This window comes from Staphylococcus sp. AS1337 (assembly GCF_051408735.1).
GTDB classification, from domain to species: Bacteria; Bacillota; Bacilli; order Staphylococcales; family Staphylococcaceae; genus Staphylococcus; species Staphylococcus xylosus_B.
In genome coordinates this window covers 57,672-173,014 of record NZ_JBOIHZ010000001.1, presented here as the reverse complement: position 1 = coordinate 173,014, position 115,343 = coordinate 57,672, and the positions used below count along the sequence as shown (strand labels likewise).

Below are 115,343 nucleotides of genomic sequence, written 5' to 3'. Positions count from 1 at the left end.
ATTGTTTTTCCAAAATAGTAGCATTAAAGGCACATTTCTTATCATTATTTTGAGTATTGTAGTGCATTATTATACGACACCATTCTTAATGGCTAAGTCTGCGTTAGATAAGCTGAATCCCTCGTGGGATACAACAAGTACATTAATGCGAGATACTTGGATGCAGACAATATTCAAAATTATTATTCCTAACATGAAAACAACTATCGTAGAAATGGTTAATTATTATTTTATCAATGCAATGGTAACTATTAGTGGTGTGATCTTTTTAGTGTCGACATCGACACAAATCGTATCTACACAAATTAATCAGCTACAACACTTTAATCGTTTTGTAGATATCTTTATCCTCTCAATTTTGATTTTTCTTACTAATGTTATTGCACGACTGTTAACGAGTTGGTGGCTAAAGTCACAAAGTAGAAAAGGGGAGAGCTAAATGAAATGGAAACTGTTTGTTGGTGTATTACTATGCCTAATACTGTTATATTTTTCGTATTTTGGTCTTGGCTCATCTACCGATAAAGTCGTCATTGCAACGAATTCTGATGAAGAAGCCATTACTGTTATGGAAAAAACTTTAGACCAACATGGCTTTAAAGGAGAATATATTATTCAACCACATTCTACTGCCGAATTAGGAGGTAAAATGATTGCAGAAGGTAAAAATATTGAAGCAGATATTGTTACACAATCTTCTTATTACTTAGAAAGTGCGCAAGATAAAAATAACATGTTTATGTCAATGGAAGGAGAAAAACATACAAAGTCTATTGATTCCTTTCCTAATTATATAACTCCATTATTAGGAAACATGGGCTCCTTATTTGTGAATACTAAAGCGTTAGAAAAGCAAGGCTTACCTATTCCTAAAACAGTAAAAGATTTGACCCAACCTGAATACAAAAATCAAATTGCAATGCCAAATATTATGGAATCCTCAACCGGGTGGTTAGTCATTCAAAGCATTTTAGGACAATACGGTAATGACGAAGGTAGCAAAATTTTAGAAAAACTAATTGATAATACAGGACCTCATTTAGAAAGTTCAGGTTCAGGGCCACTTAAAAAAGTAGAGTCTGGGGAAGTAGCTGTTGGTATTGGATTAAGAGCCCAAGCCGTTAAATCTGAACAGAATGGAAATCCGATACACTTTATTGACCCTAAAGAAGGTAATTATTCACTAGTGGAAGCTGCAGCTGTAGTGAATAAGGGCGGTAAGAAACAACAGAAAGCACAGCAAATGGTTCAAACAATTCAACAACATGGCCGTGAAGATTTACTGAAAACATATCCAGTGCCTTTATACCAAGGGGAAGAAGTAGAGAAAGCTCATAAACCGAAACATCCTAAAAAATGGAACGAACGCTTAACGGTGAAATTATTAGAAAAACATCAAGAAATTTTTAACGATGCTAAAAAACAAGTAGAAAATAATTAAGGAGGCGTTTATTATGTCACAATATAAACTTTTAACACCAGGACCATTGACAACAACGGAAACAGTAAAAGCGCAAATGCTAGAAGATCGATGTACTTGGGACGTTGACTATAAAAGTCTAACACAGTCAATACGTCAAAAATTGTTAACAATAGGAATGACAGATCCGAGTAAGTATACGACAGTGTTACAACAAGGGAGCGGCAGTTTTGTAGTAGAGAGTGTACTACAGACAGCATTATCCGATGATGATCATATACTTATTATTAGCAATGGTGCGTATGGTGAAAGAATGGTTAAGATGGCGCAAGTAATGAAAAAAAGCGTTACTCCAGTCTATTTAGGATATAATGAAATACCAAATATCAATGAACTGAAGGAAATAATAGATAGTGACACATCAATTACACATATCGCATTTGTTCATTGTGAAACAACGACAGGTATCTTAAATCCAATCGAAGAAATATGCGAAATGGCTACTCAAAACAACTTGAAAGTTATTTTAGATGCAATGAGTAGTTTTGGCGGTGTCCCAATCAATATACAAGCATTAGATATTGACTATTTAATTAGTAGTGCTAATAAATGTATTCAAGGTGTGCCAGGATTTGGATTTGTTATCGCCAAACGAACATCATTAGAACTATGTGAAGGGAACGCGTCGAGTGTCTCCCTAGACCTTTATGATCAATGGAAAAATATGAATATAGATGGAAAGTGGCGTTTTACTTCACCTACACATGTAGTTGCTTCTTTTAGACAAGCAATCAGAGAATTAGAAGAAGAAGGTGGCGTAGTACAGAGATATCAACGCTATCAAAGTAACAATACGTATATTATTAATGAAATGAAAAAAATGGGATTTGAACCTTATGTTAAAAGTACAGTACAATCACCAATTATTACTACATTTTTATATCCCAATGAGTCATTTGATTTTAAAGATTTCTATGAATATATGAAGCATCGAAATTTCGTACTATATCCGGGTAAGTTGATGAATAAACCTTCATTTAGAATTGGTAATATTGGGGATTTACATCGAAATGACTTTGAATTAATGATTAAACTAATAAAACAATATCGAATAATGAAAGGGGAATAAATATGACTAAAATCAAAGGAATTATATTCGATTGGGCTGGTACTACAGTTGACTTTGGTTGTTTTGCACCTGTAAATGTATTTATAGATATTTTTAAAGAAGCCGAAGTAACAGTGACAATAGACGAAGCTCGTGAACCAATGGGTATGTTAAAAAGAGATCATATTCAAACTATGTTAGAAATGCCAAGAATACAACAATTGTGGCAAAAACAATACGGAAAATCACATAACGAACAAGACATAGATAATTTATATAATCAATTTGAAAAGCTATTAATGAAGAATCTAAAATCATTTACTGATCCAATAATTAATGTGACTGAAGTCATAGACGACCTTCGAGACAAAGGATATGTTATTGGGTCTACAACAGGATATACAAGAGAAATGATGAAAATAGTGAGTTCAGCTGCGAAAGAAAAGGGATATGCACCTGACCATATTGTAACAGCTGATGATGTGGGAGGATACGGTAGACCGTATCCATATATGATTTTTGAAAATATGCGCCAACTCGAATTACAATCGGTTCATGAAGTAATAAAAGTAGGAGATACTGTATCCGATATCAAAGAAGCAGTTAATAGTGGTATTACAGCAGTGGGTATTATTAAAGGCAGCTCGGTTGTTGGATTAAGAGAAAATGAGTGGAATAATTTAAATAAAGAGGAAAAAAATAAAATTATAGAAGAAACAAAACAAAAATTCATAGCTAATGGGGCAGATTACGTATTACAAGATATAACAGAATTACCGCTATTATTAGCAGAATTAAATAAAAAAGAATAAAACATTAAAGATATTCCTTATTTACTAAAATGGTCTCAAATATAGGATGTAAAATAAAGACGCTTTCGTTGAATTCATCTTCAGGATGAATTTATTCGGAGGTGTTTTTTTATGAAAATTATCGAATTCACTAACATCTGGGAATAAATTACTTCCTCTTGAAGTATTCAACATTTTTAAACTAAGTATTATGGGTTTAATAACGATTTTTATTAAAAAATAAAATTATAAAGAATATAATAGAATTACTTTAATATGTGTATTTTTCTATTAATCATCGATTATGTTAATAAAAAGTGACTATTAAATGATTGAGGAATAGATGAAATTGTTTTTATATTTAACGCTTTAATTATACCCTGTAAGGGTATATAATGTTATGATAATTAAAAGTATGAAGTTAAGGAGGTTTTAATTTGTCAAACCATGAACATCATGATCATTATGACAACCCTGACCATCATAGTGATCACGAACATCACCATCATGGTGAGTTTAAAGTTAAATTCTTTGTCTCATTAATTTTTGCGATACCTATCATTGTTTTATCACCAATGATGGGAGTTAAATTACCATTTCAATTCACATTTTCAGGTTCTGAATGGGTGGTGTTAATACTTGCTACAATTTTATTCTTTTATGGCGGTAAACCATTCTTAATTGGCGGAAAAGATGAACTTAAAGTTAAAAAACCAGGAATGATGACACTAGTTGCTTTAGGAATTTCGGTAGCTTACATTTATAGCTTGTATGCTTTTTATATGAATAACATTAGTAGTACACCAGATCATACAATGGACTTTTTCTGGGAATTAGCTACATTAATTTTAATTATGTTATTAGGTCATTGGGTTGAAATGAATGCGGTAGGAAATGCTGGAGATACATTGAAGAAAATGGCAGAGCTTTTACCTAATAGTGCTTTTAAAGTAACGGATAATGGTCAACGTGTAGAAATTAAAATATCAGACATCGTCATTGGTGATATCGTTGAAGTGAGAGCTGGAGAAAGTTTTCCTTCAGATGGAATTATCGTTCAAGGTCAAACATTTGTAGATGAATCATTAGTCACAGGGGAATCTAAAAAAATACAAAAAAACCCTAATGACTATGTTATTGGTGGTTCTACTAATGGATCAAGAACTATACAGGTTGAAGTTACAGCTGTAGGTGAAGATGGTTACCTTTCCCAAGTGATGGAGCTTGTTAATCAAGCGCAAAATGATAAATCAAAAGCTGAGTTATTATCAGATAAAGTAGCTGGTTATTTGTTCTATTTTGCGGTAAGTATTGGTCTGATTGCATTTATCGCGTGGATGTTTATTCAAAATAATATTGATTTCGCATTAGAACGCCTAGTAACTGTATTAGTAATTGCTTGTCCCCATGCATTAGGCTTAGCAATACCTTTAGTAACTGCTCGTTCTACTTCGATAGCTGCCCATAATGGTTTAATCATTAAAAAAAGAGAGGCTGTAGAACTAGCACAATATATAGACTATGTAATGATGGATAAAACCGGTACACTTACAGAAGGAAATTTTTCAGTTAATCATTTTGAAAGTTTGCAAGTTGACTTGAGTGACGATGCAGTAATAAGTCTGTTTGCATCATTAGAAAGCCAATCTAATCACCCGTTAGCAATAGGTATTGTAGACTTTGCGACAGAGAAAAACATTTCTTACGTTGAACCTCAGGATGTGAATAATATTTCAGGTGTAGGGTTAGAAGGCATAGTTGATAATAAAAAGTACAAAATTACAAATGTTTCTTATCTTGATAAATATGAATTTGATTATGACAAAGACTTGTTTACAACATTAGCTCAACAAGGTAATTCCATTAGTTATTTAATTGATGAACAACAAGTTATTGGTATCATCGCGCAAGGAGATAAAATTAAAGTAAGTTCTAAACAGATGGTAGCTGATTTATTATCCAGAAATATCACACCAGTCATGCTAACAGGCGATAATAAAGAAGTAGCACATGTTGTTGCCAAAGAATTAGGTATCAATGATGTACACGCACAATTAATGCCAGAAGATAAAGAGAGTATCATTAAAGATTATCAAAGTAATGGTAAGAAAGTAATGATGATTGGTGATGGTATCAATGATGCTCCTAGTCTTATAAGAGCTGACATTGGTATAGCAATTGGTGCAGGTACAGATGTTGCCATTGAGTCAGGTGATATTATTCTTGTTAAAAGTAATCCATCTGATATTATCCATTTCTTGACGCTTTCAAAAAACACCATGAGAAAGATGATTCAAAATTTATGGTGGGGTGCAGGATATAATATTATAGCTGTACCCTTAGCCGCTGGTATTTTGGCTTTTATAGGTTTAATTCTCTCTCCAGCTGTAGGAGCAGTGTTAATGTCACTAAGTACAGTTATCGTTGCAATTAACGCCTTCACGCTAAAATTAAAATAGTAGATAGGAGTTTTTATCATGATTAAAAAAGCGACTTTTCTTATATTAGCATCAATTTTAGTATTATCTGCTTGCTCAAATAGCAAGGAACAAAACGAAGAATCTAAAGACCAAAAACATGAAAGCCACATGAATCATAATAGTGAAAGTAAAGCTCTAGAGGATATGACATCAACTAAGAAAGGGAAGTTTAAACCAGGAGATAAAGTGACTATAACAAAAGCTCATATGCCAGGCATGAAAAGCGCAGAAGCTACAGTTAAAGGTGCCTACAAAACGCATGCTTATGTTGTCAGTTATAAACCTACAAATGGGGATGAAAAAATAAATAATCATAAATGGGTCGTAAATGAAGAAATTAAAGATGCTCCTGAAAAAGGGTTCGAAAAAGGCGATACAGTTAAATTAGAAGGTGATCATATGGATGGTATGAAGGGTGCACAGGCTAAAATAGATGATGTAAAAAACACAACTGTCTACATGTTAGATTATAAATCGACAAAAAATAATAAGATGGTTAAAAATCATAAATGGATGATAGGTGATGAACTAAAACCTCGTTAAATATAATATTAACATCTATAATTAAATGTTTAAGAATATACTTTTGAAAATAGATGATTGAAAATAAAATAACCTATTTTTATACCTATAAATTAATTTAACCAACAATATAATATTTTTCATTTTTGACACAGAACCTCTTAATTATAAATTAAGAGGTTCTTTAGTTATTTATGCCTATAGTTGGTCGTATCCCTTACGTGACCATAAAGAATAAGAAATTAATTCTTTGTGTGACAAATAAAAAATTACAGTAGAAGAAATTGCTAAACAAACTAGAGTAATTAGACCAACTGTGTATAGGTTACTAAAATAATATATTTTCTATAATTAAAAAATTAAGCTCTTCCAACTATAAATAATGCAATTTTCTTAGCTAATGCTTCCTTCTCTATCGTGCTATTACTATCAGCTAACTGTAATGCGGCTTCATGAACCATTTGTGAAAAAATAGGCACAAATATTTCTTTTTCATTATCTTCATAAATACCTTTTAAACTTTTTGTTAAAACATTATTCAACTCGCTTAGTATTTTTTCTCTCATTTGCGGTAATGCTAATCCAGCATAGCTACTTCTGCATTCAATATTAGGTTCTTTATAAAAATCATGAACTGCTAAAATGAGTTGACTTATATTTTCTTGATTAAAAATCATAGTTTCCGAAACATAGTTCTCAATAGAAACCGTAGCAAAATCTTCCATAACATAGTCGATTAAGTCATATTTATCTTCAAAGTGGGCATAAAATGTTGCTCTATTTACTTTAGCCCCTTTTGTGATATCTGCTATTGTTATTTTCTCAAAATCTTTTTTATCTACTAAACTAAAAAAGGCATTAATCAATGATTGTTTCGTATGTGTCATTCTCAAATTTTTTACTTTTTCTGCCATTTGAATTATCTCCTCAACAATTAAAGTTATTGTTGCTATAGCAACATTCAAGTATGGTTTGTTGATTGTTATATCACGTTATTAACTGTATATTTTACTTAAAGCAACACTTTGTTGTTTTAATATATCATAGACAAGGAGCTACTTAAAATGAAAACATTAGTCATTGTAGGCGCAGGTACTGGTTTAGGACTATCTATAGCTAAAAAATTTGGCGCTGAAGGATTTAGAGTAGCAACTATTTCTCGAAATGCTGAGAAATTAAAAGTTATTCAAGAAGATCTGAGTAATTTAAACATTGAGACAAAAACTTATATAGCAGATATCACAGACTTGGAAGCCTTAAAACAATCTATCCAAACAATTAAAATTGAGTTTGGTTCAATTGATGTCATAGAGTTTAGCCCTTACGCCAAAGAAGATAAATTTACAAATATATTAGAAACTACACCAGATAGTGTATCAGAAATGTTAAAAACTTATCTATTCCCATCAATTCAGTTAGTTAACGAAGTTTTACCAGATATGATAAATAAAGGAGAGGGGGCAATTCTATTTACAACAGGTGTATCTACAATATTCCCTTTACCTTTTGCTGGAAACGCTGGAATTATAGGCGCTGGCTTACGTAATTATGCTGAAAACCTCTACTCTCAGCTGGAAGATAAAGGCATATTTATCAGACATCTTTCAATAGGAACAATGATAGATCCTGGAACAGTAGGAGACCCAAATTTGATTGCGGAGGCTTGGTATAATTTATATAGTCAAAAAGAAAAATTTGAAGAGACCTTTCCAAAAGGTCTTAAACAATCTGATATTTCCTAATTAGTGTACCGTAATTAAATGATCAAATTTTATTTTTATATTAATTAAACGTTTTTATGTTTTACTATGTTATGAAGTTATAGAACATTTATCAAGGAACTAATATAAACGCACTAACCCCTCACTATTGCTAGTAGTGAGGGGATTTTGTAGGTGTGGCTAAACGTCTTTTTCATTATACTTGTATAGTCAATACGTATATGTCGCAATAATATAATCGGCATAAGGGTTTTCAACATAGATAATATCTCATCTCAGGGGTAAATTGGCCCCTGAGAGAAAAGCAACTACATTATTTAACAATTTGTGAATGTATTAGTATCGTAATTTCCTTAAGTTAATATATGTTAAATAGAATGTACAACTTCACTGTTGCATATAGTCATTTCAATTAAATCATCATTCAATACTACGTTGGTGTCTAGTGGGTTTTTGTTTAATATTACAAAGTCAGCTACGTTACCTTTTTTAATAGCTCCTTCGTAATCATCCGTATTATTCAATTTAGCAGCATCTATAGTCATTTTTTTATATGCTTCACTACGTGTTAAACGTTGGTTTTCACCTAAAACTTTCCCGTTTTTTGTGATCCTATTAACTGCAATTTGAATTGATTCTAAAGGAGAAATAGGTGTAACAGGTGCATCTGTATGAATTGTGAATGTCATATTTGCATCTTCAGCCCATCTTAATGGATCTAAATTTTGTGCTTTCTCTTCACCTAAAAATACATCACGGTGTAAATCTCCAAAATAATATACATGATTGATAAAGAAAGAACCACCAATATTGTGTTCAGCCATTTCTTTAATATCATCCTGTGTGACTGTTTGTAGATGTTCAATACGATTTAATAAAGGTGTTTTTTTATAATCAGCTGTAGCTTTATAAGCGTTAATGACTGACTTAGCAGCAAAATCACCATTAGCATGCGTCACGATGTTAAATCCTAATTTTTGAAAATGTTTAAATATATCAATCAGTTTGTTGTTACTCATTAATGGTGCAGGCGCTTCACTGCCATCTAAGTATTTATTACGAATTGATGCAGTTTGTAATTGTATAGAGCCATCGCTAAAACATTTAACTCCTCCTAAATGTCCCATACCATTACTTATATTATTTAACTTTTCTTCAATTTCGTTAGCATGAATATTTTTTAAATTGTGATTTTGTTCTAATAACTCATGACTTAACATCCAACGTGTGCGAATTCTCTGAGGAGACTCCAAAAATTTAAGTACTCCCTCATAATCTATATATCCTCTACTACCAATTAATAAATCAGATGTACTAGTTATACCACTTTTAACATAGTCATCTACAGCTAAATTCATTGTATAGATAGTATCTTCTGGTTTAGCCTCAGGTAAAGCACGTTGTAATTTTGCAGTTGCTGGAATTTCAATTAATACACCATTAACTTTGCCATGTTGGTCACGCTCATAGTAGCCACCCTCAGGATCTGGGTCATCCAAACTAACACCCATATACTCTAAAGCTTTTGTATTAACAGTAGCCATATGCCCCGAATAGTGCATAACGCATATAGCAACATCTTCTGAAATTTTATCTAAATCAAAGCGATTAGGATGTCTTTGTTCTTCTAATGATTTTTCATTATAACCGAAGCCCATAACCCAACCTTTTTTGTACAAATTTTCTTTTTGTACTTTGAATTGCTGAATTAATTCATCTATATTCGAAATTTTATTTGCAGAACAATCTACCATTGTTTTTGTAGTACCATATGCTGTGGGATGACTATGAGTGTCAATAAAACCTGGTGTAATCCATTTTTCTTCTAAATCAAGTGCCTCACTATCTTTTATAATTGAATCTTGGGAGATAATTTGATCAATATACCCATCTTTTAAATACAATGTAGCAAGATAAGGCTTGTTATCTATCATATCTAAAATATTTGCATTAACTATCTTTGAAATTTCCATTTATAAAACCTCCTGTTTTTTTACTATTAGAAACTCATTGAATACCTTATTCTTAAAACAAAAATTTTTCAACATTTTGTAATTTACTATTTACACTAATACCGAAAAGCTATGCTGAAAAATTTATTATTTTAATATATTGAGTTTTATTTTTTTCATTTTAAAAACTTAATCTGTAATATTGTTGAGTGTTCTAATAAAAGTACTTTTAAAAAAGTATAATTATGAAAGGGAAAGGTATAATTGAAATTCAAAGAATTTATAAAAACAAAAGGTGCTAAAGGAGCAATATTTATGGGTGTCTTTTATGCCTTGTTTTTGCCAGGATATAAAGCTATGCCTGGAAATATTAATAAACTCCCTATTGCTATAATTAATGATGATAATGGAAATTATGGAGATCAAATCTCAAAACAATTAAATAAAAGCTTACCGTTTAATAATATTAATAAAAACATTACTTACGTAGAAGCAAATAATAAACTAATGCATAATAAGTTAAACCTTATAATTCATATCCCTAAAGACTTTTCAAAAAATTTAATCTCTAAAAAAGACACCCCTGGCTTAAATTTTAAAATAAACGATGCATCTCCCACAATGATCAGTCAATCAATGGATTCAATTGGCAAAGAAATCAATACTCAATTAAGTAATCAATTTTCTAACCAAACTACTAACTCAGGATTAAAACAGATGAAAATTCCAGAAAAACAAGTGCATGGATTAATTAACCAAATTAATAATTCATATTCTGGCGACATTTCTCATATTAATCAAATGTCCCCAAACATGAATTATAAAATGTTGCCTATGTTTTTAACATCAGCTGTTTATATCGGATCAATGATTGGTGCCATGCAATTAGTTAGTGCGTTTAAAGAAAATCGCCACAAAACTAGTAACATAAAAATATTTGTTTATGTTCAATTGACTGCGGTAATGATTGGATTGGCAGCGTCTTTAATCGCGTTAGGAATTACATATCTAGTTAACGACTTAGATATTAGTAACTTTTTTAGTATTTTTGCTCAAACAATGTCAAACTATTGGGTTTCCTTTAACTTTACTGCAATAATAATATTTTTAATTGGATCAACAGGTATGATTGTAAATATACCTATTTTATTAATACAAACAATCTCGAATGGCGCCACAATGAGCCGTGACATGATGCCTGCTTTATATAATTGGATGAGTTACATTTCCCCGATGTATTATTCTGTTCAAGGACATTTTGCAAATATTTTTGGCAACATTTCACAAATGACTTATATTTTCTCAATGATAGCTATCGGGTTAATTTCAACGTTAATTAATATCTTCATCGTAACTCTTGCTTCTAAAAAAGAAAACAAAGAGACCATTAAAAATTATAAAAGTTTAAATCCAGCAATGGAAAACGAATAAAAGTACTGTTGATTATATTAAACTAATCTAACTAACAAATTATAAAGGAAGATGCAAAATGTCTACTCAAATATTTATATTAAGTAAATTAATGGAAAAAAACACTTATCCTTATTTACTTAAAAAAGAATTGTCTGAACCAATACCTTATGACAAAATGAGCGATTTAACGGAAAATAAACTTTATTATCATTTTGAAAAATTATCGAAAAAAGAGTTTATTGAAGTAGTAGAAACAATCAAAGAAGAAAACCGTCCAGATAAACAAGTGTTTAAAATTACTGAACAAGGTAAGAAAAATTTACCAAACATGATGTACAAATTATTTGAAAATGCGAATGAAATTGAAGAAATATATGTTGGTATTGCATATCTTAAATACGTTGATCGTAAAAAAGTTGTTAATATATTGGAAAATAAAGTTCAAGATTTTAAATATACCTTAAAACAATCAAAAGGTTTTTTAAAAAAATATGAAACAGTACCTAAAAATGAAGAACTTTCAAATTTTATGTGGGATTACTTCAACACAAAAACAACTCATAAAATTAATTTTTTAGAAAAAATAATAGAAGCAATTAAAAACAATGATATCTAATTTTCAAAGTATGTATAGAATATTAGTTTAATCATATAATTTAATTACATGGAGTGAATTTTAATGGAGGATATTAAAATAAACAGGGGAGACTTAAAACACAATCTTTCGGAAAAATTTGTGTGGACGATTGCTTATGGCTCTTGTATAGGATGGGGGCTTTTATTCTTCCTGGAGATTGGTTAAGTAAGTCAGGTTCTATATCGTCTATGATAGGTATCACAATTGGAGCCCTACTGATGATATTAATAGCAGTTAGCTATGGAGCTTTAGTTGAGCATTTCCCTGTTTCAGGAGGAGCGTTTGCTTTTAGTTTTTTAGGTTTTGGACGATATATAAGTTTCTTCTCTTCCTGGTTTTTAACTTTTGGATATATTTGTGTAGTTGCATTAAATGCTACAGCTTTTAGTTTGTTAGTTAAATTTTTAATACCAGGCGTTTTAAAAATAGGTAAATTGTATACAATTGCGGGCTGGGATGTATATATTACTGAAATTTTAATCGCCTCTGTATCATTAATTGCTTTTATGTTCATTACCATTAAAGGAGCTAGTGTATCAGGATCATTACAATATTATTTTTGTATAGCTATTATTATAACTATTTTATTATTATTATTAATTCCTGGTTCTCCTGCTTCTTTATCCATGCCTTCATATATTGCATTAGGGATGTGGGCAATTATAGGATTAATATTCTTTGTAGTAAGGTACCCGAAATTAAAATACATTGATGGAGATTACTTAAGTAGAATGATTTTAAATCATAGTGAAGAAGAGATTAATACTATGATCAATGATAAAAAATAAATTAAAATATCGCTATTATTTACTATGTCTATTATTGACATAATATTTTTAGCAATATTAATGAGACCCTTAACTAAAAAATTAGTTAAGGGTCTCATTATAAGTTTATATATTTATTAAATTTATTCTGCAGTTTCTCCACCATCAACAGGTAGATTAATACCTGTAATAAAAGAAGACTGGTCAGAACATAACCAAACCGCAGCACTTGCTTGTTCATTTGGGATGCCCATACGTCCCATCGGAATACCAGATTCAAAAGCTTTCGCTTGATCTTCAGCATCTTGACTCCAACTTTCTACGGCTGCTGTTTTTGTCATACCAGGACAGATTGAATTAATGCGTATATTTCGTTTGCCAAATTCTAATGCTGCACTTTTAGTTAACCCATTAACACCGTGTTTAGCAGAAATATAAGGCGTTAAACCAGGCGTTCCAACTAAACCACCTGTAGATGCTGTATTAACAATTGCACCTCCACCAGATTCAAGCATAGCTGGTATCTCATATTTCAAACATAAAAATGTACCAGTTAAAGTAATATCTATTACACGCTGCCAACGATCTGTGTCAATTTCTGTTACTGGAGCCGTTGATGCACCTACTCCTGCATTATTATGCGCCCAATCTAATTGTCCAAATTTCTCAATAGTTTGATCTATTAGATTTTTCACTTCTTCTTCTTTACCAACGTTACACTTAATAAAATGTGCTTCTCCATCTTGTTCCTCAATGAGTTTCACAGTTTCACATCCTGCATCTTCAGAAATATCTGAAACGACAACTTTCGCTCCTGCTTTCGCAAAGGCAATAGCACTTGCTCTACCAATCCCATTACCTGCTGCGGTTACAATACCAACTTTATTTTCCATTAATTGTTCCATTAGTTATCACGCTTTCTTTATGTCATTAATATAATTTAATACTACCGCCATCTACCATCACTGTTTGTCCAGTAATATATTGAGCATCTTTACTTCCTAGAAATACAGCGACTGGTCCAATATCCTTTTCTACGTCTCCAAATTTTTGTAGAGGAATACCTTGGACAACTTGGTTATAATATTCTGGGTTATCTTTTCTCCATTGATCAACACCTTCAGAATAAGCAATAGGGGAAATAATATTAGCATTGATACCAAATTCTCCAAACTCATTTGCGATAACGCGAGTTATACCACGAATAGCCTCTTTAGCCACAATATAAGACCCTTGATTTTTGTCTCCTTTTACAGCAGCACCAGAGCCAAAATTTATAATGTTTCCGTGTGTTTCTTTTAAATAAGGAATTACCATTTGACATAAATAAAATGTCGCATAAAACCCCGTATTAAATGATAAATTCAAATCATCTTCAGTAATATTTAAAAAACTATTCATACGAGATGCATGAGCATTATTAATTAATATGTCAATTTGTCCATACGTTTGAATAGTCTGATCTACACATGCTTGTAATGATGCTTTATTACTTAAGTCTGTTTTTATAAATAAGGTATCATAACCTTGATTGTTTAATTCTTGGCTCAATGCCTGTCCTTTTTCTTCAGCAATGTCAACAATAACAACTTTTGCATTTTCTTTAACATAGGCTCTTACAATTCCAGACCCAATGCCTCCTGCGCCACCTGTTACGATAGCAATTTTATTATCTAGTCTAGCCATTTAAATCACCTTTCTTTTTAGAATTCCAATATCCTTCTTTAACAAGTTTTTCTTTATTTTTAAAAGCCAAAATAATCGCAATGATATTAACCACAAAGAGTAAAATAATGATAATAAGGCCCATGGTATAGCTTCCTGAAATATCATATATAAAACCATAAGCTGGTAAAGCGACAATAGATGCAAGGGCTAAGCCAATTGATGAAGTGGAATAAATTTGACTATAGTCTTTACTTCCAAATAATGACGAAGTCATTGCTGGTGCTATTGTTCCAATCGATGAAGTAAACACACCAAATAAGAATAAAGCAACAGCTACTATCACAATAAAATTAGGCATAGCAATCAATAAAATAGTGGCGATTAGTCCTAGTATCATAGCCAATAAAGCAACTTTTTTTGCGCCGATCTTGTCTGTTAGATAACCAAATACAAGTGAACCGACAAAAACACCCACCATTAATGCAGACATCATTGCGCCAGCAATACTAACTTTTTGTCCATGATTAACAAGGTAAGTCGGAACGTGCATTGTAAAGCTTGATATGGCAGTAATAATGAAAAAAAATAAGGCTAATAAGAAAAAAGCTGGTGTTTTTTTGGCCGTAGTATATGCGATACCTTCAATGTTTTGTGTTTGCTTATGGGAATCTATATCAGCGCTTGTATCTCCATAAGCTTTTGTATTTTTATCCTTAGGAAAATTACGAATTAATAATAAAATAATAGGCGCAACAATAATAAGCACACCTATACCTGTAATAAAATATGCATTTCTCCAACCAAACTGACTAATTAAATCGCCTATAATAGGTTGTGCAAACACACCAAGTAATCCTCCAATCGCTGATAAAATACCAAGCGCAATCCCCTTACCTTTATTAAACCATCTTTCAATTATAACAGGACCACCTATTACGGTAATGAAAACACCACCAATAGCGAGTGGTATGGCTAAGAGATACCATCCCCAAACTGAGTTCATTAAACCAAATAAAGCGAATGCGCCTGCTTGTAAAACAATAGCAAAAAACAATACTAACCTTGCACTATATTTAGATAATAGCTTTCCTCCAAATGGAAGAAACAGTAAAGTCACAATCGAAGAAACACTTAAATAAATCGTTAAACTACCTACACCTACATTTAAATCTTGGGATACAGGGGATAAAAACAAACCTGCTGAATTATTTAATGTTGCTTTACCTAACCCTACAGAAATACAGAGTCCTATTAATATTAACCACGCAAAATGTAACTTTCTTTTATTCATTTAATCCTCCTCTATAATTCAAAGTATTTATCTCCTTTCTGTATTTAAATGTTTTACACGTTCATATAATTTATTTTGTATACTTAATAGTTGTTCAACTTCTTCAATATTTAAAACAGAATAAACTTCATTTCTCATGTTTCGCCCTTGCTTTTGGGCTTCTTCTAAAACATCTAATCCTTGATCAGTGATTGTAATTAAAATAACACGTCGATCATTTTCTTGTTGCTCTCTAACTATATAGCCTTCCTTTACAAGTTTATTCGTTAATTTAGTAATAGCTCCAGAAGTATAGCCTAGAGAAAGTGCAAGAGACGAAGGTTTCTGTGGGCCCTTCTCTTTTAATTTAGATAAAGCCAAGATTTGTGAAATGTTAACGTTCATATCAAATTTTTTCATAAAAAGTGTCATTGTAGCATCGTTAAACAGTTCAATATTATGAATCAATTCAAAAAAGTTATTGTTTTCCATAATTGCTCCTTTTCCAAAAATTATTATGATATTAATATACCAGTAATTATCTTTCTGGTAAAATATTTAATAGTATAATAAATGCCAACTTTTTATAAAGTGAAAATAAGCTAAAAGATAATAATTTTAGGGAGAATACGAGGAGGAATTATGAGTATTTATATAGAAAGTGTTGATTCATTTAATATAAATGAAGTTAAAAATTTAAAAATAGCTAAGAAACAATTTCATTTTATAGAAACAATAACGGATTGTTTGAACGAAGCAATGAAATTTTCACAGTGGCATCCAGTAGCAATTTATAAAGGTGATATTGTCGTTGGTTTTGCGATGTATGGTTGCTTTGGAGAAAACAAAGAAACTTGGATTGATCGAATTCTTATTGATGAACAACATCAACGTAAAGGCTATGGTCGAGAAGCTATGAAATTGCTGATAAATTTAGTTTTAAATAAATATGATATAAACACAATCTATTTAAGTATTGTTAGAAATAATGATATTGCAAGAGCGTTATATGAAGAGTTAGGTTTTCGTTATACATCAATAGATGATTTAAATGGTGAATTAATATTTAAGTATAATAAATATTAATTGTCAATGTAGTGTTTAATAGCTAAGGTTCATAACATAAATTAAATCAAATAAGGAGTGCATAAAAAATGAAAAGATTAAAAGATAAAGTTGTAATTATTACTGGAGCAGCACAAGGTATGGGCAAAATGCATGCTGAAAAAGCATTAAATGAAGGCGCAAAAGTTGTAATTACTGACATAAACAAAGAACTAGGGTTACAAACTTCACAAATACTTGGAGAAAACGCTATATTTATTCAACATGATGTGGCGAATGAAGAACATTGGAGCAATGTAATAAGCACAGTTATTGAGAAATGGGGACGTATTGATGTATTAGTTAATAATGCAGGAATTACTTATAGTACACCTTTAGAAGAATTGAGTTTAGCAGGTTATATGAAGATTGTGAATATTAATCAAGTTTCTGTATTTTTAGGTACGAAGACTGTAGCAGAGACTATGAAAGCTCAAAACGCCGGTTCAATTATTAACATATCATCTATGAACGGCTTAGTAGGGGGGGCTATTGGATATACTGATACAAAATTTGCTGTTAGAGGTATGACTAAAGCAGCATCTAGAGAATTATCTCCTTACAATATTCGTGTTAATTCCGTACATCCAGGGGTTATCCAAACCGCTATGTTAGAGCAAGAAGATGTTAAAGAGCAAGTAGAACAATTCAAAAAAACGATTCCTATGAGACGTGTAGCACAAGTAGAAGAAGTATCAAACATGGTTATCTTTTTAGCTTCAGATGAAGCTAGTTATTCTACAGGGGCTGAATTTGTTATTGATGGCGGTCTGACAGCGTTATAATAAAGCAGTTTTAAGAATTTCATACTATGAGGAACTATTATTTTATAATTTTTTGATAATATTATTTGCTTTTCTACACCAAAACTCTAGTTAAAAATTTTTATTGCTCTATAGTTACTTACCTTTCTTATATTCAGTACAATAAGAAAAAATAAGTTCTTATTTAACAATGTTATTGAAAAGTAGAAATATACTCTATATAAAACAAGGAACATTTTTACGTACATTAATTCGACTAAAGCATTATATAATAAATAAAAAATTTATTATTAGCAAATCAACAATAAAGGGAAGTTTATTATAATCGATTCTTCAGGTTTAAGGTATATTTTGAATTTGTTGTATGATCGTTGCTAATTACCGTTAATGATTGTAGAGAATAGTTTAGGTGCAGTAGATAAAGTAGAAGAAGAGGGTAGTGTACGTGATGTGTATCGTATGAATATTTAAAAAATATCTTCAATTAGAAAAAAACAATCGAAATAGACGGCGCACCTGTAATGGTATATGCAATGTGGGTCATTTCGATATTATTTCTGCAAGCACCGGTGAAATGAAAAAACGATATGGTTTTATCTATGTAGACGTCGACGATGATGGTAATGGGACTTACAATAGATATAGAAAAGATTCATTTTATAGAAAAGACGATTTATTAAGAGAAACTGCTAAATATCTCGAAATTGATACACAAGTTCTCCATAACTTTGATCAATATGGTGAAGTAGTGGAAATAGACAAAGAAAAAATTATTGATGGTTATAAGGCAGTCATTTTAAATATAGTGCGCAAAGGGCCATGTATACTAATGGAAAGAGGGGGCAGATTATATATTAAGAGATGCAATTTCGTTCTTAAATGTATACGTTTACGCACCTAATATTACTAAGAAAATTGAACGAGCAGTTAAAATTGGAGGACAAAGTGAAGAAAATGCAAAAGCGTTTATTCAACAGCAAGAGCAATCCCGTGCAGCATTTTATCAACAATATACAGATATCACCAGGGCTGAATTAAGTGAATATGATTTGTGTAAAAATTCAGATACTTTCACTGGTAACGCACTAGATTTGTCAATTTGTGTTGATATTATAAAGAGCGCCTTACAATAGCTTTAAAATTCATTATTTATGTCACTTAATTATTCAAAAGATATAATATAAAACCTATGGGCGAATAGGACGGTAGTTCCTAAAGTGATATATAAAATAAGGTATCATCAGTAACCATTTCTCTCTAGATATGGTACTGATGATGCCTTGTTTTTAACATAGCTATCATTGTGAATTGATTAAATTTTTGAATATATGATTTTCTCAATTTCTATATTATTTTAATAGAAATTGACTTTTATTTATTAGCCAAAGATATTATACCCTGAACCTTGATTAGATTTACTTCAATGCTAATGGAAAGTCTTTATAACCTTCGCTAACGTTTACAATATTAGTAAAACCTCTATATTCTAGTATACCGATTGCGATTGAACTTCTAACTCCTGATTGACAATGAACGTATATTTTATCATTTTTATCAAAAGGTATACTCTCATTTAATAATTTTCCGTGATGGATATTCACCGCTTGTTCTAAATGTCCTTGGTTCCATTCTTCATCATTACGCACATCTAGCACATGAGTTTCTTTACCAGTCATATCCGCGCTATGAATAGAAGACGTCATGGTTGTTGTTTGTGGTAAACGGTAACCTGCTACATTTTCAAAACCAATTAACTGTAAAGTATGCACTGCTTCTTCAACCGTAGCTTTATTGCCGATTAAGTCTATATCTTTATTATAGTCTAAATACCAACCAATTTGATTAATAAAGTTGTGATTATAAGGAATATTGATAGTTCCTTGCGCATGACCGCCATGGAAAGCTTCTTTACTACGAAGATCAAATGCGATTCTTTCATTGTTTAAGCTAGGATAAACATTATATGGTTGATACATGTTCATACCAAATTGGTTAATTTGTTTCATTTGGGCAAAATGATGCGGTGGAGCTGGTTGATTTGATGTTAATGTTTCAACAAATGTTGCTTCATCAGTTACATTAAAGGCCCAGTTGTTTATTTTTTCGTAACCTAACGTAGACATAGGTACTGCCCCTAAAGCTTTACCACATGGACTACCTGCACCATGGCCTGGCCAAATTTGGATATAATCTGGTAAATCTTTAACACTATTTACAGATTGATACATTTGTTTGGCACCGATTTCTGTTGACCCTTTCATTTGTACTGCTTTTTCTAATAAATCAGGTCTACCTATATCGCCAACGAAGATAAAGTCACCACTAAATAGCCCCATCGGTATATTAGACCCTCCGCCTTCGTCAGTAAGTAAGAAACTGATACTCTCGGGGGTATGACCTGGTGTATGCAAGACTTCTAATTTAATATTTCCTACATAAATAGTGTCTTGATGTCTAACAAAATGGGTTTGTTGTGGCATGTTTTTATAACTCAAGTCATCGTCACCTTCACCAGATACGTATATATTTACGTCCAATTTGTCCGCAACATCTCTAATGCCTGAAGCAAAGTCAGCATGAATATGCGTTTCAGCAGCTTGTGTAATTGTAAAACCTTCATCATCTGCAACTTGCATATATTTTGTTAAGTCCCGTATTGGATCTATGATCATCGCTTCTCCTGTACGTTGACATCCAATTAAATAAGAGGCTTGAGATAAATTATTATTATAGAATTGTTTGAAAAACATAAGAATCTCCTTTTTAAAATAATTTAGTTTATTAAATAAATTATGACTGGCTTGTTCTGTTTCACCAATATAAGTTCCTACGCCACCATATTCGACTTCATCTCTAAGTTCTTCTTTTGTAATGCCCATAACGTCCATGCTCATCGTACATGCGATTAGCTTGATGTTTTGATCAATTGCTTGGTCTATAAGTGACGGTAAGGAATCAACATTTTTCTTTTTCATAACATAACGCATCATGATATTACCTAAACCGAACATATTCATTTTTGATAATGGCATGCGTACTGGTGTCTTAGGCAACATAAAATCAAACATTTTTGCAATACCTTTCTTCTTAACATGAGTTGCTTGTGCTTTTTTCAATGCATTAAGTCCCCAAAAAGTGAAAAAGATAGTTACATCTCTGCCAGCAGCTTTAGCACCGTTTGCAATAATCATTGCCGCTACTGCTTTATCTAACTCACCACTAAATAAAACGATAGTCGTACCTTTAACGGTATGATTTACTTCTAATTCTCGTGGTTTTTCTTTTTGAATAACGACGTTAATTTCATTGTTATTTTCGTTCAACTTTACAAGTGTGTGTCCTGTTTGTTTCACCCAGCTTTTAATATCGCTAAGAAAACCAGGGTCTGTGACGGTCACTTCGATTTGGTCACCAATTTCAATATTTTTAATTTCTTTACTAACATTAACTATTGGTCCCGGGCACTGAAGGCCATTAAAATTAAATTGTTTACGACTCTGTTTGAGTGATTTATTATCCTCTTCTACCAAATCATTATGATCAATATTTTGGTTTTCATAAGCTTTATAACCACCTTCCAAATTCACAACGTCGTAACCTTGTTTAGCTAAATATTCACTTGCTTTAGCGCTTCTGTTACCACTTTTGCAGTAGATATAATAAGTTTTATCCTTGTTCTTAGAGAATGTGTCAATATTTTCTACAGAATGTAATGTTGCACCATCAATGTGGCTTAATTTGTATTCTTCTGGTGTTCTAACATCAATCAATTGTCCTTTTTTCGCTAATTGCTCTAACTCCACTTTACTTAATTCGTTAATATGTTGCTTTTGATATTGTTTCATATTTTCCTCCTCTAGATACCTACAGGGGTATAATAACAGTTAAAAACAACTTAAGTCAAATACCCCTATAGGTATTTGACAATTTGCTACAAATTTATTACTATAAGTATATTCAATTTAAAATCGGAGGAAACCAATATGGATTATAATAAACAAATGGTAAATCGCATCAATAGAATACAAGGCCAATTAAACGGCGTTATTAAAATGATGGAAGAAGAAAAGGATTGTAAAGATGTCATTACGCAACTCAGTGCATCAAAGAGTTCAATCCAACGTTTGATGGGCGTTATTATAAGTGAAAATTTAATAGAATGTGTAAAAGCAGCCGATGATAAGGGAGAAAGTTCTCAAGAAATGATTAATGAAGCTGTGAATTTATTAGTGAAAAGTAAATAATGGACATGCTCAATATAATAACTATGTTGTTGATTGGCATATTTGGAGGTTTTATATCTGGCTTGGTAGGCATAGGAGGAGCCATTATTATTTATCCAGCTATTTTGTTGTTACCATCATTATTAGGGGCTTCTGCCTATAGCGCATACATTGCTTCGGGTCTCACTTCTAGTCAAGTGTTTTTTAGTACACTCAGCGGTTCATTTAAAGCAAGAAAGAAAGCTGAATTCTCACCTCAACTTGTAATGAATATGGGTGGGGGTATGGTTATTGGAAGCATATTCGGAGCAATGCTAGCTAATTTATTTAACGCTACTTTTATCAACACTATATATATAATCATCGCTATAGTTGCATTACTATTAATGTTTATTAAAGTTAAATCTGTGTCGCAAGAGGCCAGATTCAAACCTGTTTTACTTATCTTAGTAGGATTTGCGATTGGTGTAGTGTCAGGCATTGTAGGTGCAGGTGGCGCATTTATTATTATTCCCGTATTATTAGTTTTATTCAAGTTGCCAATGAATACAGTAGTGACTAACAGTATCGTCATTGCTTTCATCTCATCAATAGGGGCTTTTATTATTAAATTCATACAAGGCTATATCCCTATCGAAAGTGCAATATTTTTAATAATTGGAAGCATGCTCTTTGCGCCTATAGGGCTAAAAGTAGGTTCCAAGGTACCTGACATTGTTCAAAAAAGCATTGTCAGTGTCTTAATCGCAATTGCAATTATACAACTTGTATTTTAATAAATTTAAAAAGGGGGCTTTAAAGTGAATCAGTGGGATGAAAAATTTGATTCAGAAGAATATATTTATGGCAAAGAAGCGAATTCATTTGTCAAAGGTATTTTTAAAAATCCAACAGACAATAATGAAAAAATTTTATTACTTGCAGAGGGTGAAGGCCGTAACGCGATATATCTAGCAAAACTCGGGTATGATATAACGACTTATGATATGTCGCAAGTGGGGATTAATAAACAATACCAATTAGCGAGCGAAGCACATGTTGACATCGATGCAAATTATGGAGACATCACAAAACCTAACTTAGCGGCTGGGTCATCATTTGACTATAGTATTAATATCTTTGGCCATGTACCTAATGAAGGTAAACAAGAGATGTTCAATAATCTCGTTCAATCATTAGTCATAGGGGGTTATAGTTACTTTGAGTTTTATTCAAAAGAACAATTAGCATATGGCACTGGCGGTCCTAAAGACGAATCCATGTTATATACAATTGATGAAATCGAAGCTTATTTAAAACACTTACCTGTTAAGATTCACGAATTAGAACAGCATGAGGTTTATCGTAATGAAGGTATTAAACATACTGGCACAGGTTCTATAATTCAAGGCTATATAGAAAAAATATAATATTTGAGTATAAGATGATAACAGAGCACGTGAAATAAATAACTTTGACTAAAAATAAGAGTTAATTTATATTGAGTTAGTATAGAAATTGAGGTTTTTATAAAAAACAAAAAGGCGTCATCTAATAAAATCATTTCAAAAATGGTTTTACTAGATGGCGCTTTATTACGCTTGAAATCCACCGTTAAAAATAAATAGCTATATTATGCTCTTGGCAAAAAGCATTGATATCTTTTGGAGGAATTTTATCGGTAAACATTTTGTTAATATCTCTTAAATCACAATAGGTGAGTAAAGTGGATTTCCCCATTTTACTATGATCGGCTAAGATAAATGTTTCTGTAGCTTTACTCGTAATATACTGCTTTATTAAATTTTCTTCCATCTCAGAATTAGATAATCCATTTTGAATATTAACCCCTGTTGCTGACATAAAAGATTTATTAATATTGAATTTCTCTAGCAACATATTAGAGTCAATACCTATAAATGATCTAGTTATTGGTTTATATTTTTCCCCGATAATAAATAAAGTGACATTTTCAAATTGTGAGGCTTTATTCATAATATCAAGGCTATTCGTTATTATAGTAAAAGTCAGATGTTTATCTACATAATCTAACAAATGGATTGTGGTCGTACCTGTATCGATATAAATAATATCATTGGCTTCTATTTCATTAGCAGCTAGTTCGCCAATTAATTTTTTAGAATTACTGTTTTCAATATTTCTTTTATTATAGTCCACGGCTTTATGTGAGTCTTCAATTACTTCAATACCACCGTAAACTTTTTTAACGATATTCATATCTACAAGTTGATTAACGTCACGCCTAATAGTGTTAATTGAAACATTGAACCTTTGTCGCAATTCTTCTATCGAAGCGGTTTTATTTTCTTTTATGAAAGATTCAATTTCATAAATACGTTTAGCTTTCATATATAATTCCCCCATTTATTACAATATAACCAATTTCATGAAAATACACAACCTAATATGGAAAAAGTTACTCAAAAGTTGACACAATTTTGAGATTATTATAAAGTTATTCCAAGAAGTAACCAAAACATTACCAAAATATACAAAGTTGAAAAGAATTTTGTAAGCGGTTACCAAAAAATAATTGGAGGATTTTATAATGGCAGAAATCTTAAAGAATTATATTAATGGTGAATGGAAAGAATCAAAGAGTACAGAGACGCTGGATGTTTTGAATCCTGCAACTAAAGAAGTGATTGCAAAAGTACCTCTTTCGACACGTGAAGAATTAGACGAAGTAGCACAAATCGCTGCTGAGGCATTCCTAGAATGGAAAGAAGTTGCTGTGCCTAAGCGTGCACGTTTGTTATTCAAGTTACAGCAACTATTAATAGACAATAAACATGAATTAGCTGAAATCATAACTAAAGAGAATGGCAAGAATACAACAGAAGCGTTGGGTGAAGTACAAAGAGGTATTGAAAATGTTGAATTTGCGGCTGGGACACCATCGTTAATGATGGGAGATTCATTATCAAGTATTGCAACAAATATTGAAGGTACAAGCTATAAATATCCGGTAGGTGTTGTAGGAGGGATTACTCCATTTAACTTCCCTATGATGGTGCCATGTTGGATGTTCCCAATGGCAATTTCTTTAGGTAATACATTTGTGATTAAGCCATCTGAGAAAACACCATTGTTAGTAAATAAACTAGCTGAATTAGTAGAAAAAGCCGGCTTCCCTAAAGGTGTATTTAATGTTGTGCATGGTGCACACGATGTTGTTAATGGTATTTGTGAAAATGAACATATCAAAGCAGTTTCATTTGTAGGATCTAAACCAGTTGGCGAATATGTCTATAAAAAAGCGACAGAAAACTTAAAACGCGCCCAATGTTTAACAGGAGCTAAGAACCATACTATTGTATTGAATGATGCGAACATTGATACAGCTGTGAAAGATGTCATTGGAGCTGCATTTGGTTCTGCAGGTGAACGTTGTATGGCTGCGGCAGTTATAGCAGTAGAAGAAAATGTTTATGAGGAATTTAAAGAAAAATTAGTTCAAGCAGCTAAAGATATCGTCATTGGTAACGGTTTGGAAGATAACGTATTTTTAGGTCCAGTAATTAGAGAAGAGAATAAAGCTAGAACACTAAGTTATGTGGATGCAGGTGTCAAAGAAGGCGCAAAACTAGTGCTAGATGGTAGAGAAGACAATAAAGAAGATGGCTATTTCGTTAAACCAACTATCTTTGAAAATGTCACACCTGACATGAAATTATGGCAGGATGAAATTTTCGCACCAGTATTATCACTAGTTAAAGTTAAAAATCTAAAAGAAGGTATCGAATTAGCGAACAAATCAGAGTTTGCAAATGGAGCTTGCTTATTCACTGATAGCGCTTCTTCCATCAGATACTTTAGAGAAAATATTGATGCAGGCATGTTAGGTATTAACCTTGGTGTACCAGCGCCTATGGCCATCTTCCCATTTTCAGGTTGGAAATCTTCGTTCTATGGCTCATTACATGCTAACGGTAAAGATAGTATTGAATTCTATACACACAGAAAAGTTGTTACAGCACGTCATGACGAACCTAAATTTTAAGGAGTGAACATTGATAATGGCTCAATTATTAAATAAACCTGTACATCGTCGTCTAAGCGATGATGTACAAGTTATCCACGATTTAAAACCTAACGACATTAACTTAAATTATATTGGTTTAAAAGTACTAGATATCAAACAGAATGGTATTTACGAAGAATCAACTGAGGATTTTGAATTATGCATTGTGGCTTTAACTGGAAAGATTAATGTATCAGATGGTAATGAAACTTTTAAGGACCTAGGGACAAGAGAGTCAGTGTTTGAAAGAATTCCAACAGATAGTGTGTTTATTTCGAAACACCATAATATAAAAATTGAAGCAACGCGAGATGCTAGAGTGATTTTATGTTATTCGCCTACTGATGAAGTTAGACCAACACAATTGATACCAGCAAAAGAAAACGGTGTTGAAGATAGAGGTAAATATTCAAATCAACGTCATGTGCACAATATATTGCCAGATACACATGAAGCGAGTGAAAAATTATTAGTAGTAGAAGTTTATACGAACCAAGGTAATTGGTCTAGTTATCCGCCACACAAGCATGATCAGGACGATTTACCCAATGAGTCACTATTAGAAGAGACTTATTATCATGAAATGAATCCAAGTAAAGGTTTTGTGTTCCAAAGAGTATTTACCGATGATTTGTCATTAGATGAAACAATGGCAGTTGAAAATGGTGATGTTGTAGTAGTTCCAGAAGGATATCATCCTGTAGCCGTTCCTGATGGTTACGATGGTTATTATTTAAATATCATGGCTGGTCCTAAAAAAGTTTGGAAATTTTATAATCAACCAGATCATGAATGGATTATTGACCGTAAATAAAAGGGGTGTAAATAAATGACTAATAAGAAACATATCGTAGCAATTGGTCGTGCTGCAATTGACTTAAATGCTAAAGAAATCAACAGACCAATGGAAGAAACAGCCACATTTAGTAAATATGTTGGTGGATCTCCGACGAATATAATGATTGGCGCATCAAAATTAGGTTTAAACGTTGGTATCATTGCCAACGTATCCGACGACCAACATGGAAGGTTTATTACAAACTATTTTGAAGAAGTGGGTGTAGATACTTCACAAATTCATATTGATGAAGAAGGCCGTAAGATTGGTTTAACTTTTACCGAAATAAAAAGCGCTCAGGAATCAAGCATCTTAATGTATAGAGAAAATGTAGCTGATTTATACCTTGCACCAGAGCATGTAAATCCAGATTACATTAAGAATTCCGAATATTTGCTCATTTCAGGAACTGCACTATCGCAATCACCTTCAAGAGAAGCAGTGTTAAAAGCGTTATCGGTTGCTAAAAAACACGGTGTAAAAATCATTTTTGAATTGGATTATCGTCCATATAATTGGGTGAACAAGGAAGAAACATCGATTTATTATGAATTAATTGCTGAGCAATCAGACGTTGTTATCGGTACGAGAGATGAATTCGATATGGTTGAAAGCTATCAAAATATTTCAGACCAAGAAATTAGTCATTTGCTGTTTGAAGCAACGCCTAATTTGGTTGTAATCAAGCATGGCGTGCAAGGTTCATATGCATTTGATAAAGCTGGTCACGTTTATGAAGGAAAAGCATTCAAAGCGAATGTAGTAAAAACGTTCGGTGCAGGGGACTCATATGCAGCAGCATTTATATACGCCCTCGTCAAAGGTAAGCCTGTAGAAGAAGCATTGAAATATGGAGCAGCTTCAGCAGCCATTGTTGTAAGCAGTCATAGTTCGTCAGAAGCAATGCCTACGATAGATAAAATAGAAAACTTAATTAAAGAACAATCATAAGGCGGTGTTGAATTGTGGTCAAGACAGTGAGATTAACAACAGGTGAAGCAATCGTTAAATTTTTAACAAAACAATACATTTATGTTGATGGAGAAGAAATAAAATTTGTAGAAGGTGTAATGAATATTTTTGGTCATGGCAATGTGCTTGGTTTAGGTGAAGGCTTGTCTAAATACCAAAAAGAATTGAAAATGATTCAGGGCAAAAATGAGCAAGGTATGGCCCATACTGCAATTGGATTCAGTAAGCAAAGTTTAAGGGAAAAAATATTTGTCGTAACCAGTTCTGTTGGTCCTGGTTCAGCGAATCTGGTTACTGCAGCTGGCACTGCATCAGCAAATCACATTCCAGTGTTATTCCTCCCGGGAGATACGTTCGCTACACGTCAACCAGACCCAGTTTTACAACAAATTGAAAATCCTCAAAGTATTGGGATAACTACAAACGATGCATTGAAGCCTTTATCAAGATATTTTGATCGTATAACGAGACCAGAACAAATTATGTCAGCACTCATTAGAGCATTTGAAGTTATGACAAATCCTCAAACAGCTGGTCCAGTAACGATAGCATTAAGTCAGGATGTACAAGGAGAAGCATTTGATTTTCCAGAAACATTCTTTGATAAACGCATACATTATGTAGATCGATTAGAACCTTCTAACCGTTCTATTGAAGCTGCGATTGAAGTGCTTAAAACTGCTAAGAAGCCTTTGTTAATCGTCGGCGGTGGCGCTAAATATTCTGAGGCACAACATGAAATTGAGCAACTAATAGACAATCATCATATACCGATGGCTGAGACACAAGCAGGAAAATCAACAATTGCAGCGTCGCATCCATTAAATTTAGGCGGTTTAGGTGTAACTGGAAACTTAGCAGCGAATATTTATGCGAAAGATGCGGATGTCATTGTCGGTATAGGAACAAGATATTCTGATTTTACAACTAGTTCAAAGACAGCTATCAATTTTGATTCAGCAAAAATTATTAATATTAATGTAAATAGAGTGGATGCTTATAAATTAGATGCGATTCAAGTAGTTGGCGACGCGAAAGTATCTATTTCTAAATTAAGACAGCAATTAGACAACCATCAATATGATATAGAGGACACTGTTCGTAATGTTAAACAAGAATGGAACAACGAACGCAATCGCTTAGCGAACATCGATATAAATGATACACATTATGCACCTGAAATAGCAACGCATTTTGATAAAGAGAAACTAAATCGATATGTAACATCATTACAAACCGAGTTACCACAAACGAACGCTTTAATAGAGGTCAATAAATCCATTGATCATGACGCAATTATTGTCGCTGCAGCTGGTTCATTGCCAGGTGACTTAGAAAGATTATGGGAAACAGATACCTTTAATACTTATAACATGGAATACGGTTATTCAACTATGGGGTATGAAATTGGTGCTGCTGTTGGTGCTAAAATATCAGAACCAAATAAAGAAGTATATGCGCTAGTTGGCGATGGCAGCTTCCTAATGTTGCATTCTGAATTGATTACAGCACTGCAATATAACTATAAAATTAATATCATTTTATTCGATAATAGCGGTTTTGGTTGTATTAATAATTTACAAATGGATAACGGTAGTGACAGCTTTTGTACAGAATTCACTGATATGAATGGTGACATATTAAATGTTGATTATAAAAAAGTCGCTGAAGGATATGGTGCAGTTACTTACAAAGTAAATGACATCAATGCATTAACAAAAGCGATCACAGAAGCTAAGAAAGAAGCAAAATCTACATTAATAGAAGTTAAAACATTACCTAAAACGATGACAGCAGGATATGAGTCATTTTGGAATGTAGGCGTTTCGGAACATAGCGACAAGCAAGCCGTACAAGAAGCATTTTCAAACAAAGCTGAAATCATGAAAACAGCGAAACATTATTAAGACAGGTGAAAAAATAATGACAAAAATAAAAATAGGTCAGGTAGGTCTCGGCCGATTAGGCAAAGTGCACGCGTCGAATATTGTAAAACATGTGAATAATGCTGAATTATACGCAGTAGCAAGTGTAGTTGAACAAGAATTAGAATATGCCAATGAAGTGTTAGGCGTTCAACATTGTTATAAATCTTACAGTGACATGCTTGATAACGATGCGCTAGACGCGGTTGTGATTGCTTCACCAAGTGGATTTCATGCAGTACAAATCACTCAAGCCCTTGAAAAAGGATTACACGTATTTTCTGAAAAACCGATTGGCTTAGAATTGGAAAATATTAGACAAGTGGTAGATAAAATCAATGATAATCCACATAAGGTGTTTCAATTAGGCTTTATGCGTAGGTTTGATGAATCTTATTTGTATGCAAAAGATGCAGTAAATCGAGGTGAATTAGGAAAAATTACAGCCATGCGTTGTTACGGTATTGATCCTAGTTCAGGGTTAGATAGTTTTATACAATTTGCTAAAAATAGTGCTAGTGGTGGTTTATTTTTAGATATGTCAATTCATGACATTGACTTAGTGAGATGGTTTACTGGTTCGGAATTTAAAACAGTTTATTCCCTAGGAAATAATATTGCAGCACCTGAATTAACTGCTTGTGATGAATTAGAAACAGGCGCATGTTTATCAGAGTTAGAAGATGGTACAATTGCATATTTTTTAGCCGGAAGAAATGCGCAGCATGGCTATCACGTTGAAACAGAGATTATAGGGACGGAAGGCATGATTAGAATTGGTAATGCACCTGAAAAGAATTTAGTCACTTTATATGACAAAAATGGTGTGGTGAGGCCTACTTCAGATCATTTTCCAGAAAGGTTTAGGTTTGCTTTTATAAATGAAATGAATACATTTGTGAGCACCATTAAAAATAAAGACCAGTCATCTGTTACAGCTATGGATGGTTTGAAAAGTACAGAAGTCGCAATTGCTATGCAAAACTCCATCGAAACTAAGAAGGTTATTACGTTATGAGGTGAACAAAATGACTAAAAAGATTCGTTATGCATGCGCGCCAATCGCATGGACGAATGATGATATGCCAGAATTAGGCAGTGAAAATTCATTTGAACAATGTATTAGTGAAATGGCATTAGCTGGGTATGAAGGCACAGAAATAGGCAATAAATACCCGAGAAACCCTGAAGTATTAAAGTATTATCTTGAACCACGCGGTTTGTCGGTTGCTAGTGCATGGATTAGCTTGTACTTAACATCAGAACCGTATGAAGTAACGGCAGAGGCGTTTATAAAACATAGAGACTTCCTATATGAAATGGGAGCTAAAGTGATTGTCGTATCAGAACAAGGTAATAGTATTCAAGGGAAATTAGATAAAGCATTATTTAGAGAAAAGCCTATTTTCACCGAAGAAGAATGGCACTTACTAATCGAAGGTTTAGAAAAGTTAGGCGAACTAGCGCACGAAAAAGGTATGGAAGTTGTATATCACCACCACATGGGAACTGGTATACAAACTACAGAAGAAATTGACAAACTAATGGAAAGAACAAGCAAAGATAATGTTTCTCTCTTGTTTGATACTGGGCATCTGGTTGTCTCTGGGGAAGACCCTATAGAAGTATTTAATAAACATGTAAATCGCATTAAACACATTCATTTTAAAGATGTAAGGCCAGAAGTTAAAGAAGCAGTGGATAAAGAAAATCAATGCTTTTTAGATGGTGTACGAAAAGGTATGTTCACTGTCCCTGGTGATGGGGTTATTGATTTTGAACCTATTCTGAACCTTATATACCAATCAGATTATAGTGGATGGATTGTAGTTGAAGCTGAACAAGATCCATCTGTAGCAAATCCTTTTATATACGCTAAAAAAGCAAAAGAGTACATGGCTCAATACCAATGAACGCATAGTTCGATGTAAGACTGAGGGTATTCTTAAGCTTCCAAGGGGAGAGAGTGATCATGAGTATGTTTGCAGTAATTTCATTTTTAGTAGTCATTGTAGTAATAGCATTATATGCATTTTTAAGAAGTAAAAAAATTAATACGAAAAACGCTGATGGATACTTTATGGGTGGCAGAAGTTTAACTGGTTTTACCATTGCTTCTACAATTATCATGACCAACCTGTCTACCGAGCAAATCGTAGGTCAAAACGGCCAAAGCTTTAGAGCTGGTATGGAAGTTATGGCTTGGGAAGTAACTTCGGCGGTAGCAATTGTTATATTAGCACTTGTGTTTCTACCTAGATATTTTAAATATGGCGTAGATACGATATCTGACTTTATTGAAATGAGGTTTGATACCTTTACTAAGAGATTGGTATCGCTATTATTCATATTCACATATGTTGTATCGTTTCTGCCGGTTGTCCTGTATTCAGGCGCACTAGTATTTAATAAAATTTTTAATATTAGTGAAATCTTAGATATAAGTGATATGACGGCTGTTGTACTTATTTCAACATTTATAGGTATCTTCGGGATTATTTATTTGTTTATCGGAGGTCTTTCTTTAAGTGCACACAGTGATTCTATTTATGGAGTGGGGCTTATTATCGGAGGTCTTGCTATACCAGTTTTAGGACTAATAACGTTTGGTGATGGCAGTTTCTTAAAAGGTTTCGACAAAGTGATTCAAAATACACCTGAAAAATTAAATTCTATTGGTGCCATTGATTCGGACATCGTACCTTGGCCGACGTTATTCTTTGGTATGTTCTTTAACAATTTATTCTTTTGGTGTACGAATCAAATGATTGTTCAAAAGGCACTCGCTGGTAAAAATTTAAAAGAAGCTCAAAAAGGTGCAATGTATGTTGGTACATTTAAAATATTTGGAGCTTTGTTCCTAGTATTTCCAGGCGTACTAGCATTCAATATGTTAGGTAATAAGGTTACTAATCCTGATAATGCATATCCTATGCTTGTTAATGAAGTGTTGCCAGGTTGGGCTTATGGCTTATTTGGTGCAGTTATATTTGGAGCGATTCTCAGTTCATTTGTTGGATCACTCAATAGTACGGCAACCTTATTCTCGCTTGATTTTTATAAATCAGTAATTAATAAAGAAGCAACAAATAAACAGGTTTCTAGAGTTGGTAGATTAATAACCGTCCTTGTAGGGATTGTTGTAGTAATTATTGCACCAATGATTTCACTGTTTCCACAAGGTTTGTATGCTGTAGTACAAGAGTTTAACGGCATTTATAATATGCCATTATTAGTACTGATACTTGTTGGATTCTTTGTTAAACGCACATCACATCAAGGTGCTAAAGTGATGTTTATTTTACACATAATTTTGTATGCGTTTTCAAAATTATTGATATCAGACATACATTATCTATATGTCCTAAGCGTATTATTCTTTATAGATTTATTTATAGTATTAATATTTAACAAATGGAAACCATCAGATGAATTTGATTTCAATGTCAATTACGCAAAAGTAGATATCACGCCTTGGAAATACAGATATTACGTAGGGGCTGCTATTATCATTGTTGTAATCGCAACTTATATCTTATTCTCACCACTTGGTTTATCCTAATAGGAGGAATTTCATGACACTTACATTCGGAGTGATTGGCGTTGGTAGAATTGGTCAATTACATATTAACGGTTTAAGAAATAATAAAGACGTCAGAATTAAATGGGTTTCAGATTTATATTGCGATAAGTTGTCAGAATGGATCGCAAAAGCAGGTATAGAAAATAAAACAAAAGATCATAGAGACATTATTAACGATCCAGAAGTAGATGCGATTGTCATCTGTTCACCCACAGATACACATGTTGAAATTATTAAAGCAGCGGCAGCAAAAGGCAAACACATATTTTGTGAAAAGCCTATCAGCCTTTCTTTAGAAGAAGCTGAAGAAGCTGTTGAAGCGGTGAAACAAGCTAATGTAAAACTTCAAATGGGGTTTAATAGAAGATTTGATAAGAATTTCAAACAACTTCACAGTATTTTAAGTAAAAAAGAACTAGGCAAGATTCAGACATTACGTATTACTTCTAGAGACCCAGAGCCACCTCCAATTGAATATATTAAACATTCTGGTGGATTATTTATGGATATGACAATTCACGACTTTGATATGGCGAGGTATTTAATGCAATCTGAAATTGTTGAAGTGTACGCAACAGGTTCAGCATTAGTCAATCCCGAAATATCAGCATATGATGATATTGATACGGCGCTGATTACATTAAAATTTGAAAATGGTTCCATTGCAATTATTGAGAATTGTAGAAGAAGTGTTTATGGCTATGATCAACGTATAGAAATTTTAGGGGATCATGGTGCAATAGATGTGGGAAATGAACAATCTTCGACTTTAAATTATCATCACATAGATGGTATTAGAAGAGATAATCCGCCTCATTTCTTTTTAGAGCGTTATAGTGACGCGTATAAAGTTGAAATGGACGACTTTATTGCTGCACTGCAAAATGATACAGATGTCATTTGTTCAATTGAAGATGGATATAAAGCGCAACAAATTGCGTTAAAATGTAAAGAATCGCTAATATCAAATCAACCAAAGACAATATAAAGAAGGGTGGGGTGCTAATCAATGAATTCACTTATACAACAAGCCAAACAAGAACATTACGCCATACCTCAAATCAATGTAAATGGATTGTTATGGATAGAAAGTATTTTAGAAGCAGCAGAAGCAATGCGTTCACCCATTATAGTAGGTACAACTGATAAAGTGGTTGAATTTCTTGGAGGATATCATTTTATATGTACGACAATAAAAAATAAGATTAAAGCAATGAATATTACGATACCGGTTATTGTTCACTTAGATCATGGTTTGACCGTTGAAAATTGTAAAAAGGCAGTTGATGCTGGCTATGATTCAGTGATGTACGATGGCTCAAAGTTATCCATTGAAGAGAATATTAAACAAACCCAAGCGGTTGTTGATTATGCGCATAATAATAAGGTCATTGTCGAAGGAGAAGTAGGAGCTATTGGTGGTAACGAAGATGGTATTATTGGCAATGTAAAATATGCTGATTTAGATGATTGTATCAGGCTAGCCCAAGAGGCAAAGTTAGATACATTGGCACCTGCTCTCGGGTCTGTACATGGAAAATATCAAGGTGAACCGGATTTAGGATTTTCAGAAATGAAAGCCATACAAGAAGCCATTGATATTCCGCTAGTGCTACATGGTGCATCAGGCATTTCAGATGAAGATTTATTAACAGCAATACACTTAGGTCATGCTAAAATTAATTTTAATACAGAAATCAATATCGCTTGGAGTAACCAACTAAGACAAACACTTAATCAAGATAAGTCATTGTTTAATCCACAACAAATTCTAAAACCTAGTAAAGAAGCGATGGTAGATACGATTAAATCTATTATTTACAAATGTACGTCTCATGACCGGGTATAACAGCACATATGTAGAGAGGAGGATGAGCGAAAATGCCATTAATGAAAATTGATTTAATAAAAGGAAGAAAAAGAGAAGAAATAGAGCAAATATTAAATATCTCTTATGAAGTTATGCTAGAGACATTTAAAGCACCCAAAGGCGACAGGTATCAAATAGTTAATCAACATGAAGATTATGAAATGCAAATTTTGGATACTGGGTTAGGCGTAGAACGAACAAAGGATGTAATTGTGTTTACAATTATTACACGGCCAAGGACTCAACAACAAAAACAAAGATTCTATAGTGAGGTAACCAAAAAGCTTCATGAACACATGGGGATACGTAAAGAAGACATCATGTTTAGTTTGATTGAGAATACAGATGAAGATTGGAGCTTCTTTAATGGAGAAGCTCAATTTCTAAATGGAATGCTTTGAGAAATGTATAATTGAAAATTTATTATTTAATATAGTACTCTAGGGTATGTTCAAGAGATTTCTTATTATCCATGTTATTATTGAACAGATTTTATCGTGGGTACTTATTAACATTAAGATTATACTTATAAAAATGGACTATTGATAATAAATAGTCCATTTTTTACATTTAATTAAAGTGAAGTTTTCTTATATTTTATGTATGAGTGAGAAGAAACGAAAATTATAGCTTAAACTTTGCATTTTCAACCATAGCAATATTTAGATAGACAATTTTCAACTATTTAGTTATATAACAAAATAGTTTATGAAATATGTAGAGTCGCGTTCTTATACACAAAAATATATATACTTATATCTATATAGATGTTAGTCTATTTAATGTCTAGGAGGTATATTAATGTCTTATAAAGAACTATCATCAATACTAAAGGTTTTATCAGATCCAAGCAGGTTAGAAATACTAGATTTATTATCTTGTGGTGAATTATGTGCATGTGACTTACTGGAACATTTTCAATTCTCACAACCAACACTAAGTCATCATATGAAGTCATTAGTAGATAACAATATAGTTACTACAAGAAAAGACGGCAACAAACACATGTATCAACTTAATCATGCTATTTTACACGACACCAATCAAAATTTAAATATCATTAACACATCTAATCAGCGCTGTATATGTAAAAATATGAAATCAGGTGACTGTTGATGACGACGTTAGCAATTATAATCTTCTTGTTAACTTTAATCTTTGTGATATGGCAACCGAAAGGTTTAGATATTGGTATTACAGCTTTAATAGGAGCTGTCGTTGCTATCATTACAGGGGTTGTTAGTTTTTCTAATGTATTAGAAGTAACTGGTATTGTTTGGAATGCTACTTTAACCTTTGTAGCTGTTATTCTTATTTCATTAATATTAGATGAAATTGGTTTTTTTGAATGGTCTGCGGTACATATGGTCAAGGCTTCAAACGGTAACGGCTTAAAAATGTTTGTTTTTATCATGCTACTTGGGGCAATTGTAGCAGCATTTTTCGCAAATGATGGTGCAGCATTAATCTTAACGCCCATTGTATTAGCGATGGTAAGGAATCTAGGATTTAATAAAAAAGTGATTTTTCCTTTTATTATTGCCAGTGGTTTTATTGCTGATACTACATCACTACCTTTAATTGTAAGTAACTTAGTTAATATCGTCTCTGCAGATTACTTTGATATTGGATTTATTGAATATTTTAGTCGAATGATTATTCCTAATATATTCTCTCTGATTGCTAGTATCCTCGTTCTATGGGTATATTTCAAAAAATCTATACCTAAAACGTTCGATACAGAAAATCTTACAGATCCTAAAAATGTAATTAAAGATCCTAAGTTATTTAAAATTTCGTGGATTGTATTAGCTATACTGCTCATTGGTTATCTTGTTAGTGAGTTTATCCAAGTCCCAGTATCAATTATTGCTGGTATTATTGCTTTCATCTTTGTACTGTTAGCTCGTAAATCTAAAGCAGTTCATACAAAGCAAGTGATTAAAGGTGCGCCATGGAATATCGTTTTATTCTCTATTGGTATGTATCTTGTTGTTTTTGGACTGAAAAATGTAGGAATCACAACAATTTTAGCTGATGTATTATTTAATATTTCAAGTTATGGGTTGTTCAGCAGTATCATGGGTATGGGCTTTATAGCTGCCTTCTTGTCTTCTATTATGAATAACATGCCAACTGTTTTAATAGACGCTATTGCTATCGGACAATCAAATGTAGTAGGTACTATTAAAGAAGGTATGATTTATGGGAATGTGATAGGTTCTGATTTAGGCCCTAAAATTACGCCAATTGGTTCTTTGGCAACATTATTATGGCTACATGTTTTAACACAAAAGGGTGTAAAGATTTCTTGGGGAACATACTTTAAAACCGGAATCATTGTTACTATTCCAGTATTATTTGTAACACTTTTAGGTTTATACCTGACACTACTCATATTTTAGATAAGAGGGGGGAATTATGAATAAAAAAACAATTTACTTTATATGTACAGGAAACTCGTGTCGTAGCCAAATGGCTGAGGGTTGGGGAAAGAAAATATTAGGTGATAATTGGAATGTCTATTCTGCTGGTATTGAAACCCATGGCGTTAACCCTAAAGCAATAGAAGCTATGAAAGAAGTAGATATCGATATATCAAACCATACATCTGATTTGATTGATAATGATATCTTAAATCAATCGGATTTGGTCGTCACTTTATGTAGCGATGCAGACGATAATTGTCCTATCCTACCACCAAATGCTAAAAAAGCACACTGGGGTTTTGATGACCCAGCAGGTAAAGAATGGTCAGAATTTCAACGTGTAAGAAATGAAATAGGTGAGGCAATTAAAGCGTTTAAGAAAAAGACCGAGTAATCACTTGGTCTTTTTATATTAATGTATTTTTATCTATCTAAATGTCTATATCGCGTCGCTCTATTTATATTGTTTTGACTTTTATCTCATCTGATACATATTTCTATAGTCAAGACGAGATTAGCAAAATGGAAAATCTTTTACTAACTTAGTTCATGATACTTACAAAGTTTTCTGTTGTCTCATATCTACTTTAGATAATCAAAGTTATATATAATTTTGGAATAATCACATAAAAAGTAGTTTATTAGAGTTAATTTTTGAATATTTAATGTTTCTTTTCAAATATGCACAGTTATAAGTTCAGGTATTATTATATTAAAAACAACCTTTTAAAAGACTTTCTGAATTTTTCCCATGCATATTTATCAAGGTAATATTTATCTCCTGTTTTGATGATGACATCCCTTTTTAATAAATTGTTGAAGGTTCTTTTGTGCTTAATATTTAAATCTTCGTAAGTTCTAGTAGTTTTCGGTGAAGTAGCTCCTACTTTAATCATTAACTTAGCAACTCTATTTTGTTTCCATACAATTGCTTCAGAACCATTAGACATATTATTCACTCCTTTTTATAAAATTATATCATTATATAAAATAATTATCTTAAATTGGTAAATATATTTTTATGACGATTAAATTACGGTGGATATATGGCTATTCTTGTGATGAAATTCCTGACCTTTATATTTTGCTTTGGATGTTAGGGCTGTTTTAATTATTGTTAATAAATTCCAGCTCATTTCTTCTAGTTATTATATTTTTATGTAGCCTAGATTACCATTAACAGTTTCATAAAAATCGAATTGCATCCTTGATTTAATAACAAAACCATTTAAGTTTTTATAAGATTTATCGCATGTTGATTTAATTCATCATATACGTAGTCTAGTGAACTGAAATATTTATATATGCTTTTTTACATATGTTGAAAAGTAGGATGTTTTAATGAATAACCAAAATTGATTGACAGTAATTACAGTTGTAACTATAATGGTTACATGAGGTGGTTAATATTAAAATAAGTAGTCGTTTTACAGTTGCTGTGCATATATTGACTTTAATAAAAATAGAAAAAGATTATACTTTAACTTCTAGTCAGATAGCCGAAAGTGTCAACACGAATCCAGTAGTTATTCGCAGATTGATGGGGAAACTCAAAGATGCAGGTTTTATAGAGGTATCTAGAGGTAATTCAGGTGTGAGACTTATAAGGCCATTAGATGAGATTACATTGTTTGATGTTTATAAAGCTGTAGAAGTTGTTGAACAAGGAAATTTATTCCAAATACATGAAGATACTAATATTAATTGTACTGTTGGCGCAAACATTCAAATTGTATTAGAAGTTATTTTAGAAAATGCACAAGAGGCAATGGAGTCAGTATTGAAAAATGTGACGTTAGAAAATATCGTAAATAAGATTCTTGTAAATAACGGATAAACACATCCGTTCTCCCAACTTGTAACTGTAACTGTTACGATTACAAGATTGAATGGACGAAAATTTCACAAAGTTATTAATCACCTTAATAACTTTTATTAAAAGAGCAATATTGTTTAGCCATTACAAATCCGTACTATGAATGTATTTAAGTGAATTCGTAATTACAAAAATTAGGAGGAATTTATTATGAAAATCGGCATTATTGGAGCAACTGGAAAAGTTGGAAGCCTAGTATTAGAAGAAGCAATTGAGAGAGGACATGATGTAACAGCGATAGTTAGAAATGCATCAAAACTAGCAAATAATAATATAAATATATTAGAGAAAGAAGTAACTGAAATTACTTCAGAAGATCTAGAAAAGCTAGATGTTGTTGTCAATGCATTTGGTGCGCCACTTGGTGAAGAAGATGCACATGTAATAGCTGGTCGTTCATTAATTGAAGCGTTAAAAGGTACTGATACAAGAATTATCGTCGTAGGTGGCGCTGGTAGTTTATATGTTGATGAACAACAAACAATTAAGTTAATAGATACACCAGAATTCCCAGAAATATTCTTACCAACTGCTAAAGGACAAGGCAAAAATTTACAAGATTTAAAAGATTCCAAAGGTATAACTTGGACATTCCTTAGCCCGTCTGCTGATTTTAATGCGGAAGGTATAAGAACTGGAAGTTACCAATCAGGTAAAGATAATTTATTAGTTAACTCTAAAGGAAATAGCTATATTAGTTACGCAGACTTTGCAATAGCAATTTTAGACGAAATTGAAAACCCACAACATAAAAATGAACGCTTTACAGTTGTTGGAGAAGAAATATAAAAATAAGAAGATAAATTGAAAAAGATAGAAAATCAATATCTTAGAAAGTATATAGGATGGATAATTTCTTTAATTAAAGAGGTTATCCATTTTTTTATGTAATTAAGATACATTGGTATTTATCACAATTAACCCTGTTGTTAAAAAATGAATTAATTTTTTGTTCGTTATAATTTTGTGATTTGAATTGCCCGAAACATTATTGCTTCTAGTGGTACTTTAATCATTAACTTTCTTTACACCATATTGTTTTACTAAATTATTTAAAGTATGTATATGTTGGATATTTAAATGAAATAAAGCTTTAGCAGTTTATAAAGAGAGTGCATAGTTGTTCTTCATGATTTTTATACTAGCGTTTTATTTCAATTATTACGTAAAAAAGGTATTTCAATATATCAATTTTTATTTATCTGATTTTCTTAATAATTAAACATTTTAAAGATTATTCATATATATATAATATCTTTCATTATGATTTGCTTGATTCGATCTATTTAAATAAAACTTTAAAATTAAGATTGACAAAAAATCGATAAAATAAAAATTTTTTGAAAAATGGCATTTGCATAAAGTAGATAATATTAATATTGTGTAATTCTATAGAAATATAGTTTAAAAAATATAATTAAAAATATTCTAAATTCATACAGTTGTGCCATTATATGTCGTAGCTTGATAGTACAATGATATTACCAAAAAAGAAGGTGACTTAGTTGAATCGTTCACATCGGCTATTAAGCATTTACACACGATTTTTACAAAGAAAAAAATTAGATAAATTGGAGTTGTCTACTGAGTTTAAGGTCAGCGAAAGAACTATTATAAGAGATATTCAAGAAATTAGAAATTACTTTTATGATAATGATGAGTGGATTGAAAAAAAGTGAAAAGGAAGTAATTACAAATAAGTTAGAAAATACTATTTCTGATTTAACTGATAAAGAAATAAAAAATGTAGTTATGTAAGAGATTTTAGTGACAAAAAAACTAGCCAGCCTAAGGCAGCCTTTCGTACATTGGCTAGAAGTATGCCAACTGGATCAGAAAGAAATTCATTGTTAAAATCAGAGAATTTAACTAGGTCTGCAAAATGATAAATTAATTACTATAAAAGGAACAAATAATTTTAAAAGTTATGGTGATGTAACTCATAAAGAATACCCACAAGAGTTTCCTGATGAAGGGATTTTAATAGCAATTAATGCAGTTAGTAAACCTAATACAGGAACAAGTGGGGCACTAGAGTACAATAATAAAATTGATTTTAATAAAGATTTTAGAATAGTAGTACCAGTCGCAAACATGAATCAAGGAAATACAACTGGAGCAGATGGTTGGGGATTCATGTTTACAACAGGAACTGGACAAGACTACTTGAATCAAGGTGGTATATTAAGAGATAGAGGTTTAGCAAATGCCTCTGGATTTAAAATTGATACTTCTTATAATAATGTAGGTGGAATTACTGATTCAATTGATGCTGATAAAACAAATAATCTTAGGCAAATTTGTGGAGTGAAAATTGGTTATGGTACTTTTGTAGCAAATGGTACAGATGGGACAAGCAGACAAGTTGGTTCAAACGCATTAGGATCTAAAGATAGACCAATAAATAAAATTCAATATGCTGATAACACAACGAATATTTATGATGGTAAATTTCATGGTCAGAGATTCAATGATGTGGTATTAAATTATAATGCTAGGAATGAAAAAATAACAGCTTCATATGCTGGGAAAGCTTGGGAAGCTAGTCTCAGAGACTTAGGTATTAATAAAACAAATAAATATAATTTTTTAGTTACATCAAGTCACATGGCTAATAGATATTCCTACGGTATAATGAGAACAAATTTAGATGGAATAACTATAACTACTCCTCAGGATTTAATTGTTGATGGAGAACCGGAAGTATCGAAAATAGAAGTGCCATTTGAGAAGAAACGAGAATTCAATCCAAACTTAGCACCAGGCACGGAACGTGTGAAACAAGAAGGTGAACCAACAGAAGAAATCACGACACCAGCTGTAGATGAAATTATTGAATTTGGTCCAGGAGACGTAGACTCAGGAGTAGATTCAGATATAAATGAAGCCACAAATTCAAAAGTAGCTTCAAACAATGAATCAAATACTAAGTTAGATAGCTATGAAAATGTAAGCAACATATCAAATACAGAAATGGTTTCTAACAATAGTGAAGGTAAATAATTCATACCAAAATAAGCCGGACCTTAAAGGTTCGGCTTTTTCATATTAGGTACTAATCAGAACATGTGATCAATCCTAATATGAAAATAATAATTAAGTAGTTATAACACGTGCCAAAAATGATGTTATTAAGTTGATATGATAGTAATTTTTGGTTTTGTCCAGACTCTAAAAAAGTAGATAGTCATAGCCAGTCTGATGTTATACCTACAAGTTACAGATTTTTTAAATATTTTGCCAATAAATTTGGTTTAGGCTACAGTGTCATATAATTGGGTACGATAAAGAATAATTTGTCCTTTCACAATACAGAAAAATCAGTAAGAAATACTTTGTAAATTCTTTGTATAGTCTAATAATATGCAATTTCTGTTTGATATATCAGTCAATATTATATTGATATTTCCAGTACCCATGTGGCAAAATGTATTTACTACCATAAGGGGTGTTATATGAAAATAAATAAAATCATAAATAACAATGTGATTAGTGTTCTGCAAAATAAACAAGAGCGTGTCGTTATGGGGAAAGGGATTGGGTTTCAAAAACACGAAGGAGATATCGTAGAAGAATCGAAGATTGATAAGATTTTTGATTTAAGTAGTCAAGAGATATCAGAACGTTTCAAAACGTTATTAATTGAAGTGCCAATCGAGGTTGTTCAAGTAGTTGAGAAGATTATTGAGGTTGCTAAGGTTGAATATCATAAAGACTTGAGTGATACGATTTATGTCGCGCTCACAGATCATATAAACTTTGCAATTGAGCGTCAACAACAAGGTATGACGATAAAGAACGGCTTATTATGGGAAATTAAAAAATTCTACCCTACTGAGTACGAGATTGGGATACGTGCTTTGGAATGGATTGATGAAAGTGCAGCTGTTAAATTACCAGTTGATGAAGCAGCGTTCATCGCGATTCATTTGCTCAATGCAGAACATAATAATTTAGCGGATTACAACCAAGTGACTGAAATGGTACGAAATATCTTAAGTTTAATTAAATATCATTTTAGATTAGAGTTCGATGAAGAAAGCCTAACTTATTTTAGATTTGTAACCCATTTAAAATTTTTAGCACAACGTATTTATGCTAAGAACCCACTTAATACAAGTGAAATGGAACTCTATGAAATCGTGAAAGAAAAGTACAAAGATGCGTTTAGGTGTGTGAAGAAGATTGAATCATTTTTAATGAAAAAGTATCAATATGAAATGACACATGACGAAGCATTATACTTAACGATTCATATCCAAAGATTAATTTCTAGAAATGAAAGCGTTGACAATTAATGATTATGTGGTAGATTAATGTTAAGAAAACAAAATAAACAATTAATTGTTTAGGATTGTAACTGTTCGGCAGGCGAGACCTAAGCCATTAATAGACGATTTTATCTGGGGATAAGTATGTCTATTTGTGGTTTAGGTCTCTTTTTTTATTGTTCTAAATAAGATGGGAGTGACTTAAATGGGAAATGAGCAAAGAATGGCTGATGAAATTTTAAAAAATATCGGCGGTAGTGATAATGTAAAAAATTTAACGCATTGCATGACACGTTTAAGATTTGTATTAAAGGACGAAAATAAGGCCGATGATAAAGCCATAAAAGATCTTGATGGGATAATGGGTTTGCGAAAGCAAGGAGGACAATATCAAATTATTGTCGGCAATAATGTTTCACGAACGTATGCGGATTTAATGAAATTGGGAGTAAGTGGTGGCGCTAAAAGTAACGAACCCGCTGAAAAGAAAAAATTAACACCTAAACAAATAGGTATTAATATTTTAGATGCCATTATTGGTACGATGTCACCTTTAATACCTGCTATTATCGGTGGTTCAATGATTAAATTGTTAGTAATGATTTTAAATATGACTGGGGTATTATCATCTGAAAGTTCAACATTTAATATTCTAAATACGATTGGTGACGCGCCATTCTTCTTCTTACCTATGCTTGTTGCAGTATCAGCAGCTAGGAAATTTAACAGTAATGTATTCTTGGCATTAGCAGTAGCTGGGGTCATGGTTCATCCAGTATTTATGGAGATTATGGAGAAAGCCGCTGAAGGTAAAGCAGCAACATTTGCATACGTACCAGTAATGTCCGTGAAATATACGTATACGATTATTCCTGCTATCGTTATGACTTGGCTGTTGAAATATATTGAAGATATAATCGATCACATTACGCCTATCGTTATGAAAAACTTTTTAAAACCTATGTTGATTTTGTTAGTTGCAGCGCCAATTGCAATTATTATTGTTGGTCCTGCTGGAATTTTAATAGGTACAGGGTTATCGCAATTTGTATTCTTCGTACATGATCAATTAGGTTTCTTAGCAGTAGGCATTGTAGGTGCATTATGGCCTTTATTGGTTATGACAGGTATGCATCGTGTGTTCACACCAACAATTGTACAAACTATTGCAGAGACTGGTAAAGAAGGTATGGTTATGCCATCTGAAATTGGTGCAAATTTATCACTTGGTGGCGTTTCACTTGCAGTAGCATTTAAAACTAAAAATAGAGAGTTACGTCAAACATCATTGGCGGCAGCATCGTCAGCAATTATTGCAGGAATTACTGAACCAGCATTATATGGTGTAGCTATTCGATTAAAACGTCCTATGATTGCATCGATGATTACAGGATTTGTTGCAGGAGCGGTTGCAGGTCTAGCGGGACTTGCGAGTCGATCAATGGCTTCACCTGGTCTGTTCACAAGTGTGCAATTTATAGATCAAGACAACCCTATGAGTATTTTATGGATTATTGTTGTAATGGTTTTATCTATTGTATTGTCATTTATTTTAACTTTAGTGCTTGGATTTGAAGATATACCAGAAGCAGAAGATGATTTATTATATGCAGAGACGAAAGGTGACATGATTGTAGAAGCACCTGTTGAAGGTAAAGTGAAGCCGATTGAAAGTGTGGAAGATGATGTGTTTAGTCAAGAAGTGATTGGTAAGAGCGTTGCGATTGAACCAACAGGTAATACAATATATGCGCCAATAACAGGAACAGTGACCTCAGTCTTCCCTACCAATCATGCTGTTGGTATTACAGGTGACGAGGGTGTTGAAGTATTAATTCATGTAGGTATTGATACTGTTAAGCTAGATGGAAAACCATTTACATCTGCAGTTGAACAAGGTGACCATGTGAATAGTGGGGAGATTATTGGGTCCTTCGATTTAACTGAAATTATTGAAGCAGGTTATGATCCGACAACGATTGTAGTAATTACAAATACAGATGATTATCACTCTATTACGTCTTTCGATACTGTTGACGTTAGTGCTAATACATCAATATTAGGAGTGGTTAAAAAATGACGATAAAAACTTTTCCAGAAAATTTTCTTTGGGGCGGCGCTATTGCAGCAAATCAGACAGAGGGTGCATGGAATATTGGAGGGAGAGGTCTAAGTAATATAGATTTAATCCCACATGGACCAAACAGACAAGACATCAAATTAGGATATAAAGCATCGCAATTAAGTAATACAGAATACTATCCAAGCCATACAGGTATTGATTTTTATCATCATTATAAAGAAGATATTGCTATGCTTGCTGAAATGGGGTTGAAAGTCTTTAGAACCTCTATTTCATGGAGTAGAATTTATCCGAATGGTGATGAAACAACCCCTAACCAAGAGGGTATTGATTATTACACAGACTTATTTAAAACATGTAAAGAACATAATATCTCGTTACTCGTAACATTGGCACATTTTGATATTCCTATGGGGGTCGTTGAGCAATACGGTGGTTGGAAGAATAGAAAAACAATTGATTTATATATTAAATTTGCAGAAACATGTTTTGAAAATTTTGGTTCATATGTTGATTATTGGATTCCATTTAATGAAATTAATGTTGTGTTACACAGCCCATTTTCAGGTGGTGGATTATATTTTGATGAAAATGAGGATAGGGAAACATTGTTATATCAAGCAGCACATTATATGTTAGTTGCAAGTGCTAAAGCTGTGGAAAGTTGTCACTGTATCACGCCCGATGCTCAGATAGGTTGCATGATTGCAGGCGGTAGTTTTTATCCGTACAGCTGTAACCCAGAAGACGTCTGGCAGTCTATGATTGATGAAAGAACAAATACATTCTTTGTAGATGTCCAAGCTAAAGGGAAGTACCCTTACTATATGGAATCACTATTTAAGTCTAAAGGAATCCAAATTGATATTACTGACCATGATAAAGAGGTTTTGAAACAAACCGTAGATTTTGTAGCGTTTAGCTATTATGCATCTAGAACATCTATTGCTGATATTACAAGGGTCGAGAAAAATGAAGGTAATATAATAGTATCGGCTAAAAATCCATACTTGAAGATGAGTGATTGGGGATGGGTTGTCGATCCACTTGGTTTAAGGATTACGATGAATCAAATATATGAACGCTTTGAGAAACCACTATTTGTTGTTGAAAATGGATTGGGAGCAAAAGATGTCATAGAAGCAGACGGCAGTATCCAAGATGACTATCGTATTGATTATATGCAACAGCATATACAAGCGATGCATGATGGTATTCAAGATGGCGTACCTTTACTTGGTTACATTAGTTGGGGAATTATAGATTTAGTATCAGCATCCACAGGTGAAATGAGTAAACGTTATGGTATGATATTTGTTGATAAAGACGATGCTGGTAATGGCACCTTAGAACGTAAAAAGAAGAAATCATTTGATTGGTATAAAAAAGTCATACAGCAAAATGGTGTAGAAATATAAATAGCTAGAGAACCAAGTATTTATATTTGGTTCTCTTTTTGTTTGGTAAATGGACAACATAATCCAACAATCTTCTTGTTAAAAGATAAATGCAATATAGGTTCACAGTCTATAAATTCTATAAAATATAACTATAATCAAATGACAATTGTATATTTACAAATAATATATGTAATTAATATAGTCTTAAAATAGTAATGTTAAGGTAGTGGGGAAAGAGTAATATGAATCGTCAGAGGAGGAGTTATATGAATCAGAAGAAACATCAATCGATTGCTTTCCGCGCTGCAGCGAGTTTAGTCTTGTTATTTAGTCTTATTGCTACACCACAAGCAGTACACGCAAGTGGATCAGAGAAAGCTGCCGATAATGCCAATCCCATAACCCAACAAGAGAGTAATAACAAAATAAAACTTATAGATAAAAAGCCTAAAGTTGAAGATATCAAAAAGCAAAACAAACCGAACCGAATTATTACAAATATAAATGGTAATCCACAGTCAGAAATGGGTTTTAGCTGGTATACATCAGATAAATTTAATGATTCCAAAGTACGGGTCTCAGAGTCTAAGAACTTTAAAAATGCTAAAACATTTGATGCAGATGCTCAAAAAGTAGATTCAAAGTACCTTGAAAGAGATAAACATGGAAATATCATTTTTAAAGATATTGCTAAAAATGATGAAGGTGAACCAGTAAAAGGTAAAGACGGTAAAGAAAAAGTGAATGGTTATTATACAGATAAACATGCTGGCGGACCAGAATGGATGAGTGGCGACAAGCATGGTAAAACAAACTTGATAACTGAAGCAGAGTATACATACAAAGCTCAAGCAAAAGATTTAAAACCGAATACGAAGTACTACTATAAAGTAGGAAGTGATGATGGTAAAAAGAGCCAATTTGGACAGTTTAAAACAGCAGGCAAGAAAGGTGACCCATTTAATTTCGTACAATATACAGATACGCAAAATGCATTTTGGAATGAAAATGTAAGAAATGAAGCTACATTTGGTGCAGATACATTGAAAAATGCTATTCAAACGGCTGGAGATCCTAGCTTTGCTTTACACACAGGTGACTTTATTGAAACAGCAGAAGTTGAAGATGAATGGAAAGATTTATATAAACAATCGCGTCCGTCATTCATGACATTACCAGTTGTAGCTACAGCAGGAAATCATGATGAATACGCATTAAATGAAGAAGATGAAAAACTATTAACTAAATTTAATGAGCACGTGAACGTACCAAAAGAAAATGACGCTGTAAATGGTGGTTCTTACTATTCATTTGATTACAACGGCGCACACATGGTTGTTGCAAATACAAATGACAACAAAAAATCTAAAGACAATCCAGACGAAAAAGCAATTGGCAAAAAACAAATGGAATGGATTAAGAAAGACATCAAAAAAGCACGTGATAATGGTTCGAACTGGATAGTATTAAATCTACACAAACCAATGTACTCTAAGTCTTATCACGCTTTATCAGACAAAGATGTGAAGAAAATTAGAGAAGAGTTAACAAAAGAAATCGACGAGTTAGATGTAGATTTAGTCTTACAAGGTCATGATCATGTATTATCACGTACACATCCACTAGAACATACATCGACAAAAAACAGTTTCGTGAATGCTAAAAAAGAAGACACTAAACAATTTGTTGGCCAAGATAACGTAACATATTATGATAATCCAAAAGGTTCTGTGTATGTGCTACCAAATACAGGTGGAACAAAAGAATATGACAGTATTTATGACCGTTCTTTAGAACATATTAAAAAGGTGAGACCAGAATTAAGTTGGTTAACTGAAAAAGATTTAGAACACTATAACAGCCTATTTAAATTAGGTGAGCAACCTCAAGAAACGGATGCCTTTAAAGATAGTCACTCTAATAACCGTGACTCTTCTTCACAAAACTTCTCAGTCTATGAAGTTGAAGGTAATACATTGAAAGTTAAAATTTATCAATTAAATGGTGACATTAGTAAAGGTGAACAGCGTAATGTTGAATTAGTTGATGAATTTGGTATTCAAAAAGACAATAAATAATTAAATCAACGCCTAAGTTAAAGGATTATGGTCTAGCTTAGGCCTCTTGATTTCCCAGGAAATTGAGGATTGATAGATAATGAAACAAGCAATAAGATACTTAACAATAATAGTTTTATCTTGTATTGTGTTAGCTGCTTGTAATAGTGAAGAAGAAGCAACTCAACAGTCAGGTGAAAAAAATACAGATACAGCTACTAAAAGTGCTAACCAAGAAAAATCATCTAAAACGTCTATCTCAGACAAAGATAAAAAGAAAATAAAAAAAGAAGTCATGTCTTGGCTTGCGAAGCATGAAAAAAACAATGATAAGGCAGTGTCAAATCGCTATTTCGGTAGTGGTAGTATGTCTGACGGGGATTGGTATGCAGGTACTGAAGGTGGGGAAATTCAAGTAAGTAATAAGGATAAACCAGGGCCGAAAGCTTTTGATTTACATACTGTGACAGGCGCAGTAACTTACATATCAAATGAAGGGATAACTGGTATAGATAAAGCTTCAAAAAACTTATCAAATATTGAAGGGTATAGTACGGTCGCTGATATTAATAAACCCGTAACTAAATATTTATTTGCAGATAATGGCAAAGTGTATGAATATACATTTAAAGATTCAAAAGATGTTACACTGTCATCTGGTTTTGCACCTAAAGATCATAATGAAAAAGACCCAAACTTAAGTCCAAACCAGATGTTCAAAGTAAGTGATAACAAAGCACTTAACGATTTTTATAGTGAGTTATTGAAGAAATATTAGTGGACTAATATAATTTTATTGAATTGACTTATATCACTAGTGATAGTGAAAAGGAAGTTATTATTAAATTAAAGCTTATAGTGGAAATAATAATCAGAAAGATAATGACACATTTGTATAATTACTAAATATAATTAGAGACTAAGTGATGTATCAAGTTAGAAGATCGCAGAATAAATAAAATTGTATCCCTGAAGTTGGAACTTAAAAATCTGACTTCAGGGGTTTTTATATGAAAATAACTAAAAACAAACTTTTCAAAAATATTAAAACTGGTTCCCTTTTATTTATAAAACTGGTGCTTTACATAAAATCGCTTACATATATAATTTAACGAAATATAGAAATTTAAATAAAGGGGTAGATTTTTATGTTTCAACCAAAAGATTCTTCTATGTCACCAAGGTTTGTGGGACCTAGAACATTTATGAGATTGCCGTTTGTTCAACATTTACAAGATGTAGATTTTTTAGTAATGGGGGTTCCTTTTGATACTGCAGCCTCTAATAGGACGGGGCAACGTTATGGTCCACAAAGCATTAGAGATTTTTCAGTCTTATTAAGACCTTATAACCCAGATCAAGATATTAATATTTTTGATTATTGTTCTGGTATAGATTATGGAGACGTCGATGTTATTCCAGGGAATGTTTTGAAGACATATAATCAAATTACAGAAAAATTAGAGCCAATATTAGAAAAAGGAATTGTACCTGTCATGATGGGGGGAGACCATTCTATTTCTTTAGGCCATTTACGTGCGTTTCACAAAAAATATGGACGTCTATCATTGGTACACTTTGATTCACATAGTGATACTTGGGATAATTATTTTGGTGAAAAATATGTACATGGAACGCCTTTTAGACGTGCAGTAGAAGAAGGTCTGTTAGATGCTGATAAGTCAATACAAGTAGGGATTAGAGGACCTTTATATGGCCCTGAAGATATCCAAGATGCTCGAGATTTAGGATATCAGGTAATACCAATGCGTGACGTGCGTGAATTAGGTATTGAAAAAGTTATACATCGTATTCATGAAACTGTTGGTTCGAATCCTGTGTTTGTATCCTTTGATATTGATTTTTTAGATCCAGCATATGCTCCTGGAACTGGTACACCAGAAATAGGTGGGCCTACTAGTTTTGAAGCGCTAGAATATGTTCGTCAGTTAGATGGTTTGGATATAAAAGGTTTTGATTTGGTAGAAGTCTTACCAAATTATGATACGGGTGAAATTACTGCAGTAGCAGCATCTACAATTATCTATGAAATGATTACACTTATCGCACTTATGAAAAAAAGAAAACAAGATTAGACAATTAAAAGTAAAAATAAAAAGTGAGTTGATTTCATAATGGAAACGATTGATTTTATAATTTTTCTAGTTTACTTCATTGTTTTAATTTCCATAGGTCTTTTAGGCGTATTAAAAGCTAAGTCATCTGAAAAGTATATGGTCGCAGGTAGGAATTTAGGTCTATTTATGTTATTTGGTTGTTTAACAGCTGTTTTTCTTGGAGGTTCTTCAACAATAGGTTCATCACAATTGGGTTATGAAATTGGATTTTCAGGATTTTGGTTTGTTTTTGCATTAGGGATAGGCATTACGATTTTTGGGCTACTTTTTTTAGAACGTATTATGGATTTAAAAGTAATTACGATTAGTGAACTATTATATAAATTATTTGGTAATAAAGTAAGAATTATAGGTGCTTTCGTCACAGCTATGTATACTTTGATGATCTCAGTAACTCAAGTTATTGCAATAGGTGCAGTAATATCGCAAATTTTTAATTGGAATTTAATGATGTCTATACTAATTGGTGGTAGTATTGTCTTTATTTATACAATTTTAGGTGGAATGTGGACACTTTCTATTACTGATGTGATTCAATTTTCCATTATGACAATTGGTATGTTTCTAATTATGTTACCAATGAGTTTAAATTCAGTAGGAGGATTTAGTTCATTATTGGAACAAGTGCCAAATTCACATTTGAGTTTTACGAACATTGGATTCGGTGAAATTATGAAATATTTCATTACATACACATTAGGTGTAATGGTAGGCCAAGACATATGGCAACGGTTCTTTACAGGGAAAACGAAGCTTATTTCAAAGACATCAGGTGTCTTAGTAGGTATCTATAGTGGGTTGTATTCAATTGCTATGGTAATTATAGGTATGTGTGCTTATGTTCTCTTTCCTCATATTAAAAATACTCAAAATGTATTCTCTCATATAGCTTTTGAAACATTGCCACCAGGTTTATTAGGTATTGTCTTTGCGGCATTGATAGCAGCAATTATGTCAACTGCATCTGGTACCTTACTGGCTTCGGCTACAATTGTTTCAAATGATATTTTAAAGCCGTATTTCTTCAAATCTATTAATGATAAACAGTATTTAAGATTAACTCGTATTACTACTTTATTTTTAGCAGTAGTTGCTATTGTAATTTCAATTTGGGTAAAAGAAGTCCTCGTTGCCATTGATATTGCTTATGCAATATTAACTGGCGGGATGTTTATGCCTGTGATTTTAGGTTTGTATATGAAAAATATAACTTCGCGTGCAGCATTTTTAGCTATTATTGCAAGTGTTTTGGTTGTCTTAATAGGTATTGTTTTGGCTGGTCCGCAATCAACAATTACGATAGTCGTTGCACTCTTAACTAATGCTATAATATTGATTGGCGTGACCTACTTTGATAAAAAGCATAAAAAAACAATACTATAGTTCAATTGTAGAAAATGGGGGAGGTGTAATGAATGTATTTACTTAATAATAATATAGAAATGATTGAGGTGCCTGGGACACGACAATTTGCTAATAAAGTAAATCAATATGCTGACTGCATAGATTTAACATTAGGTCAGTCTGACTTTCAAGTTGCCAGTTATATCAAAAAGGCTATGATAGAAGCGATTGAAAATAATTATTTGAAGTATACACACAATAAGGGATTATATGAGTTACGTTCAGTTATTTCAACGTATAATGCCGAAAAGTTTGGTGTGATTTACAATCCAGAAACAGAGGTGCTAGTAACTAATGGCGCTTCTGAAGCAATTGATTCTATATTAAGGACGATTTTAAACCCTGGTGATGAAGTGATTTTACCTGGACCAACTTATTTAGGATATGAACCTATAGTGAAATTACAAGGTGGAGTTGTAAAATGGATTGATACTACCAATACAGGATTTCAACCTACAGTAGATAATATTGAAGCGGCAATTACAGAAAATACAAAAGCGATTATTTTTAATTATCCTACAAACCCTACAGGTGTTACTTTGTCTTATGACACGATTAAAGAGATCGTAGCACTACTTCAACGGAAAAATATATTTATTGTTACAGATGAAATTTATAGTGAAAATGTTTTTGATGGTAGGCATTATTCATTTATGGAATTTCCAGAAATACGTAATTTATTATTTATAGTAAATGGATTATCTAAATCACATGCAATGACTGGTGCACGCATAGGTTATATACTTTCGACAGAAGCATTAATACAAGAGGTTACTACAGTTCACTTATATAACTCAATTTGCGCATCTACACCAAGTCAATATGGTGCGATTGCAGCATTAAAGAATGGTAATGAATCGATTAAAGAAATGAACCGTGTTTATAAGAAAAGGCGAGATTATTTTTATCAACGACTTAAAAATATGGGTCTGCCAGTTAAATTACCAGAAGGAACATTTTATATCTTTCCTGACATTTCAGCTTATGATAATGATTCTTTTAGATTTTGTCATGAATTGTTAGAAAGGGAACAGTTAGCTATTGTTCCGGGAAAATCATTTTCAAATTTTAGTGAAGGTTATGTAAGACTATCATTTGCATGTAGTATGGATTTTATTGTTGAGGCATGTGATAGGTTAGAAAGATTTTTAAAAACTTATAATCACAAAAGGAAAATAAAATAATCTTATATAAGAGTGGTATTGAAAACAGTGAAAAAGTGATGATAGTTAAAAATAAATGATCAAATGATTATTGTCAATGTATCTTATTATTGTAAAATTCACCATTGAGGCTAAGGTATATTATGCAGTAGTCTCAATTTTTAATTATAAGTTTGTTCAATGTATAGAGTTGAAGAATTTAAGTAGTTACGAACTCAAGTTTTAAATTTTAAAGCTACTTATTTCTATATAAAACATAAAGCAATGCTATAAAACTTTATAATATATGAATAGAAATAGGTATTCACTTTTTTTGAAATTTATTATATGCTTTGAAATATATTAACTAAATGAGGTGAGCACTTGAATAAATTTTCAAAATCTGTCATATCTATTTCACTTGCAACTGTATTTACAATTGCGACACCACTAACTACATATACTACTGTAGCGCATGCGAATGAATCAACTGCGCCGGTAATGGAACAACAAGAGCAAACAAATCTTGGCTCTGAAAATATTATGGCAGTTTCATGGTATCAAAATTCAGCAGAAGCTAAGGCACTTTACTTACAAGGTTATAATAGTGCCAAAGTACAATTAGACAAAGAGCTTGAGAAAAATAAAGGTAAACATAAACTCGCAATCGCGCTTGATTTAGATGAAACAGTTCTAGATAATTCACCATATCAAGGTTACGCGTCTATAAATAATACATCATATCCGGAAGGTTGGCATGAATGGATACAGGCAGCTAAAGCAAAACCTGTATATGGCGCTAAATCATTTTTAAAATATGCTGATAAAAAAGGCGTAGATATTTACTATATTTCTGATAGAGACAAAGAAAAAGATTTTAAAGCAACTCAAAAAAACTTGAAAAAGCAAGGAATCCCACAAGCAATAGATAATCACATCTTGCTTAAAAGTAAAAATGATAAGAGTAAGGAACCTAGAAGACAAATAGTAGAAAAAGATCATAAACTAGTAATGTTATTTGGTGATAATCTATTAGACTTCGGGGACCCTAAAAAGCCTAATGCAGTAGAGCGTGAAAAGTTTGTGCAACAGCATAAAGAAGACTTTGGTAAGAAATACATCATTTTCCCTAATCCAATGTATGGTAGTTGGGAAGCGACACTATATAACAATAACTATGATATGAGTGATGCGCAAAAAGATGAATTAAGAAAACAATCAATTAAGCAGTTTAATCCTTCAACTGGAAAAGTTGAGTAATAATAAAACTGGTAGTGAAATAATATTTGTTTTTTATTACTAGTTTTTAAACTTTCAGGTATGTTTAATAAATCAAAGAAATCATTTTGTATGGTAATCAAATGGTGATTATACTCTTAGCACATGTTAAACCAGGTATGCATTTCCCAGGAAAAAGATTATTACGTAAAGAAATCGTACACTATTTCAATGAAGAAGGTATCTCAACACCGAAACCAACATTAGTTAAATTTGAAGAACCAGAAGCATAAACATATAAAAATTATGTTTTACAAATCTTTATATAAAATACTCATTAAATCCATCAACAAATTTTGTTGGTGGGTTTTTCTTTTGAAATAATTATTTTTTAAAATTGTAAATTGACTCTATAAATATATAATGATAATATAATTCATATTAATCTAATCGGAATAATAAAATATGGAGGGATAAAGATGAAAAGAATGAAATTAGGATACTTTTTAACGGGCTTTGGTCACCATGTTGCTAGTAGTAGACATCCAGATGCATTAGCACACGGGGGCATGAATTTAACGAAAACAATTGAACAAGCAAAACTTTTAGAACAGGCAAAATTTGATTTTCTATTTATGTCAGATAGTTTATATCTTGATGAGAAAACACATCCAGATATGTTTACGTTTTTCGAGCCAATTTCCTTAATGTCGATTATAGCTAGAGAAACCAAAAATCTTGGTTTAATCGTGACGGCTTCTACTTCTTTTTCAGAGCCATTTAACTTAGCTAGAATCTTTTCATCTTTAGACCATTATAGTAATGGCAGAGCCGGATGGAATATTGTAACATCAGGCATTAATAATACAGCTAAAAATTTTAGTGGAGTAGATAATGCGGATCATGACTTAAGATACGATCAAGCGGAAGAATTTGTCGATATATCCAAGCAATTGTGGGATTCATGGCAAGATGTTAGCCCAGAAAGACTTCACTCTGCTGGAGGGTTCTTTGATGAAAAACAACCTGAACCAATAAACTATAAAGGAGATTTTTATAGCGTCAGAGGACCTTTAAATATAGAGCAATCACCCCAAGGTTATCCATTACTTGTTCAAGCTGGTTCTTCTAAAAAAGGAACTGCATTTGCCTCTAAACACGCAGAAGTTGTGTTTACAGCACAAAATGATATCGATAATGCAGTTACTTTTGCTCATAATTTGAAAGAGCAAGTTGCTGAAAAACGAGGTCCAGAACAAGAAATTGTTATTATGCCAGGTATTTTCCCCTTTATTGGAGAAACACAGCAAGAAGCTGAAGCTAACTATAAAGAATTACAAAATTTGATAGTTCCAGAGATGGGATTAGAATTATTGTCTTCTTATTTAGGCGACACAGATTTAAGTGGTTATGAGTTAAGTACCCCATTTGAAAATGTTCATATAGATAAAGGTAATAATATTCAAAGTCGAGTAGACCTAATTAAGTACACAGCTAAGAAGAATAATTCAACGTTAGAGGATGTCATGAAACACGTTGCTGGTGCAAGAGGTCACCATATCATTGTAGGAACGGCTGAAGATGTGGCTAACAGAATGGAAGAATGGTTTGCTCGTGGTGCTGCCGATGGATTTAACATAATGCCTCCGTTAAACCCTACGCAATTTGAACTATTTGTAAATAAAGTTGTTCCAATATTAGAAGAAAGAGGTTTAGTCCAAAGGGAATATAATGCAGGTACATTAAGAGAAAAGCTAGGATTAAGCACTTCTCAAACACATAGTTAATATGTGATCCTTTCAATTAAGATGGAGCGTTACTCTAGAAGGTGGGGAGAAATATGTATATAACATTTACATTAATATCATGCGCATTTTTTATTGGTATCGTAGCTTGGTACTCTTATTATAAAACTAAAAATACTGTTAGTAGTTCGGGAGGATTCTTCCTAGGAGGCCGAGGGTTAACAGGCGGGTTCATTGCAGGTGCATTAATACTAACTAATTTATCTGCAGAACAGCTAATAGGTTTAAACGGCCAGGGTTATCAAAATAATTTATCAAGTATGGGCTGGGAAGTTACAGCAGGTTTCTCTGTTATTATCTTAGCTACAATTTTACTGCCTAAATATTTGGGCGGCGCGTTTACCACACTTCCAGAATTTATAAATAATCGCTTTGATAAACAGACGCGTTTATTAATTGTCTTGTTGTTTATGGTCGGCTATGGCTTCATAACTATACCATCTGTACTATATTCTGGCTCTTTAGCTGTATTACAAATATTTGATATACCAAATATGTTTCATATAACATACGAACAATCTATATGGGTTATTGTTTGGGTTATCGGTATTATCGGTATGCTATATGCTATTTTGGGTGGTTTAAGAGCTATTGCTATTTCAGATACTTTAAATGGTATAGGGCTTTTAATAGTAGGCGTCTTAGTACCGATACTTGGTTTTATTGCATTAGGTAATGGTAGTTTGTTAGAAGGTATGGAGACAGTTGCGACAGATCATCCTGAAAAATTAAATGCCATTGGTTCAAACAAAGATGATGTACCATTTGGTTCGATTTTTACAGGAATGATATTTGCTAATTTATTCTACTGGGGTACTAATCAATATGTGATTCAAAGAACGTTAGGTGCAAAGAGTTTAGCTGAAGGTCAAAAGGGCGCATTATTTACAGGATTTTTAAAAATACTAGTCCCTTTTCTTATGATGATTCCAGGCGTTATTGCATACCATTTGTATGGATCAGGGTTAAAAAATATGGATTTAGCATATCCTACGTTAGTAAAAGATGTATTTCCGACCTTTTTAGATGGTTTCTTCTTAGCCGTATTACTAGGTGCTGTATTTTCTAGTTTTAATGCATTATTAAATAGTGCATCAACGTTATTTGTTTATGATATTTATAAAGTGCTAATTAATAAAAAAGCTACAGATAGACAAATGATAAGGGTAAGCCAATGGTTTGGTGTGATTTTAGCATTAGCGACCTTCTTTATTTCACCAATGTTAATGAATGCCCCACAAGGGTTATGGACAATCATTCGCCAATTTACAGGTTTCTTCAATATACCAATTATAGCGATTGTATTGGTTGGTATATTTGCGAAAAAGGTTCCTGCCATTGCACCCAAAATAGTTATTATCTCACATGTAATTGTTTATTATTTATTGATATGGGGATTACCAATGTTCTTTAAATATGAAATGGCGATTAATTTTATATACATACAAGGGCTCTTATTTGTGATAGAAGTACTAGTAATGTTGATTATAGGAATGACAAATCCATTAGATATACCGTTTAAATTTAGCCCAAACCCTAAAGTAGATATGACGCCATGGAAATATACAATACCTGTTACAGTTCTCTTGTTAGGGTCTATTGTTTTTACATTTATATTGTTTTCACCTATTGGTTTAGCAGCGCAACATCATATTGTATCGTCATGGTTTTGGCCATCTATAGTACTATTAGCGATAATTGTTGTCACTTTTTATTTTATTAGCCTAAGACAATGGAGTAAGAAATATGAAGTAGCATTAAAGCAGCAGTATAATAAAGAACTATTCACAGATTTGAACCAAAGTGAGTTACCTGGAGAACAGTTAATTCGATAAATAATATGATTTATATAGCTATATTAATTTTAAGACTGTAAACATATTTACTTTCAGAGTGATGTTCATAGTCTTATTTATTATGTTGATTAGAAGGCATATAACTTATGTGAGCTAGATAAAATACAAACCATAATCGATGAAGTCTGGCACCACATCAATTATGGTTAACTATGCGTTATTAAGAAATGTCTTTTGAAATTTCTAAGCTAGATTCCATGCGAGTTAGTTTAAATTATTAAGCGTTGAAATCACTGAAACCATATCTTCGTTGATGACTAAATCTGCATTATGATCATAAGGTGTGGCATCTCTATTAATAATAATAAGATTTTTCCCTTTGAAGTTTGAAATTAGACCGGCCGCTGGTTGAACTACGAGTGAGGAACCTAAAACTATTAATGTATCAGCTGTTTCAATTTTATTAATAGCATTAAAAATAGTATTTTGATTTAACATTTCTCCATAAAGTACAATACCAGGTCTAATGATGCTGCCACATGACTCACAATGGCGCAAGTGATGCTCCATGACGTAAGTTTTGGCATATTCATTGAAACAATCAACACAATAGAATTGATTTAAAGTCCCATGGAGTTCATCTACATTTAAGCTGCCCGCATCTGAATGAAGGCCATCGATATTTTGGGTGATAACACCTAAAGATTGATGGTCTTTTTCTAGTTGCGCAATCCATTGATGAATGGTATTGGGTTGTTTATCAGCAAGGAGTAAACGTTTATGATAAAAATCGACAAATCCCTCCGGATCGTCTTGTAGATAATTAGTACTTAACAAGTACTCAGGTGAGTAACCATCTTTTGAAATTTCATCGAACAAGCCACCCATAGAACGGAAATCAGGTACACCGCTTGCCACAGAGACACCAGCACCTGTAAAAAATGTTATTCTACGAGAATTATTAATGATATCTTTCAATTGTTCAATATTACGATTCACACTTATCACTCCATTAAAAAAATATACTCTCTTGTTGCGAATATTTTTATTATACTTAAGATAATTTTAAATATTAGCCACTATTTTAGCAAATATGGAAAAGTATAATTGAGAGCAAATAAATTTATGACTATTGTAAGGCATCTAATTCACTAAGAATATTATAGATTGAATCTAAAAAACAAACTCGATAAAGCCTCGTCATTTACAGTACTTTTTATGTATTAGTGAATGATTGGGGCTTTATTTTTTATGAAAATTTTAAAAAGTCTATATATATTTTCTACAATAAAAGCACAATTCAAGTTTTTTTAATAACTATTAATTGAAAAATATTATCATTTGTATTGACAACTATACAAGACCAAGATATTATATAAATCAAATCGTAACTATTACGATTTGATAAGGTTGCGCAATGATCTAAAGTTTTTTAATCAATGTTAGCAGGCTTACATAAAATAATTTTAAGTAGAAGGAGAGTCGTATGAATCGAAAGGTTATAGAATTTTCTAAGTATAATCCATCGGGGAATATGACGATACTAGTGCATTCGCAACATGATTCAAGAGATTACGCAAACATAGCTAATCAATTAATGACAACGAGTCATGTTTGTTGTGAGCAAGTTGGATTTATAGAGTCTACCAATACGGATTTAAATAGAAATTGCCATTTAGTTATGAGCGGAAATGAATTTTGTGGTAATGCCACAATGTCATACATACATTACTTACAAGAAAGTAATATATTGCAAAAAAGGCAATGTGCAATAAAAGTTTCAGGATGTTCAGGGTTGGTTCAGTGTGAAGTACATAGTGATCAACATTATGAAGTCAGTATGCCCCAAGCACAGCACGTGTCCGCAATAAAGCTTAATATTGATCAGCAACAACGGCATGCAATAGAAATTGTATATGAGTCATATGTGCATTTTGTTGTTCCAGTCACTGAAGTGACTACAGAATTGCAACATCAAGTTGAACAATTTGTCCGTCAGCAAACATGGAGTAATAAGTATAAAACGATAGGTATCATGTTATTTGATGAACAACGTCAGTTTCTTAAGCCACTTATTTTTATGCCAGAAATTAAAAGTTTAGTTTGGGAAAATAGTTGTGGTTCTGGTACTGCATCGATAGGTATTTTTAAAAATTATAAAGCTGAAAGTACATGCGAGGACTTTATAGTTCATCAGCCAGGTGGCAACATTTTAGTAACATCTAGGAAATGTCCAAAGTCTGGGTTCCAAACTTCCATTAAAGGGCAAGTCTCAACTGTAGCAACAGGAAAAGCATTTATAGAATAGGAGACTGAAATGAATAATTTAGAGAAAGAGATTAGTGCTATATTACATAAATATTTATTGAACTTTGAAACACTATATGCAAATGTCTTAAAAAACAGTGATTACATTGATGCATTAGAAATATTAGTGGATGAGTATAGTCAGTTTATATTAAATCCAGTTTTTAGAAGATTGTATGAAGATTGGGAAGATGAAGCGGTAAAAGAACATCTTACATCGAGACTTCAATTCATATCAGCCCAATGTGTTAAACAAGTAGAAGTTATTCGAGCGCAACGTTTATTAGACGGTAAGGCTTCTACTTCAGGCTACTTTGACAACATAGAGCGCTGTATTAATGAGGAATTTGGACAATGTCATATAACTGAAAATGACAAATTATTGTTAGTTGGATCTGGTGCATATCCTATGACGCTTATTCAAGTGGCTAAGGAGACTGGTGCTTCTGTTATTGGCATTGATATTGATCCAATGGCAGTTGATTTAGGTCAAAAGATTATTAAAGTATTAGCACCAAATGAAGATATAGAGATTACAGAGCAGACAGTAGACCAATTAGTAGATATCAAAGAAGTGACGCATATTATATTTAGCTCAACAATTCCAATTAAATATGCCATATTAGAGCAACTTTATGATTTAACGAATGAAAATGTTGTTGTTGCAATGCGGTTTGGTGACGGAATCAAATCACTGTTTAATTATCCTTCTAAGGAAATTAGCTTAGGTAAATGGCGATGTGTAGATAAACGTATACAACCTAATCAAATTTTTGATATTGCTTTATACCGTAAGGCCGCAATAAAGGTTGGTGTAGCGGATGTCTAAAATATTAATTATAGGTACGGGGCCAGTTGCAATTCAATTGGCCAATCTGTGTCATCTAACAACAGACAAACAAATAGATATGGTAGGTCGTACCTCAACCTCGTTGAAATCAAAAAAATTATTTCAAGCATATCAAAACGATAAATACTTTGAAGTAACGACGCAAAATGATGCCCATAAACACATGGCAGGACGCTTCCAAATTAATCATTTGTATGAAGATATAGAAGTCGTTAATGATCACTATGACACGATTATTATGGCGTGTACTGCAGATGCATATCACAGTACATTGGTACAACTGTCGACAGCAATATTAGAAAAAGTAAAGCATATCTTGTTAGTATCACCTACATTTGGTTCACAAATGATTGTAGAGCAGCATATGGCTAACTTTAATAAAGACATTGAAGTTATATCATTTTCTACATATATGGGGGACACGCGTTTGTATGATACTGCGCAACCTAATCATGTTGTAACAACTGGGGTGAAGACGAAATTATACGTAGGTTCTAATCGTGAGCATTCAGCAACAATCAATTATTTAAAAAGTGTGTTCAAGCAATTCCACATAAATTTGATAGATATGCCAACACCTTTACATGCTGAAACACGCAATAGTTCTTTGTATGTGCACCCGCCATTATTTATGAATGATTTTTCATTAAAAGTTATTTTTGAAGGGACAGAAGTACCTGTTTATGTATATAAGCTATTTCCAGAAGGCCCAATTACGATGACGCTCATTCATGAAATGCGCTTGATGTGGACAGAGTTGATGAACATTTTGGCAAAATTTAGTGTGCGGTCAGTCAACCTTTTGGAGTTTATGGTGAAAGACAACTATCCTGTGCGTCCTGAGACATTAGCGGATGATGATATCTCCAGTTTTGAAAAGTTACCAGCAATTCATCAAGAATATTTACTATATGTGAGGTATACAGCAATATTAATTGATCCGTTTTCTAAACCTGATCAACACGGACGCTATTTTGATTTTTCGGCGGTGCCGTTTAAGCAACTTTATGAAAATGAACAAGGTGCCGTGCACATACCACGCATGCCAAGCGAGGATTATTACCGTACTTCAATTATTCAACATATTGGCAAGCTATTAGATGTTGAGACACCAATGATTGATACATTTATGGAACGTTATGAACAATATTGTCAGGACTATAAAAAGCATAACCATAACCAACAACTATCATCACAATTCATCATGAACGTATTTAAAGATGATAAATCTTTGGTAGAGGAGTTTTTAGATACCAAAGGTAAGATTTAGTAATAAGGATTTGTAATATAAAAATATTAAATATTTTTTGGTTTTACATAAGTATTCTCCACACAAGTATAAATGATATTACAATTTTTAAATGAAAAAGAGGAAAAATGATGAACAAAATTACTAAGATGAGTGCAGTGTTAATTACATCAGGCATTATTTTAGCGGGATGTGGAAACGGTAAAGGCATAGAGGAAAAGAAAGAGAATAAGCAGTTAACGTATACAACAGTGAAAGATATTGGTGATATGAATCCACATGTATATGGCGGATCTATGTCTGCAGAAAGCATGATTTATGAGCCGCTTGTACGTAATACTAAAGACGGTATCAAGCCATTGTTAGCTAAAAGTTGGGATATATCTGATGATGGTAAAACGTATACTTTCCATTTGCGTGATAATGTTAAATTCCACGATGGTACAGCGTTTGACGCTGAGGCAGTTAAGAAAAATATTGATGCAGTTCAACAAAATAAAAATTTGCATTCATGGTTAAAGATTTCAACATTAATTGATAATGTCAGTGTTAAAGACAAATATACCGTTGAACTCCAGTTAACAGAACCGTATCAACCGGCTTTAGCAGAGTTAGCAATGCCGCGACCATATGTATTTGTATCGCCAAAGGATTTTAAGGATGATGGAACTAAGAATGGTGTAAAATCATTTGATGGCACAGGTCCATTTAAACTTGGTGAACATAAAAAAGACGAGTCAGCAGATTTTAATAAAAACAATGATTATTGGGGCGAAAAATCTAAGTTAAACAAAATACAAGCAAAAGTAATGCCAGCAGGTGAGACTGCCTTTTTATCAATGAAAAAGGGTGAGACAAACTTTGCTTTCACAGACGATAGAGGTACAGATAGCTTAGACAAAGATGCTTTAAAACAGTTGAAAGATTCTGGTGATTATCAAGTAAAACGCAGCCAGCCCATGAATACAAAAATGTTAGTGGCAAATTCTGGTAAGAAAGATAGCCCAGTGAGTGATAAAACTGTAAGGCAAGCGATTGGTCATATGGTAAATAGAGATAAAATAACTAAAGAAATCTTAGATGGCGAAGAAAATCCGGCAACACAACTATTCGCGAAGAACGTTACAGACATTAATTTTGACATGCCTACACGTAAATATGATGTGAAAAAGGCGGAAGCACTGTTAGATGAAGCAGGTTGGAAACAAACAGAAGATAGTAATGTCCGCAAAAAAAATGGTAAAGAATTAACAATGACTATGTATTATGACACAGGCTCATCGAATCAAAAAGAACAAGCAGAATTTTTACAAGCAGAATTTAAGAAAATGGGAGTTCAATTACAAATTAATGGTGATACATCGGACAAAGTTGCTGAACGTCGTACATCTGGTGATTATGACTTGATGTTTAATCAAACTTGGGGATTATTGTATGATCCACAAAGTACAATTAGCGCATTTAAAGCAAGTAATGGTTATGAAAGTGCGACATCAGGTATCGCTAATAAGAATGAGCTGTACGACAATATTGAGGAATCATTTAAAATTCAGGATAGTAAACAACGTTCTGATGCATATAAACAAATTTTACAACAAATAGATGATGAAGGTATTTTCATTCCTATATCACACGGCAGAATGACAGTAGTTGCACCTAATGATTTAGAGAAATTATCATTTACACAGTCGCAATATGAATTGCCTTTTAATGAAATGCAGTTTAAATAAAGGAGTGCATTTATAATGTTCAAATTTATTTTAAAGCGCGTGATGATTATGATTCCACTGATGATTGTAGTAAGTTTTATGACATTTTTATTAACTTATATAACAGATGAAAACCCGGCGGTTACAATTTTACATGCGCAAGGCACGCCAGACGTATCATCACAATTAATTGAAGAAACAAATGAGAAGTACGGATTAAATGACCCGTTATTGATTCAATATATGAATTGGCTATTACAAGCATTGCAGTTAGATTTTGGTACGAGTTATATTACAGGGGACCCTGTTGCAGAACGTATTGGTCCAGCATTTTTAAACACCTTAAAACTAACTGTCATATCTAGCATTACGGTAATGATCACATCAGTTATTTTAGGTGTTGTCAGTGCCTTAACAAGAGGGAGATTTGCAGATCGTACGATACGTTCTGTGGCTTTCTTTCTAACAGGCTTACCATCTTATTGGATTGCTTCGATGTTAATCATTTACGTTTCTGTAAATTTAAATTTATTGCCAACCTCTGGGCTGACAGGTCCTGAAAGTTACATATTGCCAGTTGTTGTTATTACAATTGCATATGCTGGTATTTACTTTAGAAATATTAGGCGTTCAATTGTTGAGCAGTTAAATGAAGACTATGTACTGTATTTGAAAGCATGCGGTGTTAAATCGACAACTTTAATGTTGCACGTATTACGTAATGCATTACAAGTTGCCGTATCAATCTTCTGCATGTCTATACCAATGATTATGGGTGGATTAGTAGTAATCGAGTATATATTTGCTTGGCCAGGATTAGGGCAATTAAGCTTGAAAGCCATATTAGAGCATGATTTTCCTGTCATACAAGCGTATGTATTAATTGTGGCTATATTATTTGTTGTATTTAATACATTGGCAGATATAATCAATGCACTCTTGAATCCAAGATTAAGGGAGGCACCTTGATGATTATTTTAAAACGTTTATTACAAGATAGGGGTGTCGTTATTACTCTAGCTATTATTGTCTTATATGTTGTGTTAGGTTTTGCAGCCCCCTTAGTGACAACACACGACCCTAATCATATTGATACAGCTAACAAATATAGTGGAATAAGTTTACAACATTTCTTAGGAACTGATCATTTAGGAAGGGATATTTTAACGAGGTTGATTTATGCGATTAGACCCAGCTTATTATATGTTTTTGTAGCGCTTTTTATTTCTGTTTTAGTTGGTGCCATATTAGGTTTTGTTTCTGGTTATTTCCGGGGTTATATTGATGCACTTATCATGCGTATGTGTGATGTGATGTTAGCATTCCCTAGTTATGTTGTTACACTCGCACTGATTGCTTTATTTGGTATGGGTGCTGAAAATATTATTATGGCATTTATTTTAACGCGCTGGGCATGGTTTTGCCGTGTGATTCGCACAAGCGTTATGCAATATACTGCCTCAGACCATGTTAAATTTGCCAAGACAATTGGCATGAGTGATTTGAAAATTATTCGCAGACATATTATGCCGTTGACACTTGGTGATATTGCAATAATCTCAAGTAGTTCTATGTGTTCCATGATTTTACAAATATCTGGGTTTTCATTTTTAGGGTTAGGTGTTAAAGCACCGACTGCTGAATGGGGTATGATGCTCAATGAAGCTAGAAAAGTTATGTTCACTCATCCAGAAATGATGTTTGCTCCGGGTATTGCAATCGTTATTATAGTTATGGCATTTAACTTTTTATCAGACGCATTACAAATTGCGATTGATCCAAGGATATCTTCAAAGGAAAAACTACGTTCTGTGAAGAAAGGATTGGTGCAATCATGACGTTATTAACAGTACAACATCTGTTTATCAAAGATAGCTGGACAAATCAGACCATTGTTAACGATGTGAATTTTACAGTGGATGAAGGTGAAGTAATAGGCATTATTGGTGAAAGTGGTAGTGGTAAGTCAGTCACATGTAAAGCTTTAGTAGGTTTAAATCCTAATCGTTTAAGTGTTGAAGGGATAGTGACATTTAATAATGTACAAATGCTTACTTTGTCAGAGATGCAGTTAAAGAAGTATAGAGGTAAAGATATTGCGATGGTTATGCAACAAGGTAGCCGTGCATTCGATCCATCATCTACAGTGGGCAAGCAATTGATTGAAACTATGAAGGTTCATACGCAACGATCTATTCAAGAAATCGAAGCAACTTTGATAGAATATATGGATTATATGGGGTTAAACAATCCCAAACAGATATTAAAGTCATACCCTTATATGTTATCTGGGGGGATGTTACAGCGTATGATGATTGCTTTAGCTTTGGCATTAAAACCCAAACTAATTATTGCAGATGAACCGACGACAGCTTTAGACACTATTACACAATATGATGTGTTACAGGCGTTTAAAGATATTAAGCATCATTTCGATTGCGCCATGATCTTTATTTCACATGACTTAACAATAATTAATCATATCGCAGATCGAGTAGTTGTGATGAGGAATGGACAACTTATTGAAGAAGGCACTAGAGAAGCGGTACTATACCAACCACAACAAGAGTATACTCAGTATTTATTATCCACACGAAAAAAAGTTAATGATTATTTTAAATCTGTATTAAGGGGTGACTCAAATGCTTAAGATTATGAATGTTGAAAAATCGTATTCGCGTTCACACATATTTCGGCGTAGCATGACCCCTATTGTTAAAGATGTGTCCTTTGAATGTCCAGTTGGTAAAGCAATTGCAATTATCGGTGAGAGTGGTAGTGGAAAATCAACATTGAGTAGGATGGTATTAGGTATTGAGAAGCCTAATAAAGGTTCAGTAACGTTGAATGATCAGGCAATGTATAAGAAAAAGGTGAGAAATCATCAAATAAGTGCGGTTTTTCAAGATTACACATCTTCATTACATCCTTTCCAATCTGTGAAAGAAATATTATTAGAAGTGATGTGCCAGTGTGACAATCAATCTAAAGCAGTCATGGAGGCACGAGCTATTGAATTATTAGAAGAAGTTGGATTATCGAAAGTATACATGGATAAATATCCAAATATGTTATCCGGCGGTGAAGCGCAACGTGTGGCGATAGCGCGCGCTATATGTATGAATCCTAAATATATTTTGTTTGATGAAGCAATCAGTTCTTTAGATATGTCGATTCAAACCCAAATTTTAGATTTGTTAGTAAATTTACGCTCGAAAAGGCAGTTAAGTTATATTTTTATTAGTCATGATATTCAAGCTGCCACCTATTTATGTGAACAGTTAATTATTTTTAAAAACGGTAAAATTGAAGAACAAATTGCAACCAAAGATTTACATCTAAGTGATAATGTTTATACAAAAGCATTGATTGAAAAACAATTATCATTCTAAGGAGTGAGACAATGAAAGGTGCTATGGCATGGCCTTTTTTGAGACTATATATACTAACATTAATGTTTTTTAGTGCTAACGCTATTTTGAATGTCTTTATACCATTACGAGGACATGATATTGGAGCTTCAAATACGGTTATCGGTATTGTAATGGGTGCTTATATGCTAACTGCTATGGTATTTAGACCTTGGGCAGGACAAATTATTGCACGTGTTGGCCCGATTAAAGTATTACGCATCATTTTAATTATTAATGCAATTGCTTTAATTCTATACGGTTTTACTGGATTAGAAGGATATTTCTTGGCACGTGTGATGCAAGGTGTATGTACAGCATTCTTCTCGATGTCATTACAACTAGGAATTATTGATGCCTTACCAGAAGAGCATCGTTCAGAAGGGGTTTCGTTGTATTCACTATTTTCGACAATTCCTAATTTGATTGGTCCTATTATAGCTATTGGTATTTGGCACGCTGATAATATATCTATTTTTGCGATTGTTATTATTTTTATTGCGCTATCCACCACGTTCTTTGGTTATCGTGTCACAATTGCCGAACAAGAACCAGATACGTCCCATAAAATTGAAAAAATGTCATTTAATGCGGTTACGGTATTTGCTCAGTTTTTCAAAAACAAAGAGTTGTTCAATAGTGGTTTAATCATGATTGTAGCGTCGATTGTGTTTGGTGCGGTAAGTACTTTTGTTCCGTTGTACACTGTGAATTATGGTTTTGCTAGTGCTGGTATATTCCTAACTATTCAAGCTATAGCAGTGGTTGTAGCAAGATTTTATTTAAGAAAATATATCCCATCGGATGGATTATGGCATCCAAAATTTATGGTGATTGTATTATCGCTACTAATGATTGCATCTTTTGTTGTGGCGTTTGGACCGCAAGTAGGCGTCGTTATTTTCTATGCGAGCGCAATATTAATCGGTATGACACAAGCATTGGTATACCCAACATTAACATCTTATCTAAGCTTTGTCTTACCTAAAGTGGGGCGTAACATGTTATTGGGTTTGTTTATTGCATGTGCAGATTTAGGTATTTCTTTGGGAAGTGTCATAATGGGACCTCTATCTGATTTACTAGGATTTAAATGGATGTATATTATTTGTGGCCTGCTTGTGATTTGCATAATGATGTTAAGTGTGACGAAACGGCCTATACCCTATAAATCGAGCTAGTGTAGATTATCAAAAGTTTTAGTACATGATGCTTGAAAAGTGAAATAATTATAATCATGAAAATAGTATTGTCTGTATCGTTATACTTAGCGTGGATTCTAAAATGATTTATTGATTAAGTTTAAAATTATAGAGATATTACATATAAAAACATATAACAAACGGTATAAATTGCTTAAGAAAGGCATTTTATACCGTTTTAAATTTGGAAATTCAAATAAATAATAAGGAAATCTTTGTTAACATACTTTATACTTAAAACAAAATGACAGAATAGAGGTTATTGTAGTGAGGAAGTTATGGATTTGGGGCATATGTATCATAGTTATTGTTATTATAGCGGCATTTATTACTATAAAGATGTTTACTCAAAATCAATCTGCGATGGAAAAGTCTGGACACTCAAATTTTGTTAATAGCCAAATACCAACACTATTTCTACATGGTTATGGTGGAAGCGCCAATTCAGAAAAATATATGGTTAAGCAAGCTAAACAAAATGGCGTAACTAAAGATGTGATTACAGCAATTGTATCTAAAGATGGAGATGTAGAAATAAAAGGGAAACTTGAAACAGATACAACTAATCCTATTGTACAAATTGAGCTAGCAAATAATAAGCAAGGTGATCTTGATGAAAATGCGAAATGGTTTAAAAATGTATTAACGAAATTGCAAAGTAAATACGACATTAATAAGTTTAATTTTGTAGGTCATTCTATGGGGAATTTATCATTTGCTCAATATATGCTGACATATGGGAATGACCCATCGTTACCTCAATTGAATAAACAAGTGAATATTGCTGGAACATATAATGGCGTATTAAATATGAATGAAAAAGTGAACGAAATTAGTGTGGATGCTAATGGTAAACCAAGCCGTATGAATCCCCCTTATCAAGAGCTGCAACAACTTAAAGAGATATATAAAGGTAAAAATATCGACGTATTAAACATATTTGGCGATTTGAAAGATGGAACTCGCTCTGATGGACGTGTATCTAATAGTTCATCTAAGTCGTTAAAATATTTACTTGGTGATAGCCCGAAAAGCTATAAAGAATCCAAGTATGAGGGTAAATCAGCACAACATAGCCAGTTACATGAAAATAAAGAAGTTGCTAAAGACTTTATAGCATTTTTGTGGAGGAAACAAGATGATTAAATTAACAGATTTTATAAAGACGCCAGATATTGATAAAACAAAGATTAAATTTAATATGAACAGTGGCGACGTAAACGTAAAAGCATGGGATTTATTGTTAAGGGATAGTCCAGAATGGATTAAGATAAATGCATGGAAAAAGAAACAGACTAATAATAATTTTGGTAACGCTAAATATGTTATATCTTTAGCGCAATATTATCCATATGGACCAGAATATTTTGTATTTGGTGGGCTCTACCACATAAAGAAAAAGGAACCTGAAGTATTTGATAAAGAAGGTTACGAACTGACCTTGATGGATGATTATAAGGAATACAGGAAGCGGTTAATTATTAAAATTAAAAAGCCAATTGGTAGGGATGTTTATAATAGACTCTATTCTAAAGTACAAGCCCAATTAGAACCTGAAGTTTATGAAATATCACCAAACGTGAAATTAGGACATTTCCCAGGTTATCAAAATGTTAGTTTGACACATAAGGAATTACAACAAATTGTAAATAGGGACGAACCAAGTTGGAAAGATGCTTTGAGTAATGTTAAAGGTGTGTATGTAGTTACTGATTTAAATAATGGTCAATTATATATAGGATCTGCATCAGGAAATACTGAAGGGATTTGGCAACGTTGGTGCCACTATGCAAACTTAAGTAATCCTACAGGAGGGAATAAAGAATTTAATATAATTCATAAAGAAACTCCTGAATACATAGCTACAAACTTTCAATATTCCATTATGGAGATTTTTGACACCAAAACAAAAGCAGAAACTATTATTGGTCGAGAGAATTATTGGAAAAATGTGTTAGATACTAAAAAACATGGTATGAATCATAATTAAACTACAGACGTAGTTAAAGTAAGGCTATTAGCCCCATAAATAGATTCTATTTTCAAATTTATCAATTATTTTATTTTTAAATATGTATAAAAGTCTTTAAAACCTGATTGCTATGTACAACTTTATTTTAGTACACTGTAATTATCAATCTTATAGGGGAGTTTAAATGGATAGTTCACAGAATCAAGTTATCGAAAGTTACAAAGCATTTTGGACACGTTTTATTGATGTTAATGGAAGGTCAACACGTCCTGAATTTTGGCATCCTTTCTGGATTAATTTTTTAATATCTTCTGTTTTGGGTGTTGTATCGAGTGGTTTACTTAGTGGCTTATTTGCAATAGCTATTATTATTCCTACTTTCACTGTGATGGTAAGACGTTTACATGATACAAATCGTACTATGATTCTTGCCATCGTTTCATATATTAGTGGTTTTATTACGTTAATTGCTGCAACTTTATTTATTATAGGTGTTATTGTCGTTGTTGCTAATACAGAAAGCAACGGTTTGCTTGGTGCTACAGTAATAGCTGGCATTTTCGGTACAGTAATCGCAGGATTGGTCACGCTTTATACTTGGTTTGTACTAATTCTTGCAGGTAATAAAGAACCTAATAAGTACGGCCTAGGAGGCAGTTGCCAAACTGATATTGAAGTATATATACATCAATAAATATGATATTAAATATTGACGGCTGGAAGCATATTAAAAGTAATGATGCTCTAGCTTTTTGTTTTCTTAATATTGTCTATACTATAAAGTATTCGAATCTTTAGCGATTAATAAGCTTTTGAAAAGGGTACAATAAATTAACTATCTAAGCGTAAAGGCTATAATAGTATTAAAGTAATTGTAATGAGCAAGTGAGCTTGTTATGTAAAGGATGAGCTGAGGTAAAGTGTGATTTTGCCTGCTCATCCTTTTTTAATTGGAGGTTATAAGATATGAAAAGAATTCTTTTAACAGGTGCTTCAGGCTATATCGGTAGCCATTTAATGAATAAATTAAAAAAAGATTATGAAGTTATTGCTATTTCTAGACATATAGAGAATAAAAAGAATGAACAAAATGTAACATGGAAATCTGCTGATTTATTCGATTTAAATGAAATAACAAAAGTGATGAATGAAGTCGATATTGCTATATATCTAGTTCATTCGATGATGCCTTCAGCCAAATTAACTCAAGCAAGTTTTGAAGATATGGATGCATTATTAGCAGATAATTTCGTAAAGGCAGCGAGCGTTAATAATGTGCAGCATATTGTGTTTATGAGTGGCTTAATTCCTAATACTGATGAACTATCACCGCATTTAAGAAGTCGCTTAGAGTGCGAACGTATTTTGGGATCATATGGAGTACCGGTAAGTACATTGAGAGCAGGTTTAATAATAGGTTCTAAAGGGAGTTCTTATCCAATATTAAAAAAATTAGTAGAACGTTTACCTGGATTGTTACTACCACAATGGGCAAACAATACAACATTGCCTGTCGCAATTGAAGATGTAATAAATGGGCTTCATAAAATTGTAGAGCGTCGCCCATATGTTAATGAATCGATTGATATTGGTGGGCCAACACATATGACATATAAAGACTTATTTAAACAAACAGCAGATGTATTAGACAAACGCTTACCTATGTTAGATTTACCTATTATTCCCATTTGGCTTAGCAAGTTTTGGGTTAAATTGATTTCTGGTGTTCCAAAAGAAATGGTTTATCCACTAATGGACAGTTTAATACATGATATGGTTAGAGATGATAAAAATACTGTGGAAGGTATTTCTATTGGAGCTATTGATTATAAAGAAAGCGTACGTAACGCATTAGAAGAAGAAACTAAGTCGAAAAATAAAAGTAAAAATAAAATCAAAGGTAAGCGAGCGATTAAAGACGTTAGGGCGATTTCAAGGGTTACCTTACCCAAAGATGAAAGTATGAGCCAATTGGCAGAGCAGTATGCAAACTTTTTAAACCAGATTACATTAAATGCAGTTAGCAGTAACTTTAATGAAGATGATTTTACTATAACGGTGCCGTTTCTGAATAAAGAATTACTGCTATTAAGAAAAGATTTTGAGGCATCAAATGACGAAAGAATTTTATACCGTATTATTGGTGGAGATCTTGCTTTAGATTCAAATGGAGGTAACGCGAGATTAGAATTTAGAAGATTGCCTAATAGTAGTGAGTGTATCATAGCACTTCAAGAATATGAGCCCACACTTCCTTGGTGGGTTTATAAATATACACAAGCGAAGGTCCATAAAAGTGTGATGAATCTTTTTAAATTAAAATTGAGATCTAAAAAATGCTCCAGCAGTAGAGATAAGAAAACAATAATTTTACCAGTGATTTTGATAGGGGCAATAATCTTTAAGCAATATGCTTATAAAAAGCATTCATCCATAAATAAACATGCCACGAATGTAGAACGATAAAAGCGGGTGTCATTACATTTCGATTAAAAAAGGAGACTTTATAATGAGTATTATCTATAAAATTAAACCAGTCATAAAAGTTATAACGCCTATTTTAAGTGGTAAGTTTATCGGGAAATTTGCCGTAAAGAATGCACGAAAAGACTATAAAAAGAATGTGAAACCGCCATTTTCACCACCAGGCTATGTTTTTCCAATTGTATGGCCAATACTCTATACAACAATGGGTGTGGCATACATGTTAGTATCCAATAAATCTGATAATAAAAAGTTACAAGGTGTTTATTATACGCAATTAAGTCTGAATTATTTATGGTCTATATTGTATTTTAAATATAAATTACGATTTAGTGCATTGGTAGAAAGTTTTGTATTACTTGGAGCAGTAATAATGACAACTGTGAAATTTTTCAATGTTAAGAAGATTACTGGCTTACTATTGGTTCCATATTCACTTTGGAGTGCTTTTGCAACGTATTTAACCGCCGGGAATTGGTGGTTAAATAAAGACAACAAAGATTATAATGGCAATTCACGATTTTTATAAAATATGGCTAATATACATAGTGAAAAGTATAAATGAACATATATAAATAATTGAAGCATTTATATTTAAGCTATTGATAAAAATGTTTGTCAGCGAAAGTAGGAGGCAATAGAATGCATTTAGGAGTCGTACTCAATCGTGTTTTTAGAGTTAAAGACAATCCACTATTTGAATATGTAGCGGAGCATCAAGATGAGATAAATAAAGTGTATTTTATCGTACCTATAGAAGATTTAAATGACGCAGCAACAGTAAAGCGTGATTATTACCATAAAGTAATAAAAGGATTTGTAAGTACGCTAGAAAGGTATGATATATATCCTTATATTGTCACGTACGAAAAGCTAGGTGAATTAGCTCATACATTGGCGTTGTCTCATGTATTATTAGCAAAAGATATTATGAGTTACCACAAAGAAATGTATGACTATCATCATGTCAAACGAGCTTTTGAAAACCTTCAAATTACAGTGATTGGGCAGCGTGTGAATCATTATTTTCAACCTACAAAGACTTTTAATAAACAGCAACAGCCTTATAAAGTATTTACTAGTTTTTATAAAGCAAATCGTCAAGATTTAGTACATACCCCTAAGAAAAATTATCAATTTAAGCAGTTAACCAAAAATGCACAAAAAGGTTCAAATCAAAGCGACTTAAAATTCGGAAATAATAAAGATATAGAAAAGTTAGCGCGTAAAGCGTGGGATGATTTTTTAAATGATGACATCGCTCGTTATGATAAATTGACTGACGATGTATCACAAGATTTTGTAAGTGGATTAGGTAAATATTTAGCATATGGATTACTCGACATTCGTGAAATTATAAATGATTTGCTTGAAGGTTACGATAGCGATGAAACAAGTTATGAAGCTTTTATTAGAGAGGTTATATTCCGTGAATTTTATTATGTGTTAATGACACAATACCCAGAAACTGCAACTAAATCTTTTTCTGAAAAGTATCGCAACATGCAATGGTCTTATAATAAATCGCATTTTGAATTGTGGAAAAAAGGACAAACTGGCTATCCAATCGTTGATGCTGCAATGAAGAAGCTAAACCGCACAGGATATATGCACAATCGCTTGAGAATGGTTGTATCTCAATTTTTAACTAAAAATTTATTCATTGATTGGACATGGGGTGAGGACTATTTCAGAGGGTATTTGATTGATTATGATAATGCGTCTAATGTACATGGTTGGCAATGGTCAGCATCAACGGGGACTGATGCGGTGCCTTATTTCAGAATGTTTAATCCTATACGTCAAAGTGAACGTTTTGATGCACAGGGTTATTTTATTAAAACACAGTTAGAAATATTCGATAAGGTCTCAAGTAAAATTATCCACGACCCAACAAAACATAAGACTAAATTTAAAGAAAATTATCAAATTGAAATTGGTAAAGATTATCCAGAAGCTATCGTAGATCATAAAAGTAGTAGAGATTACGTTATGCATAAATTTAAACAGTATTAATGGATAAATAGATTGAGGAGGCGATGTTCCATATGTTAAAAAATTCAATACATCATATTTACTTAGAACAAAACAATGATGAAATAATAATAGAAAAATTTAATGAAAAACAGCAATATACCATTTTAGAACAAATTAATGATTTACCACAAAGTGGATTTACAGTTTTTAATCATTTATATGTAAATCCTAGTTTTGAAGAAGTATTTGAGCGTTTGTTTTTAAATAGAAATAGACATTTAAAAAGTATAGAAGGCTTTGAGAGTCTATTGTTTTTGAGGCCTCAAACTAATCATGCGCATTATGTTATTGTAACTGTTTGGACAGATGAAACTACTTATCAACATTGGCAAAATTCTAAAGAGTATAAAGCCTCACATCACAAAAGAGGTACTGACAGTGGTTCAGACAAAAATACCATAAATAGAAAGTTATCATTTAATATTAGTTTAGATTTAACTGATAGTTAAGTGTATTTCAAAATGTAGAATAATTTGAAATATAAGGAAAAAGACGATTTATATTAATCAATAATAGCTTATATGATACAGCTTATTTTCAGTTAGCTCGTGAGCAAGCTGCATGTAGTCTCTTTCTTATATTATATAATATGGAATCCATTTAGTGATAACTATAAAGTTTCTCGTGAAACATGTAAATAACATAACACTATCGGTTAACTACTCACTAGAGATAATTTAACGCAAGAAAATTGTTGACGATTTATTTGGTAATTCTATGTTATGAGTAAACTTAATATGGGTAAATGTAATAATATAAATAAATAACTTAATGGAGTGATTAATATATTATTAAATGAGTGGGAGCAAGAAAAAGAAACAATGCATTTATTATCACAAATACTAGGAAAATATAAATTAGCAGCAGCTTATCAACAGCCACAATGGGCGCATGTAGCTTTAGATATTACAGTTCAAGGCTTTACGACAGGTATGTTGCATGCAGATAATAAAGATTTTTATATTACCGTCAATTTACTTGATGATGAAATTGAGTTGAGAATTGACAACAATAAAGAAATTATAGCATTGAAAGATGGTCTTACAATTCAATATTACTACCAAGAGATTCAACGTATATTAGCAGAAAGCAAAGTGTTTATAGATATTAATACAATACCACAAGAATTCCCAGATACGACACCGTTTGAAGAAGACTTGCACCATCATCACTATGATTCTCAAATTAGCAATGATGTGTTGAAGTTGATGAAGTTTGCCTATCACGCAGAATCCCAATTCATCGCTCCACTGCGTACTAGGAAGTTTACGCCAAGGTTATTTTGGGGGACATTTGATGTTTCATGCGCAATTATTCAAGATATCCATCAACCATTTGAAAATGATGATATGGTCATTGAACGTGCAGCTTTTGATGAAGAAATGATCGAATTTGGATTTTGGTTTGGAGATGATAATTTTAAAGGCCCAACATTCTTTGTATTACCATATCCATTCGCTGATAGAAAATTTGAATGTCATGATGATTTTCCACAAGATAGCTATTACAGTGAAAATTTAGGAGAGTTTATTATAGAAGTAACGGAATACAGTGAAGAGAGCATGGACGAAATCGAAAAATTCTTCTATGAATCTTATAATATTTTAAAAGATTATTTAGAATGGCAAGGATGTAGTCATTTTCACTTACCGCTTAAAATGGCTAATAATCATTTGAGTTAGTCTACTTAATCAATTTTTAGTTCTTTAGCGTAAAAAATTAGTGTTATGTAATGCGAAAGAAATAAAATGAATTTTGTTTATCAAATGCTAGATTATATAAAATTAAAACCATTCCTTTTGTTTATTAAATACAAGAAGAATGGTTTTATTATTATGTTTACCAACCAGGTTAGTCTTAGGGTTGTGTGAGGTTACAGTGAGGGTTGTCTAGGTTAAGACGCAGCATAATAGCATTTTATTAATGTTGTTTGTGCGTATAGTGAAACAATGGGCTAACGGATATAAAAGAGCTAGAAGGAATCTTGAAGATTATAGTTTGCTACTTGATTTTAATTATTTAATTGATAGTTTCACTTCATGATTTCATTCCACGTCGCATTGTCATATAGCACACCTCACAATTTGTGAGCTAGATAGTTAATTTGAAAATAATGTTTTATCTTTAGGTTGATTCTCTAAATAAATTATTTTCCCTTCATCATCTAATCTTGCAATATCTATACCCTCTTGCGTATAAACACCTGTTTCAAATCTATTTCCACAAATAGCCCAATGTGTTTTGAAAGTGCCATCTTCTTGTTCTATCCAGCCATTATGCATGTGTTTTAAATCTTTATTTGTTTGGTACACACCTTTAACAAATTGTTTCCATGCGTCTTTGCCTTTAAAAGTTTTTTGATTCAACACAAATGCAATATCATCGTTAAATAAATCATTTAACTTATCAAAGCTTTCGTCACTATATCTAGCTTCATCGAACAAGATAAAGTATGAATCTAAAGTTTTCATTTTATAGACCTTCTTTATAAGTTGATTTGTACATAAGCATCCCAATTAACAAGTGTCTTATTAAAATCTTATTTTATATATAATTAAAGGTGTCGTATAGATATCTGCTTATCAACAGTAAATTTTATATTAACCTTTTAAAATAAACACTTAGCCATAAATATAGTTGGCAATGATAAAAGTGATAATTGATAATATCATAGATACAATGATGACACCGATTAAAGGCTTAAACGCTCGGTCTTGCAAATCTTTAAATGATACATTTAACCCTAGTGCCACCATTGCCATCAATAAGCAAATTGTTGTTAATGGCTCAATTATTTGCATTATAAATTGAGGTATAGGTACATAAGTATGAAATATTGCCATTAATACAAATCCAATTAAAAAGTATGGCATTTCGATACGTTGGTTTGTATTCCTAGCCTGTGATTTCAAGTTCATCACAAATATAAGTATTATACTTAAAGGTATGAGCAAGAATACTCGACCTAGTTTACCTAATAAGCCAATTCTTAAAGCTGTCTCACCTGAGAAATCTGCAGCAAGAATAACATGGGCAATTTCATGTAGACTCACACCAGACCATACGCCATAAATCTCTGGTGGTATTGTGAATAGTGTATAAATTACCGTATAGCCTAGTGAAAAAAGTGTACCAATTAATGCAACGATGCCTATACTAATGGCTGTGTCTTTTTCGCGTGTTTTTAAAATTGGAGATACAGCAGCTATCGCAGCAGCCCCACAGACCCCAGTACCAATACCTAGCAATAATGTGATAACTTTATCTCCTTTAATATAGTGATTTAGTAATAACATTAATCCAATACTTACAATTATGACACCGCCGTCAATAAGTAGTAATGTACTACCTTCATTTATAACATCAAAGATATTAAGTTTTAGACCATACAATATAATGGCGAATTTTAATAAACGTTTAGATGCGAAAGTAATACCTGGACGATAACTTTCAGGATAACCATTAAAATGTCTAAATAGTATTGCGATAACAATTGCAATTGTCAAAGCACCAACCTTATCTAAAAGTGGTAGCTTTGAACTAATTAAACTTATTGCAGCAATGATAAACGTGAATAATATGCCAAAGATAAATGGTTTATTGTTAAATTTAGTCATGTACCGTCTCCTCCTTTTATCAAAAGTGTAGCACCACAAATTTATAACGTTAAATAAATATTTAGTATATATGTCATAACAATTTTGATATGATAAGAATAAAATAATGAAAGGTGATAAGGCATGGACCCACTAAAAGTGTTAACTGAAGTTGTAAAGGCACAAAGTTTTACAAAAGCTGCAGAAAATTTGTATACATCACAACCATCAATAAGTAGAGACATAAAGAGACTTGAAAATGACTATGAGGTAAAAGTATTTGAACTTAAACATTCAAAAATGGCATTAACAAGTGATGGAGAGAAACTATACCAATATGCGTTGCAAAGAAATCATTTAGAACAAGAGCTGCGACAAGATCTAAAGATGCAAACAAATACAATCGCTGGAGATTTAAAACTGGGTAGCAGTTACACATTTGGTGAATATCGTTTGTCACGACAACTAACTAAATTAGCCCAAATGTATCCAGAATTACATATTCATGTACACTTAGATAATTCAGAAACGATTGTTGAACAAATTAAAAATAATATCGTTGACGTTGGTGTGGTCGAAAAAAAGATACAAAACAATGCAATTATAAGCACGCCAATTGCTCAAGATGAAATTGTATTAATTAAAAAGAAGAAATCTAGCCCGTCTAATTTAGAGACATGTTTTATTCGAGAACAAGGTTCCGGTACTCGTGTATACCAAGAAAATGGTTTGAATCAATTATCATTAAACCCTTATTTAGTAGTGATTAATAATACAAGTTTAATTAAAAGTATGGTCCATGCAGGAAATGGTTTTTCGATTGTATCTAAATCAACATTAACACCTGAAGATTTGGAGCAACTTGAAGTTGTTAATTTAGATATTGAGAGGTTTTTCTATTTAATTTTACATAAAAATAAATACTTTGATGAAAAAATGAAACGAGTTATATCCGTATTAAAGCAAGATATGAAATAACTTATAAAATGAGATGATTCATAATAGAATATTTTGGTTTAGGAGTAAAGAAGTGGAGTAGAAGTTATTGTCGCTAATTATAAATCAGTAATAAGCAATTAGCATAGGGTAGAAACCAAATGATAGTCATTGATTTCGTGTACCTATGCTATTGAGTGAGCAATCATTACTTGTTGCTAATTGAAAAATGGTACCGATATTCAGAAGCACTGATTTCAAAATGTTTTGTAAAATTTTTAGAAAATAGTAGTGGGTCTTTGTAACCAACACGTCTTGATATGTCACTTATACGTGTACTCGTATGTATTAATAATTGTGAAGCGTGATACATCCTTATATAAGTCAAATATTCTTTAGGGGAACAACTTAAATTCTTTTTGAACAATTTATATAAATGACTACGTGTAATATTAACGCTTTTAGCAACATCCTCAACAGTTATATGTTTTTGATAATTTGTATTTATAAAGTCAACGGCATGTTGAATATCTTCATTTACAATATCAACTTGGACAGAAAAATTTTTAGGGAACTTTTCTTGTAAGGTATAAACTAATTGATACAAATATTGCATAATCAGAATATCATTGGAGTTGTTTGACTCAATACTCTGAGAGAGTTTACAAATGAGTTGAATTATATTTTTAATATCTGTCGTATCTTGTCTTAATATGACATGACTATCAACAATACTACATCGAGATAAATAATTTAATATTTGTTTACCATTCATGCCTACCCAATAATAAGTCCAAGGATTTGAAAATGAAGGCTTATATTCTACTTCCATGCCACGTTCAAGCAAGAAAATATCTCCAGCAGTTAAATGATAAGTTTTACCTGCATAACTAAAAGTACCTTCTCCTTGAGTTACGATATGTAATACAGATTTTTGAAAAACAGTATAATTATAACCTACATTCGGTACGCCGATTTCAATACCACATTCGGCTAAATTAGCATCGACCAGCTTTTTTTGAAATTTCTTCCACAATACTTGCATGTTATCCCTCTTAATTAAAAAACATATTTGAACTTATATTTATATTAATTGAAAATGAAACATTTTGCCATATATCGTCACCATTATGCTATTCATAACCATAACTTACTACTGATAGAATAGAATAAACATATATGTAAGCGTTTTAATTAAGAACTCACATAGAGGTGAATGTAATGAATAGGCATTTAACAGGGAAACAAAAATTTGCATTTGGCTTCGGTGCCGTCGGTAAGGATGCCATATTTAATATCGTCAGTGTATTTCTAATGTTTTATATTACAGACATAGTAGGGCTATCTCCTGCGTTTGTTGGAGTTATGTTATTTGTTGCACGTATATGGGATGCAATTAATGATCCAATTATGGGAATGATTGTTGATAATACACGAAACAACTTTGGTAAATTTAAGACATGGCTTGTTATCGGCACATTGATTAATGCTGTAGTAACAGTATTATTATTTACTAATTTTGATTTACCACAAACAGCAATGTACATTTATATTTCTATTATATATATTTCCTGGGGAATGACATATACGATGATGGATATACCTTATTGGTCATGGCTTCCTAACTTGACGCATAACCCAAGAGAACGTGAAGAAGTATCAGTCATTCCAAGATTTTTCGCTAGCTTAGCCGCATTTACTGTCGGCACATTTGGTTTATTCTTTATACATAAACTTGGTGATATTTTTGGCGGAGGTAGTGATTCTACAGGTATTTTTGTATTTGCAATAATTTGTAGTTTGATTTTTATATTTACCATTGGTGTAACTGTCTTTAAAGTACCGGAAGACCAAGAAATGGAAAAGCAAATAGGCATTAAAGTTAAATTTAAAGATATCGGTCGAATTTTATTTAAAAACAAAGAATTATTAGCAATTATGGGCGTACTCTTAACTTTTAACTTGTGTTTACAAACATTAAATGGCTCTATTATTTATTATTTTAAATATGTAGTTAATGCAGAACATTTATTTTCAATTTTTAATTCTATGATTTTATGCGAAATGGTTGGTTTACTGTTATTACCACGCTTTATTAAATGGGTTGGCAGAACCGCTGCATTTAACACTTCTATAACATGCATTATCTCTGGATTGTTAATTATTTTGATATCCGGCTATATTGCACCACAAAGTATGACTTTAGTTATTATAGGTGCGGGGATATTACGAATTGGTTCAGGTTTTATGGTTGGTATCACAACTGTTTCATTAGCAGATGTGATTGATTACGGAGAAGTTAAATTCGGTCAGCGTAATGAAAGTATTATTACATCAACAAATACATTCTTAACTAAGACCTCTCAAGCGGTAGCGGCATTAATCGTCGGCGTAGGTTTATCTATTTTAGGTTATACGCCAAACGAAGCACAATCAGTTGTGACAATTAACGGTTTAAGAATCATGATCTTAGTTTCACCACTTGTTTTCGTTTGTTTAGCTGCATTTTTATATCATAAAGCCTTTAATTTAAAAGGTGACTTTTTAATGGATATTGAAAAGACATTACAGTATAAACGCCAAAGGGAATTTAGAGAAAGAATTAAATAAAGGGGTTGTTATCCATGTTAGACCAACAGTTTCACGAAAATATAGAGATTCAACATGTTAATTTATTACCAAGACGTGCATTTTATATACCATATCAACAAGGGGAAGTGGATTATAATTTTGGAACAAGATATAATACTCGAAATGCGACATTGTTAAATGGGGAATGGTACTTTCAATACTTTGAGTCAATAGAAGCTTATCTAAATCATTCAAATGAACAGGAAAGCAAAACACTAACAGTCCCATCAGTTTGGAATTTATATGGCTATGATCAAATACAATATTTAAATACTCAGTATCCAATACCTTTTGATCCACCATATGTACCTAAAGATAATCCATGTGGACACTACACGAGAAAGTTTACTATCGATGAATATGATCAACAATACGATTATCATTTGAACTTTGAAGGTGTAGATAGTGCATTTTATGTATGGATTAATAATGAATTTATAGGCTATAGTCAAATTGCACATGCTATTTCTGAATTTGATATTTCCGATTTTGTTCAACAAGGTGAGAATAATATCGACGTACTTGTACTTAAATATTCTGATGGTACTTATTTTGAAAATCAGGACATGTTTCGACACTCCGGCATTTTTAGAGATGTTTATATCTTGAAACGTGCAACTGAACGTGTTGATGATTTTAAAGTGGAAACAAATCTAAGTGACAGTTTAAATTCTGCCCAGATAGATGTAAAAATAGAACGGGCGCACAATCTAAAATCAGTAGAATTTCAATTATTTAACCCTGAAGATGAAGAGGTAGCAAGCATATCTGGAGTACATGAATATCAATTTGATGTCCAAAATCCACATTTGTGGTCTACAGAAAATCCAAATTTATACACATTATATATTTTGACAGATCAAGAAGTGATTACACAAAAAGTTGGAATTCGTGAAGTGGCTATCCAAAATAATCAATTTTATATTAATGGTCAATCCATCAAACTGCGTGGTACAAATTACCATGATAGTCACCCAGAAACTGGTTACGTAATGACAGAATCCCATTTTAAAAAAGACCTAGAATTGATGAAACAAGGGAACTTTAACGCCATTCGTACGGCACATTACCCAAAATCTCCGTTATTCTACGAAATGACGGACCATTACGGTTTTTACGTAATGAGTGAGGCTGATATTGAGACTCATGGTGTTGTTAGGTTATATGGTGAAGACAATAATGAAGATTTTAATATTATAGCTGACGATAGTAAATTTGAAACAGCTATTATAGAGCGTATTGAAGCTTCTATTATGCCACTGAAAAATTATAGCTCTATCGTATCATGGTCATTAGGGAATGAATCAGGATTTGGTAAGAATATGGTCAAAGGTGCAGAACATGCCAAATCACTAGATAATACAAGGCCAATTCATTACGAAGGTACATTATATCGAGATAAGCAACAACACTATGATCTATCTAATATAGATATGATTAGTAGAATGTATCCTTCTCCTAAAGAAATTGAGGAAACTTATTTGAAAAAGCCGGATTTAGATAAACCGTTTATCCTATGTGAATACGCACATGCAATGGGCAATTCTCCAGGAGATTTACACGCTTATCAAACACTAGTTGAGCAATATGATAACTTTATCGGAGGATTTGTTTGGGAATGGTGCGATCATGCCATTCAAATTGGAATGAAAGACGGTAATCCTATTTTTAGGTATGGTGGTGACTTTGGAGAAAAACTACATGACGGTAATTTTTGTGTCGATGGCATTGTTTTTCCAAATAGGGTGCCCCATGAAGGTTATTATGAATTCAAACAAGAGCATAGACCATTAAAACTTGTGTCACAAGATGATTTTAAAATTGGGCTACGTAACCAATTGGATTTTATGCCTGCAGAGAAATATTTGTTTGTAGAGGCTACAGTGACAAATTTGAATGGAGAAAAAACGATAAGTGAAATACCTCTTTCAAACTTCTTGCCACATACTACGCAAACAATTGATTTGAGCGATTATATTAATATAGAATATATCAGTGATGTCATATTACGATATAAATTAAAAGATGATGATATATTTCGTCATGAAAATTTTGAATTAGGACATGATCAAATCGTATATCAACGTCGAAAAATGAAAGAACAGGATGAGCAATCGGGTGAAATTGATATTCTAGTAAATGAAACTGATAAATTAATAAAAGTTTCAGTAGATAAAAGTGAAACGTATGTTTTTAATAAAGATAATGCAAGCCTTGAGTCAGTTCTTAAGCATAATCATATAGTGATTAATCAAAACACAATAAATAATATTTGGAGAGCACCCACTGATAATGATACGAATATAAAATGTGACTGGGCTTACTCTGGTTATAAAGGTATCAACACACGCGTGCACGATTATCAAATTGTAGAAAGCGAGACAGAGGTCAGTCTTATTTTTAATATAGCGATGGTTAATGACGCGGTGCCGCCGATACTATTTGGAACAGTGACTTGGCGTGTTCAGCATGATGGAATACTTAATGTAACTTATGATTTAGAAAGAGATATGAAAGCACCTTATTTACCACGATTTGGTTTAGGTTTGACCTTACCTAAAGTGTTTGAACAAGTGAAATATTATGGCAAAGGTCCTTTCAGTAGTTACGAAGATAAAGGTGTAGCCAATTATTTAGATGAGTTTGAGACGACTGTCACAGGCAATGGTGAAGTCCATATCAGACCCCAAGAAACAGGAAGTCATAATGAAACTACATTTGTTGAAATTAGTGATGGGTATAAAAGAGTTATCGTGACAAGTGACAATACATTTAGTTTTAATACAACGCATTATTCATTAAAACAGCTGACCGAAACAACTCATAAAGATACATTAGAACTTGAAGATCAAACCTATGTATATATAGATTATGCACAAAGTGGTATAGGTTCAAATAGTTGTGGACCAGAATTAAATGAAGCATATCGATTAAATGATCGATACATCGAGTTTAGCTTTAATTTGAAATTTGTCTAAGTAATTTTTTGAATAATATGTAAATAAAAACAGCCCTAATTGACTAACATTAGTTAATTAGGGCTGTTTTTATTTTACTGAAATTCAACTTAATTATTAGTGATTTCTATATTAATATTCACTCATTATAATTCTTGATTCTTAAATATTTTTAATGAAGTAACATAAGATAGAACAAAAGCTATTATGCCAACTAACGCATATACGCCTACAACAACTATACTGTTTGTTAGATTTGTAGCGTCTGAACCTGATACTGCAACTTCTGATAAATTCATGCTGAAGAAGACGATGAAAAATAAGAAAAGTACGATAAATGATATGGTAATTAAAATATCTTAGAAAAATAACAAAGGTGATGTACAATTGTCTATAATTTACAACTAAGGGGGGATTGGAATGCAAGAGGATGATTATAAAATATTGTCATTATTAAACGAAGATAAAAGTTTTACAAAAGCTGCAAATAGGTTGTTTATGTCACAACCAACACTATCTTATCGAATAAAAAAGATAGAAAAAGAATTTGGTATTAAACTTATTAATAAACAAGGGAATGAATTTAATTTTACACCTGAAGGTGAATATCTCGTTAAATTTTCAAATAAAGTATTGTTTGAAATTCAAAATTTGAAGTTAAATATTAATGAGATTAGAGAAGAATTGAAAGGAACCATTAAGTTAGGGGCAAATACTAATTTCGCAATTTATAATATGCCTGATTTAGTTAAAAGTTATGTAGAAAATTATTCAGACGTATATACGAACATGACAAGTGGATGGAGTATTGAAATTTTGGAACAATTAGAAAATAGCGATATTGATATAGGAATCATCACAGGTGATTATGAATGGCATGGTGAAAGGATTTTATTAAAAGAGGATCCCTTAACAATTATTAGCAATCAACCTATAAATTTAAAAAAGCTACAAACAGAACATAGAATTGTTTACAAAGCGCATCAGAATTATAATACTTATATCGAATTAGAAAATTCAATATCTAAAGCTATTAATGAGTGGTGGGATGAGCGGTATAATACTTATGCCAAAAATATTTTACAAGCGGATAAAATTGAAATTTGTAAAAAGTTTGTTCAAAAAGATATGGGATATTCTATTGTACCTAAGTCTTGTATTTTAGAAGAAGATCTATTTTATACAAAAGACCTAGTATTTAAAAATGGGCATAAAATTATGAGAAATACATGGTTATTCTATAAAGAAAATGCAATGAATAATGATATGAAAAATTTTATAACTTTTTGTGCAGAGTATTATAATTGCAAATAGGACAAACAGCAAGCTAATGTTGCTTGCTGTATTTTTATTAAAAAATTAATAAGTACATAAATAAATTTTATAACCTCTTAATATTTATAGTTATTTATATTGGAATATTGCAGTGATAATAAGAGATTAAGGAACAAAGTAAACTCTTTAATAATCTTATTTTTCTGAAAACTTATTTGCTGTGTAATTATTATGGTGCTAAACTTCAACTAATTTGAAGCTATCTTCAAATAAGGGGGGGTTGCCATGAAAGCTAAAAAACAAACAAATTTGTATATTTTAGGAATGGTATTGGCAATATTAACTTTTTGGCTTTTTGCTCAATCAATGATTAATATCATACCAACGATGCAAAAAGACCTTAAAGTTTCATCAGGTATTTTGAATATTTCAACGAGTTTGACGTCGCTATTTTGTGGACTATTCATAGTAGTTGGTGGAGGTATCGCAGATAGGATAGGAAGAAAAAGAATTACTTATGTTGGATTAATTATCAGTATTATTGGATCGTTGTTAATTATTGCAGCTAGAGAACCTGTCTTGTTGATATTTGCAAGAATACTTCAAGGATTATCTGCTGCTTTAATTATGCCAGCAACTTTAGCTTTAATTAAAACAACATTTGAAAAAAGTGAAAGACAACGTGCATTAAGTTATTGGTCATTTGGATCATGGGGAGGCGGAGGTGTAACAACATTTGTAGGAGGATTAATAGCGACATATTTTGATTGGCGACTAATTTTCGTACTTTCTATAATCGTATCTGCAATCGCTATGGTATTACTTAGGACAATTGAAGAAACTAAAATTTCTAAATTTAACAAAAAAAGGTTTGATGTAGTAGGGTTTAGTATTTTTGTTTTAGCACTATTAGTAATAAATGTAATTATTACGCAGGGTCAAGAATTAGGTTGGTTTAGTATAACTACCATAGGATTATTTATTACTTCTATCATATTAGCCTTAATTTTTATTTTTTACGAAAAGTCTAGAAAGAATCAATTTATAGATTTAAAGTTATTTAAATCTAAGCCTTTCACAGGCGCGGTGCTTACTAATTTTTTACAAAATGGTATAGCAGGTACTATTGTTGTAGCAAATACTTATATTCAAGTTGCTAGAGGATATTCAGCCTTTGAAACCGGTTTGTTAACGTTAGGTAATATTGTAGCATTGTTGTTAATGATTAGAGTTGGTGAGAAAATGCTTCAGAAGTTTGGTCCTAGCAAGCCAATGTTTCTATCAATTATTATTGCGAGTATAGGAATGAGTTCAGGTGCGTTAACATTTTTGCCTAATTTCACCTATCTTGTAGTTGTATTTATAGGATTCTTAATAGGTGGCATTGGAATAGGGTTATATGCTACCCCTTCTATTGACACTTTGCTAGAAAATGTAAGCGATGACAAGTCAGGTATTGGTTCAGGTATATATAAGATGGCGAGTTCTTTAGGTTATTCATTTGGAATCGCTATATCAACGGCAATTTATAGTACATTTTCAGTCTTGATTCATGACATTCATTTAGCAGGTGCAATTGGTATGTTAACACCTCTCACATTTGGAATTATATCTATTATTATTTTGATATCGACAATGTATGAAAAATCATTAAAAGCAAAATTAACTTAAAAATGGAGGAGTTAACTATGATGAAACCAGAAGAAAAACAAATACTCAATCTACCGTTTACTGGAATATGTACGTTTGGAAAGTATCCAGTTTGTGACGATATAAAAAAATTAAAAGAACTTAATGCGGATGTTGCTGTGATTGGCGTACCAAATGATATGGGGACACAATGGAAGTCGGGAGCAAGAATGGGTCCTAGAGCAGTTAGAGAAGGTTCTACACTATATAGTTTTGGTTTAGATGGCGCATATGATATAGAAAATGATATCACATACTTAGGCCCCAAATGGAAGGTATTTGATATAGGAGACGTAGATATTGTACATGGCGATCTTATGCAAAGTCATGAAAATACTGAAAGAACATTAAGAAAAATCATTGAAACAGAGGTTATGCCTGTGATTATTGGGGGAGACCACTCTATAACAGCTGCGACAGGAAAAGGACTTGAAGCATTAGGGCCATTCCATGTATTACAAATTGATGCTCATTTAGATTGGGCAGATCATAGATCAGGACAACGATATGGTCATGGTAGCTGCATTAGAAGATTATCAGAAATGGATCATGTAAAAAACATTTATCAATATGGTATTAGGGGGATTAGCAGTAGTTTAAAAGAAGATGTCGAGGCAGCACGAAAATATGGAGCAACAATTTTGTCACCCAAACAAATGAGAGAAAAAGGAGCAGAAAATTTAGCCTCCCTTATTCCAAAAGGTGAAAAAGTATATATTACTATTGATATTGATGGTATTGATCCGTCAATCGCCCCTGGTACCGGTACCCCTTCTCCTGGGGGACTACTATATGACGAGGTGAATGATTTACTAAAAGCAGTAGCCAAACATAATGAAGTAGTAGCATTTGATTTAGTAGAAGTCGCCCCTATGTATGACCAAACAGGTATGACAGGTCAAACTGCTGCACGTATTATGCTAGATTTATTGAGCTATGTTTTAAAAGAAAGAGAATTAAAAGGTGAAAGATAAATATAAAAATAAGTAGCTGTAAAATTCGATATTAAAATAAAAGCACTTCCTTGCGCTTCATACTCTATTTGATTCGTAAGGAAGTGTTTTTATGTTTAATTAATGGGGGGGTATATTCATTAAAATCATCCATATTTTGCTTAGAAATAAAATATATAAATATAAATTATAAAATATACATAATGTTTGTTATAATTATAACATGCTAAATAAATTTAATAATAAAAAACGTGTAATTATAGTATTTGTCTTCTGAAATAGAATAGATTACCATACATGAGCAATTTAAATAATTATCAAAATCTATTGAATTACATATCTAGAAACGGACAACATCTAATTGCAATTTAGGAGGAATAAAATTGACAACATCTAACAAACTTATATTCAATCGTACATACATGCTCATGTTAGCAGCAGGTATTTTTGCCATGATTGGATTTAGTACGATTTTAACAACGATTACATGGTATGCTGTTAAAGAATTACAATCGTCGATGGCATTAGGTTACATATTAGTATCGGCTACGGTGCCTAGACTACTGATGATGACATTTAGTGGTATGGTGGCTGATAAATTTAAGAAAACAACGATTATGTATTACTCAAATATTGCAGAAGCTGCTGTTATGGTAATCCTCTATTTTCTTATTATTAATAATCAACTTTCATTAATTCCTTTAATGATTTTAGCTGCTTTATTTGGTATGTTAGATGCATTTTTTGGCCCTGCATGTACATCATTGATTCCTAAAGTGGTTAAACAAGCACAACTTCAAAGAGCCAATTCTCTTTTCCAAGGTGGTACTCAAATATCATTTATACTTGGACCAATTGTTGCAGGTATGATTATGGAAAATTTTTCAATCGCAACAAGTTTCTACGTTGCTCTAATTTTTGTATTTTTATCAGCAATATTCGTTTTCCCGTCCTTTATCAAAGAAACGGAAGCACCAGAACGTTCCAATGAAACTCCAATTAAAGATATTATTGAAGGGTTCCGTTATGTAAAGTCATCTCGTTTTTTAATTACAGGAATTATTATTCTTGTTACTGCTAACTTTTTTGGTTTGGGAGCTTTAAGCGTAGGTATCCCCATATTAGTAGAAGCTTCGGGAGGCACGCCTATCAATTTAACTTACTTACAATCGAGTTTAGGTGTAGGTATGTTATCTGGAACAGTATTACTAAGTATCGTCACTTTAACTAAAGTTAGAGGGAAAATAACATTATTTACATTATTAGCTATGCTTTTAATATTCTTGGCATTTACACAAGTAACAGATTTAATTTGGCAAATAGTATTATTATTCTTAATAGGATTCTCGTATACAATTGTTTATATTCCATTTATTACCATGGCTCAAGAATTTTCAGATGAAAAGGTGACAGGCAGAGTGATGAGTTTAATCTTCCTTGCAATGACTGGTTTTGATCCAATTTCATATGTTGTGATTTCAGGATTAAATACAATGGATATTTCAATTTTTAATGTTTTAGCAATTTCAGCCATAGCTAGTATCGTTGTTTGGTTGTTTATTCTAATGAATTCTAAAGTATATAGAACAATTGATTAATAAAGAACGGATTATTATAAAATTTCATATATAATCGAGAGCCTCTCACTAATTGTAATAGTGGGAGGTTTATTTTATGGTGAAAATGTTTTGGAAATAATTTGTTTTTTGAAAAAATGATTATTAAAAGAAGGTTAATATGTGTTTGAAGAATATCATAGAAAATTTTAATTAGTATAGGTTTCATTTAACAAAAATTAATTTATTCGTTATAATACATTTTCGCTTTATTTATGTATAAATTTATACTATATTGAGTATTGTGTGTATTTTGAGGTGTATAAATACACAATGCAATGTAACGTAAAACTTAAAAATGACTGACGAGTAGATGTGTACTTTTAGATATAGAGGAGGAAAAACAATAAGAACGTTGACTTCTTAATTGATGTACTGCGAAAGTTAAAACAAATGATTTAATAATAGAAAAGTAACTATGGCATATAAGATTTAAATAGTGAAAATATATATAATAATGAACAAGAGACAAGGAGCTTGATTATGCTTAACTCTACGATTAAAAATGTAGAAAATGAAAAATATAAATTACAACTAATGAACACACATTACTTGAAAAGAATAAAAAAAATAAGTTTAGAAGAGGTTTATTTTTGTATTGAGAAAAGTGATGTTGTATCAATAGAAGCTTTAGAAACACATATACAACAGTCCAAAAAAGCAATCGCATTGATTGGTGAAGACAATATGAGAACGACACTTCAAGATTGTGGTAATGGTTTATATCAAGCTACAATAATTTACTTTGAAAAATCACTCGATTCGCTCATGGATGCAACAAAAGATTTAACGCTTTTAGAAACACAAGAAGCGAGTAAATATATGCTAGTAGATTAAAATAATAACACTTTCGCACGATTTCATTTTAAAGGGTGAAATAAGCGAAAGTGTTTTTTTATAGTGAATGAAAACTTTCAAATATGTAAAGTAATATATTATGATTGGTTTATATAAAGTGAAACATAAAAAGCCACTTTTTAATGTGACTTAAAGTATTTATTCTTCTATCAGATTTCTGTAAATTTCTTATTTTATTGGTGAAATTTGGCATTTCAACATAATATTGCGAATAGAAGAATAGGTTTGAATGTTATTGCAAATAGTTTTGGTATAAGATTAATTTTATTACCTTATACTTATTTTGAAAATATTTTAGATTTCCAAATTTCGTCAAACCACTTTAGGAGGTTTTCTATTGAAAAATGCAACGGAGTTAACGCAAATATTGAAATCGCTAGATGGACAGAAATATGGTGCTTATAAACGGCTTAAAGGGATATATCAGTTCAAACAGTTTCGACTTGCGATAGACCATATACAAGTAGACCCGTATGCCCCTCCATCCAAAATGAGGGTAGTGATGAGTAGAGATATAGCTAGTATCCCTAACAATTTATTGGACACTAAAGATAAAGTCATCGCTGTAGCAGACTTTTTAGCGCGAACTTTTAATGATAGTATAAGTTCATTTAAGCGAAACAGCCAAAATCCAAAAGCTGCATCAAACATTACTATAGATCAATGTGGCCAAGAAATTTTAGAGCGTACAGCGGTAGTAATCAATAAAAATGATATCGAAGTAAGACTTGAGATTAGTTTGCCAGCGGCAGGAAGAAAAATTTTAGGGAAAGCTGCGACAAGTACATTAATAGAAATACTGCCAAACATTGTACATGAATCATTGCTCTATAAAAATATAGATTATGTGAAATTAGATACACAGGTTACGTTAATGCTAGATCAAGCTTTTATTCGTGAGGAGCTTGAACGTCGTGATCTTGTTGCATTTATTGCGAATGGTTCGATTTTACCGCGCAAAAGTGGCGTATCAGATAAACATTTACCTGACGCAGTTGCGTTTACAAGTCCTAAAAATGTAGAAGTACAAATGACTATGCCAAGTGGAAAGACAGTTACTGGGATGGGGCTACCTAAAGGTATTACCTTAATTGTAGGCGGAGGCTTTCACGGTAAATCGACTGTGCTTGAAGCGCTTGAGCACGGTATCTATAATCATATTGATGGAGATGGTAGAGAATATGTTATTACATGTCATGATGCCATGAAGATTCGAGCTGAAGATGGTCGCCATATTGAGAAGGTGAATATTAGCCCATTTATAAATAATTTACCGGGAAATAAAGATACACATCAGTTTTCCACTGAAAATGCGAGTGGTAGTACATCTCAAGCAACGAATGTTATGGAAGCATTAGAAGCAGGTACATCATTATTACTGATTGATGAAGACACTTCAGCTACAAATTTTATGATTAGAGATAGCCGTATGCAACGCTTAATTGCACCTGAAAAAGAACCTATTACACCATTTGCGAGTAAAGTAAAACCACTGTATGAAGATTATAGTGTTTCCACTATTTTAATTGTAGGTGGCTCAGGTGATTATTTTGAGGTTGCTGACCAGGTGTTAATGATGGATGAATATGTCTTAAAAGATGTTACTGAAAATGCAAAAGCGATTGCCCAAACACCGGACAATACAACAAATGCTACAAATCATAGTGATTTTGGCAATCTACCTGCTAGAGTACCGTTAAAATCGAGTTTCACTAAAAAAGGAAAAGACAACCGTTTTAAAGTAAAAGGACGTTATTCCATTTTGTATGGCAAAGAACTTATCGATATTTCCGGTTTGGAACAATTGGTGGATACAAGTCAAACTCAGTGTTTAGCAGCAATGATCAATTATTATCAAAGTCATTTGTTAAATGAGCAGGATACATTATCTCAAGCGGCCGATAAATTATACACAGTTATTCAAGAGCAAGGATTAGATACAATATCGTCATTTGAAGGACATCCGGGCAACTTAGCGTTACCAAGAAAACAAGAGTTTTGTGCAACACTTAATCGTTACCGTGGACTAAAGGTGAAAAATAAATAAACTCAAAAACGCACCGGCAAATAGTTGTCGGTGCGTTTTTGGTTCATATACATATAATTATCGAATGATTTTTGGAAAATTGAAATTTCTAGTCTTTATTTAAATGAATAAGAATAATGTTATTTAATCATTTTACGCATCTTATAAACTTGCGCATGATTATTCCCGGACTGTCCGATAACTTTATAGCCCTGTTTAGCATATAAGTGTTGAGCCGTAGTGTTTTCAACTTCAACGGTTAACGAAATTTTTGTATAACCTTTATGTAACGCAAGTTGTTCAGCATATTCAAGTAAAGCACGTCCAACACCCATACCTCTGAATTGGGAAAGTGTTGCTAACATACTCACATGATACTCGTCTGTATTGCCTTCATCTAACCTTATAAGGGCGATTATATCTTTAAATGCATGTAAGAATTGAGGGATTAACTGCGACTTTTGAATTTTTGCAATTTGCCATACAGTCGTAAATGTTTGTTGCTGAAGTTCACTGTAAGGCAAGCACGATATAGCACCTGCGGGCTGCTCATTAACCATAGCAACCATTGTATTTTGATAACTAAAACGATTACTAGGTTGTTTCCATAATTTCTGCATATTACGAATTAATACTTGCTTGTCTGTTGTATAGAATAAAACTTTTGCCATATCATTTATAGCTAGTAAGTGGAAATGCGCGCCTTTTTGTAATTGTGGATAAGCCGGAATGATTTTTAAATTGTGCATTATCTATCCTCCTAAAAAAGTGTTCTACTTAACCTATACCCATATACATAAGTAAATAATTTAGCATTATTTAAAATAACGACTTACAAACTTAAAATAATTATATACTTTATTTAGATGAGGGTGAGTCATCGGGTTGTGTGACAGCACTGTTACGTTCCGTGTAAAACACCGACCAATAATAAAAAGGCTGGTAAGAATATAGCAATTGTTGCAATGATACCACCTGTAATACCAGACATAACGGTTCCAATATATGCAGCAAATGTAAATAACGGTCCTGGTACTGCTTGTGTTAATGCGTAACCTGATAAAAAGTCATCGGAACTAATCATATCAGTTGCTACAAATGATTGTTCTAATAAAGGTAAGACAACATGTCCACCGCCGAATACAAGAGTACCAGAACGATAAAAGTTGTCGACCATGTTAATCCACGAATTGTTAGTGACAAAATTCAATATAGATAAGATTAATAAAAGGCTAAAAAATAGTATATGATAGATGGCGCCTACTATTCGTGGAATATTAAATATTTTTATCGAATCTTTCTGTTCATCTGTTTCTTTAAAAAGCGCTAATCCAACTATAGCCACTACAGTCAAGGCACCTAATTGTGATAATGGATGAATGACTGTTATAGCTAACACTAAGGTGAACAATACTAAAATTTTTGTTTTTAAATCGGGCAATAATTTTTGTCCCATGCCTATAATTGCATTTAATACAATTGCAACGGCAACTAATTTTAGGCCATGTGCCCAACCTAAATCGTTGCTGTAAGCTAAAAGTAAAGTGGCGCCAAGCATTAGTATAATCACTGAGGGGATAGTAAATCCAATAAATGAAATTACGCCGCCAATCAAACCTGCTTTAGTTATACCAATACCGAATCCAACTTGACTACTAGCGGGTCCAGGTGAAAATTGACATAATGCGACTAAATTGGTGTATTGTTGTTCTATCAGCCATTGCCTCCGTTTCACATATTCATCATAGAAGTAACCAAGGTGTGCTGTTGGGCCGCCAAATGAAGTGCAGCCTAACCTCAGAGCTACGAGGAAGACTTCAAAATATTTCATAACAAATAACCTTCCAATTTTAAATTACTCCGACAATCTCTTTTAATTTCTGATGGCTTTTTTCTAGCATTTTCTCACCGAATGGAGTGATTGTGTAGTTCTTACGTTGTTTACCGGCAACGACAGTTTTTTCACTAACAAGTAATGACTCATCTTCCATTCGATGTAAAAGAGGATATAGCGTTCCAGCGCTCATTGAATACCCATGTGTTTTTAACTCATCTATCATCCAGCTACCATAAATAGGATGTTCATTAGCATGATGTAAAATATGGATATAAATAAATCCGAGAAACATACGTCTTTCTAATTTAGAATCGATATTATACAGCCCCTTTAATTATTAATAAAGTTAACCGATATCGGTTTTCGATTTCATGAATAACATAGCATGTATTACGGTGCTTTTGACTATATTTACAGAAAGTTTAAAAATTTATAATAAGTGTTACTTTATATATTTAAATACGCGTAATTAAGAATAATTAAGATTATTTACTAATGATAGATAAGTAAGGTACAATTATGTGTAAGCGCTTACTATAGTTATTTGACGTGTTAATTTAAGTCGTTTATTTAAAGGAGAATGCACATGAGAGATAAAGTAATTATTGTGACAGGCGGTAGTAGTGGTATGGGTAAAGCAATGGCAACAAGATTTGCCGAAGAAGGTGCAAACATTGTAATTACTGGTCGTTCATTAGAACGATTAGAAGCGGCCAAAGCTGAAATGGAGAAGTTTGAAGGTCAAGTGTTATGTATAGATATGGATGTGAGAGACTCTGAAAGGGTTCAATACACAGTAGATAAAACAATAGAAGCATATGGAAAAATTGATGGCTTGGTCAATAATGCGGCAGGGAATTTTCTATGTCCGGCAGAAGACTTATCACTCAATGGTTGGAACTCTGTTATAGATATTGTCCTTAATGGAACTTGGCATTGTACACAAGCTGTAGGTAAAGAATGGATAAAAAATGGTCAACAAGGACGCATTATTAATATGGTAGCAACCTATGCATGGAGAGCTGGTATCGGGGTGGTGCATTCAGCAAGTGCTAAAGCTGGTGTATTATCTATGACAAGAACACTAGCAGTAGAGTGGGGAAGTAAATATGGCATTACAGTCAATGCAATTGCGCCAGGACCGATTGATAATACAGGGGGCTCAGGAAAACTTAGTTTATCAGAAGAAGCTAAGCAACAAACGCTTGATAGTGTTCCGTTAGGTAGAATGGGGCAACCAGAAGAAATAGCTGGTTTAGCTAAGTTCTTATTATCAGAAGAAGCTAGCTATATAAATGGTGCATGTATGACTATGGATGGCGGCCAATGGTTGAATCAAAACCCATTTTAATTAAGGTGTGACAAGAATAACTAATTAACATATACCATAAAACTAATGGAGCATGTCGTTCGTACAGTTCTTTAATTAGTACACATAACTAAAATATAATTTAGTTAACGGATACAATTTTAATTTAACCTCATTCAATTGAAATTATCGTCCTTTTCTACTATGATATAGACTTGTGTTAAAAAAATTAATAAAAGCTTTAATTTACGAAACTTTTTGGTTCAATAACTAGAAAGTTTCTTTTTATGTCGTCTGATTTTTAAGGAAGAAAATGTTATTTTGAGGAATTTATGTGTGTGTATTTTAAATAATTAAGAAAAGAGGTGTTTGGGGGATGTTGTATAAAATCCATTTTAAAAATATATGTTTTTGTATTTTAGGTACGTTTCTTATTAGTATAGGTATCAATGCGTTTGTCATTGCTTCAAATTTAGGAGAAGGTGGCACAGTTGGTATTTCTTTAAACTTGAAATATACACTGGGTTTATCACCGGCGCTCACTTCCTTGATTATAAATATGATATTAATTGTGATAGGTTGGAAATATTTAAGTAAAACTACCGCAGTTTATACTTTAATCACAGTTATTTCGAGTTCAGCGTTTTTAGGACTGACTGAATCGTTTAATATGCATCTGGAATCTGATTTTATCAATACTGTGTTTTCTGGTGTGTTGATAGGAATAGGAAGTGGACTAGTGATTTCTGCACGAAGCACACTAGGTGGTACTTCTGTCATTGCTAAAATTATAAATAAGTATAGCGAGATGAAGACTTCGCAGGCATTATTTATTTTAGATTCAATTATTGTATTATCGTTCTTAATTGTACTTCCAGTCCAAAACGTATTATATACGATTGTAATGCTTTTTATTGTTGAAAAAAGTATGGCATTTATTATAGAAGGCTTTAATCCGAAAAAAGCGATTACGATTATTTCAGATCATAATAAAGATATCAGTTTAGATATTAATAATGAAACAGGTAGAGGTTCCACACTATTAAATGGTGTAGGAGGCTATGAACGTAAAGAAACAAATGTACTCTATGTCGTGGTACCGCAAAATCAATTAGCTAGAATTAAAAAAATTGTTAACGCGCATGATGAAAATGCATTTTTAGTTATCCATGACGTGCGCGACGTCTTAGGTAATGGATTTATGAAACTACAATAAATTCGGTAGTGTAGTTAGGAAATCAGCTTTTTATAAAATGATTGCGTGATTTCAACGAGTTATTTACTGCTTATATAATTGATGTTTTGAAGATCCGTGGCTTATGTTGAAGCCTCGGGTCTTTTTAAATTTAAAAATAGCTATAAATGAACCTATTGACATAGATCTCTTTATAGCTGAATTTAATATGTTAATTATGGATGGAAAATAACCTTATTAAAATGTTTCTTGTTATTTACGATTGCATCAAATGTGGCAGGACCTTGTGCCAAATCTAGATAATCTGAAATCATAGCATGTACTTTAATTTTCCCAGTAGACATATAATGTAGTGATGCATGCCATTCTTCACCTGGAAATGGTGCAGATAAGCCATTCCAAGAACCAATAACATTGAGCTCATTACGTAATATCTTTTCAAAATGTTCACGATTGATTTCAATATCTGAATAAGGAATACCAAGCAGTAAGACTTCCCCACCTTTAGACGGTAATGTTAATACTTGCCCTATAGTAAATGGTGAGCCAGCAGATTCAACGGCTACATCTATGTTATAAGGGAGTGTTTTAATAAGTTCATTTAGATTTTTCTCTTTAGAATTAATTGTATAATCAACACCAAGTGTTTTAGCAATTTCTAGTTTGTTGGAGTCTATATCTATAGCAATAGTCTTAGCAGCACCAAATATTTTAGCCCATTGTAAGGCTAGTAATCCAATACTTCCGCAACCGATGACAGCCACAGTCGCACCGGGTTTCATAGTTGTTCTATAAAACCCATGTGCTACCACTGCAGACGGTTCAACCATAGCGGCCGTATCAAAATCTACATTATTAGGTAACTTTAAGACGTTATGAGCTGGCAGTTTAACGTATTCTGCAAAACAACCCGGTTCATAAGAACCTATGACATATAAATTTTCACATCTAGAATATGCACCTTTTTCACATTGTTCACAGTTGTGACATGCAATCGCAGGGCATCCTGTCACGGCATCACCAACAGATAAATGTTTTACATCATTGCCTATACTATGGACGGTACCTGAAAACTCATGGCCAAATGGTGTACCTGCTCGGTAAGGCCCTAATTTTTTATAACGCGAATTGTCGGAACCGCAAATTCCTGTTGCTACTACTTTGATAATAACATCATTGCTATTGTCAATTTTAGGAGATTTCGTTTCTTCATATCTTAAATCTTGAATGCCATATAAGTTTAAAGCTTTCAAATGTTGTCACCTCTTAACTTTTAAATATGAAATGAATTAACCTTGCTCAGCATTTGTTTTTCTCTTTTTAAAAAATTTAGCGACAAAGTAACCGAAAATGACGATAGTATTTGCATATAGTAAGTTGTCCATATATAAATCTGTAATATTCCTCAAGGGTCCAAGCATGAAATCCAACATTAGTTCTACCATATTTTTACGCTCCTTTTATCGTTTGTATATTAACGATGAATATTTTGAAATTATTCGATAGGGCGAAGTAATACTTTGATACCTTCACCACTCTTGATATGGTCGTATCCTTCTGTCCATTGTTTAATATTAAGCTCGTTTGTAATAAGAGACTCTGCGTCGACTTCTCCACGGCTTAGCAGTTGTAAAGAAGGTTCCCAATCTGCTGGTTTTTGGCTTCTAGTACCTACAATACGTAATTCTTTTTGAACTATTTGTTCTAAATTGAATGGGATTTCGCTATCTTTAAAGATACCAACTTGGACATATTGTCCTTTTTTACGTAAAATATCTAATCCTTGTTTGGCGGCCGGTATTGCACCAGAACATTCTAATACGACATTTGCGCCATAACCATTAGTGACTTTATTTACATATGATTTCAAATCAGTATTTTGAATATTAACTACATGATCTAAGTTAAGTTCATATGCTTTATCTAGTCTTGCTTGATCATTATTCAATCCGGTTATTATAACTTTAGCGCCTTTACTTTTAACAACTTGAGCGACTAACAGCCCAATAGGACCAGGGCCAATAACAACAACAACATCTTCAGGTTGGATGTCAATTTTAGAAACGGCATGGTGCGCGCAGGCTAATGGTTCAGTCATCGCAGCAGCTTTGTAAGAAACATTGTCTGGTATGTGATGGGCGCTAGTTGCTGGAGTAACTAAGTATTGCGTGAAACCACCGTTTTGTTGAGTGCCCAAGCCTTTACGATGATTACATAAGTTATAATCACCATTTTGACAATAGTCACATTCCCCACAAATGTAATATGTTGTTTCGGAAGTAACACGATCCCCAATAGTAAAATTTGTAATATTTGTACCGACTTCTACAACCTCGCCTGAGAATTCATGGCCGAGTATAACTGGAAAATTCACTTTATAATGTCCTTCGTATGTGTGAATATCTGTACCACAAATACCTGCATAATGAACTTTTATTTTTATTTCATCTTTGTTTGGTGAAGGTGTTTCTGTATCTAATACTTCTAGGTTTCCAAAACCTTCTTTAGTTTTAACGAGTGCTTTCATGTGAAGTCATCTCCTATCAGTTAATTAAATAAGCCAAAGAATTTGAATATAATATAGTTTAAGATGTTACCACCTTGGTCTATACTTGAAATTTGTGATGAACCAGCTGGCATTTTCACATTTGTACCTTCCGCCATACTTGTGAATATCGGTGCAACATCAGTTGCGATATATAAGGAAATTGCAATCATGATTGTGCCAACAATAACTGAGTGTATAATGTTTCCTCGAGCAGCACCTACAATAAAAGCGACAATAAATGGAATTGTTGCTAAGTCACCAAAAGGTAGCACTTGGTTACCAGGCAAAATAACAGCTAACAATACGGTAATAGGCACTAAAATTAAAGCGGTTGCGATAACTGCTGGATGTCCTAATGCAACAGCCGCATCTAAGCCAATGTAGATTTCACGATCACCAAAACGTTTGTTTAGCCATGTACGTGCGGATTCTGAAACAGGCATTAAACCTTCCATCAGAATCTTAACCATGCGAGGCATCAACACCATAACTGCAGCCATGGACATACCAAGATTTATTACGTCACCAGCGTTGTAGCCAGCTAATAAGCCAATTGCTAAACCGAGTACTAAACCGACAAATATAGATTCACCAAATGCACCGAATCTTTTTTGAATCGTTTCAGGATCTGCATTTAAGTTTTTAATTACAGGTACTTTTTGCAATCCTTTTACTAAGAAAATACCTGGAGCATATGAAATTGTACTACCTGTTGCAATAGACACCCCAGGTAAGTCATAAAATTTACTCATCATTGGTGCAGTCCAATCGGCCACTTTTAGACAAACAATTTGGAATACTGCAGCGGCTATTAAAGATTGCCAAATACTGCCAGATATTGCATAAACCATGGCACCCATAAAGGTATAGTGCCAGAAATTCCAGATATCTACGTTCATAGTACGTGTTGTTTTTGTTAATAACATTGCGATGTTAACGACAATGCCTAAAGGAATAATAAATGCAGCAATTGTAGAGGCCCATGCAATAGAAGACGTTGCTGGCCAACCTACATCAATGACATTTAAACTAACCCCTAAGTTTTTAACCATGGCTTGAGCAGCAGGGCCAAGGTTGTTAACTAGTAAGTCAATAACTAAGAAAATCCCAACGAATGCAACACCAATTGTCAGACCTGACCTGAATGCTGCTCCTACTTTTTGCCTAAAGAATAATCCTAATAAGAATATAACGATAGGAAGTATAACTGTTGCCCCTAAATCTAAAAAAGCTTGAATAAAATCTACAAATCCACTCATCCCATACACCATCCTCTTTATATAAAGTACTATTGGTATAAATTAAGATGTCACTTTGTTATAACTATAAAAATTGTTACGGTATTTATCCCAACAGTTCGTACGATCATTTTAATAAATAGTTCATTAGCTTTGTAATGCATCTAGAATTTCTTTTTTAGTATCTTCAACCCCAATACCAGTTAAAAAGTTACGTGCATTAATAACAGGAAAGTCGTATTCTTTTTGCGTCATAGCAGTTGTAACTAATAAGTCTGCTGTATCAACATACGAGCCTACCTCAGAAATTTTTATTTGTTTTAAATCTACTTTGATGTTGTGTTCTTTCGCCATTTCTTCAATTGCACTGTTCACTACCGTTGATGTTGCAATACCTGCACCACATGCTACTAATACTTGTTTCATAATAAATTCCTCCTAATTTTTGATATATATTTAAGGTATACTGCTTAAAAGTTTCATTATTCCAAAAAGCTGTTTATGCTTCTCTAATTTCATGTTCAATAATATCTACGATGTGAGTATTGTTTGTTGAATTTGCAATGGCTTCAAGTATTTGATTGTTTTGAAAAATACCCATTAATTTTTGGAGTAATGATAATTGTTTATCTTCTTTATCCATTGCGAGCATGAAAATTAATTTTACATCTGTTGTTGCTTCAAGTTCTCCCATAATTACAAAAGGTACGGTTTCTTTAAGTACAGCCACGCCGATAGACTTTGAATTAACGTGTTGAATGTCTGTGTGTGGAATTGCTACCGAACAATACACTGTAGGTAATCCTGTAGCAAAGGATGCTTCTCTTTCAATAACTGCATTTTCATAAGATGCTTTGACGTAACCATTGTTGTACATCCGTTTGGCTAATTGACTTAACGCCTCTTCTTTTGTGGTTGCCTCTAAACCTATAATGATGTTAGATGTATCCAATTTTAAACTTTCCATATGGCTCAACCCCTTTGTTTTACTCTATTATTGAAAAGTGTTTAATGACTTCGAACACTTGTGATTTTGAATCAGTTTGTATAATGTTTTGTACCATATCGGCTTCTTGAGCCAAGTCTCGTAATTGTAGTAGAGGCCTTAAATGTTTAAATTTATCTGTAGCTGCAATAATCACAAATACATTTACATCAAGTCCTGTTTTTAGTGTTAATGGTTCATCTAATACCAACATACTCATAGAGGTACGGTTCACATTTTGTTCGTTTTCTGCATGTGGTATTGCGATATTTTGATTAATTACCATGTACGTTGCGTCAAAATATTGAATCATAGAATCGATGTAATTAGCATCTATATAGTTTTGGCTATAAAGTGGCTTAGCAGCTACTCGTATGGCTTCGTCTATATTTTTAACGTGAGAGATTAATTGAATATGATTTACAGGCAACAAATCTTGCAAGTTTAAATGATAATTCAATGATATTGAAGACGATTCGATTGATGTATAGGCATGAATCTCATCGAACTGTTGTTTAATTTCATTCAATAAGTTGTCCTCATTATGAATATCAGCGTGTTCACGTATCATCGCTAACATTTTTTGAGCGTGTATGTCAGTATCAAATGTGTTATTAAGTTGGCCGAATACATGTTGGCGTAGATGATGTTTTTCTTTAGCAGTTAATATCGTTTTAGTGATATACAATCTCTTATTTGTCATGATGTGCATTGGTGAGAAGACCACATCAAAATCAAGAGTGTAATGATTAAACTCGCGTAATGATAACGTATCTAAAAATATAAATTCAGGAAATACACTTCGTAGTTCTTGTAACATTAATTGAGAAATTGATGTCCCTTGTGTACAAACAACAACTGCTTTCACTTTTTTATCAATGTCTTCATCTTGTCTTCTTAAAATGCCACCGATAATAATGGTTAAGTATGCAATTTCATTATCGGGAAGATGTTGTCTTAATATTTTTTCCATTGGTTTAGAAGAAAGTTTTACAAGGTGAAACAATTCTTTATAATCATCTTTCAGAGTATTCTGTAAACTTTCGACGTCAGATAATTGATATCTAATTCTGTAAAAAGCTGGCTTCATATGAAACATTAATTGATTAAGTAACGTTTCACGATCTTTAAATGTGATGAAGGTGATTTTTTCAAATTGATCAAGCATAGACTGAAGTGCTACTTTTAATTCTGGTAAAAATGTTGAATCATCTAGTTCTGACCATTGCACGCTTGTTGATAAAAGTTGTAATGTTATAAACAGTTTTTCTTGTAGAGGTATATCAGAGTAATTTGAAGTGAGTATTTCTGTTGCTCGATATTCCTCAGTGTCCGAGAGATCATCATAGCCAATTGAAAAGGGTGAGACAATTTTATTATGTTGAATTCTTCTAATAATAAAATAGAGTTTATAACGTAGCGTTTGTGTACTTTGGTCTATAAAATTGCTTTCTAAATACTGTTCAATTTTATTAATTTGTGTATCTATTATTTGAAGCTTTTCTTTACGTAAGCCTAAAATATCAAAAACATCATGGTTTAGAATGTTTAGTGTATATGCTTTATCAATTAAGTTAGTTAAAAGTTTTCTGATTTCAAATTCATTACCTTTTAAATGATATCCCTTTTGTCGCGAGTATTTCAGCATAATATTATATGGTTCTAGTAGTGACTTTAATTGCTTTAAATCGTTTAATACAGTGTTCTTACTAATTTTTAAATCGATAGAAAAGTGATTTAACGATAACACTTCATCTTCTTTAAACAACATCAGTAAAATGAGATGCGCGCGCTGACAAGCAGTATATACTTGCTCATTTTCCTGTGGTAAAGGTTCAATATATACATTAAGAAAATGTTTTATTGCGTCATCAACGATGAAGAAGCCTTGGCTAGTACGCTCTATCGTAGGTAAATTTTGTTCAGTTAACCATGTATTGATTTTTTGGATTCTATAGCCAAGTTGTCTACGAGATATATTGAACATTAATTCGAGATCTTTGCCTTTAAGCTTAGGGTTTTTAATTAATTCTGTAATGACGCTAAAATTTTCTGTCTGTATATTGAATCCCTCCCTTGTTGTTGACTCTAATTTAGCACATAGCATCAAAGAGTTGTACATTCATCAGACACAAATCCAATTTCATTTTATGTACATCATTGTGATAAAAGTTGCAATATTCAATGAACATCATTGTTTTACGAGTATCATTAGATTATGAAATCGACAAGCATATAAAACTATTTTTTGTAGTTATGAAAAGAAGACGGGAAAATGTAATAATCGTGAGGGCGATATATTTATCTCTATAGTGTGAAATTACTATAAAATTTTGAATTATTGCGTTTTGAATTGACATATTTTTGACAAAATTTCATAATAGTAAATGAATATAAAAATCTAAATATTCACATAAATATGTTTGGAATGATGCATATCGATGAAGTAAGTATAAGATGTAAAGCAAGGACAATGTTGTCAGAGGCAGCAATAAATAAAATTTCTGAGGTATCAGGACAATTACAAATGATTGCCAATTTGAATCAGGCAAATGTCTTTATTGATTGTCCAATAGAAGAGCATGGTGAAGTTATTGTTGTTGCAGAAGCAGTTCCGGTGAATTGTAAAAGTTTGTATCAAGGATCTGTAGTAGAAGCTAATGTTTATGAAAAGTTTGAGCCTGCTGTATTTGAAGTGCTTTCAGGTAGTGAATTTGCACAACATCGCGCAATTTCACAAGAAGGTAAAGTTGTAGAGCAGAGCGCTACGCCAATTAAATTAGCTAATGAAATTATTGGTATTCTAATAATGGAAATAGACGTCAGTAATAAAATTATGGAAGAAAAAAGATTGAAAGCATTAACACAAGCAACTAGTACTCTAAGTGATTTGGTATCGAATTCGGAGAGTAATCCAATTTTTGTACCAGACATGATTGAAGAAAGCTTGTTTGATTTAGATAATGATTTGAACATACGTTACTTTAATTTAGCAGGAGAAGCAATGGTAAGTGAACTTTTACATTTGGACTGTGAAGCAGGATTAAATTTCATAGAATTGTTTCCATCTATCGAAAATATGCTTACAGATGGACGAATTATCACAATAGAAGAGCGTGCTCTACAAGGGCATTATTTTCAAATTAAATGTATACAGTTGCTTGAGGATGATGTGATGACCGGTCATTTAATTCTGTTAAAAGATATTACAGATTTAAAAGAAAAAGAAAGGGCATTAATATCTAAATCAGTTGCTATAGGTGAAATTCATCATCGTGTGAAAAATAATTTACAGACTGTTGCCAGTTTATTGCGTTTACAGATGAGACGAGGGTTGCCCAATGGGAGTGAAAAATACTTCCAAGAAAGCCTTAACAGAATTTTAAGTATCGCATCAGTCTACGAAGTTATACTAGATGAATCATCCACAGATTCTGTAAATATTGATAAATTAATTAAAAAAATTGGGAATATGATAGTTTATAACGAATCTCCTAATAGAACGATACATATTAATTATAAAACAGATGAAAATATCCACTTAGTTTCAAATATAGCAGTGTCTATCGCATTAATTGCAAATGAACTTATAACGAATTGCTTAACACATGCATTTAATGGACAAGCAAAAGGGGAAATAACAGTTTGTCTATCTTACAATGCTCAATCTGAATTAATTAATCTAAATGTACAAGACACGGGAAAGACTGCGTGTGAATTCAAACAATCATTTGGTTTGAAAATTGTAAACACAATTACGGAAAATGACTTAGACGGGGCTTTTAGAATTGAACGTAATAGTGTTGGAACGAATGCGAGAGTGGAGTTTCAATACAAAGGGGAGAATTAAAATGACATCTATTATAGTTGTTGAAGACGAGTCTATCGTTAGGATGGACATCGTAGAAATGTTGGAAGCTGCGAATTATAATGTGGTTGCTGAAGTCGGTAACGGAGAAAAAGCATTAGAAACTACTGATAAGTTTCGGCCAGATTTAATCATTATGGACATTAAAATGCCAAAAATGGATGGTTTAAAAGCGAGCAAAATCATTTCGAAAAAATACAATATTCCAATATTGCTACTGACGGCATATAGTCATTGTGAATATGTAGAAGAAGCGAAACAGGCTAATATAGTGGGCTATATTGTGAAACCTATATCCGAAGCACAATTATTACCAGCTGTTGAGATTGCAATGAGGCAAGCTCAAAATATTGCTGAATTAAGATTTGAAGTAGATCACACCAAAAAACAAATGAACGATAGGAAACTTGTTGAAAAAGCAAAAGGCATATTGATGAAGCAATTAAATTTAACAGAAGAAGCAGCTTATCAGAAACTCAGGCGAAAGAGTATGGACAAGCAAGTGGGTATTGAAATTGAAGCTTCTAAGATTATCGAAAAATTGAGATAATAAAACAAGTAAATATAAAAGCAAAGGTGCTTATTTGAATTAATCAAATAGGCACTTTTTTGTTTTTTTATAGTCTTTAACAATGGGGGAAACATTATGGAGCATATTGGAACGGTAATTATTTATATTATTATGGCGTGTGCAGTGTTAGGTGCATTTGGTGCGATTCGTAATGCAGATAAAGGTATAGGTAAAGAATTTATGGAAGGTATTTATACTATTGGGCCTATTTTTGCTAATTCAGCAGGCATCATGGCATCAATTCCTTTTATTTCAAAATTCATAGAACAAGTTTTTGGACCACTATTTGACAAGATTGGTGCTGATCCAGCAATCGCAGCTACTTCTATACTTGCAACAGATATGGGAGGATATCAACTTGCAGATGTTTTAAAGCAAAGTTATGAAGGATGGATAATGGCGATGATTGTTGGTTTTATGGCAGGGGCAACTATTGTGTTTACAATACCGCTAGGGTTACCAATGCTAGATAAACGAGATCATAAGTATATGGCGTTAGGAATATTGTCAGGGTTATTGGCTATACCATTTGGTGTTTTTATTTCCACGGTAATAATTCTATTAAGCCATACAAAAATTAGAACAGTCATTGATACAACAAGTGCAGCAACACATATATTTCAGATTAGCATGTCTACGGTATTTATTAACCTTTTACCATTAATTCTATTTGTATTAATCACAGCAATAGGGTTATATTTCTTTTCTGACATTATGATTAAAATATTTATTGTCTTTGGTAAGGTTCTAGATACATGTATTAAATTAGTATTTGTCTTTTCTGTAGTAGAAATATTCACAGGTTTGTTTACCACTATATTTGGGAGTTGGGGATTTGATCCTATTATGGCTGATAAGCACGACAATTTTAGAGCATTAGAAAATGCAGGTAATATTGCTATTATGTTATCAGGTGCTTTCCCGATGGTATATTTAATTCGTAAATACTTTTCTACAGGTTTGCATAAAGTTGGAAGTAAAGTAGGATTAAGTGAAGTAGGGAGTGCAGGTTTTATAGCAACAATTGCGAACATTTTAGCAATGCTTAAACTTGTAAGAGATATGCCACCAAAAGATAAAGTGCTCAATATTGCTTTTGGTGTATGTTCGGCATTCTTGTTAGGCGATCACCTATCTTATACAGCTAATTTCCAGCCAACACTGATACCTGCTGTAATGATAGGTAAGTTGAGTGCAGGTATTATTGCAATTATATTTGCATATATATTATGTATTCCAAAAGCGAAAAAATTAGAAGAAATTGATAGACGGGCAGGTATTATTGGTGAAAATGAATATTTAGAAAATAAGTAATAGCTCGAGTCTATAAATCCAGTACTTTCACTACTCAGAACGGTTGTTTCGAATATAATTCGTACAAAATTGATGAAAAATAAGAATGTAGCAGTTATTGTTTATAAAATTAAAAATCCCGAGACTTATAATGTCTCGGGATTAATTTATGTCTATTTTTAAATGTGTACTAAAAGGCTATGAAGTACATGCGCTTTTTATAGTCGCGCTCTAAAGTATTTATATATGTGTAATTATTTAGAAGTAGTTTGCAGTGATACCACCATCTACGTTAATATTTGCACCGTTTGTCCAGTCTGATTCATCTGATGCCAAGTATAACGCACAGTTTACAATATCTTCTGGTTTCCCGAAGCGGCCAGTTGGTTGTCTGTTTAATCTAGTGTTTTTAGCTTCTTCATCTGAGACTAACCACTCCATTAGTAATGGTGTTTCGATTGGTCCAGGACTTATTGCGTTAGTTCTAATGCCTTTAGGTCTAAATTGAATAGCTAAGGATTTAGTTAAAGAAACAACAGCGCCTTTGGATGCAGTATAGGCATCTTGTGGTACAGAACAACCCATTTCGGCGACAAATGATGCAATATTAATAATAGAACCAGAATTATGTTTCTCCATTTCAGGAATTACATATTTTGTCATAAAGAAAATTCCTTTAACATTGATATTCATGACTAAGTCCCAAACATCTTCACTTGTATTTACTACAGAATTATCTGCTTCAGGCATAACACCTGCATTATTGTATAGTACATCAATTTTTCCATAAGATTGAACAGTCTCTGCAACCGCCTTTTTAACATTCTCTTCGTTTGCAATATCTACTTTGAACAATGAGGCTTCGCCACCATTGTCCTTAATTATTTGAACAGTTTCAAGACCAGCTTGTTCATCTCTTTCAAAGACTGCAACTTTAGCACCTTCTTTGGCAAAGGTTTGTGCTGCAATTTTCCCCATACCGCCACCTGCGCCGGTAATAATACATACTTTATCTTTTAGTCTCATAAATTGTTCCTCCTTATAATAATAGTTCAGTATTGTATTAGCTCTGTTCAAAATAACGTGAACGTTCCCAAGTCGTGACGTAAGAATCGAAATCATTTTGCTCTGATTGTGCAGCTTCTAAATAGTGATTTGCGACATCTTCACCTAATACTTCTGTGACAACTTCACTATTTTTCCATTGCAAGATAGCTTCATGTAATGATGATGGAATTCGCGTAATACTATCTTGTTCGTAGGCATTACCAACCAATTCTTCACTTAAAGGAATCTTGTTATCGATACCATATAGCCCAGCCCCTATAAGTGCGGAATATGCTAAGTAAGGGTTCATATCTGCACCTGAAATACGAGATTCAAAGCGTAATGAATTGCCATCACCAACTACGCGGTAACCTGCTGAGCGATTATCTCTGCTCCATGCGATGCTAACAGGTGCCCAAGAGTTTGGTGCGAAACGTTTATATGAATTGACGTAAGGTGCAAACATTAAGGCAAAATCTTTAGTATATTTTAAAATGCCAGCTAAGAAATGTTGCATAGTTTCAGATTTAGGTTCTTCGGCGTCATCACCAGCATAGAAGGCGTTCGTTTTTGTTCCTTTTTCCATCATGCTGAGATGTATATGACCACTCGATCCAGTCCACTCTTCGTATGGTTTGGCCATAAAGGTTACGGATTTATCATTTTGTATACAAATTTCTTTCATTCCATGTTTGAACATGATGTGTTGATCGGCTGCATTTAAAGCATCAGAATATTTTAAATTGATTTCATGCTGTCCTTTGTAGGCTTCACCTTTTGAAGATTCGACAGTAATTCCCATAAGGTGCATTTGGTGTCTTATTTCTTGATAAATAGGCTCGTTTTTACTCCCTTGTAGTAAATTGTAATCTTCATTTAAATGTCCAGCAGCTTCCAAATTGTTGTAACCTTGTTTTGAAATTTCTTCGAAAGAATTATTGAATAAGTAGAATTCTAATTCACTAGCCATATGTGGCGATAAACCATGTGATTCAGCTTTTTTGATTTGATGCTTTAATATATTTCTCGGTGCAATACAAATAGGTTCACTGCCGTCTACAGAGTAGACATCACAAAAGACCATGGCAGTTTTTTCTAACCACGGTACAACTTTTAACGTATCTAAATCAGGTACTGCTAAATAGTCGCCGTAGCCCTTATTCCAATTCATAAATTCAAAATTTTCATTTGTATCCATTTCGAAATTTGTACCTAGTAAGTAGTTACAAAAATGTGTCCCATCTGAAATATCATTTTCTAAAATAAAGTCTCCTGTAATTCGCTTACCCATGAGTCTTCCTTGCATATCACAAAATCCCATGATTATAGTATCAATTTCATCTGATTTGACTAATTCAATTAATTTATCTTTTGTTATATTTCCAGTTACTCTATTTTTGTTTTGCATGTGTGACATCCCCTTAGCTATTTTATTTAAGTAAAGATAGTGAAATATATTTTAATTCTAGGAAGCCATCTAGACCGAAGTGGCTACCTTCACGTCCCATCCCGCTTTCTTTAATACCGCCAAATGGCGCTTGAGGTACACTTAATTGTGTTCCGTTAACGCCAATCATTCCAAACTCTAATTGTTCGCTAATTTGATATACTGTATTGATATTATTAGAGAAAAAGTAAGCTGCTAGCCCATAAGGTGAGGCATTTGCTATTTCTATTGCTTCTTCAGTAGATTCAAAAGTAATAATTGGTGCTACTGGTCCAAAAATTTCTTCTTGAGCAATCGACATAGTTGGCTTGACATCGGTTATAACAGTAGGTTGATAAAAAAGTTCTGAGCCTGCTATATCAGCTTTGTGCCCACCTGTTTGAATAGTTGCACCGTTTTCTTGAGATTCTGCTACTAATTTTTCAACTTTTTCAATGGCTTGTTGGTTAATTAATGGACCAACTTGTGCACCGGATTCATTACCAGGAGCTACTTTCAGCTTATTTACTTTACTAATGATTTTTTTGGTGATTTCCGATTTGATATCTTTGTGTACGAGTATGACGTTAATTCCATTACACATTTGGCCACTATTTTCAAATTTATTATCGACTATAGCATCAGCTGCGTTATCTAAATCGGCGTCAGGTAATACTATTGCAGGTGCGTTACCACCAAGTTCTAGAGATATACGTTTTATTTGTTTGGAAGCTTCACTCATTAAGGTTTTTCCAATTTTAGTAGAACCAGTGAAGGACATTTTTTTAACACGTTTATCGCTAAATAGTTTGTCAGATATTAATGAAGAGCTACCTGTAACAATGTTAGCAACGCCCTTATCGATGCCAGTAGCTATTAGTTCTTCAAAAATAGCAATGGCAATTCTAGGTGTTTCACTAGAGGGTTTCACAATAACTGTACATCCTGCAGCTAGTGCTGGCGCAACTTTACGTGCAACCATTGCACCTGGGAAGTTCCAAGGTGTAATTAGGCCACAAACACCTACGGGTTGTTTAATTACTGAAATACGTTGGTTTTCAGATGATGGTGGAATGATTTCTCCATATATACGTTTACCTTCTTCGGCAAACCAGCGGATGAATTTAGCACATACACCAATCTCACCAAATGCTTCATTATATGGTTTGCCTTGTTCTTCACTCATAATAGATGCAAGTTCTTCTTGTTTGTTAAGTAAGTTCACTGCCCATTTTTCTAAAAATTCTTGTCTAGTTTCAGTAGTATAATTAGACCAATTTTCAAAAGCATTAGCAGCGCTATCAATTGCTTTTTGAACGATTGGACCATCTACACTAGGAACTTCTCCAATAGTTTTACCATTTGCTGGATCGACAACTGATAAAGTTTTTTCAGTTTGAATTTGCTCACCATTTATCCAATTGTAATTTAAATTTCGTGTCATAAAATCGCCCCTTAACATGTAAAAAGGCGCTTACATACACAATCAACGAGATTGAGATATAAGCGCCTTTGCTTAATTTATATTTACTTGTGAAAATTCAAAATAATATTACTTGATTCTTTTATATATTGATATAAACAAAGATTACTAAAATTTTTAAATCTTGTCAATATTCAGATAATATATTATACTTTTTCACAATTAAAGACAGGGGGTATGGTCAATGCAAGATACATTAGATTTACTAGAACATTTGATTCAATTTGATAGCTCTAGTCAGCATACTGCAAACGAAACGATAGACTATTGTGCGGAATGGTTACAAAAAGAAGGTTTGGCGTCAGAAATAATAATAAATAATGGTTATAAGATGCTTGTTTGTAACTTAGGAGAAGGAAATAAAAAACTCGTTTTAAATGGTCATGTTGATGTTGTTAGTGGTAAGAAAAAACAATTTACACCACAAATTGAAGACGGCAAGATTTATGGGCGGGGGTCAGCAGATATGAAAGCAGGTGTCGCTTCATTTATGGTAGCGATGCGTGATTTGAAGAATATTGACTTAGGAGATGTTTGTGTTCAGCTTCAATTAGTAACGGATGAAGAAATTGGAGGATATAACTGCGCTTCATATTTAACGGATCAAGGTTATTTAGGTGATTTTGTAATTTGTGCTGAACCAACACAAATAGGGATTGGCTTTCAAGCTAAAGGTATTTTGCAATTTGATATTCAATTTAAAGGAAAATCAGCTCATGGTAGTAGGCCTTGGGAAGGGGAAAATGCAATTGCTAAAGCAATGGAAGTTTATCATAAGATACTTAATTTACCCTTTGCTAAAGAGTCTACAGATATATTTGAGGCGCCTTCAATTAACCTTGCCAAAATTAAAGGTGGCGAAGTATACAATAAAGTTCCAGATGAATGTTTGATTTCATTTGATATTCGTTATTTACCTAATCAAGATAAAGAAGATATTTTAGCGCAAATTAAAGAGATTACTGATGGTGAAATCTCTTTGAATTTGACTGGCCCAAGTGTTAAAAATGAAATCAGCAATCCTTATATCCAAAAATTGATTCAACATATAAAGATAGTTGAAAATAAAGAGCATGTTGAGGTGTTCGGTCAACATGGTTTCGCAGACACAAGATATTTTTCAAGATATGATGTCCCTGCTATTGAATTCGGTCCATCAGGAGGAGAATGGCATGGTGATGGCGAGTATGCAGTTATTGAATCTTTAGAGACATATAAAGATATTATTATTTCATTTAGTAAGAATTTTGCGCATTAGGAAAAGAATAACTCATTCATCATGAGGGTAAAGTCTTACTGTAACGAAAATTAATTATAACCTTGGAAATAATAAGCAATTCAATTCCAATAATAAATGAGGAGATCTAATGAATAGAATTAATTTAATCACGTTAGGTGTTAAAGATTTGAAAGCATCACTCCAGTTTTATAAAAATATTGGTTTTAAAACAACTGCCGAGGTAACAGATGATAATTTAGCAATCGTGTTTTTTAATAATGACGGTACAAAATTAGAAATTTTTCCTGTTGAAGAATTAGCAAAAGATATAAATGCAGATAGTCCTCCTACAATAACTACGGGTGGTTTTATAGGTATTACTTTAGCTTACAATGCCAAATCTAAAAAGGAAGTCGATTTAATTTTAGAACAAGTCGAGACATTTGGCGCAACAGTTGTTAAACCATCTCAAGATTTAGATTGGGGTGGTTATGGTGGCTATTTTACAGATATCAATGGTTATTATTGGGAAGTTGCATATGGTGATATGTGGGAATTTGATGAACAAAATATGCTGATTATTCCTGATTAAATTCATGAGATTCGGCAACACAATTATTGAGGGTAGACAATATATAACAGTCATAAGCGGAAGAAAAATAACTAATGATTAGGTGATTTAATATGGATGTAAGATTTCCAATCGGTAAATTAGACATACCCGAAAATGTAACATTAGATGATGTTCAAAAATGGCTAGTAGAAATCGACAATTATACACAGCGTTTAAGAGATATAGTTGAAAATATCACTGAAGAAGAGTTAAATAAAACATATCGTGATGGAAGTTGGAATGTACGTCAATTGGTTCACCATATTGCAGACTCCCAACTCAA

The 115,343-nt window shown here is 32.6% G+C and carries 104 protein-coding genes and 5 pseudogenes (2 of these 109 cut by a window edge); 81 read left to right on the top strand and 28 right to left on the bottom strand.

Going from position 1 to position 115,343, the window contains the following annotated elements; all coding sequences use genetic code 11:
- The 6 genes from ACSUE0_RS00805 to ACSUE0_RS00780 form a co-directional block, all read left to right on the top strand.
- Positions 1–439, top strand: the final stretch of a protein-coding gene (locus ACSUE0_RS00805; protein WP_436955606.1) for an ABC transporter permease subunit. The gene continues 1,187 nt to the left of window position 1, outside the view; the window shows 439 of its 1,626 coding nt (coding positions 1,188–1,626); its start codon lies off the left edge, out of view; the stop codon is at positions 437–439.
- Positions 440–1,441, top strand: a complete 1,002-nt coding sequence (locus ACSUE0_RS00800; RefSeq protein WP_436955605.1) for an extracellular solute-binding protein — start codon at positions 440–442, stop codon at positions 1,439–1,441.
- Positions 1,442–1,454: 13 nt separating this feature from the next.
- Positions 1,455–2,549, top strand: coding sequence for a 2-aminoethylphosphonate--pyruvate transaminase (phnW, locus tag ACSUE0_RS00795; protein ID WP_436955603.1), 1,095 nt, complete (start codon positions 1,455–1,457; stop codon positions 2,547–2,549).
- Between the two features lie 2 nt (positions 2,550–2,551).
- Complete coding sequence (gene phnX / locus ACSUE0_RS00790; protein WP_436955601.1) at positions 2,552–3,340, top strand: phosphonoacetaldehyde hydrolase; 789 nt, start codon at positions 2,552–2,554, stop codon at positions 3,338–3,340.
- Positions 3,341–3,756: 416 nt separating this feature from the next.
- On the top strand, positions 3,757–5,778 hold the full coding sequence (locus ACSUE0_RS00785) for a heavy metal translocating P-type ATPase (RefSeq protein ID WP_436955600.1): 2,022 nt from the start codon (positions 3,757–3,759) through the stop codon (positions 5,776–5,778).
- An 18-nt stretch (positions 5,779–5,796) separates the two neighbouring features.
- Positions 5,797–6,342, top strand: coding sequence for a YdhK family protein (locus ACSUE0_RS00780; protein WP_436955599.1), 546 nt, complete (start codon positions 5,797–5,799; stop codon positions 6,340–6,342).
- A 338-nt stretch (positions 6,343–6,680) separates the two neighbouring features.
- On the opposite strand, the gene ACSUE0_RS00775 is transcribed toward ACSUE0_RS00780, so the two are convergent.
- Positions 6,681–7,235 carry a TetR/AcrR family transcriptional regulator gene (locus tag ACSUE0_RS00775; RefSeq protein WP_436955597.1) on the bottom strand — a complete coding sequence of 185 codons (555 nt, stop codon included), beginning with the start codon at positions 7,233–7,235 and terminating at the stop codon, positions 6,681–6,683.
- Positions 7,236–7,385: 150 nt separating this feature from the next.
- Here ACSUE0_RS00775 and ACSUE0_RS00770 point away from each other — a divergent pair, with 150 nt between their 5' ends.
- Positions 7,386–8,063, top strand: coding sequence for an SDR family NAD(P)-dependent oxidoreductase (locus tag ACSUE0_RS00770; protein WP_436955595.1), 678 nt, complete (start codon positions 7,386–7,388; stop codon positions 8,061–8,063).
- A 347-nt stretch (positions 8,064–8,410) separates the two neighbouring features.
- On the opposite strand, the gene ACSUE0_RS00765 is transcribed toward ACSUE0_RS00770, so the two are convergent.
- Positions 8,411–10,015, bottom strand: coding sequence for an amidohydrolase (locus tag ACSUE0_RS00765; RefSeq protein ID WP_436955593.1), 1,605 nt, complete (start codon positions 10,013–10,015; stop codon positions 8,411–8,413).
- 243 nt (positions 10,016–10,258) lie between these two features.
- Here ACSUE0_RS00765 and ACSUE0_RS00760 point away from each other — a divergent pair, with 243 nt between their 5' ends.
- From ACSUE0_RS00760 to ACSUE0_RS00750, 3 genes and pseudogenes are all read left to right on the top strand, one after another.
- On the top strand, positions 10,259–11,425 hold the full coding sequence (locus ACSUE0_RS00760; RefSeq protein ID WP_436955591.1) for a YhgE/Pip domain-containing protein: 1,167 nt from the start codon (positions 10,259–10,261) through the stop codon (positions 11,423–11,425).
- Positions 11,426–11,483: 58 nt separating this feature from the next.
- Positions 11,484–12,023, top strand: a complete 540-nt coding sequence (locus ACSUE0_RS00755; RefSeq protein WP_436955589.1) for a PadR family transcriptional regulator — start codon at positions 11,484–11,486, stop codon at positions 12,021–12,023.
- 57 nt (positions 12,024–12,080) lie between these two features.
- A pseudogene (locus ACSUE0_RS00750) lies at positions 12,081–12,637 on the top strand (amino acid permease); the annotation flags it as partial.
- A gap of 317 nt (positions 12,638–12,954) precedes the next feature.
- Here the strand turns inward: ACSUE0_RS00750 and ACSUE0_RS00745 are convergent.
- The 4 genes from ACSUE0_RS00745 to ACSUE0_RS00730 are packed head-to-tail and all read right to left on the bottom strand — an operon-like array spanning position 12,955 to position 16,241.
- Positions 12,955–13,716 (bottom strand): glucose 1-dehydrogenase, encoded by a 762-nt coding sequence (locus tag ACSUE0_RS00745; RefSeq protein ID WP_436955587.1) that lies wholly within the window; start codon positions 13,714–13,716, stop codon positions 12,955–12,957.
- A 25-nt stretch (positions 13,717–13,741) separates the two neighbouring features.
- Positions 13,742–14,497: an SDR family NAD(P)-dependent oxidoreductase gene (locus ACSUE0_RS00740; RefSeq protein ID WP_436955585.1), complete on the bottom strand. Its 756-nt coding sequence runs from the start codon at positions 14,495–14,497 to the stop codon at positions 13,742–13,744.
- Positions 14,490–15,770 (bottom strand): MFS transporter, encoded by a 1,281-nt coding sequence (locus tag ACSUE0_RS00735; protein ID WP_436955583.1) that lies wholly within the window; start codon positions 15,768–15,770, stop codon positions 14,490–14,492. Before ACSUE0_RS00735 ends, ACSUE0_RS00740 begins: the two co-directional genes overlap by 8 nt.
- 27 nt (positions 15,771–15,797) lie before the next feature.
- Positions 15,798–16,241, bottom strand: a complete 444-nt coding sequence (locus ACSUE0_RS00730; RefSeq protein ID WP_436955581.1) for a MarR family winged helix-turn-helix transcriptional regulator — start codon at positions 16,239–16,241, stop codon at positions 15,798–15,800.
- 150 nt (positions 16,242–16,391) lie between these two features.
- Between ACSUE0_RS00730 and ACSUE0_RS00725 the strand changes: the two genes are divergently transcribed.
- From ACSUE0_RS00725 to ACSUE0_RS00705, 5 genes and pseudogenes are all read left to right on the top strand, one after another.
- Positions 16,392–16,835 carry a GNAT family N-acetyltransferase gene (locus ACSUE0_RS00725; RefSeq protein ID WP_436955579.1) on the top strand — a complete coding sequence of 148 codons (444 nt, stop codon included), beginning with the start codon at positions 16,392–16,394 and terminating at the stop codon, positions 16,833–16,835.
- A gap of 68 nt (positions 16,836–16,903) precedes the next feature.
- Positions 16,904–17,638, top strand: a complete 735-nt coding sequence (locus tag ACSUE0_RS00720; protein ID WP_436955577.1) for an SDR family NAD(P)-dependent oxidoreductase — start codon at positions 16,904–16,906, stop codon at positions 17,636–17,638.
- Positions 17,639–17,941: 303 nt separating this feature from the next.
- Positions 17,942–18,082 (top strand): annotated as a pseudogene (locus ACSUE0_RS00715) (6-phospho-beta-glucosidase); the annotation flags it as partial.
- 82 nt (positions 18,083–18,164) lie between these two features.
- A pseudogene (locus tag ACSUE0_RS00710) lies at positions 18,165–18,275 on the top strand (hypothetical protein); the annotation flags it as partial.
- Positions 18,276–18,468: 193 nt separating this feature from the next.
- The gene (locus ACSUE0_RS00705) at positions 18,469–18,750 is read left to right on the top strand and encodes an AAA family ATPase (protein ID WP_436955985.1); all 282 of its coding nucleotides are present in this window, start codon (positions 18,469–18,471) and stop codon (positions 18,748–18,750) included.
- A 282-nt stretch (positions 18,751–19,032) separates the two neighbouring features.
- Here the strand turns inward: ACSUE0_RS00705 and cstB are convergent, their stop codons facing one another.
- Both cstB and ACSUE0_RS00695 read right to left on the bottom strand, forming a co-directional pair.
- A complete protein-coding gene (cstB, locus tag ACSUE0_RS00700) occupies positions 19,033–20,367 on the bottom strand; it encodes a persulfide dioxygenase-sulfurtransferase CstB (RefSeq protein ID WP_436955983.1) in 1,335 nt (444 codons plus the stop codon).
- A gap of 33 nt (positions 20,368–20,400) precedes the next feature.
- Positions 20,401–21,462, bottom strand: a pseudogene (locus ACSUE0_RS00695) (DsrE/DsrF/DrsH-like family protein); the annotation flags it as partial.
- A gap of 138 nt (positions 21,463–21,600) precedes the next feature.
- On the opposite strand from ACSUE0_RS00695, the gene cstR reads away from it, so the two are divergent.
- Genes cstR through ACSUE0_RS00680 form a run of 3 tightly spaced genes read left to right on the top strand, consistent with a single transcriptional unit; the run spans position 21,601 to position 23,249 of the window.
- A complete protein-coding gene (gene cstR, locus ACSUE0_RS00690; RefSeq protein WP_017722250.1) occupies positions 21,601–21,861 on the top strand; it encodes a persulfide-sensing transcriptional repressor CstR in 261 nt (86 codons plus the stop codon).
- Complete coding sequence (locus ACSUE0_RS00685; protein ID WP_119614244.1) at positions 21,861–22,616, top strand: sulfite exporter TauE/SafE family protein; 756 nt, start codon at positions 21,861–21,863, stop codon at positions 22,614–22,616. The genes cstR and ACSUE0_RS00685 overlap by 1 nt, the downstream gene beginning before the upstream one ends.
- A gap of 24 nt (positions 22,617–22,640) precedes the next feature.
- Positions 22,641–23,249 (top strand): class I SAM-dependent methyltransferase, encoded by a 609-nt coding sequence (locus tag ACSUE0_RS00680; RefSeq protein ID WP_436955575.1) that lies wholly within the window; start codon positions 22,641–22,643, stop codon positions 23,247–23,249.
- Between the two features lie 184 nt (positions 23,250–23,433).
- Here the strand turns inward: ACSUE0_RS00680 and ACSUE0_RS00675 are convergent, their stop codons facing one another.
- Positions 23,434–24,189: a DeoR/GlpR family DNA-binding transcription regulator gene (locus ACSUE0_RS00675; protein ID WP_182475162.1), complete on the bottom strand. Its 756-nt coding sequence runs from the start codon at positions 24,187–24,189 to the stop codon at positions 23,434–23,436.
- A gap of 199 nt (positions 24,190–24,388) precedes the next feature.
- Between ACSUE0_RS00675 and ACSUE0_RS00670 the strand changes: the two genes are divergently transcribed.
- The 13 genes from ACSUE0_RS00670 to arsC all read left to right on the top strand — a co-directional run bounded on the left by ACSUE0_RS00670 (position 24,389) and on the right by arsC (position 37,875).
- Positions 24,389–25,843, top strand: coding sequence for a CoA-acylating methylmalonate-semialdehyde dehydrogenase (locus ACSUE0_RS00670; RefSeq protein WP_119614241.1), 1,455 nt, complete (start codon positions 24,389–24,391; stop codon positions 25,841–25,843).
- 16 nt (positions 25,844–25,859) lie between these two features.
- The gene (gene iolB / locus ACSUE0_RS00665; protein WP_119614240.1) at positions 25,860–26,678 is read left to right on the top strand and encodes a 5-deoxy-glucuronate isomerase; all 819 of its coding nucleotides are present in this window, start codon (positions 25,860–25,862) and stop codon (positions 26,676–26,678) included.
- A 15-nt stretch (positions 26,679–26,693) separates the two neighbouring features.
- A complete protein-coding gene (gene iolC, locus ACSUE0_RS00660; RefSeq protein WP_119614239.1) occupies positions 26,694–27,653 on the top strand; it encodes a 5-dehydro-2-deoxygluconokinase in 960 nt (319 codons plus the stop codon).
- A gap of 14 nt (positions 27,654–27,667) precedes the next feature.
- Positions 27,668–29,581 carry a 3D-(3,5/4)-trihydroxycyclohexane-1,2-dione acylhydrolase (decyclizing) gene (gene iolD, locus ACSUE0_RS00655; protein WP_436955572.1) on the top strand — a complete coding sequence of 638 codons (1,914 nt, stop codon included), beginning with the start codon at positions 27,668–27,670 and terminating at the stop codon, positions 29,579–29,581.
- Positions 29,582–29,597: 16 nt separating this feature from the next.
- Positions 29,598–30,617, top strand: a complete 1,020-nt coding sequence (locus ACSUE0_RS00650) for a Gfo/Idh/MocA family oxidoreductase (RefSeq protein ID WP_436955570.1) — start codon at positions 29,598–29,600, stop codon at positions 30,615–30,617.
- Positions 30,618–30,627: 10 nt separating this feature from the next.
- Positions 30,628–31,512 (top strand): myo-inosose-2 dehydratase, encoded by an 885-nt coding sequence (gene iolE / locus ACSUE0_RS00645; protein WP_119614236.1) that lies wholly within the window; start codon positions 30,628–30,630, stop codon positions 31,510–31,512.
- 59 nt (positions 31,513–31,571) lie between these two features.
- Positions 31,572–33,161, top strand: coding sequence for a solute:sodium symporter family transporter (locus ACSUE0_RS00640; RefSeq protein WP_119614235.1), 1,590 nt, complete (start codon positions 31,572–31,574; stop codon positions 33,159–33,161).
- A 13-nt stretch (positions 33,162–33,174) separates the two neighbouring features.
- Positions 33,175–34,170 carry an inositol 2-dehydrogenase gene (gene iolG, locus ACSUE0_RS00635; RefSeq protein ID WP_436955568.1) on the top strand — a complete coding sequence of 332 codons (996 nt, stop codon included), beginning with the start codon at positions 33,175–33,177 and terminating at the stop codon, positions 34,168–34,170.
- A gap of 21 nt (positions 34,171–34,191) precedes the next feature.
- Positions 34,192–35,031 carry a class II fructose-bisphosphate aldolase gene (locus tag ACSUE0_RS00630; RefSeq protein ID WP_119614233.1) on the top strand — a complete coding sequence of 280 codons (840 nt, stop codon included), beginning with the start codon at positions 34,192–34,194 and terminating at the stop codon, positions 35,029–35,031.
- Positions 35,032–35,063: 32 nt separating this feature from the next.
- On the top strand, positions 35,064–35,453 hold the full coding sequence (locus tag ACSUE0_RS00625; RefSeq protein WP_119614232.1) for a tautomerase family protein: 390 nt from the start codon (positions 35,064–35,066) through the stop codon (positions 35,451–35,453).
- A 400-nt stretch (positions 35,454–35,853) separates the two neighbouring features.
- Entirely contained in the window at positions 35,854–36,168 is a 315-nt protein-coding gene (locus ACSUE0_RS00620) for an ArsR/SmtB family transcription factor (protein ID WP_119614231.1), read from the top strand.
- A complete protein-coding gene (gene arsB, locus ACSUE0_RS00615; protein ID WP_436955565.1) occupies positions 36,165–37,457 on the top strand; it encodes an arsenite efflux transporter membrane subunit ArsB in 1,293 nt (430 codons plus the stop codon). The genes ACSUE0_RS00620 and arsB overlap by 4 nt, the downstream gene beginning before the upstream one ends.
- A 16-nt stretch (positions 37,458–37,473) precedes the next feature.
- Entirely contained in the window at positions 37,474–37,875 is a 402-nt protein-coding gene (gene arsC / locus ACSUE0_RS00610) for an arsenate reductase (thioredoxin) (RefSeq protein WP_119614229.1), read from the top strand.
- Positions 37,876–38,188: 313 nt separating this feature from the next.
- Here arsC and ACSUE0_RS00605 read toward each other — a convergent pair whose 3' ends face one another.
- Positions 38,189–38,431 carry a hypothetical protein gene (locus ACSUE0_RS00605; protein WP_119615255.1) on the bottom strand — a complete coding sequence of 81 codons (243 nt, stop codon included), beginning with the start codon at positions 38,429–38,431 and terminating at the stop codon, positions 38,189–38,191.
- A 458-nt stretch (positions 38,432–38,889) separates the two neighbouring features.
- Here ACSUE0_RS00605 and ACSUE0_RS00600 point away from each other — a divergent pair, with 458 nt between their 5' ends.
- The 16 genes and pseudogenes from ACSUE0_RS00600 (at position 38,890) to ACSUE0_RS00525 (ending at position 58,710) form a co-directional block, all read left to right on the top strand.
- Positions 38,890–39,318 carry an Rrf2 family transcriptional regulator gene (locus tag ACSUE0_RS00600; RefSeq protein WP_119615259.1) on the top strand — a complete coding sequence of 143 codons (429 nt, stop codon included), beginning with the start codon at positions 38,890–38,892 and terminating at the stop codon, positions 39,316–39,318.
- A gap of 189 nt (positions 39,319–39,507) precedes the next feature.
- Entirely contained in the window at positions 39,508–40,146 is a 639-nt protein-coding gene (locus ACSUE0_RS00595; RefSeq protein WP_119615257.1) for an NAD(P)-dependent oxidoreductase, read from the top strand.
- 716 nt (positions 40,147–40,862) lie between these two features.
- Positions 40,863–41,036 (top strand): HTH domain-containing protein, encoded by a 174-nt coding sequence (locus tag ACSUE0_RS00590; protein ID WP_119613548.1) that lies wholly within the window; start codon positions 40,863–40,865, stop codon positions 41,034–41,036.
- A 415-nt stretch (positions 41,037–41,451) separates the two neighbouring features.
- Positions 41,452–42,360, top strand: a complete 909-nt coding sequence (locus ACSUE0_RS00585; RefSeq protein WP_436955563.1) for a G5 domain-containing protein — start codon at positions 41,452–41,454, stop codon at positions 42,358–42,360.
- 452 nt (positions 42,361–42,812) lie between these two features.
- A complete protein-coding gene (gene licT / locus ACSUE0_RS00580; RefSeq protein WP_436955561.1) occupies positions 42,813–43,655 on the top strand; it encodes a BglG family transcription antiterminator LicT in 843 nt (280 codons plus the stop codon).
- A gap of 178 nt (positions 43,656–43,833) precedes the next feature.
- Positions 43,834–45,708: a PTS cellobiose/arbutin/salicin transporter subunit IIBC gene (gene ascF / locus ACSUE0_RS00575; RefSeq protein WP_436955559.1), complete on the top strand. Its 1,875-nt coding sequence runs from the start codon at positions 43,834–43,836 to the stop codon at positions 45,706–45,708.
- Complete coding sequence (ascB, locus tag ACSUE0_RS00570) at positions 45,705–47,129, top strand: 6-phospho-beta-glucosidase (protein WP_436955557.1); 1,425 nt, start codon at positions 45,705–45,707, stop codon at positions 47,127–47,129. The genes ascF and ascB overlap by 4 nt, the downstream gene beginning before the upstream one ends.
- Before the next feature lie 248 nt (positions 47,130–47,377).
- Complete coding sequence (locus ACSUE0_RS00565) at positions 47,378–49,189, top strand: metallophosphoesterase (protein ID WP_436955556.1); 1,812 nt, start codon at positions 47,378–47,380, stop codon at positions 49,187–49,189.
- Between the two features lie 79 nt (positions 49,190–49,268).
- Positions 49,269–49,946 (top strand): hypothetical protein, encoded by a 678-nt coding sequence (locus ACSUE0_RS00560; RefSeq protein ID WP_436955554.1) that lies wholly within the window; start codon positions 49,269–49,271, stop codon positions 49,944–49,946.
- 370 nt (positions 49,947–50,316) lie between these two features.
- Positions 50,317–51,264, top strand: a complete 948-nt coding sequence (gene speB / locus ACSUE0_RS00555; protein ID WP_436955552.1) for an agmatinase — start codon at positions 50,317–50,319, stop codon at positions 51,262–51,264.
- A 39-nt stretch (positions 51,265–51,303) separates the two neighbouring features.
- Complete coding sequence (locus ACSUE0_RS00550; RefSeq protein WP_436955550.1) at positions 51,304–52,689, top strand: sodium:solute symporter; 1,386 nt, start codon at positions 51,304–51,306, stop codon at positions 52,687–52,689.
- A gap of 32 nt (positions 52,690–52,721) precedes the next feature.
- Complete coding sequence (locus tag ACSUE0_RS00545; protein WP_436955548.1) at positions 52,722–53,894, top strand: aminotransferase class I/II-fold pyridoxal phosphate-dependent enzyme; 1,173 nt, start codon at positions 52,722–52,724, stop codon at positions 53,892–53,894.
- Positions 53,895–54,236: 342 nt separating this feature from the next.
- A complete protein-coding gene (locus ACSUE0_RS00540; RefSeq protein ID WP_436955546.1) occupies positions 54,237–55,112 on the top strand; it encodes a 5'-nucleotidase, lipoprotein e(P4) family in 876 nt (291 codons plus the stop codon).
- 92 nt (positions 55,113–55,204) lie between these two features.
- Positions 55,205–55,363 (top strand): annotated as a pseudogene (locus ACSUE0_RS00535) (mechanosensitive ion channel family protein); the annotation flags it as partial.
- 186 nt (positions 55,364–55,549) lie between these two features.
- The gene (locus ACSUE0_RS00530) at positions 55,550–56,857 is read left to right on the top strand and encodes an LLM class flavin-dependent oxidoreductase (RefSeq protein ID WP_436955544.1); all 1,308 of its coding nucleotides are present in this window, start codon (positions 55,550–55,552) and stop codon (positions 56,855–56,857) included.
- A gap of 53 nt (positions 56,858–56,910) precedes the next feature.
- Positions 56,911–58,710: a solute:sodium symporter family transporter gene (locus ACSUE0_RS00525; RefSeq protein ID WP_436955542.1), complete on the top strand. Its 1,800-nt coding sequence runs from the start codon at positions 56,911–56,913 to the stop codon at positions 58,708–58,710.
- Between the two features lie 225 nt (positions 58,711–58,935).
- Here ACSUE0_RS00525 and ACSUE0_RS00520 read toward each other — a convergent pair whose 3' ends face one another.
- Positions 58,936–59,670 (bottom strand): NAD-dependent protein deacylase, encoded by a 735-nt coding sequence (locus ACSUE0_RS00520; protein ID WP_119613559.1) that lies wholly within the window; start codon positions 59,668–59,670, stop codon positions 58,936–58,938.
- 487 nt (positions 59,671–60,157) lie between these two features.
- Between ACSUE0_RS00520 and cntK the strand changes: the two genes are divergently transcribed.
- The 17 genes from cntK to ACSUE0_RS00435 all read left to right on the top strand — a co-directional run bounded on the left by cntK (position 60,158) and on the right by ACSUE0_RS00435 (position 77,573).
- Positions 60,158–60,979 carry a histidine racemase CntK gene (cntK, locus tag ACSUE0_RS00515; protein ID WP_436955540.1) on the top strand — a complete coding sequence of 274 codons (822 nt, stop codon included), beginning with the start codon at positions 60,158–60,160 and terminating at the stop codon, positions 60,977–60,979.
- Between the two features lie 9 nt (positions 60,980–60,988).
- Positions 60,989–61,807, top strand: coding sequence for a staphylopine biosynthesis enzyme CntL (gene cntL / locus ACSUE0_RS00510; RefSeq protein ID WP_436955538.1), 819 nt, complete (start codon positions 60,989–60,991; stop codon positions 61,805–61,807).
- Positions 61,800–63,098, top strand: a complete 1,299-nt coding sequence (gene cntM / locus ACSUE0_RS00505; RefSeq protein ID WP_436955536.1) for a staphylopine biosynthesis dehydrogenase — start codon at positions 61,800–61,802, stop codon at positions 63,096–63,098. Before cntL ends, cntM begins: the two co-directional genes overlap by 8 nt.
- Before the next feature lie 110 nt (positions 63,099–63,208).
- Complete coding sequence (gene cntA / locus ACSUE0_RS00500) at positions 63,209–64,807, top strand: staphylopine-dependent metal ABC transporter substrate-binding lipoprotein CntA (protein ID WP_119613563.1); 1,599 nt, start codon at positions 63,209–63,211, stop codon at positions 64,805–64,807.
- A 15-nt stretch (positions 64,808–64,822) separates the two neighbouring features.
- Positions 64,823–65,755, top strand: a complete 933-nt coding sequence (gene opp1B / locus ACSUE0_RS00495; protein ID WP_436955534.1) for a nickel/cobalt ABC transporter permease — start codon at positions 64,823–64,825, stop codon at positions 65,753–65,755.
- Positions 65,755–66,624: a staphylopine uptake ABC transporter permease subunit CntC gene (cntC, locus tag ACSUE0_RS00490; RefSeq protein WP_436955532.1), complete on the top strand. Its 870-nt coding sequence runs from the start codon at positions 65,755–65,757 to the stop codon at positions 66,622–66,624. Before opp1B ends, cntC begins: the two co-directional genes overlap by 1 nt.
- Positions 66,621–67,436, top strand: coding sequence for a staphylopine uptake ABC transporter ATP-binding protein CntD (gene cntD, locus ACSUE0_RS00485; RefSeq protein ID WP_436955530.1), 816 nt, complete (start codon positions 66,621–66,623; stop codon positions 67,434–67,436). Before cntC ends, cntD begins: the two co-directional genes overlap by 4 nt.
- The gene (locus tag ACSUE0_RS00480; protein WP_436955528.1) at positions 67,429–68,178 is read left to right on the top strand and encodes an ABC transporter ATP-binding protein; all 750 of its coding nucleotides are present in this window, start codon (positions 67,429–67,431) and stop codon (positions 68,176–68,178) included. Before cntD ends, ACSUE0_RS00480 begins: the two co-directional genes overlap by 8 nt.
- Before the next feature lie 11 nt (positions 68,179–68,189).
- Entirely contained in the window at positions 68,190–69,377 is a 1,188-nt protein-coding gene (gene cntE / locus ACSUE0_RS00475; protein ID WP_436955527.1) for a staphylopine family metallophore export MFS transporter CntE, read from the top strand.
- 360 nt (positions 69,378–69,737) lie between these two features.
- The gene (locus tag ACSUE0_RS00470; protein WP_436955981.1) at positions 69,738–70,544 is read left to right on the top strand and encodes an alpha/beta hydrolase; all 807 of its coding nucleotides are present in this window, start codon (positions 69,738–69,740) and stop codon (positions 70,542–70,544) included.
- The gene (locus ACSUE0_RS00465; protein WP_436955526.1) at positions 70,537–71,388 is read left to right on the top strand and encodes a GIY-YIG nuclease family protein; all 852 of its coding nucleotides are present in this window, start codon (positions 70,537–70,539) and stop codon (positions 71,386–71,388) included. The genes ACSUE0_RS00470 and ACSUE0_RS00465 overlap by 8 nt, the downstream gene beginning before the upstream one ends.
- A gap of 166 nt (positions 71,389–71,554) precedes the next feature.
- Entirely contained in the window at positions 71,555–72,064 is a 510-nt protein-coding gene (locus tag ACSUE0_RS00460) for a DUF805 domain-containing protein (RefSeq protein ID WP_119613570.1), read from the top strand.
- Positions 72,065–72,336: 272 nt separating this feature from the next.
- Positions 72,337–73,836: an NAD(P)H-binding protein gene (locus tag ACSUE0_RS00455; RefSeq protein ID WP_436955524.1), complete on the top strand. Its 1,500-nt coding sequence runs from the start codon at positions 72,337–72,339 to the stop codon at positions 73,834–73,836.
- Between the two features lie 43 nt (positions 73,837–73,879).
- Positions 73,880–74,383, top strand: a complete 504-nt coding sequence (locus ACSUE0_RS00450; protein ID WP_436955523.1) for a TspO/MBR family protein — start codon at positions 73,880–73,882, stop codon at positions 74,381–74,383.
- Positions 74,384–74,496: 113 nt separating this feature from the next.
- Positions 74,497–75,870, top strand: coding sequence for a cryptochrome/photolyase family protein (locus ACSUE0_RS00445; RefSeq protein WP_436955522.1), 1,374 nt, complete (start codon positions 74,497–74,499; stop codon positions 75,868–75,870).
- Between the two features lie 32 nt (positions 75,871–75,902).
- Entirely contained in the window at positions 75,903–76,340 is a 438-nt protein-coding gene (locus ACSUE0_RS00440; protein ID WP_436955521.1) for an antibiotic biosynthesis monooxygenase family protein, read from the top strand.
- Positions 76,341–76,667: 327 nt separating this feature from the next.
- A complete protein-coding gene (locus tag ACSUE0_RS00435; RefSeq protein ID WP_119613575.1) occupies positions 76,668–77,573 on the top strand; it encodes a DUF5996 family protein in 906 nt (301 codons plus the stop codon).
- A gap of 417 nt (positions 77,574–77,990) precedes the next feature.
- Here ACSUE0_RS00435 and ACSUE0_RS00430 read toward each other — a convergent pair whose 3' ends face one another.
- Together ACSUE0_RS00430 and ACSUE0_RS00425 are read right to left on the bottom strand one after the other, a co-directional pair.
- Positions 77,991–78,362: a nuclear transport factor 2 family protein gene (locus tag ACSUE0_RS00430; RefSeq protein ID WP_436955519.1), complete on the bottom strand. Its 372-nt coding sequence runs from the start codon at positions 78,360–78,362 to the stop codon at positions 77,991–77,993.
- Between the two features lie 150 nt (positions 78,363–78,512).
- The gene (locus tag ACSUE0_RS00425) at positions 78,513–79,508 is read right to left on the bottom strand and encodes a YeiH family protein (RefSeq protein WP_436955517.1); all 996 of its coding nucleotides are present in this window, start codon (positions 79,506–79,508) and stop codon (positions 78,513–78,515) included.
- A 123-nt stretch (positions 79,509–79,631) separates the two neighbouring features.
- Between ACSUE0_RS00425 and ACSUE0_RS00420 the strand changes: the two genes are divergently transcribed.
- Positions 79,632–80,465: a LysR family transcriptional regulator gene (locus ACSUE0_RS00420; protein WP_119613578.1), complete on the top strand. Its 834-nt coding sequence runs from the start codon at positions 79,632–79,634 to the stop codon at positions 80,463–80,465.
- A 166-nt stretch (positions 80,466–80,631) separates the two neighbouring features.
- On the opposite strand, the gene ACSUE0_RS00415 is transcribed toward ACSUE0_RS00420, so the two are convergent.
- Complete coding sequence (locus ACSUE0_RS00415; RefSeq protein WP_119613579.1) at positions 80,632–81,468, bottom strand: AraC family transcriptional regulator; 837 nt, start codon at positions 81,466–81,468, stop codon at positions 80,632–80,634.
- Positions 81,469–81,644: 176 nt separating this feature from the next.
- On the opposite strand from ACSUE0_RS00415, the gene melB reads away from it, so the two are divergent.
- Positions 81,645–83,033, top strand: coding sequence for a melibiose:sodium transporter MelB (gene melB / locus ACSUE0_RS00410; RefSeq protein WP_436955514.1), 1,389 nt, complete (start codon positions 81,645–81,647; stop codon positions 83,031–83,033).
- 14 nt (positions 83,034–83,047) lie between these two features.
- Complete coding sequence (locus ACSUE0_RS00405) at positions 83,048–86,032, top strand: glycoside hydrolase family 2 TIM barrel-domain containing protein (RefSeq protein ID WP_436955512.1); 2,985 nt, start codon at positions 83,048–83,050, stop codon at positions 86,030–86,032.
- 125 nt (positions 86,033–86,157) lie between these two features.
- Here the strand turns inward: ACSUE0_RS00405 and ACSUE0_RS00400 are convergent, their stop codons facing one another.
- Entirely contained in the window at positions 86,158–86,310 is a 153-nt protein-coding gene (locus ACSUE0_RS00400) for a hypothetical protein (protein WP_182475134.1), read from the bottom strand.
- 121 nt (positions 86,311–86,431) lie between these two features.
- Between ACSUE0_RS00400 and ACSUE0_RS00395 the strand changes: the two genes are divergently transcribed.
- The 6 genes from ACSUE0_RS00395 (at position 86,432) to ACSUE0_RS00370 (ending at position 94,449) form a co-directional block, all read left to right on the top strand.
- The gene (locus ACSUE0_RS00395; protein WP_436955510.1) at positions 86,432–87,325 is read left to right on the top strand and encodes a LysR family transcriptional regulator; all 894 of its coding nucleotides are present in this window, start codon (positions 86,432–86,434) and stop codon (positions 87,323–87,325) included.
- A gap of 246 nt (positions 87,326–87,571) precedes the next feature.
- The gene (locus ACSUE0_RS00390) at positions 87,572–88,957 is read left to right on the top strand and encodes an MFS transporter (protein WP_436955508.1); all 1,386 of its coding nucleotides are present in this window, start codon (positions 87,572–87,574) and stop codon (positions 88,955–88,957) included.
- 17 nt (positions 88,958–88,974) lie between these two features.
- The gene (gene speB, locus ACSUE0_RS00385) at positions 88,975–89,949 is read left to right on the top strand and encodes an agmatinase (protein ID WP_119613927.1); all 975 of its coding nucleotides are present in this window, start codon (positions 88,975–88,977) and stop codon (positions 89,947–89,949) included.
- A 362-nt stretch (positions 89,950–90,311) separates the two neighbouring features.
- Positions 90,312–91,526, top strand: a complete 1,215-nt coding sequence (locus ACSUE0_RS00380) for an MFS transporter (protein WP_436955506.1) — start codon at positions 90,312–90,314, stop codon at positions 91,524–91,526.
- Between the two features lie 501 nt (positions 91,527–92,027).
- Complete coding sequence (locus ACSUE0_RS00375; protein ID WP_119613929.1) at positions 92,028–92,381, top strand: hypothetical protein; 354 nt, start codon at positions 92,028–92,030, stop codon at positions 92,379–92,381.
- Between the two features lie 358 nt (positions 92,382–92,739).
- Positions 92,740–94,449, top strand: coding sequence for an ABC-ATPase domain-containing protein (locus ACSUE0_RS00370; RefSeq protein ID WP_436955504.1), 1,710 nt, complete (start codon positions 92,740–92,742; stop codon positions 94,447–94,449).
- Positions 94,450–94,568: 119 nt separating this feature from the next.
- Here ACSUE0_RS00370 and ACSUE0_RS00365 read toward each other — a convergent pair whose 3' ends face one another.
- The 3 genes from ACSUE0_RS00365 to ACSUE0_RS00355 all read right to left on the bottom strand — a co-directional run bounded on the left by ACSUE0_RS00365 (position 94,569) and on the right by ACSUE0_RS00355 (position 96,581).
- A complete protein-coding gene (locus ACSUE0_RS00365) occupies positions 94,569–95,177 on the bottom strand; it encodes a GNAT family N-acetyltransferase (RefSeq protein ID WP_119613931.1) in 609 nt (202 codons plus the stop codon).
- Between the two features lie 152 nt (positions 95,178–95,329).
- Positions 95,330–96,259 (bottom strand): chromate efflux transporter, encoded by a 930-nt coding sequence (chrA, locus tag ACSUE0_RS00360; protein WP_436955501.1) that lies wholly within the window; start codon positions 96,257–96,259, stop codon positions 95,330–95,332.
- 19 nt (positions 96,260–96,278) lie between these two features.
- Complete coding sequence (locus tag ACSUE0_RS00355; protein WP_436955979.1) at positions 96,279–96,581, bottom strand: PadR family transcriptional regulator; 303 nt, start codon at positions 96,579–96,581, stop codon at positions 96,279–96,281.
- A gap of 264 nt (positions 96,582–96,845) precedes the next feature.
- Between ACSUE0_RS00355 and fadH the strand changes: the two genes are divergently transcribed.
- Both fadH and ACSUE0_RS00345 read left to right on the top strand, forming a co-directional pair.
- Positions 96,846–97,616, top strand: coding sequence for a 2,4-dienoyl-CoA reductase (gene fadH, locus ACSUE0_RS00350; RefSeq protein ID WP_182475151.1), 771 nt, complete (start codon positions 96,846–96,848; stop codon positions 97,614–97,616).
- Positions 97,617–97,950: 334 nt separating this feature from the next.
- Positions 97,951–98,790 carry a YitT family protein gene (locus tag ACSUE0_RS00345; protein ID WP_119613934.1) on the top strand — a complete coding sequence of 280 codons (840 nt, stop codon included), beginning with the start codon at positions 97,951–97,953 and terminating at the stop codon, positions 98,788–98,790.
- Between the two features lie 194 nt (positions 98,791–98,984).
- Here the strand turns inward: ACSUE0_RS00345 and ACSUE0_RS00340 are convergent, their stop codons facing one another.
- The 7 genes from ACSUE0_RS00340 to ACSUE0_RS00310 all read right to left on the bottom strand — a co-directional run bounded on the left by ACSUE0_RS00340 (position 98,985) and on the right by ACSUE0_RS00310 (position 105,527).
- Positions 98,985–100,022: a galactitol-1-phosphate 5-dehydrogenase gene (locus tag ACSUE0_RS00340; protein WP_119613935.1), complete on the bottom strand. Its 1,038-nt coding sequence runs from the start codon at positions 100,020–100,022 to the stop codon at positions 98,985–98,987.
- A gap of 36 nt (positions 100,023–100,058) precedes the next feature.
- Entirely contained in the window at positions 100,059–100,214 is a 156-nt protein-coding gene (locus tag ACSUE0_RS00335) for a hypothetical protein (protein WP_182475152.1), read from the bottom strand.
- Positions 100,215–100,264: 50 nt separating this feature from the next.
- Positions 100,265–101,296: a zinc-binding dehydrogenase gene (locus ACSUE0_RS00330; protein WP_119613936.1), complete on the bottom strand. Its 1,032-nt coding sequence runs from the start codon at positions 101,294–101,296 to the stop codon at positions 100,265–100,267.
- Between the two features lie 20 nt (positions 101,297–101,316).
- A complete protein-coding gene (locus ACSUE0_RS00325; protein WP_017724018.1) occupies positions 101,317–102,576 on the bottom strand; it encodes a PTS galactitol transporter subunit IIC in 1,260 nt (419 codons plus the stop codon).
- A gap of 126 nt (positions 102,577–102,702) precedes the next feature.
- A complete protein-coding gene (locus ACSUE0_RS00320) occupies positions 102,703–102,981 on the bottom strand; it encodes a PTS sugar transporter subunit IIB (RefSeq protein ID WP_017724017.1) in 279 nt (92 codons plus the stop codon).
- Between the two features lie 73 nt (positions 102,982–103,054).
- Complete coding sequence (locus ACSUE0_RS00315; protein WP_119613937.1) at positions 103,055–103,522, bottom strand: PTS sugar transporter subunit IIA; 468 nt, start codon at positions 103,520–103,522, stop codon at positions 103,055–103,057.
- Between the two features lie 19 nt (positions 103,523–103,541).
- Entirely contained in the window at positions 103,542–105,527 is a 1,986-nt protein-coding gene (locus tag ACSUE0_RS00310) for a BglG family transcription antiterminator (protein WP_436955497.1), read from the bottom strand.
- Between the two features lie 432 nt (positions 105,528–105,959).
- On the opposite strand from ACSUE0_RS00310, the gene ACSUE0_RS00305 reads away from it, so the two are divergent.
- The 3 genes from ACSUE0_RS00305 (at position 105,960) to eutH (ending at position 109,293) form a co-directional block, all read left to right on the top strand.
- Entirely contained in the window at positions 105,960–107,390 is a 1,431-nt protein-coding gene (locus ACSUE0_RS00305; RefSeq protein ID WP_436955495.1) for a sensor histidine kinase, read from the top strand.
- A 1-nt stretch (position 107,391) separates the two neighbouring features.
- Complete coding sequence (locus ACSUE0_RS00300; protein WP_119613940.1) at positions 107,392–107,958, top strand: ANTAR domain-containing response regulator; 567 nt, start codon at positions 107,392–107,394, stop codon at positions 107,956–107,958.
- Between the two features lie 96 nt (positions 107,959–108,054).
- Positions 108,055–109,293, top strand: coding sequence for an ethanolamine utilization protein EutH (gene eutH, locus ACSUE0_RS00295; RefSeq protein ID WP_436955493.1), 1,239 nt, complete (start codon positions 108,055–108,057; stop codon positions 109,291–109,293).
- A 237-nt stretch (positions 109,294–109,530) separates the two neighbouring features.
- On the opposite strand, the gene ACSUE0_RS00290 is transcribed toward eutH, so the two are convergent.
- From ACSUE0_RS00290 to ACSUE0_RS00280, 3 genes are read right to left on the bottom strand one after another with little or no spacing between them, the layout of a single operon-like run.
- Positions 109,531–110,298 carry an SDR family NAD(P)-dependent oxidoreductase gene (locus tag ACSUE0_RS00290; protein WP_119613942.1) on the bottom strand — a complete coding sequence of 256 codons (768 nt, stop codon included), beginning with the start codon at positions 110,296–110,298 and terminating at the stop codon, positions 109,531–109,533.
- A gap of 37 nt (positions 110,299–110,335) precedes the next feature.
- A complete protein-coding gene (locus ACSUE0_RS00285) occupies positions 110,336–111,727 on the bottom strand; it encodes a glutamine synthetase family protein (RefSeq protein ID WP_017724010.1) in 1,392 nt (463 codons plus the stop codon).
- Positions 111,728–111,749: 22 nt separating this feature from the next.
- Complete coding sequence (locus tag ACSUE0_RS00280) at positions 111,750–113,189, bottom strand: NAD-dependent succinate-semialdehyde dehydrogenase (protein WP_119613943.1); 1,440 nt, start codon at positions 113,187–113,189, stop codon at positions 111,750–111,752.
- 223 nt (positions 113,190–113,412) lie between these two features.
- Between ACSUE0_RS00280 and ACSUE0_RS00275 the strand changes: the two genes are divergently transcribed.
- From ACSUE0_RS00275 to ACSUE0_RS00265, 3 genes are all read left to right on the top strand, one after another.
- Positions 113,413–114,486, top strand: a complete 1,074-nt coding sequence (locus tag ACSUE0_RS00275) for a M20 family metallopeptidase (protein ID WP_119613944.1) — start codon at positions 113,413–113,415, stop codon at positions 114,484–114,486.
- Between the two features lie 109 nt (positions 114,487–114,595).
- Complete coding sequence (locus ACSUE0_RS00270; protein ID WP_436955489.1) at positions 114,596–115,039, top strand: VOC family protein; 444 nt, start codon at positions 114,596–114,598, stop codon at positions 115,037–115,039.
- A 92-nt stretch (positions 115,040–115,131) separates the two neighbouring features.
- Positions 115,132–115,343, top strand: partial view of a YfiT family bacillithiol transferase gene (locus tag ACSUE0_RS00265; RefSeq protein WP_119613946.1) — the 5' portion only. 298 nt of this gene lie beyond the right edge of the window; the window shows 212 of its 510 coding nt (coding positions 1–212); it begins with the start codon at positions 115,132–115,134; its stop codon lies beyond the right edge, outside the window.

Bases quoted from the DNA above. Each gene is read 5' to 3' on its own strand.
- iolE (WP_119614236.1), top strand. From the start codon at position 30,628: ATGACTAAAAAGATTCGTTATGCATGCGCGCCAATCGCATGGACGAAT.
- ACSUE0_RS00320 (WP_017724017.1), bottom strand. From the start codon at position 102,981: ATGAAACAAGTATTAGTAGCATGTGGTGCAGGTATTGCAACATCAACG.
- ACSUE0_RS00335 (WP_182475152.1), bottom strand. From the start codon at position 100,214: ATGGTAGAACTAATGTTGGATTTCATGCTTGGACCCTTGAGGAATATT.
- ACSUE0_RS00650 (WP_436955570.1), top strand. From the start codon at position 29,598: ATGACAAAAATAAAAATAGGTCAGGTAGGTCTCGGCCGATTAGGCAAA.
- cntL (WP_436955538.1), top strand. From the start codon at position 60,989: ATGAATAATTTAGAGAAAGAGATTAGTGCTATATTACATAAATATTTA.
- ACSUE0_RS00285 (WP_017724010.1), bottom strand. From the start codon at position 111,727: ATGCAAAACAAAAATAGAGTAACTGGAAATATAACAAAAGATAAATTA.
- chrA (WP_436955501.1), bottom strand. From the start codon at position 96,259: ATGAAATATTTTGAAGTCTTCCTCGTAGCTCTGAGGTTAGGCTGCACT.
- ACSUE0_RS00330 (WP_119613936.1), bottom strand. From the start codon at position 101,296: ATGAAAGCACTCGTTAAAACTAAAGAAGGTTTTGGAAACCTAGAAGTA.
- ACSUE0_RS00675 (WP_182475162.1), bottom strand. From the start codon at position 24,189: ATGAAAGCTAAACGTATTTATGAAATTGAATCTTTCATAAAAGAAAAT.
- cntK (WP_436955540.1), top strand. From the start codon at position 60,158: ATGAATCGAAAGGTTATAGAATTTTCTAAGTATAATCCATCGGGGAAT.
- ACSUE0_RS00470 (WP_436955981.1), top strand. From the start codon at position 69,738: ATGTTTACTCAAAATCAATCTGCGATGGAAAAGTCTGGACACTCAAAT.
- ACSUE0_RS00430 (WP_436955519.1), bottom strand. From the start codon at position 78,362: ATGAAAACTTTAGATTCATACTTTATCTTGTTCGATGAAGCTAGATAT.
- iolG (WP_436955568.1), top strand. From the start codon at position 33,175: ATGACACTTACATTCGGAGTGATTGGCGTTGGTAGAATTGGTCAATTA.
- ACSUE0_RS00770 (WP_436955595.1), top strand. From the start codon at position 7,386: ATGAAAACATTAGTCATTGTAGGCGCAGGTACTGGTTTAGGACTATCT.
- ACSUE0_RS00460 (WP_119613570.1), top strand. From the start codon at position 71,555: ATGGATAGTTCACAGAATCAAGTTATCGAAAGTTACAAAGCATTTTGG.
- ACSUE0_RS00765 (WP_436955593.1), bottom strand. From the start codon at position 10,015: ATGGAAATTTCAAAGATAGTTAATGCAAATATTTTAGATATGATAGAT.
- ACSUE0_RS00345 (WP_119613934.1), top strand. From the start codon at position 97,951: ATGTTGTATAAAATCCATTTTAAAAATATATGTTTTTGTATTTTAGGT.
- ACSUE0_RS00735 (WP_436955583.1), bottom strand. From the start codon at position 15,770: ATGAATAAAAGAAAGTTACATTTTGCGTGGTTAATATTAATAGGACTC.
- eutH (WP_436955493.1), top strand. From the start codon at position 108,055: ATGGAGCATATTGGAACGGTAATTATTTATATTATTATGGCGTGTGCA.
- iolB (WP_119614240.1), top strand. From the start codon at position 25,860: ATGGCTCAATTATTAAATAAACCTGTACATCGTCGTCTAAGCGATGAT.
- ACSUE0_RS00315 (WP_119613937.1), bottom strand. From the start codon at position 103,522: ATGGAAAGTTTAAAATTGGATACATCTAACATCATTATAGGTTTAGAG.
- ACSUE0_RS00440 (WP_436955521.1), top strand. From the start codon at position 75,903: ATGTTAAAAAATTCAATACATCATATTTACTTAGAACAAAACAATGAT.
- cntE (WP_436955527.1), top strand. From the start codon at position 68,190: ATGAAAGGTGCTATGGCATGGCCTTTTTTGAGACTATATATACTAACA.
- ACSUE0_RS00565 (WP_436955556.1), top strand. From the start codon at position 47,378: ATGAATCAGAAGAAACATCAATCGATTGCTTTCCGCGCTGCAGCGAGT.
- fadH (WP_182475151.1), top strand. From the start codon at position 96,846: ATGCACATGAGAGATAAAGTAATTATTGTGACAGGCGGTAGTAGTGGT.
- ACSUE0_RS00685 (WP_119614244.1), top strand. From the start codon at position 21,861: ATGGACATGCTCAATATAATAACTATGTTGTTGATTGGCATATTTGGA.
- ACSUE0_RS00595 (WP_119615257.1), top strand. From the start codon at position 39,508: ATGAAAATCGGCATTATTGGAGCAACTGGAAAAGTTGGAAGCCTAGTA.
- ACSUE0_RS00420 (WP_119613578.1), top strand. From the start codon at position 79,632: ATGGACCCACTAAAAGTGTTAACTGAAGTTGTAAAGGCACAAAGTTTT.
- ACSUE0_RS00390 (WP_436955508.1), top strand. From the start codon at position 87,572: ATGAAAGCTAAAAAACAAACAAATTTGTATATTTTAGGAATGGTATTG.
- ACSUE0_RS00480 (WP_436955528.1), top strand. From the start codon at position 67,429: ATGCTTAAGATTATGAATGTTGAAAAATCGTATTCGCGTTCACACATA.
- ACSUE0_RS00465 (WP_436955526.1), top strand. From the start codon at position 70,537: ATGATTAAATTAACAGATTTTATAAAGACGCCAGATATTGATAAAACA.
- ACSUE0_RS00720 (WP_436955577.1), top strand. From the start codon at position 16,904: ATGAAAAGATTAAAAGATAAAGTTGTAATTATTACTGGAGCAGCACAA.
- speB (WP_119613927.1), top strand. From the start codon at position 88,975: ATGATGAAACCAGAAGAAAAACAAATACTCAATCTACCGTTTACTGGA.
- ACSUE0_RS00755 (WP_436955589.1), top strand. From the start codon at position 11,484: ATGTCTACTCAAATATTTATATTAAGTAAATTAATGGAAAAAAACACT.
- ascF (WP_436955559.1), top strand. From the start codon at position 43,834: ATGGGAAATGAGCAAAGAATGGCTGATGAAATTTTAAAAAATATCGGC.
- ACSUE0_RS00280 (WP_119613943.1), bottom strand. From the start codon at position 113,189: ATGACACGAAATTTAAATTACAATTGGATAAATGGTGAGCAAATTCAA.
- cntD (WP_436955530.1), top strand. From the start codon at position 66,621: ATGACGTTATTAACAGTACAACATCTGTTTATCAAAGATAGCTGGACA.
- arsC (WP_119614229.1), top strand. From the start codon at position 37,474: ATGAATAAAAAAACAATTTACTTTATATGTACAGGAAACTCGTGTCGT.
- ACSUE0_RS00275 (WP_119613944.1), top strand. From the start codon at position 113,413: ATGCAAGATACATTAGATTTACTAGAACATTTGATTCAATTTGATAGC.
- phnX (WP_436955601.1), top strand. From the start codon at position 2,552: ATGACTAAAATCAAAGGAATTATATTCGATTGGGCTGGTACTACAGTT.
- ACSUE0_RS00425 (WP_436955517.1), bottom strand. From the start codon at position 79,508: ATGACTAAATTTAACAATAAACCATTTATCTTTGGCATATTATTCACG.
- cstB (WP_436955983.1), bottom strand. From the start codon at position 20,367: ATGTTTTTCAAACAATTCTATAATAATAATTTATCTCAAGCCTCTTAT.
- ACSUE0_RS00620 (WP_119614231.1), top strand. From the start codon at position 35,854: ATGTCTTATAAAGAACTATCATCAATACTAAAGGTTTTATCAGATCCA.
- ACSUE0_RS00745 (WP_436955587.1), bottom strand. From the start codon at position 13,716: ATGGAACAATTAATGGAAAATAAAGTTGGTATTGTAACCGCAGCAGGT.
- cntC (WP_436955532.1), top strand. From the start codon at position 65,755: ATGATTATTTTAAAACGTTTATTACAAGATAGGGGTGTCGTTATTACT.
- ACSUE0_RS00300 (WP_119613940.1), top strand. From the start codon at position 107,392: ATGACATCTATTATAGTTGTTGAAGACGAGTCTATCGTTAGGATGGAC.
- ACSUE0_RS00585 (WP_436955563.1), top strand. From the start codon at position 41,452: ATGAATCAAGGAAATACAACTGGAGCAGATGGTTGGGGATTCATGTTT.
- ACSUE0_RS00405 (WP_436955512.1), top strand. From the start codon at position 83,048: ATGTTAGACCAACAGTTTCACGAAAATATAGAGATTCAACATGTTAAT.
- ACSUE0_RS00605 (WP_119615255.1), bottom strand. From the start codon at position 38,431: ATGTCTAATGGTTCTGAAGCAATTGTATGGAAACAAAATAGAGTTGCT.
- cntA (WP_119613563.1), top strand. From the start codon at position 63,209: ATGAACAAAATTACTAAGATGAGTGCAGTGTTAATTACATCAGGCATT.
- ACSUE0_RS00325 (WP_017724018.1), bottom strand. From the start codon at position 102,576: ATGAGTGGATTTGTAGATTTTATTCAAGCTTTTTTAGATTTAGGGGCA.
- ACSUE0_RS00530 (WP_436955544.1), top strand. From the start codon at position 55,550: ATGAAAAGAATGAAATTAGGATACTTTTTAACGGGCTTTGGTCACCAT.
- ACSUE0_RS00730 (WP_436955581.1), bottom strand. From the start codon at position 16,241: ATGGAAAACAATAACTTTTTTGAATTGATTCATAATATTGAACTGTTT.
- ACSUE0_RS00775 (WP_436955597.1), bottom strand. From the start codon at position 7,235: ATGGCAGAAAAAGTAAAAAATTTGAGAATGACACATACGAAACAATCA.
- cstR (WP_017722250.1), top strand. From the start codon at position 21,601: ATGGATTATAATAAACAAATGGTAAATCGCATCAATAGAATACAAGGC.
- ACSUE0_RS00625 (WP_119614232.1), top strand. From the start codon at position 35,064: ATGCCATTAATGAAAATTGATTTAATAAAAGGAAGAAAAAGAGAAGAA.
- iolC (WP_119614239.1), top strand. From the start codon at position 26,694: ATGACTAATAAGAAACATATCGTAGCAATTGGTCGTGCTGCAATTGAC.
- ACSUE0_RS00725 (WP_436955579.1), top strand. From the start codon at position 16,392: ATGAGTATTTATATAGAAAGTGTTGATTCATTTAATATAAATGAAGTT.
- ACSUE0_RS00670 (WP_119614241.1), top strand. From the start codon at position 24,389: ATGGCAGAAATCTTAAAGAATTATATTAATGGTGAATGGAAAGAATCA.
- ACSUE0_RS00740 (WP_436955585.1), bottom strand. From the start codon at position 14,497: ATGGCTAGACTAGATAATAAAATTGCTATCGTAACAGGTGGCGCAGGA.
- ACSUE0_RS00525 (WP_436955542.1), top strand. From the start codon at position 56,911: ATGTATATAACATTTACATTAATATCATGCGCATTTTTTATTGGTATC.
- ACSUE0_RS00400 (WP_182475134.1), bottom strand. From the start codon at position 86,310: ATGAATTTATCAGAAGTTGCAGTATCAGGTTCAGACGCTACAAATCTA.
- phnW (WP_436955603.1), top strand. From the start codon at position 1,455: ATGTCACAATATAAACTTTTAACACCAGGACCATTGACAACAACGGAA.
- ACSUE0_RS00415 (WP_119613579.1), bottom strand. From the start codon at position 81,468: ATGCAAGTATTGTGGAAGAAATTTCAAAAAAAGCTGGTCGATGCTAAT.
- ACSUE0_RS00305 (WP_436955495.1), top strand. From the start codon at position 105,960: ATGTTTGGAATGATGCATATCGATGAAGTAAGTATAAGATGTAAAGCA.
- ACSUE0_RS00270 (WP_436955489.1), top strand. From the start codon at position 114,596: ATGAATAGAATTAATTTAATCACGTTAGGTGTTAAAGATTTGAAAGCA.
- ACSUE0_RS00365 (WP_119613931.1), bottom strand. From the start codon at position 95,177: ATGCACAATTTAAAAATCATTCCGGCTTATCCACAATTACAAAAAGGC.
- speB (WP_436955552.1), top strand. From the start codon at position 50,317: ATGTTTCAACCAAAAGATTCTTCTATGTCACCAAGGTTTGTGGGACCT.
- ACSUE0_RS00395 (WP_436955510.1), top strand. From the start codon at position 86,432: ATGCAAGAGGATGATTATAAAATATTGTCATTATTAAACGAAGATAAA.
- ACSUE0_RS00545 (WP_436955548.1), top strand. From the start codon at position 52,722: ATGTATTTACTTAATAATAATATAGAAATGATTGAGGTGCCTGGGACA.
- ACSUE0_RS00560 (WP_436955554.1), top strand. From the start codon at position 49,269: ATGAAACAAGCAATAAGATACTTAACAATAATAGTTTTATCTTGTATT.
- ACSUE0_RS00630 (WP_119614233.1), top strand. From the start codon at position 34,192: ATGAATTCACTTATACAACAAGCCAAACAAGAACATTACGCCATACCT.
- ACSUE0_RS00640 (WP_119614235.1), top strand. From the start codon at position 31,572: ATGAGTATGTTTGCAGTAATTTCATTTTTAGTAGTCATTGTAGTAATA.
- opp1B (WP_436955534.1), top strand. From the start codon at position 64,823: ATGTTCAAATTTATTTTAAAGCGCGTGATGATTATGATTCCACTGATG.
- licT (WP_436955561.1), top strand. From the start codon at position 42,813: ATGAAAATAAATAAAATCATAAATAACAATGTGATTAGTGTTCTGCAA.
- ACSUE0_RS00310 (WP_436955497.1), bottom strand. From the start codon at position 105,527: ATGTTCAATATATCTCGTAGACAACTTGGCTATAGAATCCAAAAAATC.
- cntM (WP_436955536.1), top strand. From the start codon at position 61,800: ATGTCTAAAATATTAATTATAGGTACGGGGCCAGTTGCAATTCAATTG.
- ACSUE0_RS00450 (WP_436955523.1), top strand. From the start codon at position 73,880: ATGAGTATTATCTATAAAATTAAACCAGTCATAAAAGTTATAACGCCT.
- ACSUE0_RS00780 (WP_436955599.1), top strand. From the start codon at position 5,797: ATGATTAAAAAAGCGACTTTTCTTATATTAGCATCAATTTTAGTATTA.
- melB (WP_436955514.1), top strand. From the start codon at position 81,645: ATGAATAGGCATTTAACAGGGAAACAAAAATTTGCATTTGGCTTCGGT.
- ACSUE0_RS00455 (WP_436955524.1), top strand. From the start codon at position 72,337: ATGAAAAGAATTCTTTTAACAGGTGCTTCAGGCTATATCGGTAGCCAT.
- ACSUE0_RS00550 (WP_436955550.1), top strand. From the start codon at position 51,304: ATGGAAACGATTGATTTTATAATTTTTCTAGTTTACTTCATTGTTTTA.
- ascB (WP_436955557.1), top strand. From the start codon at position 45,705: ATGACGATAAAAACTTTTCCAGAAAATTTTCTTTGGGGCGGCGCTATT.
- ACSUE0_RS00445 (WP_436955522.1), top strand. From the start codon at position 74,497: ATGCATTTAGGAGTCGTACTCAATCGTGTTTTTAGAGTTAAAGACAAT.
- ACSUE0_RS00290 (WP_119613942.1), bottom strand. From the start codon at position 110,298: ATGAGACTAAAAGATAAAGTATGTATTATTACCGGCGCAGGTGGCGGT.
- ACSUE0_RS00375 (WP_119613929.1), top strand. From the start codon at position 92,028: ATGCTTAACTCTACGATTAAAAATGTAGAAAATGAAAAATATAAATTA.
- ACSUE0_RS00800 (WP_436955605.1), top strand. From the start codon at position 440: ATGAAATGGAAACTGTTTGTTGGTGTATTACTATGCCTAATACTGTTA.